This is a genomic window from Nostoc sp. UHCC 0870 (genome assembly GCF_022063185.1).
In the GTDB taxonomy this organism is placed as follows: Bacteria; Cyanobacteriota; Cyanobacteriia; order Cyanobacteriales; family Nostocaceae; genus Trichormus.
In genome coordinates, this window is record NZ_CP091913.1 from 4765757 (window position 1) to 4881099 (window position 115343).

Here is a 115343-nt window from a genome sequence, read left to right on the forward strand (position 1 = left end):
CAAACCCTAGTAAAATCAAAAATCTCAGCACGGGTTGAAAGGCGACACTCAGAGCGATCGCCTGTTTGTTACTGCGACGATAGGATTCACTTTCTTGGTAAACGCGATCGCTCTCATAAGCTTCAGCCGTAAAGCTTTTGATGGTGGCGATACCAGAAATGTTGTTAGCTAGGCGATCGCTGATAATTCCGGCGCGATCTCGTACTGTGTCATAGCGGGGAGCTAACCTCGATTGAAAGATGAACGTTCCCCAGAGGATAAATGGGATGGGTAACATCGCCAGCCACCCAATACCGGGAGCCAGCAGCATAAAGCTAATTCCCACCGCAGATACTCGCGTGAAAAAGCTGATGAGATCCTGTGCGCCAGAGTTGAAGAAGCCCTCAAGCTGGTTGATGTCATCATTGAGAATAGATAGCAAGATACCCGTGCTGCGGTCTTCAAAGTAAGCAAGTTCTAATTCTTGCAAGTAGTTGTAAGTATCAACTCGTAATTCGTGCTGTAGGGTTTGTGCTAAATTACGCCAAAATTTGTCGGCTGCATATTGGCTGAGGGATTCTAAACCCCAAGTGGCGATCGTCAGCAGAGACAATACTAATAACTGATTCAGAGGATTTTGAATACCAAACCGCGCAATTAAGGAAGTTTCTCGTTCGACTACCACATCTACTGCAACACCGATGAGATAAGGTGGTGCTAGGTCTAATAGGGTACGTAGAATCGAACAAATAATTGCACCCCAAATTTGAGGTTGATAGGGTTTGGCATAGCGCAATAAACGCAGGAGGGGGAGAGCAGAGCGTATTTTCATTGATATATCTGGGTTTCAAGCATTTTTGAGCAAGGGGAGTATTTTTCTTATCCTGCATCGATTTGAGACTTGTTTCTGCCTCAAAAATGTTTATGTCCCGTTAGGGAGTATTAACTAAGTATTTATATAGGTCATCAATCACAGCATCAGCCGCTAAAATGTTTGCTCCAGTCCATGTATAACCATTGACAGGATAAACCTGACCTTTCTGAACGGCTTTGAGCGTTTTCCACAGTGGTCTTTGTCTCAACCGTTCAAAACTTGCTTTTCCTTCTTTCCCAAAAGCCAAGAAGAATAAAACATCACCATCGAACAGTTCTAATCTTTCTTCAGAAATATTATAAATTACACCATAGGGCGTAACAATATTTTGGGTTTCTGGCTGTTGCAGTCCCAAATCACTAAGAATTGAACCTGAAAATGTGTTTTTGCTTGTAAAGGCATACAACGTATTGATACCTGCACCTCCAGAAATGGAGACGGTTTGGTTTTGATAGCGATCTCCTAGAGATATTTTTAGCTCTTCAATTCGCTGGTAGTAATGATTTAAGGCTTGTTGCGCTTTCTCTTCTTTTCCTAATACTTGAGTGATAAAATGAAAAACTTCTTTCCAATTGAATACTGCGTCTTCAGAGGGGACTGTTACTACAGGCGCAATTTTAGAAAGTAGGGGATAAACTTGATTATTAGCATCTGTAGCAAAAATTAAATCAGGCTTCAGTTGCAAAATTCTTTCTAAGTTTGGAGATTCTTCTATACCTGTTACCGCGATCCCTTCTGTCTTATTCCCTAGATAGCTTTGAACATTTAGATAGTTTCCAATCGACTGCTCCATTGAACGAATATTGCTGCCAACAGGTTTAACATCTAGGGTAAGGGTATAACCTAAAATAGGGTGAAGGAGGGTGACAATCCGTTGAGGGTTATTAGGGACACAGGTTTCTCCCACTGCGTGTTGCACAACTCGGCAAGCGGTTGAGGGTAGGGTGTTGACTTTGGGTATCTTATGATGATATTTCTTCATACAGGATAGACACCTAAAAATATCAAATTGAGGTTGGGTGGTTAATGAATAAATTAAAAAGTTCCTCCAGCCGATTAATTCGTCTGTTTAAACAAAGTAGAGAGAATTGGAAAGAGATAGCCCTTGAGAGACAAAAAAAGCTCAGAGCATTAGAAGTAAAAGTTAGGGATTTATTGCTCTCAAGAGAGAATTGGAAAACACGGGCGATGAAAGCAGAAAAAGAACTACGTATCCTTCATACCAATTTGGTTGATGGACAAAAAAAGGGGAAGAAAATTCCGAAAAAATAGAGATGGTGGCAGCGTTCGGGCATCAATATAGCGTTCAAACAGTACAAAAAGCCATACAACAAAGCATTGATTCTGGAAGTAGCTTACGAGGAGTTGAGAATAACTTGAAGTGGGAAGCATCGGCGGAGGAAGTAAAAACTCCCTGCTTCAGTAGTGTGAGAAGTTGGTTAGGAAGAATTGGTTTATATGAACTACAACGAGCCAAAGAATACCGAAGTGATTGGGTTTTTATTATAGACCTAACAGTAGAATTAGGAAAGCAAAAGTGTTTGGTGGTTTTGGGAGTATCTCAACAATACTTAGAATCGGAAGTTTTCCCATCAAAAAGAGGATTAAAACACCATGATGTTCAAGTATTAGCACTGGAAATCATGGATTCGACCAGAGGAGAATTGATTGAACAAAAGCTTTGTGAACTAACTACTAAAGTGGGCTGCCCAGTACAAATAATAGCAGATCATGGTAGTGACATTGAAAAAGGAATTAAGCTTTACATACAAAAATATCCAGATGTAGTTTATACGTATGATGTAACTCATGCAATGGCTTTATTACTCAAACATGAGCTAGCTAATTCCGAAAAATATCAATCTTTTATTCAAAAATGTAATCAGTGTCGGCATCAACTTCAACAAACCGAATTAGCCTTTATATCTCCACCATCGCAACGCTCTCAATGTCGTTATTTCAATGTAGAGAAGTTGATTAATTGGGCAGAGAAACTGTTGAAATGTCCAATTGAGACTTTATTAAAATTAGCAGAAACTTCTGACCCGGACATTTTCAATCAAAAATTAATTATGAAGTTTGGATGGTTAAAAGATTATCAAGAAGACATCCGGATTTGGAGTCAAATGGTGATGATGACCAGAGCCTTAGAAATTCAACTTAAACAAAACGGTATTAATCAAGAATCTCTAGCTGAATTCCAGTTAAAAAACAATTCAACATTTCTGGATATAACTTTCCCACAAAATATTTGGTTATATATAAAAACTGAAATCGAACAGATTCCCAAGGATAAAACTTTTTTGGCAGCTTCTGATATCATTGAATCTATTTTTGGTAAATACAAACATTTTTCCTCTAGATGCCCTCTCAAACAGATAGGTCAGATGATTTTAAGCATTTGTTTATGTACGATGAATTTGACCACATCTGTGGTTAAACAGGCATTAGAAAATGTTCGCTATATAGACCTTAAGGATTGGTCATCTCAAGTTTTTGGTCAGTCCATGCTCTCGAAAAGAAAAATCGTATTTTCGACCTTAGATAACGACGCAGAATTTGTATGAACTTTTTTTAATGCTTTTCCTACAAAGTCAACACCCTAGGTTTAAGCTGGTGCGATCGCCTAAATTAAAAGCTAACGAGGGCGCAATTGTCGTCTGACTTGAGTTGACAAATTCCTGAAAATCTCCTGCACCTCGATAATTGGCAATGAATCGATAAAGGACTGTTTTATCCTTAGTCAAAGGTCCTGACAAATCGATCCCAGGCTGATAAACACCGTAGTTCCCTACCTCAAAGTCTAGCCGATAATAAGGTTCACTTAAAGGTTGGCGAGTGACCAAATTGATAACTCCGCCAGGCTCTACCGCTCCAAACAAAACTGAGGCGGGACCTTTTAGGACTTCCACTTGTTCGACCGTACCGATGGGTGACAGACTGTAGTAGTCAGCATCACGAACACCATTTCGCAAAGTAGCAGCACTGCCTACAAATCCCTGCTCAAATCCTCTAATAATTCTATTGCCAGTTTGCCCATTTGAATTTCCAGCATCCAGAACCCCACTGACCGTTTCCACTGCCTGGGTAACATTTGTGGGTCTGCGATCTTCAATTACCTGTCGCGGCACTACCTGAATTGATTGGGGAATATCCCGAATCGGCGTATCCGTCCGCGTCGCTGTACTGGCACTCGGTACGTTATATCCATCCTGCTCCCCCGTCACCACCAACTCAATTGGGTCATCTGGCTTTTCTTGGGGGTTCTCGGTTACTGGCTCTTCTTCTACTGGGGGTGTGTCTGGTGGTTTCGTTGCTGTTTCTGTGGATGCTACTGTAAAAATCAACCCGGTATTATCATCAAATAACTCAACTACTGGTAAAGTCTTTTCCCCAGCCACCGTTACCCGCACGGTATTCGCATCAATATTTATTACTGTGATTTCCGTAACTCCCGCAAGCGGTTTTTCTGACTTAAAGGTGAAAGCCTCGCCATTCGCTAAACGTAACTGCCCACCAGTGATATCAGCGATAAAACTATTACCTGTGCTGCGATTGGCGACTTGCAGTTTATCCCCTTGGGCTGTTTCTAAAATCACCTCCACCCCTTTCTCGGTGGGATTGGCTTTCACACCCGTAATTTTGACGATACTGTTCTGTTGAGCTACGGTGTATGCACAAGAATTACCCCCCTTAATCCCCCTTGCAAAGGGGGGAGACTGGAGATATTGTTCCCTCCCCTTGGAAAGGGGAGGGTTAGGGTGGGGTGAGATTTAGGACAAATTTCGCTCAATTGGGGAATTTGAGAACTTGTTTGATTTTGTGTGTCATCTTGCCGTTTCTCACTAGCCCATACCGATGACACTGCAACAATACTCAAACATCCCGAAAGACTAATTAAAAATGATAGACGAACAGATAAACACCAACTTCTCATACTTCCTCACACAGCAATTAAAGCTTTTGTTGCTAATTATTTTTGTTAGCCATGAGATGTAGTGTAGAGAAGTTGACTGTGGTGTGTCTATCCAAAAAATGCCATTTATCTAGCCAAAAAACGCTTTTTCTCCTGCCAAGTATTGGCTGGGTGTGATGCCATACTGTCGTTTGAAGGCTGCTGCAAAATGACTTAGGTGGCTATACCCCACCAGATTTGCCACCTCTGACACTTTATGATCGCCTTGACGCAACAATCTTTGGGCATTATCCAGCCGTTGCTGTGTCAAATAACCCATGACAGTTGTGTTAAAAAGTGCTGAAAAACCTCTCTGGAGGGTGCGAACACTAACTCCCACTTGCTGCGCTAGTTCACACAGCAATGGCGGATGCTCAAGTTGTGTGGTCAAAATTTCTTTGGCGTGGTGAATACGGGCAATGGTATCAGGTTTGAACCCTGGTAATTCATAAATTGGTTGTTGATCTGACGCAATCAAATCCAGGTGCATCGCCACTAACTCAAATACCTTCGCTTGGAGATACATCCGCTTTGCTGCACCGCGATAGGGCGGATTCCACATTTGTTGAGCAAGCGATCGCATTGCTGGTGTCACCGTCGGATAAAATGAGTTTTTCCAGTCTTCTCCTTTAAACAGCAATTTCTGGACATCAGAACTATACTGCCCATCCTCCAGCAAAAACGAGTCTAACAATTCTGGCTCAATCTCTACACTCACAAAAGTTAAACGCTCTCCAGCTTGACGCTTTTCAATGTAGCTAGGCGAAATTCCGCTACCCGAAAAGTAGCTATGCGTTTCACCCAGAATAGGATGAAGATCATCAAAGTAAAGAAAGCCGGAGAGAAAAATCGTGAACTGAATGGGATGATCATGGGCAGGTGTTTTCAGCATCCAGTCCTGATGACATTCGCAATCTGAGAAATACAAGCACACCCCAGGTGATAGATTCATGTTGCGAGAGTAGCCCCGTCCCACGATTTCCGGCACGCCCTCCAGCCTCTCAAAGCTATCAAGTACGAGATTCTGCACCTGGGGTTGAGGAGTCTGTTGGTGAAGTTCGTCAAGGTCTGATTGGCTGAGGATGAGTGTCATGCTGGAATGAACTAAGTGCAAGTTATTATCAATAAATTTACCACTGAATAGATGATGCCGAGCAACTTAGGCGAGGGCTTTCTGGATCAAATGAACATTGTTTTATTGAATCCCAGACTGTACGCGCCACAAACTGGTATAAATTCCATCAATTGCTAGTAATTCCTCATGCTTACCCTGCTCGACAATTTGACCATGATCCATCACATATATACAATGACTGTGGCGAATTGTGGAAAGACGATGTGCGATCGCGATCGTAGTCCGATTCACGGTAATCTTTTCTAAAGAACGTTGGATTGCGGCTTCAGTTTCATTATCCACCGCAGATGTCGCCTCATCCAAAATCAAAATCGGCGGATTTTTTACCACTGCTCTAGCGATCGCTATCCGTTGGCGTTGTCCTCCAGATAACTTTTGTCCTCGCTCCCCAACTATTGTTTCATAACCTTGGGGTAACTCCCTAATAAAATCATGTGCTTCAGCTACTTTCGCAGCATTAATGATTGCTTCATCAGTCGCTTCAAAAGTACCGTAGGCAATATTTTCTGCCACCGTACCATGAAATAAAAATACATCTTGACTAACTAAGCCAATACTGCGACGCAAATCAGATAAATTCAACTCGTGAATATCAATCCCATCAATAGTAATTGAGCCATGAGAAACATCATAAAATCGCAACAATAGTTTTACTAAGGTGCTTTTACCCGAACCAGTAGAGCCAACAACCGCAATAGTTTTTCCCGCAGGAATATGTAAAGATAAATCCTTAATTATTGTTGCACTATTTCGATAAGCAAAAGTAACATTTTTAAACTCAACTTCCCCCTTTACTTGCTCCACAACTAAGGGCATATCTCCCGTAATAACTTGGATGGGAGTATCTAACAAATCCATAACTCGCTTTGTAGAAGCCATTGCTCTTTGATAGTGGTCAAAAGTTTCTCCTAAAAATACCAACGGCCACAATAATCTTTGGACTAAAACTAATAAAACACTATAATTACCGATGGATATTCTACCAGAATAAGCTGCCATACCTCCCAAAAATAATAAAGCCGTAAACCCAACTAAAACTAACATTCTAATTACAGGCACAAAAGCAGCAGAAAGTTTAATTGCTTTGGCATTACTTTTTTTATACGCATCACTTTCTGTTGCTAATCTGGCACTTTCATATTTTTCAGCAGTGAAACTTTTAATGGTGGTAATCCCACTAATATTATTGGCTAAACGAGAATTCAAAAAGCTCACCTTTTCTCTAACATCAGCATAACGAGGTTCAAGGCGTTTTTGATATACTAAAGAACCCCAGAGAATAAAAGGCATTGGCAGCATTGCTGCTAAGGTGATGTTGAAAGGTAAAATTAAGAATGCACCACCGATTAAGATTATAAATGAGGTAGTAACTTGAATAATTTCATTAGCTCCCCCATTTAAGAAGTCTTCGAGTTGATTGATATCATCACCGAGAATAGACATCAAACCGCCTGTACTACTATCTTCAAAATAAGCTGATTCTAATTCTTGTAAATGATTGTAGGCATCTAAACGTAAATTATGTTGAATATTTTGGGCTAAGTTCCGCCAAATCCTATCATAAGCATACTGAGAAAGTGATTCAAATATCCAAACAATGACGGTTATTAATGAAAGTAGAGCAAATTGCCATACTACTTCTTGAATGCCTAATTTACCAATAAAAGAATCTTGCTTTTGGACTAATATATCTACAGCTATACCTATTAACCAAGGTGGGGCTAAATCTAAAATTGTATTAATTATAGAGTAGGTAGATGCTTGATAAATTTGTCCACGATATTTTTGTCCGTAGTTGAGTAACCTTTGGAGGGGAGAGAGTTTATTTGATAAAGGATGGAATTTGGATGTCATTGTCAGAGTGCAAGTTCAGTGATTTAGGTTTTCTAGTTAGTCATTGCAATGGCAGTTGACCAAAATATATAAATTATACTATTTTTACTCTGTGAATTCTATCCAAAAACAGCAAATTTTTATCCAAAAACGGCAATTTATAGATGATTGTGGCAATATATTATATGCAGAAGGTGATGATTTGGCCGTTTTGGGAATGCTTCATGCGACAAGATGCTATTTTTGACAAACTATATTTAACAAATACCCAACGGATTTGCAGATGAATAAGGTGGGTTTAGACATAGGTTTAAGGTGTATTTACAAGGTATTTGTAGAGGTCATCAATAACGACATCGGCAGCAATCAAGTTTGCTCCGATCCAAGCCTCACGATCCACAAGATATATCTGACCTTTCTGAACGGCTCTAAGTGTTTGCCAAAGAGGCTTCTGTTGCAGCTTTTCAAAAGCTTTTCTGCTTTCTTCTCCTTTATCTTGGAAAATCATCACAAATATAATATCACTATCTACTTCTTCTAGTTTTTCTTCAGAAATAGGTAGAGGAGAATTTGCGTTTCTAATACGTTGTAATCCAATATCGTTAAGAATGGAACTAGCAAATGAGTCTTGACCATCGCTATATATTCTCATGCCGCCATAAACGCCAATAATGGATATTTCTTTATCCACATATCGATCATTTAAGGCTATTTTTAGTTCTTTAATTCTCTGGTAGTAGCGATTCCAAGCTTGTTGTGCAGCTTCTTGTTTTCCTAATGCCTCAGCTACGAAGTTAAAATGTTCTCGCCATGATCTAGTGAGACCTTCCCACTTACCTAGTGCCGTAGGAATTCTAAGCAAGGTGCGGTTAACACCCGTAATTGTGACAATTTCCTCTTGATTCATAGGAGGATTAGTTGGTGTCGGTGACTGAGAAAGCAAACCATCAATATTAGTAACTGGGGATTCAAACTCGCCCAGTTCGATAAGTTTCCTATTTTTCTCTTTTGCTTCCATCTCAGCCAAAGCCGATTGAGCGATCGCGCAGCCGCTCTCAAAGAGTATCGCAGAACTAAAAAAATATACTAGTAAACTAATAGCGAACGATAACCGTGTACCCGGTAAAAATATCAATCTATTCACGCCACTCTCCACACAAGTAAATTGACTTATTGGGCCAAATTGTCAACTATATCTAGAGGTAGTTTAGAGAAGTAGGTGCGATCGCGTCTATCCAAAAATGGCGTTAATATCCCAAAACGGCATTAGGAAGCAGAGATAGATTTTTTACCTAACAAACATTCGCTGGGTGTAATCCCAAACTGGCGTTTAAAAGCGGCAGCAAAATATCCTAAATGGGAATAGCCTAATAAATTAGCCACCTCTGCAACAGTTCCTCCACCATTTCGCAAAAGTTGCTCGGCTCGTTCTAGGCGTTTTTCCGTGAGATAATTAAATACGGTTGTACCAAATAATGTCTTAAATCCATAGCGCAGAGTCCTGTCACTAACTCCCACAATTTGCGCTAATTCCACTAATGATGGTGGATTCTCCAGACAAAAGTGCAAAATTTCTCTTGCGTGATGAATGCGGGTGACAGTTGTGGATTTAAGCCGTGGTGATGCGGTTAATTCACTTTGCTCATTTACAATTGGAGCTAACTGCAAGGCCATAAGTTCTATGACTTTTCCTTGCAAATACATTTGCTTTGTGATTCCCTGATAGGGACAGTTGATCATTTGCTTGACTACAAGTGCGATCGCACTTGTCATTTCTGGGTAAATCAAAGTTTGCCAGTCATCACCCTTCGCAAGCAAACGTAACTGAGGAAGCATTTCGCCATCATGACCGGGAAAAAAAGTTCGCAGCACATCAGGGGACATATGGATATCAATACCCAAATGCCTAGATTTAGAACTTCTTATAGACATCTGATGCTGCACACCACTACCAGAAATGCAACTGTACCCCCCTCCCAACTTCCCGCCATATTCATTAATAACTGTTCCTGATAGCAACACACCGAATTGTAAAGGGTGTTCCCACTCTGGTAATTGCATCAATACATCTTCACGCAATTTATAGTCAACAATTGATAACCAAATTTCTGGATGCACCTCGATATCTTTTATACTACCGTGACCAAACTGCTGGGGTAATTGGAATACATACTCAAATGGCTCCAAAGCTGGATTTTGTGTAATGCTTTGGGCTGTTTCGTTCCACATCTCGCGCCATTCTTGCTCTTTTAGAGTCAGGGTCATAGTAAATGCTTGGTTAATAATTTGACACTCTCCGCCCTATAAGGGCGAAGATTCTTCATTCATAGACCCAACTTGCTCATACAAGATTTCTCCAGCATACTAAATATTTATAGAGGTCATCAATTATTCTGTTAGCTCCCATAGCTCCCCCGACAGTCCAATTTACCCTGTATATCTGTTTAGTTTTAACAGCTTTAAGATTTGACCAAATAGGCTTTTGTAAGAAAGATAAAACTTCAGGATTTGCTTCTTTAAAATCTCTAGTCAAGTGTTCTGTCATAATAAATAAAATATCCGCATCGTATTTGGGTAAAACTTCAATACTTAAAGTTAACTCGCGTTGTTTTTGATTTTGTTGGATTAGTCGTAAACCTGCGTCGCTAAGAATTTGACCATAAGCTAGAAAGTCTGGTCTGTAGCTATAAAAAATATCCGCCGAACCTGCAAGATAAATCACAGATATTGTTTTTGTTTCTAATTGCTTTCCTAATTGCTGCCGCAATGTTTGGATACGATTTTGGTACTGAGTCAGAAGTTCCTCTGCGCGATCGCTCTTTCCCAACACTTGGGCTACATATCGTAGTCTTTCTTTAAAATCATACATACTCGGAAAATCGATCAGTACGGTTGGCGCGATACTGGAAAGGATTTTATAAGAACTCTTGAGCCATGTTAACCCCAAAATTAAATCGGGTTTTAAACTAAGAATTTTCTCTAGGGAAGGTTGATTTCCAATATTGCCCACCACTGGAACATCAGCAAGTAAGTCGCTGGGGATACCTCGAAAATTTTCCTCACAGTCCTGACAATACATGACACCAACTGGCTTTACACCCAGAGCCAGTACAGAATCGAGAATTATATTTTCTTCTAATACAACAACTCGCTGCGGTTTAAGTGGAATTTTAACTTTACCTAAAGCATGGCTAATAGTTTTTGTTTCTATTGGACTTAGAGCAGTTGCACTTGTTTCCCTTTGTTCTAGCTGCGATGTGTTGTTACAGGCTGCGATCGCAACAACAGCAACTATGGTCAGAAAGAATGGTAAAAACTTGTAATTACTCGAAAAAACAGTCTTGACAACCCAAACAAACTTAGCAAAAGTCAAAACACAAACTCCTTTAACAAGAACTAACAATGGCATAATTGTACTAATGGCTCTCTTTCTCATTGCCAGGGATTTTTTCTTTAACTAATATTTGGCAGGTTGTCTAAAAGACTGGTGTTGTGTTCACGCAAATTACTTAGCTGATGATCTACAGAAGAGAGTTAAAATTCCCAGCTAATAGAGCCGATAATTGTAAAAGGCGCACCTCTTCGCAGAAATGTTCTACCATCGTCAGAGGTTCTAATATAGTCCGTATCAAATAGATTACGGATATTGATACCAGCTTTAAAACCATCTCTACGATAGTAAATTGCCGCATCAGTACGCAAGTAATCGGGTATTTCAAAGGAGTTAGCGGAATCTCCCAATCGCGTACCCACATAAAACAGACCTAGACCAAATCCCAAACCCTTCAAATCGCTATTTTGAAACTCATAGGTTGTCCAGAGACTAGCTTGGTTTTTTGGCACACTTACCAATCGATTGCCTACAGGAATATCGTTATCTTCAGTTACTTCTGCATTAGTGTAAGCATAGGAAGCGATCGCCTTCCAGCCAGGTAAAATCTCCCCCGCAACATCTAACTCAATCCCTCGACTTCTTTGTTCCCCTACCTGAATTAAATAATCAAGCGCAGCTCTTTCAGGATCAGGATCGGGGGTGAGAATATTAGACTTGGTGATTTGATAGGCTGCCAGTGTTGCCGAAAGCCTACCCTCTAGAAAGTCAGCTTTAATACCTGCTTCATATTGTGTTCCTCTTGTCGGCTCAAATATTTCACCATCAGGGTTGACTCCAGTTTCAGGGACGAAAGATTGGCTGTAGCTGGTGTAGAGAGAAACAGATTTGCTAGGCTGATACACTAACCCGATTCGGGGGCTGAAAGCACTACTATCAGGGTTTTGTGTAGTATCCCCTGTCACGTTGTCTGTATTTTCGCCGGAAATCCAATCGAAGCGTCCACCGATTAATAACTTCAGATTATCTAGAAAGGTAATCTGATCCTGAAGGTAAATCCCGTAGGTTTGAAAACGTTCGGTAGAACTAGAACGTGGGCCATAGTCGAAGCTGGGAATATTATAGTTGGGATTGAAAATATCTAGATTAGGAACATTCCTTTGAACTACCCTTGCAAAAGTATCAATATTATGATTAAAATCAAAACCCATCAATATTTGGTGTGAAATCGATCCCGTATTAAACTTTCCTAGCAAGTCGATCTGTCCAAAATAGTTATCTTGCGTAAATTCACGATCTTGAGCAAATTGCCGTAAGGACTGATCATTCACGACTCCTGTTGCTAAAGTATATTCTTCAGCGTTTTTACTAGTAACTACAGAAAAGTTATTACGAATCTGCCAGTTATCACTAAACTTGTGACTCAATGTGTAACCCAACTTTTGGGTAGTATTATCTACGTAAGCATTTTCAGGATATGCCTGATAGAAGTTTCGAGGCAGAAACGTATTATCGCTAAGAATTGAAGTATACTGCTCAAAAGTTCCTTTGAAGTTAATATACTCATAATATAGAGTCAAGTCTGTTCTATCACCCAATTTCCACCCGATTGTTGGTGCGATTGTAGTCAGATTTGTGTTGACAAAATCTTGAAAACCATCTGAACTTTGATAGCTAGCGTTGAAGCGATAAAGCAAAGTTTTATCGGCGTTTAAAGGGCCAGAGAAATCAATGCTAGGCTGATAAGATGCCCTGTTCCCCACCTCAAATCCCAGCTTATAATAGGGTTCACTCAAGGGTTGTTTAGTGACGACGTTGATGATTCCACCTGGTTCTACAGCCCCAAACAAAACCGAGGCTGGACCTTTGAGAACTTCCACTCGCTCAATCGTCCCCACCCCTGTCAAGCCATAAGAATTTACATCTCGATAGCCATTTCGGAAACTTCCACCCTGTTCAAATCCTCTGATAATGAAGTCTTGTGCAGGCGAACCGTTGTAGTCAGCACCATCAACTACGCCACTAACCGTTTCCACTGCCTCAGCTAGACTTCTCACATTGCGATCTTCCAGCACCTCTCGCGGCACTACCTGAATAGATTGGGGAATATCGCGCAAAGGTGTATCTGTCTTTGTTGCAGTCGTCGCATCCTGTACGCGATACCCATTCTGTTGTCCCGTTACCACTAACTCAATCGGTTCATCCTGCTGTGCTGCTGGTTCTTCTTGGGGTGTTTCAATTGCTGGCTTTTCTTCCACTGGTGGAGTTTGTGGTTGTTGCGCCGTAGTTGCAGCAGGTGTTACGCCAAAAATCAGTCCTTCATCCCCATCAAATAACTCAACTATCGGCAGTCCTCTTTCCCCCGTCACTGTCACCTGGATAGTATTATTATCTTGATTAACTACCAAAACTTCTGCAATTCCGGCTAATGGGTTTTCTTGACGAAATGTATCACCACCCTCGTAACGCAATTGCGAATTGGGAATATCGATAATTAATTTATTGCCTTCATTCTTCTGAACAGGTTTGAGAGCATCACCTTTAGCAGTTTCTAAAATGACCTCAACACCTTTTTCAGTTTGGTTGATACTTACCCCTGTAACTTCTACTATTGCCTCTGCATCAGGGTTCTGAGTTAACAACAGTGCGGCATTAGTCTGGGGAAGTTTTACCTCACTCAACTGGGGCATAGTTGATACAGATTTGCTTTTATCTCCAATATCAACCGAATTTCCCCCATCGGTTTCAGCCAGAACTGACTGTGTTATGAGTATGAAAACTGAGGCTGTAAACATCAGCCCGGAAAGCGATTTTATTAATCTCATCACCAAATCTCCCTCACACCAACATATTCATCAGACTTTTGACCCCTCTCCTGTGACAGATTAGGGTATTAGGTCACTCCATTTATCCCCACAAGCTGTTAGGAATATTTCTTAACTAAACTAGTAGTGTATCTACAATACGGGATTCGGATTTCTAATTTGAACGCTAGAGGGATTTTTTTTGAACGCTAGAGGGATTTTTTTGATGTTGAAAGTATTGTTTGGGATTCAAACCAAATTTTTTGCGGAAAGCTAAAGCAAAGTAACTGCGACTGTCAAAACCTACTCTAAATGCCACTTCTTCAACGTTCATTTCTCCTAATGCTAAAAGTTGTTTCGCTTTTTCCAGACGATAGTTGTGCAAATATTTGAACGCAGATGTCCCGAAAACTTGACGAAACCCACACTTCAATTTAAATTCATTTATCCCTACTTGTTGTGCTAACTCTATCAGGCTAGGTGGATTTTCTAGATTACCTAACAAAATTTCCTTGGCTTGGTATATTCTTTCAACATCTCTCAAATTCTTGCCGGTAAAGTTATGATTAGATATTTCCTGTTCCTGAAATTGTTGGAAATAAAGCGTCATCAATTCCATTGCTTGACTTTCTAAATACATTCGCTTCATCAAGCCTTGATAGGGACACTTGAGGATATTACATAACACCTGCCACATTTGCTGTGTAATTTCCCCTTGCTGGTAGTAAGGCTGTACTTTACCATTCATTACTGCTTGGCGCAGAAAAATGGGTATCTGTTCTAATTCTTCTTCGCCAAAACTTTGAAAGAATTGCTGTGGTTCGATTTTCAGATAAATTCGTGAAAACTTTTCTCCGGCTTTCCACCATTCAGTTTCTTTGATATCGCAGTTACATTCTGAATAATATCTGCCTACGATTTCGTCTGTCTTGTCAGTTAAACCGTGGCGTTCAATTCTCACTTTTCCTGAAATAAAAAAACTCAAGCCAAATTCAGTATCATCTAAATTATCTCTAATCCATACCAGATCATTAATAAACTCTTTTTCATGTATCTTAATAAATAATCCATTACGTAATTCTGTCCAGCATTCATAGGTATGAAAGATATCTAGAATTTTCCCTTGATGGATAGTTTCAAAACCCTTTAATTGACTAGAAGCTTGACCATTTTGCTCACTTTCTGCCCATAGTTCTTCCCAGTCTGTACTTGTAATAATTTTTGTCATAGTTTAACGATAATTGCTATTATTATCAAGCTGATATATGGTTGAAATTAACGCATTTTTTCCAGTTCCTTAAAAGGGAACACCTAATACTGGATGCAATGTTAATTGCAAACTTGACAAGTCAGCGATCGCTCCAGTATTCAGTACCCCAACCTGCTATATATCTTAAATAAGAAATATTATTAATTGTTGCACAAAATTTGCTGTAAAAAAAGCGACTTGTCGCAGTCGCTGGTGGTGGTAGCTCCCATACCAGATTGCACAAGCCACAGACTGGCATCAATCCCATCAATTGCTAGTCATTCCTCTTGCTTGCACTGCCTTGAGTTGTCGCCATAAAGGGTTTTCTTGGAGTTTTTCTCAAGTCTCTGTGGTATCTTTACTGCCCCAATTTGCTAACTATTGAATTTGAACAGTATCAACGCTAATTTCTGTGACACTTGCCAGTTGTAAATCATTACTTAACAAAACTGCATCATAAATTAGGGCAGTGGCACAAATGATCGCATCTGGTAATTTCAGTCGATACTGCTTACGCAGTTTGATTGCAGCATTCTTCAAATCTTGATCTAGACCAACTACTATTACTTGTGATAGAAACTGTTGAATTTTCAACTCTTCTTCTGCGCCGAGTGCTGGATAAGAAAGCATTTCAATTTCGCTGATCACGGACAAGTAGAATTCACCAACAGGTAAGGTGTTTAGAAGCCGTCCACCTAAAAGATATAAGGTAACATTCGTATCGAGAATGTATCTTTTGTTTGTCACGCCCATTCATTCCGTATCTGATGTTGAAATTCAAGCGGATCTTGCTTGAGCTGGATAGTGCCACTGAAGGAATTGAGATCGACAACCTGAGCAGGGGAGTGAGAGCTTTTCTGAACTAGCTGCGCCTTTAACCAGTTCTGCTCTTCTGGTGGCAATGCTAAAATCATTTGCTTGATTGATTCTACGAGTTGAACATTCATATATACTGCAAACGGGTGAAATCTGGACTTATGTCATACTGAGCGTAACGTAGTGCAGCGAAGTATCTCGGAGATTCTTCACTTCGTTCAGAATGACACTTTTAACCCGTTTTTAGTATAGCTGCTTTTCAAGATGAATTTTCTAAATCATACTTCTTTTCCCTATTGCAATCCAGTGTGGTATGAGTTGTGTGGTTCTGCATCGCAGAGACTATAGCTGCCTCAACCTAACCTTCAGCGAGGGCGATCGCACTGCTTATTCTTCAGAAGAAATTGCGTAAAAACATTGACAACGGGTAATAAAGGGGAAAGCGTAAATCGAATAATTGCACAAGCTATTTAGCTAATTGCCAAAAGGGGAACTAGTTAAAACTCCCAACTGAGCGAACCAACAACTGTCAAGGGATCGCCAACTTGGTTAAACAATCTTCCGAAAGAATAATTTTGATAGGTTACGTCAAACAAATTACGGACATTGATAGCTGCTTTCAGGCGATCTCTACGATAATAAATTGCTGCATCGGTACGCAAGTAGCTTGGCAGTACAAAGGAATTGTCCAAATCACTTTGGCGATCGCCAATGTAGAATAGACCATAAATGGTGACAATCTGCTGATTCTTGTAAAACAAGGGTCATGGAACTTGGGGTTTTGGATTTGGGATTGATTACATAGTGTAGATGAAAAATAATATCATTAATTTGAGCGGAAATGAGTGTCAACACTCTACCCCCTGTTTCCTCTGCTGTCCTCAATTCATCCCACTATTATGCAAAGCCTGTATTTTTATACACTAGTTGAGTCACTATCAGGTAAAATATCCTCTACATTTCTCAGTTTTGGGAAAGCATAGCCACTGATTCCTACTAATACAATGATTAAAGAAGTAGCTACATAAAAAAGAGCTATACCACTTCCTGTCCTACTACCGAAAATAGGGCTAAAAATCAATGCTAACCATCCTCCTGGCTGCATGGCTGGCTCAAAAATTGTGTCTGCGATGGGGCCTGAAATTAAACTAGCAATTGTGCCGATAATCATCCCAATAGTATGGTCAGCCGCAAATACCCTTCCTTGAACACTTGGCTCTACTTTTGCATACCAGATAGCATTACTGGAACTAAATAATAAAGGCACATTAATAGAAGAAAATAAACTAGCACCAGTCCAAATTAATGGTATTTGACCGATACCCAAAACAATTTTGCTCAAACCAGTACCGATAAAACCTAACAGCATTCCATTGACTTGACGCTTAAATCCCCCCCAAATACTTAAAAATGAGCCGCCAATTACACCCCCTACTCCAGCAGCAGTCATAACAACACTTAAGACCTCCGTGTTGCCATCGGTACGTGCGAGAATCATGGGTTGGAATAAGGTATCGCAGATTTGATGGGCAAACCAAAAACATGAAAATGTGATCGCCATCGCTAACAAACTCGGTCGTGATAAGATGTAGCGAAAACCAAAGGCTAATTGTTGCCAAATTGTTTCATCATGGTTGTTGTTTGTTTCTATCTGAGGCGGTTGGGGAACTGACAAAATTAAAATTATGGTTGCGGCAATAGCAAAGGTAATAATATCAATTAGAATAATTCCGAATAAACCAATCGCTGGATAAAGTATACCTGCTAAAGCCGGAGAAACAATTGCTGAGGCAGGGCTAACTAAAGAAATCATACTGCTGGCGCGAGTGTAATGCTGTTTCGGCACAAGTAGGGATACAGAAGCTGAATAAGCCAGATGTTGTACATGACCAAAACAAGCTGAAACAGCAATCAAAGCATAAAGATACCAAATTTGTAAATTATTGGTGGCATAGAGTAAAGCAATGATGATGGTACACAAAATAGCACTGGTATCGCCCAAAATTATGAGTAATATCTACCTCAAAATCATTTTGAAAGTTGCCGAAGCGTTTACCAACATAATTAACACCAAGTCCAAAACCTAAACCTTGTAAACTACCCGCTTGAATCTCGTATGTTGTCCAAAGATTCGCACTATGTTTCGGAGTACCTGGTAAGCGATTACCCACAGCTATAGTGTTATCTTGGGTAATTTCCGCATCAGTGTAGGCGTAGCCAGCAATAATATTCCATCCTGGTGAGATTCTGCCAGTAGCACTAAGTTCAAGTCCACGACTGCGCTGTTCGCCTGTGGCTACAGATGCTCCCAAAATGTCAGGATCGGCAGTTGCTACATTTTGTTTAGTAATATCAAAGTAGGCTAATGTCGCAAAAAGATTACCTTGGAGTAATTCCGCTTTGATGCCGATTTCATATCCTGTACCACGTTCCGGTTGCAGAAAATCGCCGTTAGCATCTCTGGAAAAAGTCGGTACAAATGATCGGGAATAGCTGGTGTAAATAGAAAGATTTTCCACTGGTTTATAGACCAAACCAATTACTGGACTCCAGGCACTATCGTATTTACTTTCATCTGTGAAAGTATCTTTAAAATCAACAGTATCGTAGCGTAAACCTGCCAGTACAGTAAATTGGTTATTCAATGCAATTTGGTCTTGCAGATAAAATCCTAGCCTAGTTGTTTCGTTCTTAAATGGAGTAGCTGGCGGTAATGTGGAAAAATCTGTTCTAGGAGGGACTCCATAAACTGGATTGAATATATTTAAGGTCGTTCGTGTACCTCTGAAGACTAAATCATCGAGAATACCCCGGTTGAAATCAACGCCAGCTAGTAGTGTGTGTTTGATAGAACCTGTAGCAAACTTACCGACAACATTTGTTTGCAGCGAGTAATCATCTGATTGATAATTCCGTTGGGCATAGGTGCGAGTGAGAATCCCTGTAGTTTCATCGAGGGGACCAGCCAGGGTGGCTTGGGTAAATAAATCTTGTTGCAGATATCGGAAACTATTGCGTAGAGTCCAGTTATCGCTGAAGCGATGCTCTAAGTTGTAGGCGATACTGAAAGATTTTGTATCAATAAAGTCATCAGGGTCATTAAAAACGCGACTATAAGGAACATCAGCCACACTCCTACCAAAAGCTACTAAACTTGTATCAAATGGTCGTGTACTATCGAGATATTCTAGAGAAAAGTCTACGTTAGTGCGTGAAGCGGAGCTATCCCGAAGGGAATCGCTAATCTTCCATGTCAGACTAGGGGCAATAAAAAACCTTTCTGTTTCTGTATTAAAGTCCCGAAACCCTTCCTCCCGTTGATAAGTTGCGTTCAGTCGATAAAGCAATTTACCATCGTCAGTCAACGGACCGGAAACATCAAAACTGGGTCTTATCAGTCCATAACTACCAAATTGAGCCTGAATTTCGTAAAACGGTTCTGATAGTGGTTTTTTAGTAACTAGGTTAATTACCCCACCTGGGTCTAGTTGACCATACTGCACTGAAGCTGGGCCTTTTAAAACTTCAATACGCTCTAAATTTGATGTTTCTTGAAACGAGAAGTTTTCATATATCCTAAAGCCATCTCGTAAAATCGGCAGGTTAGAAGTGCTAAAACCACGAATTGTGATTTGATTACCGATAAAAGCGTTGGTACTACCAAGTACACCAGGAACATTGCGGAGTGCATCATCAACGCGGGTAATTTGTTGGTCTTCGAGTACCTCTCGCGGAACAACTTGAATAGACTGGGGTATATCGATAATGGGTGTATTCGTTCTTGTAACGGTTGCAGTATTAGGAACTTGATAGCCGTTTTTTTCCCCTGTCACCACCAATTCAATCGGTGCTTGCGTTTCTGGTGATGGCTGTTCTGACTGAGTTTCTGGCTGTTGGGGTGGTGATGAAGCTACAACAGGTGTCAAACCAAAAATTAATCCCTCATCACTATCAAACAACTCGGCAGTTGGTAAACTGGTTTCCCCAACTATGCTGACTCGGATAGTATTAGCATCTTGATTTGTGACGGTAATCTCAGTAATACCTGTAATTGGTTTCTCTGAGCGAAAGGTGAAAGCTTCGCCACTAGGTAAACGTAGTTGTGCATTAGAAATATCAGTAATATAGCTATTACCTGCACTACGATTTGTAATTTGTAGCTTTTCTCCTTGGGAAGTTTCTAGAAGTATCTCTACACCTTTATCAGTAGGATTGGCTTTCACGCCAGTTATCTGGATAACTGCCGTATTTGCCTGCGCCAGCCATTCTTTATCTTCAACAGTTCTCAGCCTTTGCTTGACAGAGGAGGTGAGTGATTTTTGTTCCTCCACTTCCATCTGGTTGATACTTTCTGCCCAGACAGGTTGAATAGCGACCAGAGCTAACGCCCCAGACAGGAAAATAGCGATCTTCATACTCATTTACCAATACATCCTTGCTACGCAACCATGATCAGGTTAGTTAGCTGATAGTTAATAATTTTTTGCAAAAGTGAGTAAAAAAAATTATACGGATTTAATCTCTAAGATTTCTTTGTGAAACGGACTTTTTTCTTTGTGAAACGGACTTTATCGATTTTTACCCAATTGATAGGCTTTGGGACTGACTGCAAATTTACGCCGAAATGCCACACTGAAGGCTTCTGGATTGGTATAACCTATAGCTGTGGCAACGCTAGCAATTGACATTCCCCGTTTTTTGAGCAATTTTTGGGCTTGTTGCAACCGATAGTCCTGTAGGTAGCCGAAAACTGTTGTACCAAAAACTTGGCGAAATCCCTGTTTTAGTTTACGCTCGTTGATTCCTACCTGTCGGGCTAAACCCAGCAGGGATGGGGGATTGTTCATTGTCCGAATCAAAATCTCTTGCGCTGCATATAGCCGCTCGATATCATCTTTGCGTAACTTTAGCGAAACGGAGTGATGAGAAGTTTCTTTCCAATTGGTAAATTGTAAGGTCAGTATTTCCAGAGCTTTGCCTTCAAGATACATTTGTCGAGTGATTCCCTGATAGGGACAATGCAGTATTTGCTGAAGAATCTGTTGGATGGCTGGAGTGTTTTTGCCCAAAGATTGATGAAATTGCGCGGATGAATCTAATTCAATCAATCGCCGCAGGGGTTCTGGCAGAAATTCATTATCAGAGGTGAACGATTGAAAATAATTGATGTCTGCACAGATCATCACCAGTTGAATTTTTTCTTTTGCCCGCCATTCCTCGTATTCTAAGATATTGGGCAGGTGGTAAATGTAGTTGCAACCAGTTGTTTCTTCATAGTCATCGGGAATATGTACAGCACCAGGGGTAATTACCCTAGAACCACTAGATAGATAAAACTTTGCCGTAAGCGGAAATGAAGACTGATGTTGTTGTTTTAATCTTAAGGGTTGCCACAGTTGAGCTTCCCGAATGCAAACAACCAATCCATTGCGTAGCTGAGTAACGCGATCGCCTCCTGTTCCCATATACTCTGGTAATCTAGATACTGTTTCAGAACCAGATTGTTGATAAGTCATTTCAAAGCCACGATAAGCTTTCTGATCTACGTCCCAGTAAACTGGCTCTGAAAATGTCATAGCGATCGCGTTCAACAATTAAGAGATTTTCTCAATAGTTTAATCATGAATCTGAGTTTACGCAATTGTGTATTTCCAAATTCGTAATATTTGAGTAATAATAATTACATAGATTCTCTGTGAGAATAGCAACACCAAAATTGATGTTGCAAATAACACCTAATCTTCAGCTTTGGTCAATACAGAAGGAATACTTGCAAAAATAGCAGATTCCAATTCTTTAGGAAGTTTTTCCCACATAAACGCCCCTTTGCGATTATTGATGTACATTTGTGCAAATTCGAGTAATGCTGAAGCATTTTCTGCATCTGGAGGTAGATCCACCAGCAAATAGCTTGGCTTTTCCGGGCTGGAAATCGCTACAACACAACCACGGCTGCAAGCCCATAAACATCCTACTGGTTGAATTTCCAGTTCTTCTGTCACGAATTTTTCTGAATACAAGGTGGTAATTTTGTCAAGTAAAATACTGCCATCTCGAAGCTGATTTTCTGCCAATTCTTCGGATGAACGGTGACAAGATTTGCAAACGAATAGGGTGTGTTTGGTCATGGGATAAAGGGTACTGGGGATTCTTGCAGAACAACGGCTATCTGAAGTTATGACAACAAAAATAATAGATGAGAAATTATATCATTAATTTGGTATTTCTTTCAGTTAAGGATAGGATGTCAGTAATTGACGGACTTGATTAACAAAAAACTCCGCAGCGATCGGCCCGCGAATGCGGCTTGCTAGTTGGTAGTCAATGAAGTAAATTCGATTTGTATTGGTAGCAGATATAGACTGTAAAATCGGATTTTGACTCCATTGACGCTTGGCGTTTTCTATGTTGTTATTTCCTGAAGGCATGACCACAATTAAGTCAGACTTAAATTTGGGTAATACTTCCAATGCCACTTCATATTCTGTGGATTCAGGACTAATAAGCTTAAATCCTAAATCTTGTAATAGTTTACCAGCAAAGGTTTCTGCTCCAAAGGTAAATGAGGTGAGAGTAATTCCCCTAAATGCTAACAGCAATAGTTCCTGGTGTTGAGCGATAGGAGCGATCGCAGTTTTGGCTTGAGATAATTTCTGTTCATACTCTGCTATAACTGCTGGTACTTTGTCTTCTCGTCCTAAAGCCTGAGCAATAATTGAGATTGTTTGTTGCCAAGCTGGAGTGATACCATCTCGATGATTAATTAAAATTGTCGGTGCAATTTTGTTTAAAATTTGGTATTCACTTTCGTTATAAGCGGCTTCACCTAAAATCAAATCTGGCTTCAGTTGCAATAAACTTTCTAAAGAAGGATTACCGCGATCGCCTACATTGATCGGTTGGCTGGTAATGCGATCGCCAAGGTAGGGAATTTGCTCTTTAGGTCGATCAAATACTTTACTATTGAGCAAGTCTACTTCCGCATAACCCGCAGGTTGCACACCCAAAGCAAGCATCATATCTAACACAGGCGGACTCAGAGCCACAACTTTTTTAGGCTGTCCGCAAATCTGCGTTTTACCTGCTTCATGATTAATTACACGGCAATTTGTAGTTATATTGCTGGTAGACTGATTACTAAGTAATTCTGATATGTTACTGTTACAGCCTGTCACTAGCAAAAAAGTACAAACTGATAGCAGCAATAATTTTATATACTTAAACCAAGTATTCATTTGCACTGTCGTCTGCAACCACTAGCAATCGGATCTTCGTTAACTTGTCGAGATTCATCAGCACCCAGTCCCCAGTCCCCAATTAAAATTTTACAGACAACGAACCAATAACCGTAAAAGGAATACCAGCATCAATTGATGTGCGGGATGTGGTGGACTCAATATAGTTAACATCAAAAATGTTTTTAAAATTGAGACCTAGATTCCAGTTATCTCGACGATAGAACAAAGCAGCATCAGTGCGGGTGTAGCCGGGAACGGTAAAGGAATTACTTAAGTCTCCTTGACGTTCACCTACGAAAAATAGTCCCACACCCATACCCAAACCTTGCAAAGCCCCACTTTGCAATTCGTAGGTTGTCCAAATACTAGCACTATTTTCTGGCACTCGATTGAGACGATTTCCTTCCACATCGGTATTATCTTCTGTAATCTTGGCATCTGTATAGGCATAGGAAGCAATAATGTTCCAGCCTTTAGCCAGTTCTCCAGCAATATCAAATTCAATCCCTCGACTTCGCACTTCGCCAACGGGAATAGAAAAGTTTAAATCTGCGGGGTCTGGTGTGGCAACATTGGTTTTGGTAATCTGATAACCCGCTAAACTCGTAATCAATTTACCATCTAAAAATTCTCCTCTCACACCAACTTCGTATTGTGTTCCTCGTTCTGGTTCTATGCGTGAGTTGTCCTGTTGAATGCCAAAGTTTTGCGCGAAGGAACGGCTATAACTGGCGTAAAGAGAGAGGGGTGTAATTGGTTGATATACTATTCCTATCCGGGGGCTAAATGCTTGATCGGATATATCAAAGAATTTCACACCATCTACAATACTCAGGAAACTTTGATTGGTAAAATCATAACGTCCGCCAATGAGGAGTTTGAGATTTTCTGCCAGTTTAATTTGGTCTTGGATATAGATACCAATGTTATCTGCTGCAAATAAACCCCGAAACGGATCTGATTCTATATTAGGTCTAGCAGTCAAATAGACTGGGTTGAAAATATCAATAGCGGGTGCGGGTGCGCTGCGGCGATCGTCAACGAAGTTAGTTTGACGGTTGAAGTCAAAGCCAACTACAAGTTCGTGTTCAATTGCACCAGTTTTAAATTTACCGATCAAATCAGTTTGAAAAGCGTAGGTTTCATCAGGTGTTGGTCGATCTACACCAAAACCACGAGATAATAAACCTGTAGTTTCATCCAAACTATCGGGTTCAGTTACAAAACTAGATGTTTGTGTGGAGACAATTCGCAAGGCAGAGCGGAGTTTCCAGTTATCATTGAAGCCATGCTCAAAACGTGTACCAATCCGTAAATCTTCTACTTCTTTAGAGTCAAAGGGTTCGCCTAAGATGCGATTGAAGGGAATGTCAGCAACGCGATCGCCTAATGCTACTAAACCCCGATCAAATGGTCGAGAGTCTTTTAAATATTCTAGGTCAAACACTAAACTTGTGCGATTCCCAATGTCCCACGCTAATACAGGCGCAATAAAAAAGCGGCTAGTCTCTTTGTCAAAGTCGCGGAAGGATTCAGAAACTTCCACTGCTGCATTAACTCGCAACCGCAAGGTTTTAGAGTCATTGAGAGGACTGTTAAAATCAACTGTCGGACGGAAAAAACCATAACTTCCCGCCTCTAAACCCATAGTTAAAAATGGTTCTCTCTGGGGTTGCTTGGTAATGATGTTAACCACTCCCCCTGGTTCTAGTTGTCCAAATAATACAGAAGCCGGGCCTTTTAATACTTCTATGCGTTCAATATTGGCAGTTTCTCTATATGCAGAGGTATTTTCTTTAAAACCATCCCGAATTACCGAGTTAAAATCATCAAATCCACGAATCACAAAGCGATCGCGGGTTCTCCCCGCACTGTTGGATGGCTGTACACCACTCACATTCCGTAATGCTTCATTCAACTGGGTAGCGCGTTGATCCTCAATCACCTGACGAGGAATCACTTGAATTGATTGGGGAATGTCCCGCAAGGCTGTATCAGTTTTAGTAGCAGTTGCAGCATTCGTTACACGATAGCTATCCTGTTCTCCTGTTACTACCAATTCAATTGGCTGATCAGTTGCGGCTGAAGGTTGTTCTGGTTCTGGTGTTGGTGTAGCTTGTGTCTGTGGCGGTGCTGCACTTACCACCCCCAAAATCAAACCCTCATCACTATCAAATAACTCTACTACAGGTAATCCCGCCTCACCTGTGACTGTCACCCGGATAGTGTTAGCATCCAGATTGGTGACTGTGATCTCATTAATTCCCTCCCGTGGTTTTGGGGAACTGAAAGTAAAAGCATCACCATTAGGTAAGCGTAACTGTGCATTAGGAATATCAGCAATATATGCGTTACCTTGACTACTATTTACCAGTTGTAACTTATCGCCAACGGTAGTCTGTAAAATCACCTCCACACCTTTTTCTGTGGGATTCGCCTTCACTCCCGTCACTTGCACAACTTCATTTGTTGGTGCTTGAACCAGCATTGGAACACTTTTACTCAGTCGCGGAGTTTTATTTTGTGTTGTATTTACCTCTGCCCGTACAAAGTGATTACTAGTTAATATTGATACTATCGCCGCCAAACACAAATGATGCAATAATACTGGTTTAATCAACATCTCTCCTCACATACAGAAAGATAAAGCACTAATGAGGTGTAGTTTTAAGTACATCTCATTGAGACTTGCTTCTGTTATTAATAATTCTTAGCAAGAATCTTACTGTAATTAAACGGAGAGTTAAAGCTCTAAGTGTGACGTAACGGGAATTTTTTTGTTACCTAAGCGGAATTTTTTTGAACATAAGCAGTAGGACTCACACCAAACTTTTTGCGAAAAGCCCTAATAAAAGAAGTACGTGCTTCGTAACCGACAACTTGAGCTACTTGAGTCACATTCATTTTCTTTTCTAAGAGTAATTATTTCGCCTGTTCCATACGATACTCATGTAAATATCCAAATACTGTAGTACCAAATACCTCTTGAAAACCTTTTTTTAGGGTACAATCATTTAATTCTACCTGACGTGCCAAATTGATTAATGAAGGTGGGTTATTTATATTATTCATTAAAATATCTCTAGCATGATAAATGCTATCAACTTGATGAGATTTAAGGGTAATATTTCTATGAATATTAGGATTTTCTTGTAGATATTCCAAACGTAAAGCTAATAATTCTAATATTTTGCCTTCCAAATAGAGTTGTTTAGTCAAACCTTGATAGGGACAATTTAAAATTTGCCGTAACACAGTTTGCATTGCATGGTTTGTAATACCAAAATTACGATAATTAGGCTCATCATCGTTTTTCTCAAACATTTGCCTAAAGCTTACAGGCAATAAATCCATTTGGTGAGCAAGTAATTTTTGAATTTGTGAATACTCAATATGAATATCAAATTTTAAAATTCTTTCCTGAGCTTGCCATTTAGTATAACCAGCTTTGCCTACCTCTCTATAGACATATAGAAAGTTTTGTCCTGAGTAGACATCTTCATTATTATTGTTACCAAATATACTAAAACTTAACTCTAACCACAGACAGTTAGGAGCAGATATTTTCTCCACAATTAAATCATCATTTAACTGATAGTGATCAGTTAGTAGAGATATTCCTGGGCGCAAATGAAACCATTGTCTATAACCATGACTCATCCCTTGAGGATCATTTATATGCACTTCCCAGATATTTGATTGCGGAGTGTTGTTATTTTCTGTCAATGATTGATAACAATCTGCCGATTCCTGAAGGATGAGTACCATTTACTTAGAATTATCTACACAGTTTACTTGAGAAAATAGAAAAAAATAAGAGACTGTATCATTAATTTTGGTCGTTTCTACAGTTAGAGCGTTGCAGACATTATATGCAGTGCCATCTTTGGCATAGCAAACATACTAAGCTGTCAGGGATCTAACTTGTATATTTTCCGTGTTGACTTTCAGCATTCAACTACACAGCAAGTAACTAACTGTCTCAACCATTTGGCAATTATTTCTGTTTTTTCATCAAACAACACTACAAAAAGTTGAAAAAATATACTAATAAGTATAAAGTATAATCTTGAACCTTTCCGCTTACATCAGGCGGAAAATCTTAAGAATAGGAGAATATACCTTGCTTAAACACTTGATATTCTTATATTAATTCTCAATTAAGATGTTGAACTTGCAAATGTCAAAGAAAGCACAACTAACTTACCCAAATGACTATATTTTTCAATTAACTAGAAGATAATGACAAGAGCAACCACAGCATCACCAAAGAACTGGAATCCACCCAAAATATCGCCATTAGTGGGTCTGATTCTAGGCATACTGATTCTGCTAACTTGTTTGGTGTATAGTGTTACATTGGGTGCAGCAGAAATACCGTTAAACAAGATTCTGGAATCCTTTATCACCTTTGATGGTTCTTATGAACATTTAGTCATTCAGACGGTGAGATTACCGCGATCGCTTGTTGCTCTTTTGGTAGGATCAGCCTTAGCAGTCGCCGGGGCATTAATGCAGGGTTTGACACGCAACCCCCTAGCCGATCCAGGGATTTTGGGGATTGAATCGGGGGCTGCATTGGCTGTAGTTGCTACAACTTTTGTGTTTGGCAGCTCGTCTTTGAGTCTGTTGACTATTGTGGCCTTTGTGGGTGCAGGAGTCACCGCCATATTAGTCTACTTCCTTGGTTCTCTGGGGCCAGGAGGAGCTACACCATTAAATATCACCATAGCAGGCGCGGCGATCACGGCTCTGATTTCTTCCCTCACCACAGCTATTCTCATCGTCAGTCAACGCACCTTAGAAGAAATTAGATTTTGGTTGGCTGGTTCTTTAGCTGGAAGGGATTTCAACATATTATTGTCAGCATTGCCTTTCGTTGTTGTTGGCTTAGTAGTAGCCTTTGCCTTGGGTAGACAAATTACAACTATGAGTCTGGGTGAAGACGTAGCTAAAGGCTTGGGTCAAGAGACAGCTTGGGTGAAAATTACGACAGCCATCAGCGTTGTTTTACTGGCGGGAAGTTCCGTATCCCTGGCCGGGCCAATTGGCTTTATTGGCTTAGTTGTTCCCCACATGGTGAGGTTTTTCATCAAAGCTGATTACCGTTGGATTTTGCCTTACTCCGCAGTAGTAGGAGCAACTTTACTCTTAGTTGCTGATGTCGCTGCGCGTATCTTACTCAAACCTCAAGAATTACCCGTGGGAGTAATGACAGCACTAGTTGGTGCGCCCTTTTTTGTCTACTTGGCTAAGTCAAAGGTGAAGAAATGAAGGTAGATTGGCTCGTCATCCGTTCCGAGGCGATATCTTTTCGCATAGACCGACGCGTACCACTGATGCTGCTTTGTTTGGCAGTAGTAATTGCGATCGCGATGGTGATTAATGTGGGTAGGGGTGAGTATCCTATCTCACCTTTAGATATCATCAAAACTGTATTTGGTATAGATACAGGCAATCCAGACCATGCTTTTGTGATTCACAATCTGCGTCTACCTCGTACCCTTGTCGCTTTTATGGTGGGGGTAGCACTGGCAATTTCTGGTACTATCTTTCAAGGGCTAACACGTAACCCCTTAGCTGACCCTGGGATTATTGGCATTAATGCCGGCGCGAGTCTTGCAGCAGTGACAGTTATTATTTTATTTCCTGCCGCACCCATTTACACCTTGCCTCTATCAGCCTTTGCTGGGGCTTTATTGATGGCTGTGCTGATTTACTCCCTAGCTTGGAATAATGGTAGTTCACCCATTTTGTTAATTTTAATGGGTGTGGGGTTGTCTGCGATCGCCAGCGCATTTACCAGCTTGATGATTACCTTTGGCGAAATCTACAGTGTCAGTGATGCCCTTGTATGGTTGGCTGGTAGTGTCTACGGACGCACCTGGGAACAAGTCTTTTCCTTCTTACCTTGGTTAATTGTATTCGTACCGATGGCGTTGACATTGGCAAGACATTTGAACGCCTTAAATTTAGGAGATGATGTTGCCAAAGGTTTAGGTAGCCGGGTGGAATGGCAACGTGGTTTACTCGTGCTAGTGGGTGTAGCCTTAGCCGGTGCAGGAGTCGCCACGGCGGGAATGATTGGTTTTGTTGGTTTAATTGCACCCCATTTAGGCAGACAGTTAGTAGGTACAAATCATGAAGGCTTGATTCCTACCTCTGCATTGTTAGGGGGAGTGATTGTTGTCGCCGCAGATTTGCTAGGCAGAACCTTGTTTGCACCTATAGAAATTCCTTGTGGGGTCGTGACGGCTGCTATTGGTGCGCCTTATTTTCTCTATTTGTTAATTCGTAATCGGAAGAAGTAGATCAATTCAAAATTCAAAATCTTGCCCTCGAACGAAGTGAAGGGTCAAAATTCAGAATTCACTACGGGTTCGCGTTAGCGTCTCGTAAGAGAAGCAAGCTACAAAATTCAAAAATTTCTCGCTCCTTGCCTCCTACCTCCTACCTCCTTCAAAATTAAAAACGGTAACAGCTATGAAAGGATTATCAACCAAAGGTCTGTCTTTAGCTTACGATGGTGCGCCAATTATTCGTGACCTGAATTTGTCGATTCCCACAGGACAAATTAGTGCTTTAGTAGGTGCAAATGGTTGTGGTAAATCAACTTTATTACGAGGTCTAGCTAGACTTCTTAAACCCTATGGCGGTACAGTTTATCTTGATGGGCAATCTATTTTTAATCTTTCTACTAAGGATGTAGCGAAGCAATTAGGGATATTACCGCAAGGGCCAGTTGCACCGGAAGGATTAACAGTCAGAGACTTGGTAGCACAAGGACGCTATCCTTATCAAAATTGGTTGCAGCAGTGGTCAGAAAAAGATGAAAAAATTGTCCAACAGGCACTAGAAATTACAAGTTTATTAGAGTTGGATGATAGAGGATTAGATACTTTATCTGGTGGACAAAGACAACGTGCTTGGATTGCAATGGCATTAGCACAAGATACAGATATTTTACTGTTAGATGAACCGACTACTTTTTTGGATTTGGCACATCAGATAGAAGTTTTAGATTTGTTATATGAATTGAACCAACATCAGGGACGGACTATTGTCATGGTGTTGCATGATTTAAATCAGGCTTGTCGTTATGCAGATTATCTGGTTGTTGTGAAACAAGGCCGGATTTTTACGGCTGGAGAACCCCAGCAGGTAATGACTGAAGAGATGGTACACGAGGTTTTTGGCTTAGAGTGTCGTGTTGTGGCTGACCCAGTTGTGGGGACACCAATGTGTATTCCCATAGGTCGCAAGGGAGAAAGGAAACTGCAAGCTAAATCTTCTCTTTTGTAATTGGATGGAAAAAATTATCCAAAATCTTTGTTAGAGAAGTAGAAATCCTACCTCTCTACTTGATTTTGGTCGATGTCTAATGTACAAATTCTTTGGTCACGGCTGATTTATCTTTATTTTGAGGACGATATCGCCACATGATAAATCCCGTGATAAATAAAATCAGTGGCGTAAGTCCTACGAAAACGTAGAAAATCCGAGATGGTAATCCCCAAAAAGTTCCGTAATGTATGGGTGTAAAAGAGTCTAGAATGCGGTCGGCTCGTGATGGTTGCAAACCATTTTTCAGTTGTACTACTGCACCTGTATACTGGTCTAGGTAAATCCGAGAGCTACCATAGGGCGTTGTTTCTTGCGGTAATTTTTTCCCTATTCTGAATACTTCTTCTGGTGTTTGCGGTAGGCTAATGTAGGTAGTAACAGCACCAGGAAAAGCAGTATCGGCTTGTTGGAGAATTTCACCCAGACTCAAAGATAATTTTCCTTTGATGGGTTGAGACACAGGTGTGGGAGGAATGGGAGTCATTGTCACAGTATGGATGAGAGGTCTGGAGAAGTCCCAAAAATTCCAGCACACACCTGTGAAGGCTATCATACTCAAGAAGATACCTGCAATAATACCTGCAACTTTATGAATATCAAAGTTGACTCGCTGGGGATGAGCATTCCACTTAATTTTGAACCCTGAAATAAATCTGCGCCAACCAGGCCAGAGAATAATTCCAGAGATACTAACAATCAACAGTACAAAGGCGACAACCCCGACGATGATTGTACCAGTGTCACCTGCAAGCAGTTGGTAGTGAAGTTTAAAAGTATAGCCAATTAGGGTTTGATCCCAATCACGAGAACCCATAATTGTGCCAGTGTAGGGATTAACAAAAACTTCCAACCATTTATCTTTAGGTGCTTGCAAGAAGACACGATAAGGGACTAGAGGGTTAGGAAGTGTGTTGATACTGGAGATTTTAAGATTGGGTTGGGAAGCATAGGCGGTTTTGACGTTCTCCAATATAGATATTAGAGATAAGCGATAGCCTTGGGCAATGATTTGTCCAAATTGCTGACTGACTAGGAATTGGTCAATTTCTCTTTGAAAAACTAGTACACTACCAGTTAAGCCGACAATAACTAACCTGAGTTCGGGTTAAAGATAAGGAGGTAAAAGCCACTCCAGTTGAAGGCTAGGTTTCTTAGGTTGATGACAATAAGCGATTAATCCGCAAAGAACGTTAACGCAAAAATTAACAGGGCTGACGCCGGGGTACCGGCTACCGCTTCGCTATCGATGTCTGGAATGCTCAATTTGAGAAATATTTTTGAGTTGGTCATTAATCGTCTCAATAATTGAGCGTTTACGGGACAAAAGCTTGTCATGAAGACGCATTAGCTTATTCTTCATATTGCGACGGGGTTTGGCAAAAAATTCAATTCCGAAGTCTTGTAAAAGTTGAGAAGCAAGTTTTTGTGAAACATAACCTCTATCGGCAAATATTTTGCCAAACAGACCACTCAGTAAATCGGGTACTGGTTGACGGTCATCGACATTACCAGGAGTCAGAGATACATTTAAGAGTTGACCAAACTCATTGACGACCAGATGCAGCTTAAAACCAAAAAACCAATCCACAGAAGTCTTGCCACGAGCGGCTAAACCTTCAAACACCTTATGCCTAGAAATCCGACGATTATGACATACCTTCAAGCAAGTTGAATCGATAAAACCGATACCTGTACATTGTCCAAAACAATGCTTCAGATAGACACACAAAGGTATCAAGGTTGATGGCATCCATTCAATAAATCGTTGATAAGAAGGAAGACCTGGAAATGCAGAACTCCACTGTTGTTTCACTTGATTTAAATAAAAATGCTTGAAATTCCGGTAGTGATTTTGATGAAAAGCGATGATAATTGTCATGATTTCACTTAAACATAAGCTTTTAGCACGAAAACGTTTTATTCCTCCATGATTTAACAATTTTTTGTGCCATTGCGCTTCAAACGCTTTACAGAAATCATCTACATGACAGAACAAAGCATCTAAACTAAACATAGGACAGGCTGCTGGATTTGTTGTTATTTTCAGCTTACTACCTGTCCTTTTCCTTATCCCGAACTCAGGTTAACTAGCAATAATCCCACAACCAAGCCGAGGTAGCGGTGTAGGAAAAATACAATGTGGCGTATTTGTTTGGATTTCATGAAAATTATCTCATGCCTCTTGCAAGAGCAACTTGTAGATAGCCGCAGCTTTATGATATTTATTAGCAATAATCATACCGCGATCGCTGATTTTTGTGTCTTAAACCCTTGAATTTACAATCCATTTGGCGGCAAATTTCTTAAATTTCAGCTATCTTGGGCGTTTGTACCATTGCCATCGACTTTTATCCCCTTGCTTTTTAAGAAATATTCTTGTTAAGATGAAAACACCACACCGATAATTTCTTCATGCAGAGATATTTGAGTGTGCGGTTCTTTAGGACTGTGGCGATTGACTCTGCTTCTAGTACAGCACGGCATGAATAGTGCTTTGATTAGCCAACTAAAACAAATACTGATGAACATGAACACCGTATCATTAAAAATTGTTTTCATGATTTGTTTGGTAACAATTTACAGTATTCGCTTTTCATATCAGCGAAGAAATAAGAATAATTCTATTATCATCGACAAAAAAACTTCGCTAGAAAAGTTTGTTTTGTTCCTGACATCTATCGGGATGTTATTTCTACCCGTTATTTATGTCCTCACACCATTCCTCGAATTTGCTAATTACAGATTACCAATTTGGGCAAATATTACAGGCATTTTTGTATTCCTGATGGGGATATGGATGTTTTGGCGATCGCATGATGATTTAGGTATTAATTGGTCGCCTACACTAGAAGTAAGGGAAGGACATACTCTCATCACCAACGGAATTTATCAAAAAATTCGGCATCCCATGTATACATCTATTTGGTTGTGGGTAATTGCCCAAGCGTTATTACTAGATAACTGGCTAGCTGGATTTTCGGGAATCATATCCTATGGATTTTTATACTTTGCTCGTATCAATAATGAAGAATAAATGATGATTGAGCAATTTGGTGAACAATATCAAATTTACATGGAAAACACAGGAAGACTTTTACCTAAATTAAGGCGTATAGAGTTGTAGACGATATGTCTTTTCAAGTGATGTTTCTTATTGAACAGATATCCCACATACTGCGCCAAGACTTTTGTTTTCACCGTAGCATTTACGGAGAAGAGACTAATAAGCAGTGGGTGGAGTTCTGCGTGTAATCAAGCAGATATGATATTAAACCCTTGCAATGCAAAGATTTTGGTTGCTTAGGTCTTGTGATTATGGCGATCGCTAGCAATAAGATAGTTGCAAGTCATCTACTAAATGATATAGTTTTTGTATTGTAATTATCCCACAAATGAGGTAAATTATCATATAATACCTTAGTCAATTGATAACAATTAGCAATTTATTATCTGAAATTGCTGCCCAAAGATGTTGGAAATTCTGACGAAAGAACAATACGATGAAGTTGTAGAAGCAAGTTTGAAGATATTACAGGCTGTAGATTCTAGTAAATCCTTCGACTTTGTAGAGAAATGGGAAAGTAACTTTACTCGTAGTTCTTATCAGGAAATGCAGCTACGCCCAGGATTATCTCTAGAAATTTTTGATAAAACTCAATATCGTCAAGTAAATATTCAGAATAATCATGATGATGAATATCCACTGATCGCAAAATTTTATCTAGAGGGAAATCATAGTGTAATTTGTCCTGGTATTGCAGGAGTGCAAGAAAAATATCAAGAAACAGCAGGAAATAATTATTTATTTTATTTACCAGATATAGAAGAAATAGAGCAATATTTTGCAGGCGATCGCTATTATATAATCAGAATTATTTTTGACATCAATTTCCTCAGAAATTTTGTTACTGGGTTTACATCTGTACCCAAACAATTGCAACCTTTACTAGAAAGTGATCATCCACCGCGTTTTCATCTACCAGTGGGGAAAATTACACCCACAATGCAAACTGTATTATCACATCTGTTGAATGCACCCTATCAAGGCATGGTGCAACGAATTTATCTAGAAAGCAAGGTGCTGGAACTTCTAGCTTTACAGTTAGCGCAAATACTAGAAGCTGAAGAAAATAGAAAAACTATAGTTAATCTTAAAGCACCTGATATTCAAAGAATTCACCACGCCAAAGAAATTTTAATTAGTCAATATGATAACCCTCCTACACTGCTGGATTTAGCAAAAATAGTAGGTGTCAATGACAATAAATTAAAATTAGGATTTCGGGAAGTGTTTGGTACAACCGTCTTTGGCTACCTACACAACTACCGCATGGAAATGGCGCAAATGCTATTACAAGAAGGTCAGCAAAATGTAGCAGAGGTAGCCTCTCATGTTGGATATTCTAACCCTGGTCATTTTGCAGCCGCATTTAAGCGCAAATTTGGTATTAGTCCAAAAGTTTGTAAATTAGGAAGGAAAACGGCTTAATTAATCTACAAAATATCAAAGTCAATGATGTTTTAACATGATGATGAGAAACACCAATATAGTAATTAACCCATGAGCGAGGAAAGAGAGAGAGCCGATAATGATTCACCGTGGAAAGAAATTTTAGAAGCCTACTTTCCCCAAGCAATGCAGTTTTTCTTCCCCCAAACAGCCGCACTAATTAACTGGGAACGTCCCCATGAATTTCTCGACAAGGAATTTCAACAAATAGCAAGGGAAGCCGAACAGGGTAGAAGATACGCCGATAAATTAGTCAAAGTGTGGCAACTTCAAGGAGAGGAAATTTGGTTATTGATTCATGTAGAAATCCAAGCCAAACCAGAAGATGACTTTGCCGAAAGGATGTTTTCTTATAACCTGCGAATCTTTGACAAATTTGGTCAACCCGCCATCAGTCTAGCAATTTTGTGTGATGCTGACTTAACTTGGCGACCAAATCAATACAGTTACAATTATCCTGATTGTGCTTTGCTCTTTAGATTTGGTAGTATCAAGCTACTCGATTATCAAAATCGATGGGCAGAATTAGAAGCCAGCGATAATCCTTTTGCTACGGTGGTAATGGCACATTTAAAGACACAGCAAACCACTAAGCAACCAGGAGAACGCAAAGCATGGAAATTTAGCTTAATTCGGCGACTGTACGCACAAGGGCTACAAGAAAGGGATATTCGTAACCTTTATCGTTTTATTGATTGGGTTATGATTTTACCAAAAGCGTTAGAAGCAGAATTTTGGCAAGAGTTTAAACAATTTGAGCAGGAGCGTACTATGAGTTACATTACCACAGGTGAGCGCATTGGCTACGAGCGTGGCAAGGAAGAAGGGAAACAAGAAGGTGAGCAAGCTATTGTACTACGGTTACTGCAAAAACGGGTGGGAGATTTACCCGCAGAAGTTCGGGAACAGATTCAAAGTCTTTCTCTAGAACAGTTGGAAACACTGGGTGAAGCTTTATTAGATTTTAGTGCGATCGCTGACCTGCTCAACTGGCTACAAGCAAATTAATGCGATCGCTTCTGATGAACTGTAATGAAATGAGCGATCGCTTAAATGAATTCAGTGACAAAAATTTATCTATACAAATACACAGACACAATTCAAGGCGTGTTGACAAGATATTTAAATAAGTCATCAATTACTGCATCAGCAGCCAGTAAATTTCCGGCTCGCCAAGTTAGATAATCTATAGAGTAAACGTGATTTTGTTGAACGGCTCGCAGATTTTTCCACAGTGGTTTTTGCTTGAGTTCTTCTAGAAATTTTTGGTCATCATCAGTTAATTTATGGGAACGCAAGTTTTACCCATTGTGTGTTTAACCATGCGGCAATCTTTACTTGCCACTTCAGTAGGAAAAACTGTGTTTTGAACTGTGTAACCGCTACAAGCTGTAATCAGTCCAAAAATCACAACCATTAATAATAAACAACGTATCCCGGAGCGTATTGCCATTGTTTTTTACTAGATAAAATTCAGTCAAGAATCAATACAATTAAAACTGTAGTGAAACTGATCCAGTAATTGCAAAAGGTGAACCTTGAGTAATGTTAGCCCGATTATTTGAACCGGAAGCATAACGAATATCAAAAAGGTTTTCAACAGCTAATCTAAAGGTCAAGTTATTCACTTTGTAAGCAGCACCTAAATCAACTCGCATATAACCAGGAAGCTCAAAGCTATTTTCGTTATCTCCTTTTCTTTCACCCACATAAACTAAACCTGTACCTAAACTTAATCCTCTGAGCGAACCTTCCGTAAACTCGTACTTGCCATAAAGACCTACGCTGTGTTGTGGACTATTAATTGGGCGATTTCCTTCTTGCCCAGGGACGGCACTGTTGGTAATTACTGAGTCTTGGTAGGTGTAAGCTGCAATCAAACTAAAATTATCAGTTACTTTTCCGTTAATATCTAATTCCAAGCCACGGCTACGAACATCGCCTACAAGGATACTAAAATCTGGGTTACTGGGATCAGCCTCTGCAATATTTATTTGCTCTAAGTTAAACAGTGCAGTTGTAATAGTCAGCCTATCATTTAACAGATTTACTTTAGCACCCACTTCATATTGAGTAGCCTTTCTAGGGTTAGGAAAATTCCCATCTGAAAGTAAACCATATTGTGGCTCTGTGGATTTACTAAAGCTAGCATAAAGTGAAGCGAAATCTGACAAGCTATAAACTAAACCGATGCTAGGAGAAACAAAATTTTCTGCGCTACCAGTCACAGAATCAAATCCGCCATAGCGCAAACCAGCTAGTAACCGAAATTGCCCAAACTTTACGAAATCTTGAATGTAAATGCCCCACTCACTATCATCAAAATCAATTGTACGATTAGTAAGTCCAGTAGGAATAGGAACATCAAAACTAGGGTTAGCAACGTCTATACTGCCAAAAAAACCAGCATTCACACCATTGAATCTGGAACGGTAATAATTGTACTCAATGCCTGTGAGTAACTTATGTTCTGAAGCTCCAATATTGAAGTTTCCCCTGATTTCACCTCGCAGATTGTATTGATAATAATCATCAAAAATTGTGCGGTAAAAACGTGTTAATGTGTCACCCTGAAAACCAAGTGCGACAAAAATTGGATTAGCTTCCCTTTGTGTATTAAAATACTGACCGCTCAGATTAACTGACCACTCTTTACTAATGGGCTGATCTAAATAGGCGGCTATGCGATAATGATTGTAAATCTGGCTATTGCGAGGGTCTGTATAACTGCGGTCATAAAAAATCTGACCATTAAAGAATTTAGCTCCAGTATTAAAGTCTTTATCTTGTCGGTAATACTCCCCTTCAACTGTTAAAGAACCGCCACCACCCGTTAAAAAGGTTAGTGACGGAGCAACAAAAATGCGATTGTCTTCAACGTTGTCTACGAAATAATCTGAATCTTGAAAAGCTAAATTGAGGCGATAAAGTAGATTTTTGTCTTGAGTTAACGGCCCTGTTAAATCAACCTCACCGCGATAAAAATTAAAGCTACCTACATCGGCTGAAAATTTATAACTAGGGGTGGCTTGGGGCTTTTTTGTAATATAGTTAACTACTCCACCAGGCGCACCTGTTCCATAAAGTAAGGAAGACAAACCTTTCAAAATTTCCAGACGTTCAATATTAGCAAAGTCTCTGATTAAAGAACGGTAATTATCTCGTAACCCATTGATATAAACTTGGCTACCTACATTGAAGCCACGAATTTGAAAGTCAGTGAAGAGTCCACCCTGTCCAATATCTCCTGCTGTTACTCCACTAATATAAGGAGCTAAATCTTCTACTCGTCGGGGTGCTTTATCCTCAATGAATTCCTCTGTAATTACGCCAATAGATGCAGGTGTTTCTATTAGTGGAATATCAAGCCTACTTCCAGTAGTAGCATTTGGCACACGATATCCACCTTGTTCGCCTGTGACTAGCAACTCAATAATTTCATCTGGTTGTGCAACGGGTTCTGCTGGTGGTGTCTCAGTTGTCGGTATTTCGTCAGTTGGTGGTGTTTCCAGTTCTTGTGATGGTGGTTGCATTGCTGTTGCAGCAGATGTTATACCAAAAACCAGCCCAGCATTGTCATCAAATAATTCAACTGTTGGTAGACTAGTTTCACCTACCACCGTCACCCTCACAGTATTTGCATCAGCATTGATGACTGTTATTTCAGTAATTCCCGCACTTGGTTTTTCCGAACGAAAGTTGAAAGCATTGCCATTAGGTGAACGCAACTGAGCATTAGGAATATCTGCAATAAAATTATTATCAGTGCTGCGATTTGTAACTTGTAATTTTTCTCCAACAGGTGTCTCTAAAATTATCTCCACACCTTTTTCAGTGGGAGTCGCCTTAACTCCTGTGACTGGGATAATTTCTGATGTTGGTATTGGTGACTGTACCAAAATTTGAGCGTTACTATTAGAATTAGTATCCTTTGCCCATGTTGCTTGCACTCCCAGAATAAAAAATACACCTGTCAGCAATAGCGATCGCAGTTGTAGCCAATTCACCATAACTCCCACACCTTGAAGCTTAATCAAAATATTTCCTAACTAGCTTAGGGAAAAACATCAAGGTGAAGATAGATATAATTATGCTCAAACGGAATTTTTATTCGGCTTAAACGGAATATTTTTTTATACAATCCCGTGGACGGATGCCAAATTTTTTGCGAAATGCCCTGCCAAAAGCAGTTAAATCTTTATAACCGACTATATTGGCAACTTCTCCCACTTTCCATGTTCCTGTTTGTAGCATTTGCCATGCTTGTTCCATGCAATAACCCTTCAAGGTGGGTTTCCCGACAGTGAGTTTCACCAGACAGATGAAAATGATACTCTATTCCAGGTGTATCTAGATCAGAGAATTCTATCATTAGGCGATCGCTCACTTTGTAGTCAGCAATAGTTAACTGCAAACCTTCCCGTAGTTGAATCTCCCGCCAGTAACCCCGTCCGAATGCCTGCGGAACATGGTACATCACATCAAACTGGTCTTTGGGATCTGGATAACGACTAGTTCCATTAGTCCGTATCTCTTGCCATAGTTCGTCAAAGGCTTGTTGAGAAATGGTGATTGTCATAAAGTGGAATCAAGTTGTAGCCCCTAATTAGTAAATTATCTCATTAATTTAGTCAGTGATTGGGTTATGATTTTACCAAAAGCGTTAGAAGCAGAATTTTGGCAAAAGTTTAAACAATTTGAGCAGGAGCGTACTATAAGTTACATTACCACAGGTGAGCGCATTGGCTACGAGCGTGGCAAGGAAGAAGGGAAACAAGAAGGTGAGCAAGCAACTTTACTACGGTTACTGCAAAAACGGGTGGGAGATTTACCCGCAGAAGTTCGGGAACAGATTCAAAGTCTTTCTCTAGAACAGTTAGAAACACTGAGTGTTGACGCGCTGGGTGCGGATTCTAGTAGAGTAGCTTTATTAGATTTTAGTGCGATTTCCCAAGGGGAAACGGCAGAGCCGATCGCCAAAGGCGGGTCTCCGACCATCGCTGACTTACTCAATTGGCTAGACGCAAATTCCACAGTTTAGCCAATTTCTGAAAACCTCCCCTGTCTAAGTCCCTCCCGCTTGGGATCAAAAATCTCCGTCTGTGAGTAGACTTCACCTTCGGTAATTGCGTAAACTCTTTCTCAAGAAATTTGCAAATTAATTGCAATATCAAGTTCGGATAGTGAGAAGAGTGAGCGGTATGAAGTCTTGGCAACAGAAGGAAATCATTTCAGCAAGTCTTGTTTTTTCGTGCATATCATTGCTAGTGCAACCAGCCGTTGCTGAAACTAAATCCTATCATGCTATCAGCAGCACCCAACTGATGGCGCAACAATCAGTAGTAAAAGTTACGGGCGTGAAAGTCAACTCTACAGATAAAGGGATTGAAGTTCTTTTAGAAACTCCCCAAGCAGAAGCATTGCAACCTGTAACTAAAACTGAAGCCAATAGTTATATTGCAGATATTCCCAATGCGGTGCTAGCACTACCAGAGGATAAAGATTTTAGTGTGAGTAATCCTGTAGCTGGGATTGTGTCTGTGAGTGTGACTCAAGCTGATGCTAATACTATTCGAGTGGTGGTAACGGGAGAGTCACAAGTCCCAACTGTTGAATTATTTGATAGTGAACAGAGTTTGATTTTTAGCTTGACACCCGTTGTCTCAACTACACAAGCACCAACGCAACCATCACAGCCAACTAGTGAAGAAACACCAGATGCAACAACATCTGAAAGCGACTCATCAATTGAACTGGTGGTGACAGCAACGCGTACAGAAGAAGATATCCAAAATGTACCGCGTTCTGTAACTGTGATTACTCGTGAGCAGATTGAGGATCAAGCAAGGTTAAGCACTAACTTAGCTGACATTCTGGCAAAAACTGTTCCTGGCTTTGGTTCACCAATTAGTCGGACTGATACATTCGGGCAAAATTTACGGGGTCGCAACATCTCAGTTTTAATTGACGGAGTTCCCCAAAATGGTAATTTACAATCATTTTCTGCACAATTGACCACTATTGATCCCAGTGCAATTGAACGGATTGAAGTTGTGCGTGGCCCGAATGCGATCTATGGTGGTCAAGCAACTGGTGGTGTAGTCAATATTATTACTAAGAGGCCAAGCGGTCAAAAACTAACTTCCACAACAAATATTGGTTTGGATACCTCCTTAACTCGTTCCGAAGATAGTTTTGGTTACAATCTTTCCCATCAAATTGCAGGGACAGAAGGCAAATTTGACTATACTGTGGGTTTTTCTCTGGTGACAACTGCGGGTTTTTATGATGCAGAAGGCGATCGCATTGCTAATTTTGCAGGTGATAATGATAGCACCAAAATCAACGCTTTGGCTAAGATAGGAGTTGAATTATCGCCAGAACAACGTCTGCAATTCACTTTCAATCACTTTAATCAGCAACAAAATAGTGATTTTATTTCCGACCCAGCCGTTGATGATATTCCTGGTATTCAAAAATCTCGCGCCTTGAAGCTACCGGAAGGAACAACTGTGATTGGTGCTGATCAAGGGATTTCTATCACAAATACTTTACTGAGCTTAAATTACAATAACGACAATATTTTCGGTAGCAAACTTCAGGCTCAAGCTTACTATCGTAACTATAATTTTGCTGGGGGAATTCCTGATGATAACCGAGGTGGTAGCTTAAGAGCGATTACCGATTCAGAAGGGGGTACAGAACAGTTAGGCGGAAGATTGCAAGTTGAGACACCCTTCAACTCTCAAAAAACAGTGAGTTTACTTTGGGGTGTGGACTATCAAAATGAGCGTAGTTCTCAAAAATTTAATATTTTCGATCCTGGGGAATTTGACGCATCAGGGGGTCGAATCTTTCGCAAGATTGAGGAGCGTGTTTTTGTCCCAGATTATGACTTTAGAGAACTGGGTGTATTTGGTCAATTACAATGGGATGTATCTGATAGCTTACGCTTGAGTGGTGGCTTGCGTTATGTGAATATAGGTGTGAGTTTAGACGACTACATCACCGCCGATTTTCCCCGTCGGAATATTCAAGGGGGCGATCGCAGTTTTGGCTCTACAGTATTTAATGGCGGTATCGTCTACAAATTTACGCCTGAAGTAAGTGTATTTGCTAGTTTTGCTCAAGGCTTCTCTGTTCCCGATTTAGGTCGTGTCTTCCGACGACCCCCAGCAGGTGTAGTCAATATTTTAAACTCTCTGCAACTGACTGAACCACAAAAAGTAGACAACTATGAAATCGGTATTCGCGGTCAATGGGATAATGTCCAAGCATCCTTATCTGGCTTCTACAACTATTCTGATTTAGGTTCGGCTTTTAACTTTAACCGTAGCACTGATTTTCTAGAGACTGTTCGCGCTCCTCAAAAAGTTTACGGTATAGAGGCTGCGGTTGATGTCCAACCTACTGAGGGTTGGAGAGTGGGGGGTACGGCGACTTGGATAGAAGGTGAAAATGATGCAAATAATGATGGTGAATATCTAGCACTCAACAGTATTACAGTCCCACCATTGAAGTTGACCGCTTATGTAGAAAACCAAACCCTCAAAGGTTGGCGGAACAGATTACAATTACTTTACTCAGGCGATCGCGATCGGGCTTTTGAGGATGGTGTTGAGGATGGTAAAATCAGCAGCTTCGTCACCGTAGACTACATCAGCAGCATCAAAATAGGTCAAGGGGAACTACAAATAGGCATTCAAAACCTCTTCAATAACCAATATTTCCCAGTTTACTCACAATACTTTGCACCTTTCTTTGATAGTGCTAACTACGCAGGTCAAGGTAGAACCTTAAGCGTTGGGTATCGGATTATTTGGTAAATTTTAGGAAGAAAAACAGAGATAAAGAGGTCGCTGTATCAGTTTCTTAGCAGCAATAAAAAGATAAATAATTTAGTTACGTGGGTGTTCGAGTCAGAACACCCATGTAATTTTCTCAAATATGTCACCTGTAACGCCATTGTTGAATATCCAGAGTCAGCTAAGACACCTTAAACTTGTACCCAAACAAACATAAATCATATTTAATTATTGATAATAATTGTAATTAGCTGAAATTACTAACTCTGATTTTGTGGTTTATTATGAACAAAATTTTCTGTGCTGAGGAATCTTGTCAAGCAAAAGAAGACCCCATTGGTACTGCAATAAATCGCCAATATTATATCTTAATTGAAGTTCCACCACCTTGGACATCTCAACCCCTAGATTCCAAAAATATTCCCAGTAAATTACAAGATTTACAATCAGATATTGATGAAGCGGCTTGTTATATAAGGTTGGTATTTATTTACAATCCCAATTATTATCAAACTGGGCGAACTCGGTTAATTATCTATTACCAGACAGAAGAAATATATTCAGGGTACAACAAGAAAGAATATATCCTATCAGATATTAATGATGCAGTACCAATCATCCAAAAGTGCATCAAAAATGAAAATCTAGAATCTGAAGACACCAATATTCAAACTAGAGATTTTTTAGTATGTACTCATGGTAGTCATGATAAATGCTGTGCTAAATATGGCAATCCTTTTTATCGTCAAGCCTTAGCAACAGTAGAAGATTTATCATTATCTCATGTGCGAGTTTGGCAAAGCAGTCATTTTGGTGGACATCGTTTTGCACCAACTATGATTGAGCTTCCAGAAGGCAGATATTACGCTAGGTTAGACCAAAAATCCTTTACTTCTATCTTGACACGAACGGGCGATATCCAATGTTTAAAAAAAGTCTATCATGGTTGGGGTATTTTACCTTGGCAAGTGCAAATATTAGAAAGAGAGTTGATGCTCAAATATAATTGGGATTGGTTTAATTACAAAGTGCAAGGTCATGTAATTGAGCAAAACGAGGATGAAACTTTTAGTCAAGTAGAAATAAAGTTTACCACACCTGATGGCATAGTTGGCTGTTATAGATGTAATGTGATTGAAGATGAAAATAAAAGTGTAGTCTTTAGGGCAGAATGCGGCACTACTGAGTTAGTAAAGATTTCTCAATTTAGCATTACAGAACTTGTTGATATAGCCACATCATTAATCGCAGTTTAATTAATCATCGGAAAAATGTCAATTAAAAATCATTTATTTATCAGGGTATTTACCTTCCTGCACCATATACTTAATTATCATCAAATTAAGTTAATTTTATTCAGCATCATCACAGCTTTAATAGTTATCGGCTGTGGAATGAGTACACCAAAGAATGTCACTATAAATTCTGTGAATGCAACTTCAGAAATGCGCGTAATTAAACATACTATGGGCGAAACAAAAATACCTTTGCATCCACAGAAAGTAGTTGTACTAGGTGGCTTAGATAATATTTTAGCTTTAGGGGTAAAACCAATAGCAGCCACAACATTCAGTGATGATAATTTTGCTGCTTACTTACAAGATTTAACATCAGGAATTGAAAAAATTGGTATTAATGGTCAACCAAATCTAGAAAAGATTTTATATCTCAAACCAGACTTAATTTTAGGGTTTTCTTGGGATGCTGAATTATATGGACAACTATCGCAAATTGCCCCAACAGTATTAGCAGATCAAGATAGCGATTGGAAAGATTGGTTAAAGAAATATGCGGAAGCACTGGGAGAAACAGCAAAAGCTGAAAAATTGTTGCAAAAATATGATCAAAGAATAGAAAGCCTGCGTCAACAAATGGGAGATACCCTTTCCCAAACAAAAGTATCTTTAGTCAACTTTTGGGCTAATTTCACTCGTCTTTATATGAATGATTCCTTCGGTGGATCAATCCTCAAAGAAATCGGTTTACCTCGTCCTAAATATCAAGATAAAGATAAAAATCACGAAAACATTTCCTTGGAATTAATTCCTCAAATCAATGGTGATGTTATTTTCTTAATTCTTGGAGGACACAATGAATCAAGGTTGAAACAATTCACCAATCATCCTCTGTGGTCGCAGTTACAAGCTGTACAACAAAATCACGTTTATCCAGTGAAAAATGATGTTTGGATTTCTGCATGGGGAATAATTGGAGCTAATCAAGTTTTGGATGACTTATTCAAATATTTGGTTAAGTGAGCTAATCGTAATATCATTAGGATTAGAAACTAATAAGCAGCGTAAATTAAATTTATTACTTCAACTGGCTATACTCTTCATCATGGTCAGGTACAATATCTTCCACATCCCGCAGCAGACGTACAGAAAAGCCTAGCCAACCGACCAACAACATACACAGCGCACAAATTACATATAACAGCGCAATTCCTGCACCAGTACCAGTCCCAAATAATCCGCCGAGAATACCAACTAGAACACCGCCTGATTGCAAGGCGGGTGCAAAAACTTGATCTGCCAAAGGCCCTGCTATTAAATAGCCTACAGCAGAAGCGATCTGTAAAAGTAGCGATCGCGCTGCAAAAACCCTTCCTTGCACATTGGGTGGTACTTTCGCTAACCAAATAGCACTATCCGAACTGCCATTTAAAGGAAAATTCAAAGAAGAACAAAATTGTCCCGGAATCCAAACCCAAGGTGTTCTACCCAAACCAAAGACAATTTTACTGATACCTGCACCCATCATCCCCCATAAAACGCCTTTAATTTTCCGTTTAAAACCGCCCCAAGTGCTAACAACTATCGCCCCTATCACACCACCAACACCAGCCGCAGCAGCCAAGCTACCTAGCACTAAAGTATTATTATTAGTGCGCGACAAAATCATAGGTGAGTATAAGGAATTTCCAACATCATGGGGTAGCCAAAATAATAAATTAACTATTAACAACGCCAGCAAACTTTTGTGAGTAGTAATATAACGCCAACCCAATCCCAAATCTTGCCAAATGTTGGCTATATTTTCGTTTTTTGTGGTTGGTATTGGTTGAGGAATACTCACAAATAATAAGCTCCCAATTGCTACAATAAACGTCGAAATATCAATTAACCAAATTCCTAGAAAACCAATGACAGTGTAAAGATACCCCGCCAAAGCAGGTGCAATAATTTGACTACCGTAACCGGATAAAAATTCTAGACTACTAGCACGAGTATAGTGTTGTTTAGGAATCATCAGTGATACTGATGCTGAGTACGCCAAAGATTGAAATTGATTAAAAGTTCCAACAATCGCGCCTGTCAGATAAAAGTGCCAAATTTGTAGATTATTGGTGAGATGCAACAACAAAATTACAATTGTGCTGAGAACTGCAACAGTATCACCCACCATCATTAAAAATTTGCGGTTAAATCGGTCTACAATTACACCACTAATGGGAGTAATAATAATACTTGGTAGCAAACTAAAAAAACCTACCAGAGTCAAAGTTGTGGCTTTACCTGTAATTTCCCATGCCCAAATTTCAATTGCAAAGCCAGTCATATTGCTACCAATGGTAGACACTAATTGACCAAGCCAAACGATGAGAAAATTACGCATACTAGCTAGATTTGGTTGTTGTGGTATAAAAATTCTCTGACTCTCTGACTCTCTGACTCTCTGCGCCTCTGCGTGAAAAAAATCCTCCCCTAAAATATGCAACGCCAATGAATATAATTTCAGTCAGATTCTTTCATGTATTCCTTGATTTGGGCAATTCGTTCTTGTGGTTTTAATAGAGGACAGTTTGTACATTTCTCATCACAAGGAGGAATAAAAGCATATAAACAACAGGTAAGCCGAACTGTAGCTGTAGCTGGTAAACCAGGTTCGTTAAGTTGTTCAGTGCGGACTAAATTATAAAGTGGGTTACGTCCTGGCATAACTGAACTGTAAGCTTGTTCATACAAGACGGAGTAATCTGTTTTTATTGATTCTGAATTTGTAACTTTATTAAGTTTGGCAAACTGCCATTCTGAAGCATTTACCGCATTACCCCACATATTTTTTTAGAAAGTTTAGTTAAACGAGGAATGGGTATAGGTAATCTTTGGGGATAAATTACATTATCACTTAAATCATGAAACCATAACGCCTTGGGTTCACCTTCTGCTAATACAAAACTCACATTATCCAGTTCAGCATTTAACCCAATTCCTGCCCAAGTCATCAAAGCTAGAACACCTGGTAATGTTGTCCAACTATAAACTTTATTCCAGATAGATGCAGCAATACGAATATCTGGAATTTTTTGGTATATCTCGCTGGTTTGCCATTGAGATAAAAGTCTATCTGGTTGTAGATAATCATTAAGTGAAATCACCTCAACATCATCTGAAGGCTGAGTTAAAATTATGATGTCTGTATAGGAATTATCTATATTTCTTTGAGCAAGAGTAAATATTTTTTTTAAGAAATTGATCACAATTGTGTTATCTAATTCTTGAGATATTGGCAATATTTTTTGATGAGAATTAACTAGCATTAATTTTTATCCAGGTATTTAAATAAATCATCTAAGATGGCGTTTGCTGACAGGATATTTCCGAAAATCCAGTAACTTGAATTAACAGTATAGATTCGTTGATTTTGAACAGCTTTCAGGTTTTGCCAAAGTGGACTATTCTGATATTTTTGAAAAGTTGGTTCTGCACCCGGATCTAAAACTATAAATAAAATATCAGCATTGATTAAATCTAAACGTTCTAAACTAACTGAAACCAAAGGCTGATTTTCATTAGTAGTAAGTTGATTTTGAATTTCTGGTAGAGGGATTCCGACTTCTGTAATTAGACTACCAGGAAATGAATATTTAGTGCGAAATTCTGTAAATTGATTACCAGCATAAAAACGACTAATAGAAACTGTTTTTCCTTTGAGGTTATGATTGACAAATATGCGTATTTTTTCAACTCGTTGTTGATATTCGTCAAGTAATTTTTTTGCCTGTTCACTTTTACCTGTTGTCTCAGCAATACGTGAGAACGCATCTTTCCAACCAAATTGTATATAATCAAATGTTACTGTCGGTGCTATTTGGGAAAATAATTTATATTGTTCTGCACTAATAGAAAAACCTAAAATTAAATCTGGATTTAACTGCACCATTTTTTCTATATTTGGTTGACTATCTTTTCCTAAAGAAACAACACCTTCAGCTTTTTTACCCAACTTTGGTATTATGCTTCCTGCAATATTAGGCTGTATTGCTGCTACTGGTTTTAAGTCCAGTGCTAACAACGCTTCCATAGAAGTTTCATCTAAAGCGATTATGCGTTGAGGTTGTAAAGGAATACAGCTTTCTCCTAATTCATGCTTAATAATTCGACATTCTGATGTAAGAGACTTGACTTTTGATGAGTAGGTTTCTTGAGAGGAAAAAGTATAACAGCCTTTGAGAAATATTACAGCTAGGGTGATGATCAAAAATAATTTGATATGATAAAACCATTTTCTAATCATTGCATCATTTGGCGATGAATTGAGTAATAAAACAGCCCTCAGAACATTCAAGTGCTGTATGTAATTTGCCATAAATCGCAATTTTAAAAACTACCCATTTGAGTAATTTGTAAATTACAATTGCCAGCCCAATGTAAATTTCACAGTACGGGGTGCGCCAGGAGAAACGCGCAAAATGCCACTAGCTGCTTCAAAATACTCATTATCAAACAAGTTCTGTAAATTTAAAGCAGCACGGAAATTATTTCGGCGATAAAACAAGGCAGCATCAGTCCGTAAATAACCCGGCAGACTAAAGCTATTATTTAAATTTCCCTCTCTTTCTCCTACATAAAAGAGTCCTAAACCAAATCCTAAACCTTGGAGATTCCCTTTTTGAAGTTCGTAGGTACTCCACAAACTAATCGCGTGTTCTGGCACGTTACTAAGGCGGTTTCCGACTGGAAGATCATTGTCTTCAGTAATTTGTGCATCGGTGTAAGCGTAGCCACCAATTATTTTCCATCCTGGTGCAATTTCACCTGTGATATCTACTTCAAAACCACGACTTCTTTGTTCCCCTGTCTGGATAGAAGTATTTCCGCTTGGATCCCTGAGATCAGTAGTGAGAACGTTTGAGCGGGTGAGTTGGTATAAAGCTAGACTTGAAGAAAGATTTTTTGTCCAATCTACTTTTACCCCCACTTCATATTGAGTTCCCTTTTCTGGTTCAAAAAGTCTGTTATCGAAATTTGTCCCAGTGACTTGTTCAAAGGAACGGCTATAATTAGCGTATAAAGAAACGGCTTGACTCGGTTGATAGACAATACCAATTCGTGGGCTAAATGCTTCATCCTGCTGAAAAGATGTGGTTTCGCCTTGAGCATCTTCTATTTTTTGGCTGACAATATCAAATCTTCCACCTAGAACTAACTTCAAGTTTTCTGAAAAGGAAATTTGGTTTTGTAAATAAATGCCTAAACCATTAGAAATGAAAGGTTCATCTTCAAATTCGCTCAGAACTTCACCAACACTATCACGGCGATAAATGGGATTAAAAATATCTATAGAACCAAGCTCTTGTCTGAAGTTTCTGCCTTCATTGTAATAAACATCTCTCGACAGGTCAATACCGACTAGCAATTTGTGTTCGATATTGCCTGTTTTGAAATTTCCGAGAATATTGGTATCTAAATTGTATGCTTGTTGGGCAAATGCAGCGACAATTAAACCCCTTCTAAGAGTGCGATTATCATCTAAAAGTGCTGAGGGAAATAGAGAGTTTTGTCTCGCACTTAAGTAGGAAAAATTAAAGTTATTGCGGAACTGCCAATTTTCGTTAAACCGGTGTTCAAAATTATAGCCAATTCGCAGAGATTGACGATTATTTTTATCAATCTCATCAAAAGGTTCGCCAAGAAAACGATTACGAGGGATTTTACCGTTAGGATTAGGTAATACTGTACCCACAGCAGGTAAACCCCGGTCATTGGGTTGTTTTTGGTTTGAATACTCGGTTTCTAAAGTTAATTGGGTGTTCTTACCCATCAGCCAAGTTAAACTGGGGGCAATAAAGAAACTCTCTCTCTCAAAAAAATCAACAAATGTATCTGTTGTTGATGCAGATGCGTTTAACCGATATAGTAAAGTTTTTTCATTATTTAATGGACCTGTAAAATCTATAGAACCGCCATAGGTGTCAAAACTGCCAATAGTTCCTTCAAAGGAATAAGAAGGAATACTTTGAGGTTTTTTCGTGACAATATTAATTGTTCCTCCAGCACCACCTTGACCAAATAGAACCGAGGCTGGTCCCCGCAAAACTTCTATCTGCTCTATATTCTCGGTATTCACATTAGTTGTGATGTTAGTATCGTCTTTTAGTCCGTTGCGGATGATATTACGGTTACTAAAACCACGTATGGTAAAGCCTTCAAAAACAGAACGTTCCGAGCTATTAGATATTACACCTGGTGCATTTCGTAAAGCGTCGTTTAAACGCCTGACTTGTTGATCTTGCAGGACTTGTCGAGGAATTACCTGAATTGCTTGAGGTATATCACGCAGGGAAGTATCTGTTTTAGTTCCAGTAGAGGCGTTAGGTACTCGATAACTATTCCGTTCACCTGTGACAACCAATTCAATAGGTTCATCACTTTGGGCTGTTACTTGTTCTGGTGGTGTTTCGCTTCTCGTTTGTTCTGGTTGTTCTGGTGGCTGTGTCGTTACAGCTACAGGTGCAAGTGCAAAGATTAAACCTTCATCACTATCAAATAACTCTGCTGTTGGTAAACCCGCTTCACCTGTGACTGTTACCCGTACAGTATTAGCATCAGCTTGAGTAACAATCACAGATACAATCCCGCTTACTGGATTAGCAATGCTAAATTCTTTACCTTCCGGTAGTGCTAAGACTGCATTAGGGACATCTGCAATATAATTATTCTCTGCACTTTTAATCACAGGTCGCAGTGCATCTGGTTTAGCACTTTCTAAAGTCACTTCGATACCTTTATCTGTGGAAGTGACTTTTACACCTGTCACTTCCACAGATGCAACATCATTTTGTTGTGCCAGTAGTAACTTCGCCGTACTGATAGAATGATGTGATTTGGTTTCCGCAACAGCTGGTTGTAAAAGCAATGATACAAGTGCCAAGACAATCCCGGCTGAGATAATTTCTTTCGATGGTCGAGACTCCATACCCCTCACTCCACAAAGTCAAACTCAATATTGCAAGTAATTTGCAACTGTCTGTGGAAAGAGTTTATGTAATTTATCTGATGTAAGTCTACATAGTAGACGGAGAGTTTTAGACCATAGACGGAGAGTGTGATTAATTTTTGACATTAACCTGTAAGTAAGCAGCAAATATCTTGCAATAGGTTGTAATTCAAAGATATTAGGGGCGGGTTAAACAGTAATGGACTAGGCCCCGCCTTTGGCGCGTTAACTTTTCGCATCTACTAAATAATCAAATAAATCATCAATTACTTTGTGAGCAGCAAGAATATTTGAACCTCGCCAAAAGTGACGATTAACAACATATACTTGGTTCTGTTTTACGGCTTTGAGTTTATGCCAAAGAGGGTGATTTTGATTTCTTTTCAAAGCTTTTGCACCATCTTCATCCATCCAATGGCTAGTAAAAATTACATCTCCATCGGCATCTTCTTGCATGGTTTCTAAACCAAATGTAATGTATCCGCCTTTAGTGACAACTTCTTGGGCGGAAGGACGCTGTAAACCTGCATCTGCTAGAATCGTCCCTGCAAAGGAATTTTTCACATCACACCAGATATAACCTACCAATATATCGATGTAGGAAATCTGAAGATTTTTCAGGCGATCGCCCATTTTCAGTTTAAATTCTTCCAGCCGTTGGTGGTAATTCTGCATTAATAATTTGGCTTGATCTGTTTTATTTAAAACCTGGGCAACATCTTCTAAATGCTGTTTCCAAGAAGGTGTACCTTTCCATTCCAAGAGTACGGTTGGAGCAATCTGTGATAATGTATTATATTCTGTACGATGGTACTCTTTGCCAAGAATCAGATCGGGTTTAAGCAGCAAAATTTTTTCAACATCAGGTTCCCATCCCTCACCAACTACTTGAATATCCCTGGCTTGTTGGAGATAGGGAGGTAAATCAGCACTTGTTATACCAATCGGTTTCACACCTAAAGCTAGAACATTTGCCAAGGTAGTGTGAGCTAAAACAACGATACGTTGAGGATTTTGGGGAACACAGGTTTCTCCCATTTTGTGCTTCACTACATAACAGGGTGTAGGATTCAATTTGATAGTTTGTACTTTGCTATGTTCATGATTAATTACTATATGGCTACAAGCCACAATGACAATAGGTGTAAAAATAGGGAGAAATAGACATCTAAACACAGATTGTTTCCCAATTAAAGCCCAAATTTTATTTTTTATCATTAACCTCCAAGTCAATAAATATACAAAATGTAGGGTGCGTCAGTCCGAGAAAACCTAACTATAACAAGACATTATTCATACTGACGCACCCTAACACCATACATTACAGCAGATTTCAGGTAAATGAGATACAAAATTTAAGAATAAACCAGATACTAAGAGACTTTCAAGCCTGTTCCCTGTTCCCCCAACCCTGTTCCATGCTGTAAATGTGTGATTTTAATGTAAGTATTAGCGTCAAAAATTGATTTTGCGCTTTTGCCTAATTTCCATTTATCGCTCGGTTGCCAATCTGCTGCTAATTCAATACCATAATTGCGTTGGGGAGCGCGTAAAATTCTAAAATCACTGCCAAAGTCTTCAAATTGAACCGTAGTTCCTAAACTGGAATAACTATAAAATCCAGCGAGGGAAGCTTGGAAATTATTCCACTGTCCACGAATTCCTAATTCGTAGCTATCAACTTTTTGTGGTGCTGATAATTCCACATCTTCAGCAAAATTGAAACCCGCTTGGGGACGCTGTACTATGCGAGAAATATTAGGTAATGAAAATCCTTGAGCAAAATTAGCAAAGAAACTAATTGTTGGGGTGGCTTTGTAAACTACACCCGCATTAAATACCACATCATCTAAAGTTTTCTCCCCACCTCGATAAGATAGTGCAGTTTGTCCATCTACCCAATTATCAACAACTGACACATTAATATTTTCATAACGTACCCCACCACTCAGGAATACTTTTTCACTTGCTTCCCATTTTACTTGAGAAAATAAACCCAAGTTTTTGGTAGTAAAAGGAGCGATGCGAATTGATGAACCGATTTTTCTTGCTATTCTGCCATTGCTGTTGTCAAACTCTGCAACATCAAATAAATCGTAATCGCCTTTACTATCTTCACTGGAATAATCTGCGCCCCACAGTAAATTCAAGTTATTTGATAAAGCTGTATCTAACTGTAAACGTCCTCCAAATCGTTCTGCTTTCACTACCGAACGACCAATATCTAAAATGCTATCTGGATCAAATAAGCGGTTATCAAATAGGGTTGCGGCTGTTTTAGTTTGACGATAATATGCCTGTGCTTGTAGTTGACTATTCAAGATATTATTATGGGTGTAGTCGAATTGAATTACAGTTCCTCGGTTAAAAGGATCTGAGGAATTAACAAAATCAACTGGTCTATCTAGGAGGCGTGCTTTTTGAATTCCTGGGATTGCTCCTACAGTTAAATCATAATCTCCATATTGATTTTGATCATCATTAAAGTAATTAGCTGTAATTTGCAATCGCTGTTGTGAACCTAATTGAAATCCCAGCTTACCTAAAAAGTTAATCGAAGCACTTTCGGCTTCTGCATCACCAAATAATGGTATGCGATCGCCTTCTGCATCAAATGGTTTTCCAAAGCTATCACGGGTGAAAGAAGCGACAAAATCTACCCCTCCTTGCTTACCGGAAATACCGTAGTTTAAAAAGTTACCAAAACTACCAGATTTGAAATTACCAACGGATCGTACTCCAATTTCTGCACTGGAAACTACTCGGTCTTGAGTTGGTCGTCGGGTAATAATATTAATCACCCCACCCGCAGCACCATCACCATAAACAGCACTTAGACCGCGTACTACTTCTATCCGTTCAATAGCCTCAACATCAATGCGACGTAAATTAGCGACGGATGTATCATTATCAATATTAGAGCTAATCGGTACTCCATCTACTAATACTAGAGGTGGTCTTCCCCGCAAAGTCTGAGCAAAACTTTGTTGTGAGTCTGAACTAGCTCCTAAACCTGGAACTGAATTACTCAAAATACTTTGCAAATCTCGATTCACTTTAGTTTGCTGATCAAGTTGCTCACGGGTAATCACAGTTACAGAACGTGGTATATTTTGTAGTTCTTCTCCTGTGCGTGTAGCTGTCACTACCAATTCAATAGTTTCATCACTTTCGGCTGTTGGCTGTTCTGGTGGTGTTTCACTTGTCGGCTGTGATGGTGGCGGTGTTTGTGATACAGTGGGCGCAAACTCAAAAATTAACCCTTCATCACTGTCAAATAACTCTACTGTGGGTAAACCTGCTTCACCCGTTACCGTTAACCGCACAGTATTAGCATCAACTTGAGTAACAATCACAGATACAATCCCGCTTACTGGATTAGCAATGCTAAATTCTTTACCTTCCGGTAGTGCTAAGACTGCATTAGGGACATCTGCAATATAATTATTCTCTGCACTCTTAATGACAGGATGCAGTGCTTCTGGTTTAGCACTTTCTAAAGTCACTTCGATACCTTTATCTGTATTAGTGACTTTTACACCTGTTACTTCCACAGGTGCAACATCATTTTGTTGTGCCAGTAGTAACTTTACTGTACTGATAGAATGATGTGATTTAGTTTCCGCAACTGCTGGTTGTAAAAGTAATGATACCAGTGCCAACACAATCCCTGCTGAAATAACCTCTTTCGCTGGTCGAGACTCCATACCCCTCACTCCACAAAGTCAAGCTCAATACTGCAATTTATTTGCAACTGTCTGTGGAAAGAGTTTATGTAATTTACGAAGGGTAAGTCTACATAGTAGACGGAGAGTTTTAGACCATAGCGGGAGAGTGTGATTAATTTTTGACATGAACTTGCAAGTAAGCAGCAAATAGTCAAATAGGGGAGTAGGTTTAGGGGTTTGTTGGTTCTGTGATTATTAAACGGCTTTTCTGCCTAAGCGACAATCTTGGGGGCTAATACCAAACTTACGCTTAAATGCGGCGGCGAAGTGACTTTGATTGGCATAACCAACTGTATTGACTACAGTTCTCACGTTCTGCTTTTGTTCCTGTAGCAACTTTCGCGCTATTTCTAGGCGATAGTCACGCAAATATCCAAATACTGTAGTACCGAATACTTCACGGAAACCGTACTTTAGTTTGTTGTCATTAATACCAACTTTTTTCGCTAAGTCGATTAATGACGGTGGATGATCATAGTTTTTGGTTAAAATATCCTTGGCATGATAAATTTTCTCAACATCACCGACTTTGAGATTAATGAGGGGTTGTTTATCTCCCTCAGTCTCTATCAGTTGAGCAAACTGCAAAGCTAGCAATTCTAATACCTTGCCTTCCAGATACATTTTTTGTATCATCCCTTGATAGGGTACATTGAGCATTTGCTGTAATGCTGTCTGCATGGGTAGGGTAATCTTACCGACTGGGCGGTGAAATAGCGATGGAGAGTTACTTTCTAAAAAAGGCTGTAACTGTTTTGGTAGATGCTCTAGCCCATCAATGAAGGATTTAAAAAAGTCTAGGTCTATACAAATTCTAATTAAATAGATGCGATCGCCTGCAAAATATTGTTCTATTTCTTCAATATCAGGTAAGTAGAATAAGTAATTATTCCCTACAGTTTCTTGATAATTTTCTGTAACTCCTGGAATCCCTGGACAAATTACATTGTGATTACCTGATAAATAAAATTTGGCTGTTAGTACGTAACCACCATAGTGATTAACTATACTATTAACTTGCTGGTAGTAATAATCATCAAAAATTTCTAGAATTAATCCTGGACGCAATTCAACTACTTGGGAATAAGTATCATATAAGCTGTTGCGGACTCTTTGAATTTGGTCAAATCCTTTAGTATTATACGATACCTCTAAATTTTCTAAAGTTTCCTGTTCAATTTGATTGATTTGCTCTTCCGTCAGGATATTTGTCATGCTTTAACGGCAATTTTAATGAGAAGTTGCAAGTAATTCTTAACTATGAAAGTATTAATAGTTAATTTACAACAATCATGAGGATATTAGCAATAAGGAATATATATTATTTAGGACTTACACACTGTACAAAAGACTCACTTTGTGTAATAACCTAAATAGGTCGTTTCAGCCTTTTACAAACCATGCTTTGTTAGTTGCGTAGGTGTAACCCGCCGCAGGTATAACAAAAAGGTAACTGAGAAATTTAGCTAAAAGCCCTGAAAAGCATACCTGCTATTTCGGCTTTACTGTCAATGCGTAAGTCCTATCATTAATGGGTGTATGGATGATGCGATCGCTCCATCATCCTTTGAGATAACTTGTTAATCACCTTTATTATTGGACTTTGGACAAAATATTACTGTAACCAATAATTAATTATTGAAAATATCATTTGTAATATTTAAACTTTTTTAAATTGTAAATATAAATATTATTTAATTAGAATCTATTGCAATTAATACTCATTAAGTAGCAATACTTTATAGGGTGTTGACTAACTAGCAGGGATAACAATAATGCCTATAAATTTTCACCTCAAACACTAATTATAGGCAAAATCTAACCTGTAAAATTTGGGGAATCTCTAGGTATAAACATCCTCAGTAATAGCAAGCTCAAAAATTCGCTCGTTTAAACCCAGAGGAGATTTGATTATGGCAAAAATGGCTATTTTCTATGGTAGCACTTCCGGTATCACTGCATCCATCGCCATGAAACTGCACGAGCATTTTGGTGAGGAACTGTGTGATATTTACAGCATGGAAGAAGATTTTGATGGCGTTGAGCAGATGTTGGAGTATGATTATTTGCTCTTTGGTTGTTCTACTTGGGGTTCAGGAGAAGTCCAAAATGATTGGCGCGATCCTATATTCGATATGTCCATCGAAAAACCCGATTTTACAGGTAAAACCATCGCCTTATTTGGTGCGGGAGATTGTATAACTCACGGGGAACAGTTTGTCAGCGCATTGGGTACTTTGTACGATCACTTCAAAAAATTAGGCGCGACTTTAGTTGGTGAATTTCCCCTTGATGGTTATACTTACGAATATTCCCTTGCTGTCCGCAACGATACATTTATCGGACTACCTATTGACGAAGTAAATGAGAGCGACAAAACCGACGAACGTATCCTACGTTGGCTGGAAGTATTGAAACCACATTTTCCTAGCCCATCTTTGGAAACCGCTTAAATCAGTTAACAGTTAACAGTTGTCAGGTGTATTGATAACTGCTAACTGTCATTATGGGGCTTTCTTTTTTAATGGGGAAGTTATATCGTTATTTAACAGACGAACCACCCGAATCTAGCTACCGTGTCATTAATCACGGATATTTTTTAACCCTCTCTAGTTATCTAAGCATTATTACTATAGATTGTTAAATACTACTGATGATTTAGTAACAATTGCTCTAAAGAGTTTCGTGAAAACATATATCCCAAATCACCTATATTTCCTAGCATATGTGGTAAAATAGTTGCAAAAACTTAGTATTTAATTAATTTTTCTCCAGCCTCCTAGCATGACATTTATCCTCAATGAATCGGACTGGGATGAGATGCGTTTACAGGCTAGCAATCCCGACTGGCAAGATTCGGTATCTGGTACATTTGAGGATGTTGCCGAGATCACAAAATATATTGATCGGGATTTTTATTTTTCCGAGGTGGAACTATCGCCGGGAATATGGTTGATGTTGATGGATTGCACCCATCACCAGGATTTGATACTGAAAGCACCTGTCCACGACCATACAATTCAAATTGGTATTTGTTTATCGGGTTTTATGGATTGTGAGGAAGTGCATCCCGTTTTAGGTGGGACACGCGGTTATTTTTCTGGGAGTGGAATTTCACCAGCTTACAACTGCAAGTATCAAGGAAGGGTGCGGTTTACCTATGTAGATGTAGAAATTGAACCAGAGGTACTGAAATCATTTTTGGATGAGGAACAGCGCAACACAGATCATATCAAGCAACTATTCAAAGGTGATGATTGGAAAGTAGCATTTTACCCCCAGGTGACTGCAAAGATGCGCTTTTTTGCTCAGGAACTATGGAATCCACCACTACGGGGTGCTGCTAAACGGTTATATCTGCAAGGTAAGGTATTTGAGTTATTGGCTTTATTTGTCGATACGATTTGTGACGATCAGGAATTGGTGAGCAACGCATCCAAATTCAAACCAGAAACCATTGCGCGGATTCACCATGCTCAGGAAATCTTGACAATCAAATTCGAGAATCCACCATCCCTATCAGAACTAGCTCAAATGGTAGGAGTAAGCGATCGCACTTTACAACGAGGTTTTCAAACCCTTTTCCAGACAACAGTTGTGGGTTATGTAACACAGTTACGGTTAGAGAAAGCCCAAATGCTATTGCGACATGGTAAGCATAAAGTTGCAGATGTGGCGAATTTAGTTGGTTACGGACATTTAGGGCATTTTTCAACAGCATTTAAACGACGATTTGGCATTACACCCAGTCAATGTTTAGCAGGTAACAAGGCGGTTTTTGGGTAGACACCACTATTCAGTAGCAACAATTATCATTTTGACGTTACCACTCACCAATTAAATTTAGATTGATTTTAACCAAGCATCTAAATCAGCCATACTGGTAAAATCAAGCAACGCTTCTCCCAGATTTTCCAATTGTTCCAACGAAAGAGATTCAACTTTTTGACGAACTTCTTGGGGTAATTCTCCCACCTTACGGGTTAATAGACGCAAAATTAGCGATCGCGCTTCTACCTCTCGCCCTTCTTCCTTGATTTCCCGATAAACCCGTGTTTGTTGGAGTGTAATTCCTAGCATCTTTTCTACCTCCCGTTGACTCTTGCCTTCAAACTTGTACACCATAATCGTCGTTAATAAATCTATGATGGCACGATTTTCTGCTTGAGGTACTTCCTGTTGACTCCTCTTTAGTAAATACCTAGCTTCCTCAGTAGAACTTTCTTCTTCCAGGGTAGTCAACACCATTAACGCCACCCATAGGGGTAGAGAGCGAATATCACCCAACTCATCCAAATATATCCGATGTACCTGGGGGCTATTAAGTTGACTGAGGTAAGGACTAATATCAGTTTGTTCTAAACTGCGGGATGGGTAAATGATCACGATTTGTAAATTACTAAACCTGGCACGATTGCGGTAAAAATACAAATACGATTCCGCAAATACCCGTTCATAAAGCTGTTCATCTTTTTGAAACTGCACCTCACAGAAATACACCACACCAGGATTTTGATTTAGTGGTGGTAGAAATACTCCGTCGATTTCAAATTTTGGTTCTTTAACTGCTACTGAATCAAATCTATATTCATCTGCATTACTTGGCGGATTTGTCAATAGCTCAAATAGTAAAGTAGGCGATTGTTGAAATAGTTTATAAAATATCGAATCTCGACGCATGAAGGCATTATTCGTAGATTGCACCTTCCTGATTGTAAGGCTGTAGTGCTTCTAAATCAGCCATGCTAAGAAAATAAAACAATTTTTCAGCAGCATTAAACGGCGGTTTGGTATTACACCGAGTCAATGTTTAGCAGTTAACAAGGCGGTTTTTGGATTATAAATGGCGGTTTTTGGATAGACACCGAGCGATGTCTAACGACAATTACGGCTACGCGTTTTTTATACTACCCCTACTTGTTATTAAGAATTTTTAGCAGTAGATTTATTTGTGTGGTGAGGAAGTATGAAACGTTGGTCTTTGTCCGCTAGTGTTCGTTTGTGGTTTCTAGTCAGTTTGTCTGGATGCTTGAGTGCGATGCCTGCGGCGTTCGCGGAGCGTCTCGAAGAGAGCGAAGCTATCGCAGTACAACCAGGATGGGCAAAGGATGAACCATTATCCCTACAGCAAAAAAATAACACTTCAATTCCCCAACTGGGCGATATCGAACTTCCTGCAACTAGCGCGAAATTATTAGTACAGCAACCCGCACCCACTAATCCCAAGCCAGAGGAAGTTATTGCAATTACGGGAGTCAAAGCCAATCCCACTGATAAAGGTGTGGAGGTGATTTTAGAGACAACCACAGGGGATAAACTGCAAGTTGCCAACCGCAGCACAGGGAATAATTTTATTGCAGATATCACTGGTGGGCAGTTACGTTTACATGATGGCAATGCTTTCACGTTTAAGTCGGAAAAACCCATCGAGGGAATTACAGAAATTACAGTTACAAATATTGATGCGAATACCATGCGGGTAACGGTAGTGGGTGAGAAAGCGTTACCTGCGGTTGAGTTATTTGATGATGATATGGGGTTGATTTTTGCTGTTGCATCGACAGCTACGACAGCCCAGGAGCCGGAAAAACCACCAGAAGAAAAACCGGAGGAACAACCCGCAGCGCAGCAGGATGACCCGATTGAGTTGGTGGTGACGGGGGAACGGGATAGTTATCGCGTACCGAATGCAAGTACAGCGACGCGGACGGATACACCATTGCGGGATATTCCCCAATCGATTCAAGTTGTACCGCAAGAAGTATTGCGCGATCAAAACGTTACTAACACTAACGAAGCCCTGCAAAACGTCCCTGGAGTAGCTTCATTCCTTAATTCAAGAACCGAGCGCGCTAACTTTACTATTCGAGGATTTAATACCAATCCTAGCGACGTTGGTAATTATCTTAGAAATGGGCTGAGAGAGAATGGAGGTACATTGTCGGATCTTACCCCCGACATCGAAAGAATCGAAGTACTAAAAGGTCCTGCTTCCGTACTTTATGGTCAAGCAACTCCAGGGGGAACCATTAACTTCGTGATCCCTTCTATGCCATTGATGCAACTGTTGGCAGCTATGATTTCTATCGAGGTGCTGTTGATTTATCGGGACCGTTGAACGATTCTAGGACAGTATTGTATCGTCTCAATGCAGCCTATTTAGACAGAGGAAGTTTTGTTGATTTTTTTAACGCCCGTCAATTTACGATTGCACCCGTTGTGAGTTTTGCGCTTGGAGAGCGTACACGTTTTACCCTGGAAGGGGAGTACACAGATAGAACTGAAGATTCTTACTACTCTGGATTGCCAGCGATCGGCACAGTGTTGCCAAACCCCAATGGTGAGATCCCACGCAATCGTTTTGTGGGAGAACCAGGCGGCATTCTTAATAGCACGGTTAGAAGAGCGGGCTATCGGCTAGAGCATGAGTTCAGCGAAAACTGGTCAATTCAACAGGCATTTCAGTGGAGAGCAGTTAATTTTAGTTCTGACAGGCTGGTTTTTCCGATTAGTCTTGCTGCCGATAATCGAACCTTAACTCGTGGGGTTGAGCGTCTTGATGATACTGATAGAGACATCTATGATCTAAATGTCAACCTAATTGGCAGGTTTTCAACAGGTTCAATTGGTCATCAGCTAGTTTTTGGAGTTGATTTGGGTAGATTTGACCAAACCGTAGACGTGTTTACAGGCACTGCTGCACCCATAGACTTGTTCAACCCTGTCTATGGACAGCCTGCTTTTGGACCTCTTTCCCGCGCTTTTAATGGCGGTTTTTACCGGGACACTCTGGGGATTTATTTACAAGATCAGGTGACACTGGCAGAAAATCTTAAGTTCTTGCTGGGTGGACGGTTTGATCTGGTTACAGAAACCAATCAAAATTTTCAGACCAACGTTGAAACCAGTCAATCGAGTGATGCCTTCACTCCCCGTGTGGGCATTGTCTATCAACCCATTGAACCCATTTCCCTTTATGCCAGCTACAGCCGATCTTTTACCCCAGCCACTGGCACGACCTTTGAAGGTGACTTGTTTCAACCTGAACGTGGCACTCAGTATGAAATAGGGGTCAAGGCAGATGTGAATGACCGACTTTCGGCAACCCTGGCTTTGTTTGACCTGACCCGTAGCAATGTCTTAACGACTGACACTAGACCGGGTGTACCCTCTGGTTTTTCAATTCAGACTGGAGAACAGCGCAGCCGAGGTGTTGAACTCAGCGTTCAGGGCGAAATTTTGCCGGGGTGGAATATTCTTGCAGGTTATGCCTATACCGATGCCAAAGTTACCCAAGATAATAGTATCCCTGAAGGCAATCGGCTGGCTAACGCTCCTGAGAATACCTTTAACTTGTGGACAAGCTATGAGCTTCTAGAGGGAGATTTGCAAGGTTTGGGAGTTGGCTTAGGATTATTCTTTGTAGGAGAACGGCAAGCGAATTTAGACAATAGCTTTCAAATTCCCAGCTATCTGCGGACAGATGCCTCAATTTTTTACAGGCGCGATCGGTTCCGTGCTGCCCTTAATTTTAGAAATCTGTTCAATGTTGATTATTTTGAGACTGCCTCCTTTAGCCCATTGCGCGTTTCTCCAGGTGAACCGTTAACGGTGCAGGGAACTATTTCGTGGCAGTTTTGATCCCCCTAAATCCCCCTTAAAAAGGGGAACTTTGAAGCCGATCCGGTTCCCCCCTTCTCAAGGCTACGGTGTACACACATCTTTGTGCTGGGTGCAGAATGTGGGTTCGATCCCCCTAAATCCCCCTTAAAAAGGGGGACTTTGATTCTTCCCCCTTTTTCAAGGGGAGTTAGGGGGGATCAAAACGATGTGGGACAAGGTTATAAGACTTGTGTGTACACGGTAGCCTTCTCAAGGGGGGCTAGGGGGGATCAGTTGAGCTTATGTGTATACCTTAGCCTTAAGAAGGTGGAATTAAAATGGGGCTAAAAATATACCCACAATGGCAAGCTTGGTGGCGATGGTTTTGGGTGGTGAGCCTGACTGCTATGCTTATCTCAGCTTGTAACAGCACAAAAATTAACCATAGCAAGCTACCACCCTCCGAAACGCCTTTAACCCCTTGCCGAGTTGTGCAGCACGCAATGGGTGAAACCTGCGTTCCGAATCATCCCAAACGAATTATCACTATTTCCTACCAAATACTAGGTAACGCACTGACTCTGGGCGTTAAACCCATTGCTAGTAGTGGTTCAGATATAGAGTTAAATGCTCCCTTAATAAGGGATCTATCTTATTTGGGCAATAAGGTAGAAGGGATCAAAAACATAGGCCTTACAAATAGTCCCAATCTAGAGAAAATTTTGCAGTTTAAACCTGATTTAATTTTGGCTTGGGAACCTGTTAAACAGGTTTATCCTATGCTTTCTCAAATTGCACCCACAGTAATCATTCCGATCGCAGATTTAATCACGAACTGGAAACAAGGTTTTAATATTGTTGCTGAAATATTAGGAGAAAAAACGACAGCACAGCAGGTCTTGAATAACTATAATCAACGAATCCAAGAACTAAAAATAGCCTTGGGCGATCGCTATCAAGATAAAACTATTTCTGTTGCTTTTGCTTATGGTCAGAGCGCATACATTTATGTTAAAAATTCATTTGCAGGTTCAATTCTTGAGGAGTTGGGACTGCAACGCCCCCCAACACAAGATGTTTCTGTACATGGTGGTAGGATAGACGGTATCTCTGAAGAAAGGCTGGAGCTATTAGATGGCGATATCTTATTCTTTGGAGTTTCCGATCTAGGACATACAGAAGCCTATGAAAGCTTAAAACAAAAGCCGCTTTGGAAAAAACTTAATGCTGTTCAAAAAGGACAGGTTTATCTTTTCGATGTTACGTCGTGGGCTGGAAATAACCCACTTGCAGCTGATGCTGTGATTGATGATTTGTATAAGTATTTAGTTAATACTCCCTAACGGGAAATAAATATTTTTGAGGAAAAAGTATAAGCTTTCCGAGAGTCGTTAAAAGCTATGCAAACCTATTAATTTTGAGTCTATTGTGAATCTGCCAATAGCTACTAGGTTGGGTGAAACGCAGCGAAACCCAACAAGCAAACGAATAAAGTACCAACTACTGTAAATAGGTTAAGAATAAAGGCTCTCCCAGACTAGATATGTTAAATTAACAACAGAAATACCAATTTAGTAAAACCCTTCTTCTAAAACTATTAAAGTTAGTTAAGCCATAAGCTCTGCGTTTAATGAGCTTAATCTTCTGATTAATTCCTTCTACGATACCTTGAGTAGTTCGGTGATCAAAATAAGCAAGAATTTCATCTATCCATCTACAGATGGTTCGACAACTTTTGGGGAATAATTTATAAGCTGCTTGAGTCCATTCCAGGAATTTATCTAAGGCTTCATCACTGGTTATCGGACTTTCAAATATATCTCTAATTGCTTCTTTATTCCGATACATTTCTCCTAACTCTGGAGCAACTTTTTGGAGTGAAGCTATCTTCGCCTTTTCTTCATCACTCAGGCTTTCTTTTTTCTTTAGCAAAGGGTATTTACTGTGAGTTAAGCCAGCTAATTTCTTTTCTCTTTCTTGGCGATTTTTAATTTTCTCTGCTGCTCTTTTTTCCTGTTTTCTTCTTGCGTCTAACTCCTGGTTTATTTGTTTCATGACATGGAATCTATCTGCCACCACTTGAGCATTCGGTAGCATTTCTTGGATTAAACTTTTATAGGGTATCCATAAGTCTATGCTGACTTCTTCTATTTGATTCAGTACCTCTGAACCTAGACTGGATAAGTATTCTGCTATAACTGCTTTATTTCTTTTTTCTAACAAAGCTATGGGTCTTCTTGTCTCTAAATCTACTAATACTGCTGCATAATTCTTTCCCCCTTTTAATTGTGTGATTTCATCTATTCCTAGCTTTTTTATCTGACGAGGTTTTTCTTTTAGCAAATCTGCTTCTAACTCTTTTAATATTGTTTCTATCTCAGATGGTGTCATTCTATTTCTTCTAGCTGCACTCTCCACATCCGTCTCTAATACTTCCTTGATTACTTTCATCCCTAGTCTTGTTGTGTAAGTTCTTCTACTTTTTACAAAAGACAGTTTTTCGCTGAATACTTTCTGACATTCTGTACATTTCAATTGACGACGATTTACTTTTAAAATTACTTGATAGCCACTCATGGGTATATCTCTGACCATATACCAATGATTTTGATGAGTTTTATCAGTTGTCTTTCCACAGCGAGGACACTGAGCAACTTTTGACTGACTTTGGATTTCAATTACGATTTCATCATCGGTGATAAAATTGTAATTCACAACCTTAATATCTTCAATATTAATAACTTTAGTAATAAAATGAAGTAGGGGATTAGAAGGCATATTTATTAAAATGCTAATTTTATTCTCAACCTTTCTTGCTTATTTATAGTCTTAATTGCTTGTATAACTCCTTCCCAGCTTGGATTATCGCCACTAATCACTGCTAATTCTATTGAATTATACTGGATTTATTCATGCTATTCTAGCATAACTACTCTGGGAGAGCCATAAATATTGTTATTGAATTACCACTAAACCAATGCCTAAATACACCATATTCGTCTGCAAAAGTATTCCAAAAACGACTCGCTCCCCTGTATGCAAATGTACGGGATAAAGCCGGATTTATTAATAGTCGTTTAGCTAATAATATCTCTAGGATTGCCACAATTAAAAGCTTTACTGCGGAAACTTATGAACGAGGTCGCGTCCTTGATGAAAGTGAAGCCTATCGCCGGAGTAACCGAAAGTGCGATCGCACTTTCGGCTGAATTAGTAGCAATTGATGGAATTTATACCAGTTTGTGGCGCGTACAGTCTGGGATTCATTAAAACAATGTTCATTTGATCCAGAAAGCCCTCGCCTCAGTTGATCTGCATCATCTATGTAGTGGTAAATTTATTGATAATAACTTGCACTTAGCTTACTCCAGCATGACACTCATCCTCAACGAATCAGACTTTGATGAACTGCTCCAACAGGCTCCTCAACCCCAGGTGGAAAATCTCGTGCTGGATAGCTTTGAGAGGCTTGTGGGCGTGCCGGAAATCTTGGGAGGGGGCTACAATCGCAGTATGAGTCTATCGCCTGGGGTGTGGTTAAACTTCTCAGATTGTGAGTACCACCAGGATTTTACGGTGAAAACATCTGCCCACGATCATTTGATTCAGTTCACAATTTTTCTCTCTGGCTTTCTTTATTTTGACGATGTTCATCCTAATCTGGGTGGAACACGCAGCTACTTTTCAGGTGGCGGGATTTCGCCCTCTTATGTTTGCAAATATCGTGCGGGCGAACATTTAACTGCGGTGAATGTGGAGATTGAACCAGAATTACTAGAATCGTTTTTTTTGCAGGATGGGCAGTATAGCTCTGATGTCCAGAAATTGCTGTGTAAAGAGGAAGATTGGAAGTTCTCATTTTACCCTACAGTGACACCAGCAATGCGATCGCTTGCTGAACAAATGTGGAATGCACCTTATCATGGTGCAGCAAAGCGGATGTATCTGCAAGCGAAGGTGTTTGAAATAGTTGCGATGTACCTGGATTTAATTTCGGCAGAGCAACAGCCAATCCATGATACACCAGGGCTGAAACCTGAAACAGTCGCCCGTATTTACCACGCTAAAGAAATTTTGACCACACAACTTGAGCATCCGCCATCCCTGTCAGAACTAGCACAGCAGGTAGGAGTCAGCGTTCGCACTCTCCAGAGAGGTTTTTCTGCACTTTTCAACACAACTGTGGTGGGTTATTTGACACAGCAAAGGTTACAGAAGGCAGAAATTTTATTCCGCCAAGGCGATGTCTGCGGCGGGAAACGCAAAGTGGCAGAAGTGGCAGATATGGTGGGATACGTCCACCACAGTCGTTTTGCAGCAGCATTCAAGCGGCAGTTTGGCATCACGCCTAGCCAATGTTTGGCAGGGAAAAAGGCGTTTTTCGGCTAACAAATTGGCGTTTTTTGTATAGACACGCCACAGTCAACTTCTCTACACTACACCTTATTATTATCAAAAATTATTAGCAACAAAAGCTTTGATTGCTGTGTGAGGAACTATGAGGAGTTGGTGTTTATCTGTTCATCTATCATTTTTAATCAGTCTTTCGGGATGTTTGAGTATTGTTGCAGTGTCATCGGTATGGGCTGGTGAGAAACAGCAAGATGTAGACATACAAAATCAAACAAGTTCTCAAATTCGCCAATTGAGCGAAATAGAACTACCCACGACTAACGCCCAACTGCTAGTGCAGTCACCAACTCCCAGCAATCCCCCTGTTGTTCCGGGAAGTATTGTCACAATTACGGGTGTGAAAGCAAATCCCACGGATAAAGGGGTGGAGGTGATTTTAGAGACAACCCTTGGTGAACAACTGCAAGTGACAAATCGCAGTGCTGAAAATAACTTTATTGCAGATATTCCCAATGCTCAATTGCGTTTACCCAGTGGTGAGGCGTTTACATTCCGCTCGGAAAAACCAGTTGAGGGAATTACGGAAATTACAGTCACAAATATTGATGCAAATACTGTGCGAGTGGCGGTGGTAGGTGAGAATGCTTTACCCACAGTTGAGTTATTTGATGATGATGCAGGGCTGGTTTTGGCGGTAGCATCTACGGCAACGGCGACACAGCCACCAGAAACACCGCAAGCTGAAGAAAAGCCAGCGAGTGAGACACCAGCAGCACAGCAGGATGAACCGATTGAGTTGGTAGTGACAGGTGAACAAGATAGTTATCGCGTGCCGAATGCCTCTACTGCAACGCGGACTGATACATCTTTACGTGATATCCCCCAGTCAATACAAGTAGTGCCGCGACAGGTACTGGAAGAGCGTCAACCAAGAACTTTGACTGAGGCAGTAGAGACAGTCAGTGGAGTGGTTCCTGGTGGATCACTCCCTGGTTCTGTAGGACGTACAATCATCAGAGGATTTAGCCAGCAAGGGAATTTTCGTAATGGCTTTCGAGATGTTGATCGCTTTGGCATAACAGGTATTGGCACCATTGAGCAAGTAGAAGTGCTGAAAGGACCAGCCTCAGTTCTGTTTGGTGCTTTGGAGCCTGGTGGAATTGTCAACGTGATAACACGCCAGCCTTTGAGTGAGCCTTATTATAATTTTGCATTTGAGGCAGGAAACTATGGATTTTATCAGCCTAGCATCGACTTATCAGGACCACTGACAGCAGATAATACGCTGCTTTACCGTTTTATCGCCAGCTATCAGGGTGCAGATAGTTTTCAAGATTTTGTCAACTCGCAGCAGACGACGATCGCACCTTCAATCACGTTAAATTTAGGTGATCGAACAAGTTTAAACCTTTATTATGAGTACATTAGCACCTTGCAAGCTCCCAGTCCATCAGGTGCAATTGTACTCAGTGATGGCAGCTTAACGCCTCGAAACCTTTACATCGGCTATCCCGATATCTCTCGTTACGACGTAATCACTCAAAGATATGGATCGGCAAATCTGGCAGCTTATCAAATCACCAAGACCAATGTAACCACCTCTGATCCCGATAGGCCTAGATTTTCTATTCAAACTGGGGAACAACAGAGCCAAGGGATTGAATTAGATGTTACAGGTGAGATTTCACCCGGTTGGAACGTAATTGCGTCTTATGCTTACACCGATGCAAAAGTTACCGCAGATAATCGGTTTCCAATCGGTAGTAGATTGTATGGCGTACCAAACCATCAAGCCAGTCTGTGGACAAGCTATACAATTCAAGGGGGTGATTTGAAAGGATTAGGATTTGGTTTAGGGTTGTTTTATGTCGGTGAGAGACAAGGCAGTGGCAATTTGGCTGACCCATTCATATTAGATCCTTATTTACGTACTGATGCGGCCATTTATTACCGGAGAGATCGTTTGAAGGCAGCGATTAATATCCGTAATCTGTTTGATATAGACTATTCGAGCTTTGCTTTAGGTAACACTTATGTTGTAAGAGATGCACCTTTTACCATTACTGGCTCCATCAGTTGGGAATTTTAATTAACTTTTCTGTTAACTATCGCTTGAATCATGTGCCACAACATAGTGTAAATTTTTAAACAACCTCAAACTCAGTGATAAAAAACCCAATGCATCGATTGAAAAAACCATTTCTATTCATGGTTTTTCCTAACCTCAAAAAGTTTTTGCAGAACAACCGGGAATAAAACGAAAGAAATTTATCTAGTGAGGTTTATGAATGAGCAAGTGGATCAACAACTGGATCAGGTGGTGGCGATGGTCTACGACCGACCGTAGGTCATCGCTTAGACAATTCGTCAGTTGCGGCAATCAACTTTACCCTAACCCTGCCCTTGGTAAGGGTAGGAAACTGAAGCTAGATTCCCCCCTTTGCCAGAGGAGATTGAGGGGGATAAAACAAAGGCTATTACTAACAGTACTTGTAATCACTATCATCTCAGCCTGTAGCAGTACAAAGATCAAGCATAATGAAACGCTAACGATCGAATCATCTTTAACCCCTTGCCGAGTTGTGCAACACGCAATGGGTGAAGCTTGCATTCCTGATCACCCCAAACGGGTTATCACCATTTCATCTTACGCTGCTCTTTTAGGTGATACGCTTGCTTTAGGCATTAACCCCATTGGTAATACTGTTTATATAGATGAGGAATTGAGGAAAAGCTATTTAGTTGATAAGATAAATGGTATCAAGCTAATTGGCGACCCATTCAATCCCAACCTGGAAAAAATATTATTACTGAAACCTGACTTGATATTGGCTTGGGATAACGTTGAAAGAATTTACCCTATACTTTCTAAAATTGCCCCTACAGTTATTTTTTCATGGAAAGATCGAATAGCAGGGAATTGGAAGGAAAGTTTTAACTTCACTGCTGAGATATTTAGGAAAAAAGCAGTAGCACAGCAGGTTTTGAGTAACTATCATCATCGGGTTGAAGAACTAAAATGGCTCTCCCAGAGTAGTTATGCTAGAATAGCATGAATAAATCCAGTATAATTCAATAGAATTAGCAGTGATTAGTGGCGATAATCCAAGCTGGGAAGGAGTTATACAAGCAATTAAGACTATAAATAAGCAAGAAAGGTTGAGAATAAAATTAGCATTTTAATAAATATGCCTTCTAATCCCCTACTTCATTTTATTACTAAAGTTATTAATATTGAAGATATTAAGGTTGTGAATTACAATTTTATCACCGATGATGAAATCGTAATTGAAATCCAAAGTCAGTCAAAAGTTGCTCAGTGTCCTCGCTGTGGAAAGACAACTGATAAAACTCATCAAAATCATTGGTATATGGTCAGAGATATACCCATGAGTGGCTATCAAGTAATTTTAAAAGTAAATCGTCGTCAATTGAAATGTACAGAATGTCAGAAAGTATTCAGCGAAAAACTGTCTTTTGTAAAAAGTAGAAGAACTTACACAACAAGACTAGGGATGAAAGTAATCAAGGAAGTATTAGAGACGGATGTGGAGAGTGCAGCTAGAAGAAATAGAATGACACCATCTGAGATAGAAACAATATTAAAAGAGTTAGAAGCAGATTTGCTAAAAGAAAAACCTCGTCAGATAAAAAAGCTAGGAATAGATGAAATCACACAATTAAAAGGGGGAAAGAATTATGCAGCAGTATTAGTAGATTTAGAGACAAGAAGACCCATAGCTTTGTTAGAAAAAAGAAATAAAGCAGTTATAGCAGAATACTTATCCAGTCTAGGTTCAGAGGTACTGAATCAAATAGAAGAAGTCAGCATAGACTTATGGATACCCTATAAAAGTTTAATCCAAGAAATGCTACCGAATGCTCAAGTGGTGGCAGATAGATTCCATGTCATGAAACAAATAAACCAGGAGTTAGACGCAAGAAGAAAACAGGAAAAAAGAGCAGCAGAGAAAATTAAAAATCGCCAAGAAAGAGAAAAGAAATTAGCTGGCTTAACTCACAGTAAATACCCTTTGCTAAAGAAAAAAGAAAGCCTGAGTGATGAAGAAAAGGCGAAGATAGCTTCACTCCAAAAAGTTGCTCCAGAGTTAGGAGAAATGTATCGGAATAAAGAAGCAATTAGAGATATATTTGAAAGTCCGATAACCAGTGATGAAGCCTTAGATAAATTCCTGGAATGGACTCAAGCAGCTTATAAATTATTCCCCAAAAGTTGTCGAACCATCTGTAGATGGATAGATGAAATTCTTGCTTATTTTGATCACCGAACTACTCAAGGTATCGTAGAAGGAATTAATCAGAAGATTAAGCTCATTAAACGCAGAGCTTATGGCTTAACTAACTTTAATAGTTTTAGAAGAAGGGTTTTACTAAATTGGTATTTCTGTTGTTAATTTAACATATCTAGTCTGGGAGAGCCACTAAAATTAGCGTTGGACAATCGTTACAAAGATAAAACGTTTTCTGTCGTCAGTATTTTTGGAAACAATGTTTACTTTTTCTTAAAAAACTCATTTTCCAGCTCTATTCTCGAAGAGCTTGGATTAAAGCGTCCACCCAAACAAGATGTTGTTAGGTATAACGAAGTAGTCCAGCTAATATCCGAGGAACGTCCAGAACTTTTGGATGGTGACGTTTTATTTCTTTTAGGATCTGAAAAAGCTCACGTAGATGCTCTTAAAAGACTTCAACAAAAACCTCTCTTGAAAAATCTTAAAAGTGTTCAGCACGGTTCGGTTTATCCTGTCGATCACTTTAAGTGGGTTGGGGGAAATCCACTTGCTGCTAATGCTGTGATTGATGACCTCTACAAATATCTCGTCAACACACCTTGAACTTATTTCCCAACACCCGATCGCCCGTCCCTATGTCTATTCTTACTTCAAACAGTACACAGTCATTCTGGGAGCAAATCTCGACTGCGATCGCTTCTATTTAATGAAGTTAGATAAAGTGACACTTTCCACTTTCCTGGCTACAGTCACGGAGTAGCTAGGGATGCGGAAATTATGCAAACTTGAAGTTACAAGGTATAAGTAAAATCATCTACTAACATACCTGGAACTAAGCTACCGCCGAGTTGACGACTTTCGTATGTGCCAACTTCTGGAATAAACTCTTGAAAATTGGTGAAGTCTACTAAATTTTCTCCCCAAAAACGATAGAGACTTTCATCGAAGCGGAGGTTTTCTATGGGTGCGACAATTTCACCGTTTTCTACCCAAAAACAGGCGTAACGGGTCATACCTGTAATTCTACCTTTAGGGCGATCGCTCCAGTTCAAGTAATGCAAATTCGATACATATAACCCCGTATCTAAACTTGGCAAAATTTGCTCATAAACTAAATTACCTGGACTGATTTCTGGCGCACGTAAAGTTTCGGAACTATTAGCACCATTGGCAATTTTTTTATATTCCTTCGCAGTGCGGGAATTAATTAAGGTATTGACTAATTTACCGTTGTCTATGATTGGTAATTCTGGTGCTGCGGTTTCTCCCAATTCATTAAAGCGAGGTACTAGTCCCCGTTGAAAATTTTCTTTCAAACTAAATGCAGGCGACAACTGTTTTTCTTGGCGTGATAAAACTGCTAAAGCACTGTTACCTTGTTGGATATCTGCTTCACTCACAGCACCCCAAGAAAGCATACCCAATAAATCAGCAACGGCGGCAGGTGCAAAATAAGTTTTGTATTGTCCTCTTGGCAATTCCTTTGGTGCGCTAGATAATAGTTTCAGTAGTTTTTTCCCTTCGCTGATTTTGGCTGTATATGCTGCTGTATCCCAATTACTACCAGCAAATATACCTTTAACAGCTTGTCCAGATGCGATAAATAAAGAATAATCTAAAGTAAAAGAATCAGTTGCAAACCAATGTTTCTGACCACAGGAATCACCATAAGCTCTAATTGCTATTCCCCCAGCATATATACCAGTAAAATCTAATTCATTAACCTGTTCTAAGATATTTGGCACTAATACATCTGCTGTCAGCAAGCTACCTGTATTTACTTCTCGACTAGTATTATTTCCTGATGGTAAAACAAGGTATGTATCAGATGGTAATACAGGCAATTCATCCCGTAATTCTTGCAAAGCTTTATATGCTGCTTGCCAGTCTGTTTCCGAATTACCTGTAAAAGGAAATTGGCGGAAGCTGCTGCGCTGATTTGCCATCAGAGTTAATTCTACCCAACCATCAGCCACATAACCAGTTTGACGTATTTTGGCATGATTCAACCGAGTAAATTGACTGCGTTCACAGTTTAATTTGATAGTAAATTCTTCATTTTCTGCCTTTTTGGCGATTAGAGTTTCTAATATTTGATTAAAACTAACTTCTAAGGTAGATATTTCTGCTTTCATAATAGGTAAGTAAAATGCACTTAAAAATGGCAGTGGATCGCAATAAAAATATAATTAGTAATGTTGGGTTTCCTTGTGTCAACCCAACCTACATGATTACTAACTACTAGTGCGTCAAGTTTAAATTGATGGATAACCAAGTTTGTAGTAAGGACTTTAGTCCTTAGAAAAATGAGGACTTTAGTCCTTACTCCGAACCGTCAAAACTAACTTGATAGACTACTATAGCGGTTATCTCTGTAGTGAGGTACAAGAACCCCACCCCCAACCCCCTCCCCGCAAGCAAGGAGGGGGCTATGATATATCTCATGTGATTAGGAAACGCTATACTTTTGACTTTTTGACTTTTTATTTTCCTCCGCCGAAAACTTCGACATTAGCAAATACACAAACTGGTGAACCATGTCCTACCCAGATGGCTTGGTTGGGTTCGCCTTTACCACAAAAGGGTGTACCATACATTTCCCAGTTGGAGTCATCCCCCACTTGGATTAAGCTGTGCCAAAATTCTGGGGTGGTGGCGCGGTAGTTGGGATTACGTAGGGTTTTAGTGAGTTTACCATTTTCAATTAATTTGGCATACTCACAGCCAAACTGAAATTTATAACGGCGATCGTCAATTGACCAAGAACGGTTAGATTCCATGTAAACGCCGTGTTCAATCCCACTAATCATTTCGTCAAAGCTGGCGTTTCCTGGTTCTAAATTTAAGTTAGCCATGCGGTCAATTGGGGCGCGATTCCAAGAGGATGCACGAGCGCAGGCGACCCCAGGAACTCCGGTTCTGGCTTGACTTTCTAAACTACCTAAACCCCGTTGCAATACGCCTTCTTTGATGACATATTCTCTTGTGGCAACTGCTCCTGTATCATCAAAGCCATAGCTAGCATATTCACCATCAACGGTGGGGTCGAAGGTAATATTCATCAAGGGTGAACCGTAAACTAGCTGACCAAAATCGCTGGTGTTGACAAAGCTACCGCCGGCGTAGTTGCGTTCATCTCCTAAGATGCGGTCAATTTCTAAGGGATGTCCGACACTTTCATGAATTTGCAGCATCATTTGGTCGGGGGCTAAAACTAAATTGGTGCGGGTGGTTGGGCATTCCTCGGCGGTTAACAGTTCTATCGCCTGTTCGCCAATTTGCTGCACCTCTCGCCATAAATTTTCTCTGTGTAACAGTTCCATCCCACCTTGATAACAATGTGCTTGCCAGCCGTTATTAGTGCGTTGTTGAACTATTGCCCCATCTTGCGCGATCGCTCCATAATGGTTTCCTAAAGATAAAAACTTTTGATATACCTCAGAACCATTGCTGCTGACAAACCAACTCTCTTTCTGGTTCGTGCTGACGCTAGCTGTGGTTTGCACAATTTTCTCGTCAACTTTGAGGGTGTGACAAATCCGCACCAATAAATCATTAATTTCTCCTGGACATAGGGCATCCAATGGTTCTAAAAAAGGTGAGTTATATTCACCCACCACTTTAGGACGTTCAGTTTCGCGGAAGGGATAAATCCACCACTCACTAGCTGCAAGTGCTTGTTTATATGCCATTTCCGCCGCTACTTGCAGCGATGAAAGTTCTAAGGAATTAGTCGCTGCGTAACCCAAACAGCCGTTCACCAAGACTTCGAGCATTGCTCCCTGGGTTGTGGATTTGCCATTGGATTGGGGCAAACCATCACGAACATAATGGTTAGCAGCCGTTTCCTTCACAACTCGAATACCGATCCAATCAGCCGGTATTTTAAAACTAGCGATCGCTTTTGTTAATTCTGACCACATAAAAATTTTAGGAAATAGGGATTGGGTATTGGGGATTGGGTGCTGGGTATTAGGGATTGGGTAAATTTTCTCTTTCCCAGTCCCCAGTCACCTTTAGCCTCTATGCCAACGTGTACCTTGAGGACTATCAATTAAAGTTATACCTTGAGCTTGTAGTTCGTTGCGGATGCGATCGCTTTCGGCAAAATTTTTGGATTTTCTCGCGTCCTGTCTTTGCTGAATTAGAGCCTCAATTTCTGCATCACTTAAACCGTCTTTTGTCAGGGTTTCATCATCTAGTGTTGCTTCTAAACCCAAGATTTTAGCCAAGGTAACTAAGGTATACCACTGGCGGTGGAGTTCATCGGCTGGGGTTTTAGTTGTTCCTTCATGCACCAAAATATTTCCTTCGCGGCGCAAGTCTTTAGCTAATTCAAATACAACCGCCAAACCACCAGAGAAGTTAAAATCATCATCGCCTAATTCTTGAAAGCGGGCGACTAGTTCGGGAATCATTGATGATTCTTCACTCCATCCCAGTTTTTCACCGTATTGATAGCCAAAAAGTAACCCTTCTTTCAGGGTTTTCCAGCTATTTTCCGCAGTGGCGATCGCATCTTCGGTAAAATCTAAAGGCTTGCGATAATGTGCCTGTAAGACAAACAATCTCACCGCCATCGGGTTGACTGGCTGATCTTTCCAATTTCCTACCCCATCTAGTAATTCCCGAATGGTGATGAAATTACCCAATGATTTAGACATTTTTTGACCATCAACCATTACCATACCGTTATGTGTCCAATAACGCGCCAATGGTTGATTCATGGCTGCTTCTGACTGAGCAATTTCATTTTCATGGTGCGGAAAAATCAAATCTCCACCACCACCATGAATATCAATGGTCTTTCCTAATTTAGAGCGAATCATCGCCGAGCATTCAATATGCCATCCCGGACGACCTTCACCCCAAGGAGAACTCCATGCTGGTTCGCCTGGTTTTGCGCCCTTCCACAAAGCAAAATCAAAGGGGTGTTGCTTTTTAACTTCTGATTCATCTGCATCTAACCGACCGCTAGCACCAGCTTGCATTTGCTCCAGTTCTCTGCCTGAGAGTTTGCCATAATTAGGAAAGCGTTCTACACGGTAATAAACATCTCCACCCACAGCGTAGGCTAGACCTTTTTGTTCTAAAATCTGAATCAGTTCATGAATTTCGGGAATATGCTCAGTAACGCGGGGATACTCATCCGCATCCATGACATTTAAGCGGCGGATATCTTCAAAATAAGCATCAATAAAGCGGTTAGAGACCGCTTCCATCGTTGAACCTTGTTCTTTAGCGCGGTTGAGAATCTTATCGTCGATATCAGTAAAATTTTGGATGTAGGTAACTTCAAAACCACGCCAGATCAAATAACGGCGAATCGTATCCCAAACGATGTAAGAACGTGCATGACCCAAATGGCAATAGTCATAAACTGTCACACCGCAGCAATACATCTTAACCTTTCCTGGTTCTACAGTTTCAAAAGGTTCTTGCCGACGAGTGAGGGTATTGTAAATGGTTAGGGTCATAACACAGTAAATTTGAAATAGAAATATACGCAATAATAAAGTAAAGCAGCAGGAATAATTATCCAGCATCCCTATGCTAGTACATCACGGCTGAAATACGACTACCATTTAAAACAGTACAAAAGACCAAAATTCAACTCTTTTGACTTACCCTGTGGGTAGTCGCTTTCGAGTCTATAAATTTTGAGTTGCTCTTAGCGGTGCGGAAATTTTAACTTCTCTCAAATTTTCTAATTTTTTGATTACAGTCTTATGCAATCAGCAGTTACTTCCAATTCTCAACCAATGGATGCTCCCAAACAAGGAATGCCAGTCACAATTATTACTGGATTCCTCGGTAGTGGCAAAACAACCTTACTCAACCATATCCTCAGCAACCAACAGGGTTTGAAAACTGCTGTTTTGGTGAATGAATTTGGAGAAATCGGCATCGACAACGAGTTAATCGTTTCCACTGATGAGAATATGGTGGAATTAAGTAATGGTTGTATCTGCTGCACTATTAATAACGATTTAGTTGATGCTGTATATAAAGTTTTAGAACGGGACGAAAAGCTAGATTACCTAGTTGTAGAAACAACAGGACTAGCAGACCCCCTACCAGTAGCCCTGACATTTTTGGGTACAGAACTGAGAGATTTAACGCGGTTGGACTCGATTATTACTGTAGTAGATGCAGCAAATTACAGCTTAGATTTATTCAACTCCCAAGCAGCTTACAGTCAAATTGCCTACGGTGATGTGATTGTCTTGAATAAGGCAGATTTGGTTGATGAAGCTAAATTAAATGAGTTGGAAACAAAAATTAATGAAGTTAAGGAAGGAGCAAGAATTTTAAGGACGACGCGATCGCAAGTTGCGTTACCTTTAATTCTGAGTGTCGGACTGTTTGAATCTGATAAATATTTTGACAGTGTTGATGAGCATGATCACGAACATCACGATCATGATCATGATGATTCAACCTGTGGTCACGACCATCACGACCATGACCATGATCATGCAAACTGCGGTCACGACCATCACGACCATGAACACCACCATCATCACTCTGACCACTTAGAAAATGATGGCTTTTCATCTATATCTTTCCAAAGTGACCAGCCTTTCTCAATTCGGAAGTTTCAATATTTTCTAGATAATCAACTACCCACGTCTATCTTCCGCGCTAAGGGAATAATGTGGTTTGATGAAAGTCCCAATCGGCATATTTTCCACCTGTGCGGTAAACGGTTCACCCTAGATGATGACGAATGGAAAGGTGAACCCAAAAATCAAATAGTGCTGATTGGGCAAAATTTAGATCGGGAAACCTTACTGACCCAATTAGAAAATTGTCTGTCTATTCCTTCCACCAGCCGAGGTCAAGGCTTTGGGAAATAGTCATTAGTCATTAGACCTCTTGCAAAATTCCAAAAATTAGATGTGTCATTCTGAATGAAATGTAGAATCTTTGAGATGTTTCGCTTCGCTCAACATGACAGCTTAAGAATTTATGCAAGAGGTTTATTAGTCATTAATCAATGGGCGATTAAAATGGCTATTGACTAATTTGTAGGGAAAAATGGCTATTATGCGCGTAATCGTCCAGCGAGTAAAATCATCTCAAGTTACCGTTAACGGTGAAGTGATTGGCAAAATTGACCGAGGATTAAATTTACTCGTAGGGATTGCTGATACAGACACAGATGCAGAAATAGACTGGATGGCGCGGAAATGTTTAGAATTACGCCTGTTTCCTGATGAAGAAGGCGGCGACAGGTGGCAAAAATCTGTGCAAGAAATTGGCGGTGAGTTGTTGGTAGTGAGCCAATTTACACTCTACGGTGACTGTCGCAAAGGTCGCCGTCCCTCCTTCGACCGTTCGGCGAATCCTTCCCAAGCTGAAGAATTATATAAAAGCTTTGTTGCTAAGTTACAAACTAGCGGTTTACGAGTAGAAACAGGTAAATTCGGCGCAATGATGCAAGTCAGCATCGAAAACGATGGGCCAGTCACGTTGATCCTAGAAAAAGAGTGCTGAGGTCAGAGTCAATAGTCATTAGTTCTTCTCTTCCTTGTCCCCAGTCCCCAATCCCCAGTCACAAGTCACAAGTCCCCAGTCCCCAATCCCCAATCCCCAATCCTCAATCCCCAGTCCCTAATACCCACCAAATGATGAGAGAATATTAAACTAATGATTACAAAAATTTAAATTTATCATGGCGAAAATTCAATTTTCCAGGGGAGTTGAAGAAGACGGAATTCCAGAGGTACGTTTGACGCGATCGCGCACTGGTGACAGTGGTACAGCAACCTTTATTTTTACGAATCCTAAGATTCTAGCCCAAGGTAGCACCGATGAGATTACTGGGATGTACATGATTGATGAAGAAGGAGAACTAATCACCCGCGAGGTTAAGGGTAAATTCATCAACGGTAAGCCGGAAGCGTTAGAAGCTATTTACTTGATGAAATCTAGCGAAGAATGGGATCGCTTTATGCGTTTTATGGAGCGATACGCTGAAGACACGGGTTTAGGATTCAGTAAATCATAAGACCTCACGGTATGCGGGAAACGAGCGCGTCTTTAGACCTGAGAGTGTCAAAGGTAGTCATTAGTCATTAGTCATTAGTCAATGGCTAATAACTTCACACAGTCCAAAATAGAAGTCTTTTGACTTTTGACTTTTGACTTTTGCCTAGTGGTACTAGTAACTTTTATTGTAGTGATCATGACATCACAACCTCATCCAGATGTACCGGGAATAACAGTAACTTGTGCGGTTGTTACCGTCAGTGATACGCGTACACTAGAGACAGATAAAAGCGGTCAAATTATCCAGCAGTTGCTAACTGGTGCTAACTATGCAGTGGGAGCATATGCAATCATCAAAGATGAACCAGAACAAATCCAACACCAGATTGAATCACTAAGTAAAAAAGCCAATTTGGATGCAGTGATTTTTCATGGTGGTACAGGGATTGCACCTAGAGATACTACCTATGATGCTATTGAAAAATTACTGGAAAAAACCCTACCGGGATTTGGGGAGTTGTTTAGATTTCTAAGTTATCAAGAAATTGGTTCGCGTGCGATCGCCTCTCGTGCGGTTGCTGGTGTTTATCAAAACAAACTCATCTTCTCTTTACCTGGTTCTAGCAATGCTGTGCGATTGGCTATGGAAAAGCTAATATTACCAGAACTCACTCATTTAGTTAGCCAAATACGGAAATAGGGGAATGGGGAATGGGGTATATGAACGCTATTTATTTGGTTTGGCACAACCTTCTAAGACCGTATTACCCCTAATAAATATAGCTGAATAGGGATATTTGATATCAGACATACCATCACTACAGGATGTTACTTTTTTAATCACCAAGGTATTAGTTGTATTATTTTTATCTCTTAATCGATAAACTCTTACTAAGTCTGCTGGGCGACCAGATGCTTGTAATGGCGAAACATAAGGGAAACTTTGGCGGGATTCCGGTGTGGAGTAAATAATTCCTTTTTTGCTAATTGTCACACTCCAAAAAGGTTCTGTTCCACTCACAATAAACTCTTCTGTAGTTCTATTTCTATTGTTAGATTGAGCTATGATCGAATAATTGTTGTTGGCATTGCTGGGGGTACTTGCGAGTAAGTTGATGCTAATTCCCATTAATAATATTGGCGTAATTACTCTTTTCATATTTTCATTCCATAACACTATAAATAGATACCATCTATGCACAGTTAATTTCTGAATAATTTAGTCATTAGTTATTTTCGTCTGCCTTCTGCCTCTTTTCCTCAATAGAATAACCCCACCTTCATCCAGAAAGCGGGGCTAAAGTTTTATAGTTCTTTAAAAAGATTTAAAAAGGAGCGATCGCTAAACAAATTGTCGCTAAGATAGCAGCGATGATATAAAATACACCAACTACTTGCAATTCCGACCAACCAGATAATTCTAAATGGTGATGTAGAGGGGCCATTTTAAACAGACGCTTACCTTTGCCATCGGGGCCTTTGGTGGCTTTGTAATAAGTTACCTGTGCCATCACAGACAAGGTTTCGACAAAGAAGATACCACTGAGAATAAACAAAGCTACCAAGCTGTTAGTTAACAACGCTACGGCTGCTAAAGCACCACCCAAAGCTAGAGAACCAGTATCTCCCATGAACACACGGGCTGGGTTGCGGTTGTGGGCTAAGAAACCTAAACAGCCACCGCTTAAGGCTGCACAGAAAACCATTAATCCCAGAGAAGTAGGAGCAACTATAGCACCTAATGCTAGCAAGGCGATCGCTACTGTTCCAGCCGCCAAGCCATCAATACCGTCAGTTAAATTAGTTGCATTACTTTCTGCCACGAGGACAAAACCAGCCAACGGCCAGAATAAGAATCCTAAAGGTAAGGCAAAGCCCACCCAAGGTAATGCAATACTCGTAATATTAGCGGGTTGATTGAACATCAGCCACACACAAAAAGCTAGGGCAAAACCGATTTGCAAGAGTAATTTCATCCGGGGAGAGATGCCTTTATTAGACTTCCGGCGGAGAATTTGCCAATCGTCAATCCAGCCAACTAAACCATAACTGAGAGTTAATGCGGAGACAGCAAGCACTTCTGGAGCAAAACTAGACCAAACACAAGCTACAATCACCGCCACAGGGATAAAAAAGATACCACCCATAGTTGGTGTACCCGCCTTCTTTAAATGGGCTTGCGGGCCATCTTCGCGGATAATTTGCCCAGTTTTGAGGGCTTGCAGTAGAGGCACTACAAAGTAACCTACAACAGCTGAAAAAATGGTAGCCATTACCAGTGGCAGAGTCAATGACATACCCTGCCAAGGGGTTCTGTTTGCCAACCAATCTAAAATCACAGCTGCTATACCCAGTCCAGTCGCTAAACCAGAAGCTAGACCGATGCCAGAAAAATTCAATCCTTGGTTTGGAGATAATTTAGCGTCCACAAAACCTTCCCTTCACTCCACACTTAAATAAAACTGCTTAACTGTATACGTTTTCGGAAATCCGAGCCTAAAAGGCTAATCTTCGTCTAGACTGATATCGTCGTCGTCATCATCATCAAGGTAGTCAATGCCATCATCTCCACCGAGAAATTCTGATATTTCCTCTTCTTCATCTCGAAGACTAGATTCTTGAACTTCACGCGGTATGATCCGTCCGTTAGCTTGTAGCCAATCTAATAAAGAAGACTCTTGCTTTAGGGGGATGACAGCAGCACGCTGATTTCGAGGTTCTTCACGTAGGGGAGAATTCAACATATCGACTTAATAGGCAAAAAAGCTTATGTAACTAGACATTAAGAAGTCTATCACTTGATACGCGATAATTTAGTTATTTCTTCAACTCTGGGATGAATAAATCCGCAAGCTAACCAAAATATTTTATTTAATAGAGATAAAGCAATTAAGCTCTGATTCTGAGTATTTTTTTCGGCTTCATACATAGGACATTAATATCAATTTAATGTGGCTTTAATCCTGATAAATTTTGAGGCAATGGGTGATGATCAAAAAAGCGGCTCTATTAGATGCGATCGCGGGTACAAATCGCGGTTTACTAGCTAGTCAACCACAAAAGCAGTTTATCTTAGCAGCGATCGCTACTTTAGAAGACCTGAATCCGACACCGCGTCCATTAGAGGCTACCAATTTACTAGAGGGCAATTGGCGTTTACTTTACACCACTAGCAAAGCTCTCTTGAACATAGATCGCGTACCTGTCTATAAACTTGGTCAAATTTATCAGTGTATTCGGGTAGAAAATACCAGCGTTTACAACATCGCTGAAATTTATGGCTTACCTTACTTAGAAGGATTAGTCACTGTAGCAGCAAAATTTGAGCCAATTTCAGAGCAGCGCATCCAAGTAAAATTTGAGCGTTCTATCATTGGTTTACAACGATTAATAGGATACACTTCTCCAGAGAATTTTATCCAACAAATTGTGGCTGGTAAAAAATTTACGGCGTTGGATGTACCTGTCAAGAGCGATACACAATCAGGCTGGTTGGATATCACTTACTTAGACGAAAACTTGCGGATTGGCAGGGGTAATGAGGGTAGCGTGTTTGTTTTAAGTAAAACATAAGATTTTCCTTAAATATGGGTTTGCGAACGAAGGTACGTCATTGTTGGTACTTTGTCAAGCAGGGTTTCACACCATACTAGGTTTGTAATTTGGGACATAAAAGCAACTAAAGGTAGAGATTGGTGACAGGTGAGAGGTGAGAGGTGACAGGTGACAGGGGACAGGGGACAGGTGACAGGTGACAGGGGAAGCAGGGGAAGCAGGGGAAGCAGGGGAAGGAGAGGGGCAGAAGTTATTCAATATCAGATAAATAACTTAACAAATCCTCTAGTAACGACCTTCAAGTTGTAGAGTGAAATCAATTAGCCCTAAATAATGGCGATTGATAACTAAAAGGGAAAATAATCATGGTACAACGTGGTTCTAAAGTACGTGTTCTTCGCCCAGAATCCTACTGGTTTCAAGATGTCGGCACTGTAGCTTCCGTAGACCAAAGTGGCATCAAATACCCTGTAATTGTCCGCTTTGAGAAGGTAAATTACTCTGGCATCAACACCAACAACTTCGCTCCAGATGAACTTCTAGAGGTCGAAGCACCTAAGGCTAAAGTTAAAAAATAACTAGCCCAGCCGGAAGGGATTGATTTAATGGGATGATGAAGCGAAGGGTAAAATATAGATACTGAGGAATAAAAATTATAATTTTTTCATTCTTCAACCTCAGACTACTCTACTAAATCAGCACCGACCTGCGGGTATTTGCGGATTATTTTTCGTAGTTGGGTTAGCAAATGTATCTATATTAGTAATTCAATTTTTGATCCCTATAAATAAATCCCATCGCTTGCTAAATCAGTTTAAATGCCTGAACTGCCTGAAGTCGAAACAGTCCGTCGGGGTCTAAATCAATTGACTCTGAATTGGCAAATTACGGGTGGAGATGTGTTGCTAAATCGCACCATCGCCCACCCTTTTTCTGTAGATGAGTTTGTAAATGCGATCGCAGGTAAAACTATAATTAATTGGCAGCGTCGCGGTAAGTATCTCCTCTGTGAACTCTCTCAACCCCTCCCTGCTTCCTCATCCTCCCCTTCTGGTGGTTGGCTAGGGGTTCATTTGCGAATGACTGGTCAGCTACTATGGGTAAAGCCCGATGAACCATTGCACAAGCACACACGGGTAAGAATATTCTTTGGAGATGAACAGGAATTGCGATTTGTTGATCAGCGCACTTTTGGTCAAATGTGGTGGGTGCAGCCGGGAGTAGCTGTAGAAAGTGTCATCACTGGGTTAGGTAAACTTGCAGCTGATCCCTTTTCGCCGGAGTTTACTGTTGAGTATTTAGCCGATAAGTTGCACAATCGCCGTCGTCCGATTAAGACTGCACTATTAGATCAGTCGGTGGTGGCTGGGTTGGGTAATATTTATGCTGATGAAGCATTATTTAAGAGTGGGATATTGCCTGAAACGCTGTGTGCAGATTTAAAGTTAAGGCAAATTGAGCCTTTGCGAACCGCAATTATTCAAGTGCTGGAAACCAGTATTGCGGCTGGCGGAACGACTTTTAGTAATTTCCTCAACGTTAAGGGTATTAATGGTAACTATGGCGGTGTCGCCTGGGTTTACAATCGTGCGGGAGAACCCTGTAGAGTTTGTGGTGAAGTCATTCAGCGAATTAAGTTAGGGGGAAGATCCAGTCATTTTTGCCCCCAGTGTCAGTATTAAGGGTGTAGGGGTGTAGGGGTAGGGTGTTGACTTTGGGTATCTTATGATGATATTTCTTCATACAGGATAGACACCTAAAAATATCAAATTGAGGTTGGGTGGTTAATGAATAAATTAAAAAGTTCCTCCAGCCGATTAATTCGTCTGTTTAAACAAAGTAGAGAGAATTGGAAAGAGATAGCCCTTGAGAGACAAAAAAAGCTCAGAGCATTAGAAGTAAAAGTTAGGGATTTATTGCTCTCAAGAGAGAATTGGAAAACACGGGCGATGAAAGCAGAAAAAGAACTACGTATCCTTCATACCAATTTGGTTGATGGACAAAAAAAGGGGAAGAAAATTCCGAAAAAATAGAGATGGTGGCAGCGTTCGGGCATCAATATAGCGTTCAAACAGTACAAAAAGCCATACAACAAAGCATTGATTCTGGAAGTAGCTTACGAGGAGTTGAGAATAACTTGAAGTGGGAAGCATCGGCGGAGGAAGTAAAAACTCCCTGCTTCAGTAGTGTGAGAAGTTGGTTAGGAAGAATTGGTTTATATGAACTACAACGAGCCAAAGAATACCGAAGTGATTGGGTTTTTATTATAGACCTAACAGTAGAATTAGGAAAGCAAAAGTGTTTGGTGGTTTTGGGAGTATCTCAACAATACTTAGAATCGGAAGTTTTCCCATCAAAAAGAGGATTAAAACACCATGATGTTCAAGTATTAGCACTGGAAATCATGGATTCGACCAGAGGAGAATTGATTGAACAAAAGCTTTGTGAACTAACTACTAAAGTGGGCTGCCCAGTACAAATAATAGCAGATCATGGTAGTGACATTGAAAAAGGAATTAAGCTTTACATACAAAAATATCCAGATGTAGTTTATACGTATGATGTAACTCATGCAATGGCTTTATTACTCAAACATGAGCTAGCTAATTCCGAAAAATATCAATCTTTTATTCAAAAATGTAATCAGTGTCGGCATCAACTTCAACAAACCGAATTAGCCTTTATATCTCCACCATCGCAACGCTCTCAATGTCGTTATTTCAATGTAGAGAAGTTGATTAATTGGGCAGAGAAACTGTTGAAATGTCCAATTGAGACTTTATTAAAATTAGCAGAAACTTCTGACCCGGACATTTTCAATCAAAAATTAATTATGAAGTTTGGATGGTTAAAAGATTATCAAGAAGACATCCGGATTTGGAGTCAAATGGTGATGATGACCAGAGCCTTAGAAATTCAACTTAAACAAAACGGTATTAATCAAGAATCTCTAGCTGAATTCCAGTTAAAAAACAATTCAACATTTCTGGATATAACTTTCCCACAAAATATTTGGTTATATATAAAAACTGAAATCGAACAGATTCCCAAGGATAAAACTTTTTTGGCAGCTTCTGATATCATTGAATCTATTTTTGGTAAATACAAACATTTTTCCTCTAGATGCCCTCTCAAACAGATAGGTCAGATGATTTTAAGCATTTGTTTATGTACGATGAATTTGACCACATCTGTGGTTAAACAGGCATTAGAAAATGTTCGCTATATAGACCTTAAGGATTGGTCATCTCAAGTTTTTGGTCAGTCCATGCTCTCGAAAAGAAAAATCGTATTTTCGACCTTAGATAACGACGCAGAATTTGTATGAACTTTTTTTAATGCTTTTCCTACAAAGTCAACACCCTAGTGTAGGGGTGTAGGGGTGTAGGGGTTTAGGGGAAGCAAAAGAAGGGAGACAAGGGAACAATTCTTACCCAGTCCCCAATCCCCTATAATCCTCTTTAAAAGGGTGTCAAAACTTTAAAGGGGAAATTATGCCGGTAAAAAAAGGAAATATGGTGCGGGCTATCCGCGAGAAGCTGGAAAATAGTGTGGAGGCTAAAGCTAGTGATACTCGCTTTCCGGCTTATTTGTTTGAAACTAAAGGTGAAATTGTAGATATTAAGGGTGATTATGCTCTGGTGATGTTTGGACAAGTACCGACACCCAATATTTGGTTACGTTTGGATCAACTCGAAGCATTGGAATAGCGGCTAGTAGTCTATCAAGTTAGTTTTGACGGTTCGTAGTAAGGACTTTAGTCTTTACTACAAACTTGTTTATCGGACTTGATTTCGCCCATCCTACATAGGAGACTATCTTACTTAAGCTACTGGCGATCGCAACACTAGCTGTTAACCTGGTTTATGTACAGGTTGCAGTTTTTACTTGAGTTTATGTTGTCTCCTTTAGACTCCCCAATTTTATATCGTCTACCTCGTGTCTCTATCATCGGTGCTGGTAAGGTTGGTAGTACCTTAGCTCAACGCATTGCTGAGAAAAATCTCGCAGATGTGGTTTTATTAGATATTGTTGAGGGAATGCCCCAAGGTTTAGCACTGGATTTATTAGAAGCTAGGGGTCTGGAATTACATAATCGTGAGATTATCGGTACAAATAATTATGCTGATACGGCTGGTTCGCAAATTGTGGTGATTACCGCCGGACTTCCCCGCAAATCAGGGATGAGTCGGGATGATTTGCTGAAGACCAATGCCAAAATTGTTGTTGAAGCAGCCAAAAGTGCGATCGCCTATTCTCCTAATGCTATTTTTATCGTAGTCACCAATCCCTTGGATGTGATGACTTATTTAGCCTGGGAAGCGACGGGTTTACCTCGGAATAGAATTATGGGGATGGCTGGGGTGTTGGACTCGGCACGATTTGAAACTTTTATCGCCTTGGAGTTGGGGGTTTTACCTGCTGATGTCAAGGCGATGGTTTTAGGTAGTCACGGCGATTTGATGCTTCCTTTATCTCGTCACGCCACTGTTAACGGTATCCCTATCACGGAATTATTGGATACAGAAACAATTGAACGTTTGGTGGAGAGAACCCGCAATGGCGGCGCGGAAATTGTGGAATTGATGCAGACGGGTAGCGCATTTTTTACCCCAGCTTCGGCTACTAGTGTGATGGTGGAATCAATTTTATTGAATCAGTCGCGGTTGTTACCTGCCGCGACATATCTGCAAGGTGAATATGGTTTAAAAGATGTGGTGATTGGTGTTCCCTGTCGCTTGGGTTTTGGTGGAATTGAGAGTGTTTTGGAATTGAATTTGAGTGAGAGTGAAAAAGCAGCTTTGCAGATTGCGGCTCAATCTGTACGGAAAAATATTCAGCGATCGCAAGAAATTTTAGCTGCTATAAGTTCGATTTAAAAATAGAAAAATATTGGGTGAATATAATTCGCTACTACACAAACAAAGTCCGCCTGCGCGGACTAATGAAAAATTAGGGGTTTTGTCTGTGTAGCCGTGAGTTATGTTCGCCAAGGAAAGTAATAAATCGCGTCTTTACAATATGAATCAATATGGTTATTCGTCGTCCTCATCGTAGCGGTCTCTGCGGGAACGGCGGACGTTGCCATCATCTTCCTCTTCATCCTCATCATCATCACGGTCTTCACGGGAGCGGCGGACATTGCCATATTCGTCTTCATCTTCATAGCGGTCTTCGCTGTCTCGTCTTCCCCTGCGTCCCCGTTCCCGATACTCTCCTTCTTCCTGACGTTCTTCGCGCCTTGAGCCACTGATAAAATCCTGAGCTTTCCGTAAAAAATCGCCTACCATAATCTCTTCCTCGCTGAAATATAGCAAGTAGGTTTTTCAAAAGTTTGTATTTACCCTTTGTTATGATGAGCCGATTTTTCTAGTCTTCCGTCCCGCTTTTGAAAGACATTGCGATCGCTCCCCAGGAATAGACTTTTGGTTGGGTTATATGTGCAGAGAAATTATTAGCGATCGCAAGAAATTTTGGTGATGAAATAATAATTTCACATAAAATTTTCTGTTGCTTTAGTACGATAAGTCAGAAAAAATACTTAAATAAGATATCTCAATAATGTATTTTAAATATCTATATGTGATTCTTGAATATTGCTTTATTTATTGAAAATAATAGCCTTTTTGCTAAAATGCTAAGAAATTTTTCAATGCCACTTAAGTAGAGTGTGTAGGAAAAGTGCATTATATTATTGTAATAATCAGTTAAATAGGCTACACACATGGGTTCAGTCAAAGATAGTTTACAGACTGCTAAAACTAAAACTCGTCTTCTGCTAGCTTTGTGGGATTTGGGGGGAACGCAGCAAGAAGTGAAGAAAGGCCAACTCAACAAGCGTATTTTATCGAAGGGCAAGAAAATAGCAGACTATCAGAGCCTATTTGAAGAACTACAGAAACAAGGGACGATATCAATTTCAAAAACTGGATACTCTCTGACATCTCCCCAGGGTTTAGAGTTTCTGGGTGAGGGTTTGAGAAGTGGTGAGTTTAAGTTTGATGGGACTATTGTTGGTACTTGGGCGGCGAATGCGTTAGTGAAGTGGATTAGCCAAATTGATGCTGTGGTAGTCAGCACATCTGCACCAGTTAATGGAAAGAGTGCGATCGCTTCTTATGACGAGTTTAAGTCAGTGGTGTTGGAAGTCTACGACAAGTTAAACCAGAACCATAGCTTTGATGATTTAGTGCCAATTTATCGTATTAGGAGACAACTAGGCGATCAGGTGAGTCGAGATAAGTTCAATGAATGGCTACTAAAAATGCAAGAGAACGATATTTTACAGCTTCAAGGTGGTAGCTTGTCAGACAGTGACGCAGACAAAATTGAAGACTCCATAACTACTCCAATAAGTGGGTTACGTTGCTATGCGAAACGATTAAATTCATAAACTTATTCTCGGATTACTTCTCACAAATACTTAAAACTACTTCAATTTCGCATAGTGAGAAATAGTGAGAAGTACAAAATTTAGCATCCAAAATCTAACACCTAAAAACCTCGCCCTAGATCCATGCCTAATGAGAACGAACTGATTAATGTGATTCAAAACTATAACCCATTTGACAGACCTTTAGTAGTGAGAAGCCAAGATATCTGGGTTACAGGTTTTCCTGATGTTCCCTCCTTAAATGCTCATGCTTCAGATGCTATTTTTGATGCTATTGAAAGAGTTCGCACCAAACAGCAACCAGTTATAGGTATTACTATCAAAGCTGAGAGAGGTTTAGGAAAAAGCCATCTTATTAGTCGAATTCGCCACCAGCTTCAGGTTGATGGTAGTGCTTTATTTGTATACACGAGTGAGATTAATGACTTAAATCGAATTAAAGGTGAATTCTTACGAAACTTAGCAAATAGTCTGAAGCAGATCGGTAGCCAAGGGGTGAGTCAGTGGCGGGAATTAGCAACTGCTATTTTTAATGAAACTTACAACAAAACCTACACACCAGAGGAGTTAGTTAGGCACTTTTCGGAAGTCCTTAAAGTAAATCCTAAAGTAGTTGAACATTGGACAGATAGAATTTTAGGAATCAAGTATGACATCGAGAATCCTGACATTATCGCAGCAATTTTATGGACACTTTCCTCTAATCCATCTGAGGAACGTTTCGCTATAAACTGGCTTGCAGGTCAAGAATTACCGCAGTCAAGGGCTGAAGCACTGGGTCTAGCTAACTCTAGCGCACAGGATAGAGAAGCCCAAGCTTTTAGCACAGTTCGTCAAATCCTAGATTTAATTAGTGATTACAAACCTATCATCATGTGTTTTGATGAATTGGAAAGTATCCTAATGTGTAATGATGCAGGATTCACAGCATCACAAGTTGCTGCTATTTTAGCGAAAGACTTATATGACAAAATTAAACGGGGTGTTTTTCTAACAACTATGTTTCCTCAAACGTGGAATGATCAAATAAGAGCTTTACGAGAAGCAGAATCAGTCACCGATCGAATTGCTCAAAAGAGTATTGAATTAACTTATCTCAAATCTGATGATGTCATTGTCTTGGTTTCTCAATGGTTGAAAGACTTTTATGAACAACGTGGCGTAACACCACCTAATTCACTTTATCCCTTTGAAGAGGAGAAACTAAGAGAACTTGGTAAAGAAAGACCGATGGTTAGAAAGGTTTTACAGTGGTGTGCAGAAAATTGGAGTCTAACACCACTACCGCCGAAAGATCCAGTAGAATCTGCTTACAGTAAGGAATTAGTCTACCTTGAAAGCAACATACAAGATGATTTTCAGAATAAAAATAAACTTTCTAAAGCTCTACAATTCAGCTTTTCTACTTTAGTTGGACAAAATATTGAAAAAGTTTATATTAAGGATATTACAGAAGTTAAAGCTCGTAGTGTAGATCAGGGATATATTGATTTCAAAATCATTGGTGATGAAAATGGCAGTGTTGTAAAAATTGGAGTAGCTGTGCTTGAAGGAGTTAGTGGGAGATTTCTTCAAGCTGGATTAAAACGCCTAATTGAATACCAAGACTTCGATTTAACTCGCGGCTGTTTAGTCCGGGCTAAAAAAGTTGGCAGTGGTACTAAAGCAAAACAGTATTTAGACGAACTCCTATCAAGTAAATTAGGTGGTGAATGGGTGTTATTGAAGCGTGAAGAAATAAAACCGCTTTTAGCAATTTATTCTGTTTTCGATGCTCGTAATGATTATCAAGTAACTGAAGAACAAATAAATCATTTTCTATCCAGAACTCGAATAGTTATTGATAATAACTTGATCCATGAAATTCTTAGTGATCCATCAGGAGAAGTTCCTAAAGATGCTATTGATGAAGATAGCTAAAATAATATCTACATATAACATATGCTATTGAAAACAAACCAACTAAAATCTGTAATTATAGATTTTAGTTGTTATAAATACAACATTTTGATTTCTAGCAATAATGAGTAATTCTGCTGTAATTAATACTGCACTTTGTTTACCTGCTCCAGACATAGAAGCTCTATGTCAAGGACGAATAATTGTAGCAATATGTAAAAATTATATTCTCCCTGCTCGTCAATTTGCTCTTTATCCAACGGATACTTCAACTAATCAGCTTCCAGTTGAGCAATACTACCACTCAAATTTCTTATCAATTGCCAAAAATGCTTTTGATAAACTATGCAATGACAATATTCCTATAAAAGCATGGGCGAGGTGTAAACTTTGCAAAGAAATAGAACCTGATACTGAATCATTAGCGGCTTTATCACGGCTAACAATTTGGACAACAGAAGCTTTACGTGAAAGACTGACACAAAATCATATTTTTTTGGCTTACCTGCAAGTTTATTACTTGCCTACATTAATACAACTCTCTATCAAAGTAAACAGCCAGTTTATCCATCTAGGAAGGTCTATAACTATTGTTGAAGAAACACCAGTATTAAATGAACATAGCTTTTACAAACGCCAATACCAATTAGAAAATCGACATCAACCACAGCATCCTCAATTAGAATATTTACAGAGTTTAATTACACAGGTTGCTAGTGTTAACCCAATAGCTGAACAATTAAATCAAGATATAACATCATTTTTAGGTTGGTCTATAAAAAAAGTTAGCCTACACACTGATCCTGATTTACAGTGGATTCAAACAATAGCAGATGTGGGGAATTCTTCTGATGGTGATACGTTTGAGAAAAGAGTCCGTCAGAGTTTAATTAAACTTGGTTTTTATAACAACAACAGTAACCCAAAAACTAGTCTTGATCCAAATTCTACTGGTGGTGCAGGCGGGTTAGATTTTTATTGTGAATCTCCTTATCCCATAGTTGGTGAATGTAAAGCTACCAAAAGTGAAAAGATACCTGATGGTACAGCAGCACAGCTTGTTAAGTTAGGGTATAAACATTTACAACGAAAATATAACCGTTGCATTAAGATAATTATGGCTGCTGGTGAATTAACAGAAGATGCTGAGTTAACAGCTAATGGAAATGAAATGAATGTGATTCGTCCAGAAACTTTGCAACGATTGGTTGAATTGAAAGTAAAACACCCAGGTTCTATAAATTTAATGGATTTGAAACCATGTCTAGAGCAAGAACCATTTGGTGGAGCTGCTGACACTAAAATAAACGGCTACATTGACAATATTTGGCTAAGTATTCAGTTGAGAGAGCATATAGTAAAGTTAATTAAGAATGCTGATAGACAAGTTGGTATTGAATATATTAATGGTGCTTATGATGCTTCTAATCCGCCTAAGATAATGTTAAATATTCAAGAAATGCACGAAATTTTGATAGAACTGTCATCACCATTAACAGGCTACCTAGGAAGAATTAAAGGTAGTGATTGGAGAAGCGATCGCTTTTACTACCTCCGCGACTTACCAATTCAATCATGATAGCGTAGCGTGTGTATATCTGTCGTTAATTCCTAAGTAAATAACGCGATGTGCGACTTATTCTTGAAACCCCTCTCCAAACCTCTCCCCTACAAGACTACCGTGTACACACAAGTCTGATCACCTTGTCCTAGTCTTGATCTAAATTTTAGATTAAGAAAAATAACAAGATAAAGCGATCGCGCTTACTAAAACAGCATAATTTCACTGGTTTTTATATTAAGAAAAGTAACGATATAAAATGAGCGATCGCTACATTGCAGTGGAGGTCATCGCCTAACTTTAGTATGTAAGTAATTTTAACTACTAGTTTTTTCAATTACGTTTATACGGTACTTATACCCTGTGTTCTTGAATTTACAAAAACTTTTTAATTCGTACTGTCGAAGAACCAAGCATATACTTATTACACTGGTATTTCAGCATACTTTTGATGAAGTAAAGTAAAGGGCAAATGAATTATGTATTACCAAATTTGGAATTTCTTTTTAAAAGATGATGAATATATTTCCTGGAAAGAAAAATTAAAACTTAACAATATTTACAGTAACTTTACATGGCAAAAAATCAATGATTTCTTTAGATTTGTCGAGAATAATTTCGTCTTAAAGCATCAATTAGGAGAAACACAAAACCTAGAGCAATTTATTAACGTAGTAACCGAGAATGGCTACAATTTAAGCGCAGAACAACTGGCTTGGTTTCTCGTTACCAGAAAGCAGATTTGGGAGTTTTTTGATTTAGCACAAAAAACACTAGGTATAAAAGATGAATTGCTATCAGCTAAAAATCCCCAGCAGTTTGTTCATATTGCTGCTAATTATGGTTATTACTTTACTGTAAATGAGTTAGCTTGGCTGTTAACTGAAATCAAGTCATCACCTGAATTAGTACCCATTAATAACAGCGTTGGGGAAATTGATACTGTCTCAAACTACGGCAAAGTTGAAGTAGGATACTGGATTTGGTTGGCGGAAGAATGGGGACTGGTTGCGCCATTTTGTCATAGAGATCCGCCCCTAGATTTCCTATCTCAATATAGTGATAATCCTTTTTTACCAGATCGCTGTTTTTTACCCAAGAGCTACTTTAAGCAACATTTTATTAGTCAAAGTAAATAGTAACTGTCAGCAAAAGCCCCTACTCTATTCTGTAATTCATTCCTTATAGCCAATAACTATCAGGACTAAAGTCCTTACTACAAACTTGAATTTATGTACTCCTAGCTACTTAAGTTTTGTGTTGTATAGCAATTCTCAAACCTTTGTAAACAGTCAAGAACCCCGCCTTCTTTAAGAAAGCGGGGTTCTTGTTAAAAAGTGTAAAATACTTAGTCTTTTGACTTTCACATGGCGGTAGATTTATTAGCCAAGAGAAATTTTTAAAGTGCTGGGTTGTGCAGGATTTCCCTGGAATACTACACCGCGTTGATTGGCTTCCAAGTGACGCAGAATCTTGTAAATAGCTTCCACATCATCAGCAACGCCCGCCTTCTCAGCAATTTGTTCTAAAGAGAGGGGTGTTTTTTCTGTTTGCAGTAATCCTACTACTTTGGCTTGCAGATCCAAAATGGCAGCCGCCGCTTTTTTACCGGCTTCTACCCCTGGTTGGTGGTAAGCGTTAACGTTCACCAAACTAGCATATAAGCCAACAGCCCGTTCATACAAGGCAACTAATGCGCCTACAGTCCGGCCATTAACTTGGGGAATAGAAACTGTAATAGAATCGCGCTGATTTTCGTAAAGGGCTTGGCGAGTTCCTTGCAGAAAACCAGAGAGATAATCGCCAGACGTAACACCCGGATCGATTTCTGGAGATGCGCCGTTGCGGTCTTCTAAAACTTCGATGAGGGTAGCAAAGAAATTGGGTACACCTTCACGCAACTGCTGCACGTAAGCGTGTTGGTCAGTTGAACCCTTGTTACCATAAACGGCAATACCTTGATAAACAGTATTCCCGTCTAAGTCTTTTTCTTTACCCAAGGATTCCATCACTAGCTGTTGTAAATAACGACTGAACAACAGCAGACTGTCCTTGTAGGGTAAGACAACCATGTCTTTTTCACCCTTACCGTTACCAGCAAAATACCAAGACAACGCTAGCAACGCCGCCGGGTTGTTTTTCACATCAGGGACGCGGGTAGCGTCATCCATTTCTTTTGCACCCTCTAGCATGGTGCGGACATCAATACCTTGTAATGCGGCGGGAACTAACCCGACAGTAGACATTTCCGAGGTACGTCCGCCCACCCAATCATACATAGGGAATCTAGCCAGCCAGCCTTCAGCCTTAGCTAATTTGTCTAGATTGCTATCAGCACTAGTAATAGCTACTGCATATTGAGCAAAGTCTAAATTTTGTCCAGCGTAGGCTCTTTTGACTTCAATCATGCCATTACGGGGTTCTGGTGTCCCTCCAGACTTGGAGATAACTAGTACCAACGTGCTAGCAAGATGATTTCTGAGTTGAGTGAGAACCCGATCAATGCCGGCAGGATCGGTATTGTCAATAAAATGAATTTTTAGGGGTGGAAATTCCGGGGCGAGGGCTTCAGCCACAAATTGAGGGCCGAGAGCAGAACCACCAATCCCAATGGAAATAATATCTGTGAAGCGGCTGGCTTTGGGTGGATGAACAGCACCTGTATGAACTTTTTCCGCAAAGGCTTCCAGTTGTTCTAAACTTTGAACAATTTCTTGTGTAAGTTCTGGAGTAGGAGCTAAATCTGGATTTCGCAACCAGTAGTGTCCCACCATGCGGTTCTCGTCGGGATTAGCGATCGCTCCCTTCTCTAATTCAGCCATATCCGCAAACGCTTTGTCAAACTTCGGCAGCAACGACTTCACGAAGGCATCATCAAAACGCATCCGACTAACATCTAGATACAGTCCTAATCCCTCGTGGAAATATAACCAATCTTGGTATCGTTGCCAAAGTGCCTTCGCATCCATAGGGAGTTCTCTAGTAAAGTGTCCTTCAACTCAAGTTTAATGTAACGGTAGACGCATCCCTGCTTTGCCTTATACAGTTTTAAGTCTTGAGAAACTCCCGACACTAAACATCTGGCATAGGTATGACCCGAAGAAATTTGACAATATCTCCCCTAATCTCTATGCCAACCAAATAATCATCTATAGTAAACCGATGAAAAATCCCTTCATCATCAAGCTGTCGGAGTTCTGGCAGAGAATGCAAAGTCCGCTTTTCGGCAAACTCAAAAAATACGAAATCATATACTCGCTGATAGGCAGCAGGTTCTAAATTTTTCAGGTCTACTAAAAAAGACCTGGCATAGCGCATTTCCAGATTCACTGAGTTCACCTTAGTAGGGGTGTAGGGGTGTAAGGGTGTAGGGGTGTAGGGGTAAGATTTTTATACCAATACCCTACTCCCCAGTCCCCAATCCCCAATCTTTAGACAAACATCAACATCCTGACGGCTTCATCATGGGTTAAGATATCCCACGGTTGCTGCGATCGCTTGACTTGTTGTATTGCTTTTAGCATATAAAAGTCACAATGCAATGCGTGTGTACAATTCCAAACGCTGTCGAGTTCTTCGTCCCCTAACTGCTCAATTAAGTGATGGATTCTAATTCTTAGCAAGTTCATCTATCGTTTATATAAACCAAAACACAAAGGTATTGTTCCCACAAATCTCTAACGGTTAACGGCAATATTAGGTGACAGGTGACAGGTGACAGGTGACAGGTGACAGGTGACAGGTGATAGTTTATCCGTAGGTAGATTAATTTTGAATTTTGAATTTTGAATTTTGAATTCGGAGCGCAGCGACGTGACCAATGATTGAATATATTATTTTTCTCGCAATTTCTACAGCAACCTTTGCCCTGTTTAGTTTAGGACTCAATTTACAGTGGGGTTTTACAGGGTTAATTAACTTTGGTCATATCGCTTTTATGACTTTGGGTGCTTACACCACAGTATTGTTAAGTTTTCAAGGTGTGCCTTTATTAATATCAGCCTTGATTGGGGGAGTTGTGGCAGCTTTATTAGGTTTACTTATAGGTTTGGCAACTCTGCGCCTGCGTGAAGATTATTTGGCGATTGTCACAATTGGCACGGGGGAATTGATTCGCTTAGTAGTCAATAACCAAGAGTTACCTGTAGGTGATGCCTGGGTATCTGGGGCTTTTGGTGTCCAGAGTTATCCCATACCTCTATCGACATCACCAAATTTGTTCTTTCGTTTGGGGATGATTGGTGTACTGACGCTACTGTTTGCAATTACTGTGTTTTCGTTGTGGCGGTGGATTCGGACTGCTAAAAAACCACAAATTACTGATTCAGGTTACAGAGTCGGTAATAAACAAGAATTTACTTCGCGGTTGGTGGTGGGAAGCATCTTAGGCTTATTGGCAGGCGCGATTTATATTTCTGGGGTAATCACACTGTATAACTACATCCCCAAAGCGGGTTTAATGTTGTTATCGCTGGTAGTTTTGGCGTTTGTATTCTGGCGGTTGGAATATTTAGTGCGATCGCCTTGGGGTAGAATTCTCAAAGCCATTCGTGAAGATGAAGAAATACCCAAAGCAATGGGTAAAAATGTCTTTTGGTACAAGTTACAATCCTTAATGCTAGGTGGTGCGATCGCAGGTGTCGCTGGTGCTTTCTTCGCTTGGCAAATCAGCGCGATTTATCCTGATAATTTCCAGCCACAACTGACTTTTGACTCGTGGATTATGGTCATTCTCGGCGGTTCTGGTAACAATATTGGCACAATCTTAGGCGCAGTCATTTACTTTGCCTACGATGCCATTACGCGGGAAGTCTTACCCCAAATTATTCCCCTTGATGCCGCACGTCTGGGTGCATTCCGCATCATGGTAATCGGTTTTATTTTGATGGTGCTAATGATTTGGCGGCCTCAAGGTATCTTAGGGAAAAAGGAGGAACTCACTCTTGGTAAATAACCAATCATCCCCACTTCCCTTATTAGCAGCTACTGGACTTTGCAAAAGCTTTGGCGGTATCCAAGCTGTCAGCGAAGCCCAAATAGAAGTCGCGAAAGGCAGCATCACCGGCTTGATTGGCCCCAATGGTGCTGGCAAAACTACTTTATTTAACTTACTCTCAAACTTCATCCATCCAGATAAAGGACGTGTGATTTTTGACGGCGAACCCATCCAAAACCTGCAATCCCACCAAATCGCCCAGCAGGGACTAGTACGGACTTTTCAGGTAGCCCGCACACTCTCGCGGTTGTCAGTGTTAGAAAATATGCTGCTAGCAGCCCAAAAACAAACAGGCGAGAATTTTTGGCAGGTGCAGTTACAACCCCAGGTAGTCGCCAACGAAGAGAAGCAATTAAAAGAAAGAGCAATGATGGTGCTGGAATCTGTGGGTTTAGCGCAAAAAGCCTACGAATATGCTGGTGGTTTGTCTGGTGGACAACGCAAACTGCTAGAAATGGGTAGGGCGTTGATGACTGATCCCAAGTTGATTTTGTTAGATGAACCAGCAGCAGGAGTTAACCCTAGATTAATTGATGATATATGCGATCGCATTCTCAATTGGAATCGTCGAGATGGCATGACCTTTCTAATTATTGAACACAATATGGATGTAATTATGTCCTTGTGCGATCGCGTTTGGGTGCTAGCTGAAGGACAGAATTTAGCTGATGGCACACCCGCAGAAATTCAAAACAATTCTCAAGTGTTGGAAGCCTATTTAGGGCAATAATTTTTTAAACTCATAGTTTTGTGGTTAGTGGTACAAGGGTACATCCCATTTTTTATTATTTTCTCAGAATAAAATATGCCCAAAAGATATCTATAAATAAGACTCCGCCATCAAAATTATTTTGCTTTTTGGGAATTTTAAAAAATGGGATGCTCCTGTGATAGTATTAATAGCAGAATATTACCGAATAAACCTCAATTTACTACTATATGTAAGTTTTCATAAGCTTTTAATATACGCTTAGGTAAGTTATTATTGCACGAGTTTCTCCCATTTGGGGAGTAATTATCTTGGAAATTTTCCACCTCAAACTTAAATTTCAAGTGTGAAGTTTTTTGACAAATCAAGCTGAGTTTTTATTAGTAAGCGTTATCTAAACATTGATATAGAATTATGGGAAAAAGATGGAACTTTGAATTAAATGATCAGAACCATACGTTAATAGTTGAAAGCGATTTTTGGGAGAGACGTTTATTCTATTTTGATGGATGTTTACTTTACAAAGAATCTTTCATGAAATCCTACAAAAAGCGTTGGAAACAGCAATGGGAAGGTGAAATAGAGATATATAGTTTTAAAGATAAAGATGGTAATGAGTTTTCTATTAGAGAAGAAGGTCGCTGGACTCCTAAAATAAAGCTGTATATTAATGGAGAAAATGCTGATCTGAAAACTAGCTTTTATCATCCTCGATATATACAAAATAAGTCTAGATATATTCCCGAAAAACATAATAATGAGCCTAAAATTTCAAATAAAAATGATATTTTCAAGGATATAGGTGTACCGTTTTTCAAGGATATACTTATACCATTTTTTACCCTTTTGATAGGTGGTGGTGGTATTATTGGTTTAATCAAAGGTTTTCAAGAGTTAACTCGCCCAACAACTACAACTAATTCACAACAAGCTACAGAAAGGCCTAAAGGGAATACTTCAGGATGTAGTCTTCAATCTGGAGCATATAAAGCTATTGTTACAAGGGATAAAGGTCTGGGATTACGTGCAAAACCACTAGATAACGAAACTATTATAAAACGTATCAAAATTAATCAAGAAATAATTGTTTTAAGAAAAAATCAGGATGGGAATTGGCTATATGTTTGTCTAAACGGAACTACAACAAGAGGCTGGATAATAGGAGAACATACAAAAAAAATACAGCAATAAAGTGATTTTAAGATGATGCTTTTCGTTAACTTAAACACGAGATAATACTAGTATTCTATAGTGATGCTTCTCATGAAAATAATTAATCGGACTTAGATAAAAACTTCCTAGAAAATCCCCTCAAATGTATATGCAGAGAGACTTTGATATCAGTTTTCCTAGTTTTTTTATATATCTGGGTTTCAAGCATTTTTTTAGCTTTTGATGTATTTTTCTTACCCTGTAAGGGTTTGAGGCTTTTTAATGCCTCAAAAATGTTTAAGTCACGCTAATGGATAATTTTTTATCCAATTCTCCATTTCAAATACGCCAATAAACCCCATTGTCTCGCTGCATTAACTGGTAGCCAATCAACTCCCGTCGCAAGGTTGCATAGTCAGGATGGTAGGGTTTGAGAATGTCATTTACCTCACGTTCTGAGTAGTTAATACCCAAGTCAAATTTGTTGGCTAACCACTTGAGAATCACTAACCGCTTTTTACGACTAGCCGGAATCTCTTTGAGGCATTGTACTATATTTGTACTATTAATATCTACCTCTAAGTAGTTTTTCAAAACTTTGTTCTCCCAGGCTTCAGTATCAACACCCTCTATCCAAGAAGCCATTTGCTCAGGTGTGAAAATTTCCTTACTGATACTTTGCAATACTTCCCTATCTAACTGGTATATACGACTGTTACCTTCCGGGCGCATTGTCACCAGATTTAACTCTTTGAGTTTTGCCAAATGATGGGAAACTGTAGGCTCTTTTAGTTGCATGAGTGCTGCCAATTCTTCGACGCTGCACTCTTGATTGGCTAAGATTCCTATAATCTTCAATCGACTCTCGTCAGCCAAAGCTTTGAAAAATTGCAATAGGGTCTTAAATTGCTCTTGTTTCATAATTTGTTAGAATTAATTCGATCGTAATCTAATTAGACCTAAATCGAATTACTGATGCGGTTCTCATCTGATGCAGTGCTTGTACTGCTTTGGTAAATTTTGAATTAATGTTAATTTTGCGATTTGTTCCGCGAAAAGTTGATATTTCTTAAGTTGTTCTTTACATTTAGCTATGTTGAGATTTTCCCCACGCAGGAAGAGAGTGCTTATTATTAATAGCAAGCGATCACCTGAGCTTTGATATGCTCTGGTTAATCTGGCGATCGCTTAATTTTTATAGTACATAATTACCATTAATTGCTAATAAAGGTTATAAGGGGTAGGTTGAAAACCCCTGAGAAACAGCAACGCAGTTGCGTATTTCGTGCTTTAGACAGGGGATGAAAACCACGAGTAAGGCTTTAGCCTTCAGCGAGATTTAGTTTTTTAGGCTCTGGTAAAGAATCAATCCAATCATCAACAAGACTACTGATAGTCTTGTCTGACTGAGCAGCTAATAGAGTCAACTTGTGATACCTGCGGTCAGTTAGTCTTACATTTAATCTTTTTGTTTTCATTTGTCTCCCATTGGCTACCTATTCATGGTATCATCTTTAAAAATAAAGCAACGTAAGGAGGTGATTAATTAGTGCTGGTATTAGAGTATAAAATCAAGGGTACAAAATTACAGTATCAAGCAATAAATGAAGCTATTAGAACTACACAGTTCATTAGAAATAAAGCCATTAAATACTGGATGGATGCGCCAAGAGAAGACAATATTAATAAGGTTGCTCTCAATAATTACTCAACAGCACTACGGAAGGAATTTAAGTTTGTAGAAGAACTAAATTCAATGGCTTGCCAATCTGCAACAGAGAGAGCATGGTCATCTATTGATAGGTTCTACAGTAATTGCAAATCAAAGACCCCAGGCAAAAAAGGATATCCACGTTTTCAGAAAGACAATCGTTCCGTTGAATATAAGACTTCTGGATGGTCACTACATCCCACTAAACGACGTATTACTTTTACCGATAAAAAAGGTATTGGTGAAGTAAAGTTACTTGGTAAATGGGATATTCACACTTACCCAGTCAAGTTAATTAAACGGGTAAGGTTAGTCAAAAAAGCTGATGGGTACTATTGCCAATTTTCAATTAAAACCGAACCATTAAGTGAGTCAAGAATTGCTAATGGTGAAGTGGGTTTAGATGTTGGTTTAGAATTTTTCTACTCTGATTCCAATGGACATCATGAACCTAATCCCAGGTTCTTGAGAAAAGCAGAAAAATCAATTAAACACGCCGGGCGTCAGATTTATAAAAAAGAAAAAGGTAAAAACGAACGACGGAAAGCTAGACAAAGATATGCTCGAAAACACTTAAAAGTAAGTAGACAACGGAGTGAACACGCTAAGAGAATAGCGCGTAACGTATGCAAGGCTAACGCCTTAGTAGTCTACGAAGATTTAAGGGTTAAGAACATGGTGAAAAATCATTGTCTTGCTAAATCAATTAATGATGTTAGCTGGGGATTGTTTCGTCATTGGTTAGAATATTTTTCGGCTAAATTCAACACAAAAACTATTGCTGTCAACCCAAAAATGACATCACAAAAATGTAGTGATTGTGGCGCAATTGTTAAAAAATCTCTTTCAACTCGTACTCATAAATGTAATTGTGGATGTGAGCTACAAAGAGATGTCAACGCTGCAAAAAATATTCTGAATCTTGCCTACGGCACGCTACGCGATGCAAAAGCTAGGGATTGGCAATCCCAAAGTAACGCTACTGGACTAGCAACCTCTACTCTACTTGGGGAAACCCTGGTTGAGCAAGTGGCTAGGGTGAAAGTAGAATCCCCTCTCTAGCGAGACGCTTGCGCGAACGGCTTTAGCCAGGGGAGTGTCAACTCAACAACTAAACTAGGAAAAAGACCAAGAGTAGAGGCGTAGCGTTATGGTAATCACTCCCAATACCGCAGCTGAGGTCATCTACCCCGAAAGCGACGGACAACCAATGGCCGATAATACCAAGCAATTTCGCTGGATAGTAACTATTAAAGAAAATTTAGAAATTTTATTTGCAGCGCATCCAGATGTTTTCATCGCTGGAGATTTATTTTGGTATCCAGTGGAAGGCAACCCCAACATTAAACAAGCACCTGATACTCTAGTAGTATTTGACAGGCCAAAGGGAGATAGAGGTTCTTACAAACAGTGGGAAGAAGATAACATTCCCCCACAAGTGGTATTTGAAATCTTATCTCCTGGGAATAAAACCAAAGAAATGGCCAAAAAACTCCTATTTTATCAACGCTATGGAGTTGAAGAATATTATATTTACGACCCAGATGACAATGAACTCACTGGGTTTGTGCGTTCAGAAGATTGGTTTCAGGAAATTAACGAGCTTCAAGGTTGGATAAGTCCCCGTTTGGGAATACGCTTGGAAATAACTCCCGAAACTCTAGAGATATATCGTCCTGACGGGGAGAAATTTCTTACACCCGTTGAACTTGACCAATTACGGATGCAAGAACGTCAAGCCAAAGAAGCCGCGTTGCAGCAACTTGAGCAAGAACGCCAAAAATACCAAGATTTATTGACTCGATTACAAGAGAGAGGTATAAATCTAGACCAAATTTAACAAAGTGTAGGGGATTAAGTCCCCGGCTTCTATCAAGCCGCAAGTGTTGTGGCGGGGTTTAAATCCCCGTTACAACACGTAATTGCGTAAAGCCTGCGGCATAGCTGCGCTTAGAGCGGAGCGGGGCGTTAGCCCATTGCGAATTGGTTTAATTCTCCTATCCCCCTACACTCCTAATTTAACTAAATTGCTCACCTACATCTAGGTTGAATAACATCTGTAGGGTTTGCATACAGCGTCTTCTAGCTTCGACATCTTGCTGCGCCCGTAATTGCACCATCGGATCATGTAAAATTTTATTCACAATCCCTCGTGTTAAAGCTTCTATTACTTCTTGATGCTTGTCGCCAAATTCCGAACCTAATCTTGATAAAGCTTTTTCTAATTCTTGTTCGCGGATAGTTTCAATTTTACTCCGCAGAGAGCTAATTGTGGAGACAGTTTCTAAACTGCGCCACCAAATATCAAAAGCATCAACTTCTTCTTCTAATAGCCGTTCTGCTTCTTGAGCCATTTTTCTCCGGCTTTCATAGTTTTGGGCGACAACTGCCTTTAAATCATCGACATTAAAGGCTTGTACATGAGACAGTTCATTTACGTCTGTATGGACATTACGTGGCACGGAAATATCAAATAACATCAGAGGTTGGTTAGGAGCTAAAACCATCTCTAATTTAGCTCTATCAAGTATTGGCTCTGTTGCAGAAGTGCTAGTAAATACTATATGACTCTCGGAAATTACTTGCATCATATCCGGGAGCAAGTGTGTGCGAATAGGCTGATCAGAAAACTGCTGTGCCAATTCTTGAGCGCGATCGCGGGAGCGATTGACAATACTAATTTGCGTAGCACCTTTAGAAATCAGGTGTTGTACCAACAGCCGTGACATCTTACCAGCACCGAGAATTGCCACTCGACAGCCAGCTAAATTATCAGCTTTGATTTGTGCTAATTCCACAGCAGCCGAACTAATAGAAACTGCACCAGTACCAATACTCGTTTCCGTGCGGACACGCTTACCAGCTGTCAGTGCTTGTTTAAATAATCGATTCAAAATTGTTTTTATACCATTATATTGCTGCCCCAGTTTGTGAGTATTTTTCACCTGAGCCAGAATTTGTCCTTCTCCGAGGACTAAGCTATCTAAGCCAGCAGCTACACGCATGACGTGCATCACAGCATCTTCATGCAGCAGAACAAATAAGTGTTGTCGTAAAGAATTTACAGGTAATTTGCTGTGTTCTGAAAGAAACTGAGTAACTTCCCGGATACCATGCTCAGTTTCCGCCGCCACAATGTAGATTTCTAGGCGGTTACAAGTGCTAAGGATAGCAACTTCATCAATATGGGGATAGCTGGTTAAGTGTGCGATCGCACTTTCTGTTTGTGGTTCTGGAATACTCAGCTTTTCCCGAATTTCAACTGGGGCTGTTTTATGGCTTAACCCCACCACTGCAATATTCATTTCTTATCGGTAATTAGTAATGGGTTATTTAATGATTGGGGACTGGGGATTGGGGATTGGGGATTGGGGATTGGGGATTAGGGATTGGGGACTGGGGATTGGGGATTAGGGATTGGATACTAGGGATTGGGGATGAAATTTCCCCCCTGCTTCCCCTGCTTCCCCTGCTTCCCCTGCTTCCCCTACTTCCCCTGTCCCCCTGTCCCCTGTCCCCTAACTCCTAGTGCAGTTGCACAATCTTGGGCTGTTCCCACATATGAATAGTATCCACAAACCGAGCAGTTTTGGACTGACTGGAGATAACCAGACTTTGAGTTCTAGCACCGCCGTGGAAGAAGCGGACACCTTGCATAAGGTTTCCAGAGGTGATACCGCACGCTGCGAACAGCACGGTGTTCCCAGATGCCAGTTCATGGGCGTTGTAGACCTTATCAGCGTCATCAATACCCATAGAACTCAAACGATCAAGGTTGGCTTCTCTGCTTTCGCCAATCAAACCTGTTTTCACTACTGCTGGATCGTAGATCAATTGACCTTGGAAGTGTCCACCTAAAGCACGCATTGCGGCTGCGGAAATTACACCTTCAGGAGCAGCACCAATACCCATTAGGGCATGAATATTAGTACCAGCAAAGCCACAAGATACAGCCGCACCCACGTCACCATCGGAAATCAACTGTACTCTTGCGCCAGCTTCACGGATTTCTTTGATCAAATCTGTGTGGCGATCGCGCTTCATGACTACTATCACAAGTTCTTCAATAGAGCGATCTAGACACTCGGAAAGAATCTTGAGGTTTTCCGTGGCTGACTTGTTAATGTCTACGTGACCTTTAGCGGCTGGAGGTGCTGCTAGTTTCTTCATGTAGAAGTCAGGAGCAGCAAATAGTCCACCTTTTTCAGAAATTGCCAACACAGCCATTGAACCAGGTTGCCCATAGGCTACCAAGTTTGTACCTTCGCAGGGGTCAACAGCAATATCAATTTCGACCAATTCATCAGGGTTACAGAAGTTTTTAGCATCTGCTTGGGTACAGATACCGACTTCTTCCCCAATGTAAAGCATGGGTGCGTCATCGCGTTCCCCTTCCCCAATTACAATGCGACCGCGCATATGAATTTTATTCATCCGCTCCCGCATTGCTTCCACTGCTACCTGGTCAGCAGTATTTTTTTCGCCCTTACCCATCCACTTTGCGGATGCGATCGCGGCCTGTTCTACTACCTCAATAATCTCTAATCCAAGTGTATTTTCCACAGAGTCACCCTCTCAACTGCTTGATTTTTCCGACTTTTCATCTTGCCATTTCAGTTCTCAAGTCTACCAAAGGGCGGATACCTGTGGAAAATACTATCCACTTACATATGTGTTAAGTTTTGCTGCTAATAATGGATTTTTGGTTGTATTATAACGAGAGTGATCGTTTAACCAAAGGGATTACAGATGATTTGTCCTTGTAAATTGCGTGGCAGATTTAATCTTCTTTCCTATCAAAAATATTATTTTTTTTAGGAGATAGGATGGCGTTCCCACCGTCGTAGGCAATGATCGCTATTTAATTGAAAATATTCACCTTGAGTAGTAAAACAAACATCAGTGCCTAATTTATAATTTTCAAAAAACCATAGGATAAACACCATGTTTGACTTTCTTAATCCCCTACTTGGTCGCCATCCCGAACGCATCAACGCCAATGTAGAAATATATACCTGGCAAACTTGCCCTTACTGCATCAGAGCCAAGCTATTACTGTGGTGGAAAGGTGTAAATTTCACCGAGTACAAAATCGATGGTGATGAAGCCGCAAGAGCAAAAATGGCAGAACGTGCCAATGGTCGCCGCACAGTACCGCAAATTTTCATCAATAACCAACATTTTGGCGGCTGTGATGACCTTTATGAGTTAGACACCAAAGGTCAACTCGACCCCCTTTTAGTACAGCCAGCTTGAGTGAGTGCTGAGTGCTGAGTTATGAGTGCTGAGTTATGAGTGCTGTTAGCGGAAGCGGGGCGTTTAGCCCGTGCTGTTAGCGGTAGCGCGGCGTTTAGCCGGTGCTGAGTGCTGAGTAGTGAGTGGTGGGTGCTAAAAGATTTTGAATTTTGAATTAATTTACCCCGAATATCTTATCTATCGTCACTGGATGAACCGAGCCTTAGAGTTGGCAAAAGTTGCTGGTGACGCTGGTGAAGTGCCGGTTGGGGCTGTAATTACTGATGCTGATGGTAATTTAATTGCTGAAGGTGAGAATAGAAAAGAGCGTGATCAAGATCCTACAGCCCATGCAGAAATTATTGCTTTGCGTTCAGCTACCCAAAATTTACAAACTTGGCGGCTTCATGATTGTACCTTGTATGTCACCCTAGAACCTTGCCCTATGTGTGCAGGTGCGATCGTACAAGCACGTCTAGGGAAGTTAATCTATGGAGTGGACGATACCAAAACTGGCGCAATTCGGACGGTACTGAACATCCCCGATAGTGCGGCTTCTAATCATCGTCTGCAAGTTATTGGAGGTGTTCTAGAGTCAGCCTGTCGCCAGCAATTACAGAATTGGTTTGCTACTAAGCGACATCCGAAAAAATAACGGACAGAGATTAAACTGTCCAGCTGTGATGACACAACTTACGGAAGAAAATCTACGGTGTAATTAAAGTAATCTCTCGCCGAATTCTACCGGTTAATTTGCAGCTACCCACATGATGGAATTTTACTCTGCGTCTGATACCTACCCCATAAAGCCAACGGACAAGCCTATAAATCCCAAAGTGGCTGTTAGTTCTGCAAGGATTTCTCCTTGGTTAACTCCTCTGGCGTATTTTTTGGGACATCACTTTCTTTTACCCTTCTTTTTTGGACACATTAAAATCACTGGCCAAGAAAATATCCCCAAAACTGGCCCTGTTATTTTAGCTCCCACCCATCGCGCTCGTTGGGATTCATTACTTTTACCCTATGCGGCAGGTCGTTACGTCACCGGCAGAGACTTACAATTTATGGTGACAATTGATGAATGCCAAGGTTTACAAGGTTGGTTTGTCCGTCGCATGGGTGGATTTCCTGTAAATCCTCAACACCCTGCTGTTGCTACTCTCCGTCATGCTGTAGAAGTGCTGCATCAAGGACAAATGTTAGTCATTTATCCTGAAGGTGATATATTTCGAGATGGCAAAGTTCACCAATTAAAGCCAGGAATTGCTCGTTTAGCTTTAAGTGCAGAATTTCATCACCCAGGACTGGGGGTAAAAATTATTCCAGTTGGCATTAACTACAGTGAGCCTTACCCAAGCTGGGGTGCAGATGTGAGCATTGAAATTGGCTCGGCAATTAATGTCAAAGATTACACCAATGGTAAGGTTAAACAAAATGCCAAGCGATTGACAGAGGATTTAACAAGGACTCTACAACATTTAAGCAATCAAGAACTCGCTGTTAGTCATCATGCTTTTGCAGAAATTCCCAATTCTTAATCGTGTAGCGACTTAGCTAAATTCCCAAACTCAATTCCCAACTATTGAGCTTACCTGTATCTTGGGGTGCGTAGTCTATTAGCCATAAATACCAACTACCTTTGGCGGACTGTGAGAGTAGCTGTTTAAGTAGGGGATGCGATCGCAGTGTATAAGTTGTTTTTAACTCAGTCCGACACCCTAAAGTCCGATTTTGCAGTAATACCTGCTGATTATTGGGAGCAATTAAATAAATTTCTAAATCACCTAAAAAATCATGGGTGAGATTGACTGTAACTTGAATATCTTTAACTGTACTCGCTTCAGAAATAGCGATCGCACTTTTAATCCCCTGTTGATTATGATCAGGAATCTCTACGGGGCTAGAATTACTCACCTTCACTTGCTGACTAGCAGTTGATGTCTGATCAGCCCGCATTTGTACAGCCGCTTGCACCGCCTTAGCTGCATTGACTTTACCATAACCAAACCACTGGGAATGGCCATTTTGATCATAAGTACCGCCATACAAACCCAATTGTGCGTCAGGATCAGAGTCTACAATTTTATCAGCCGTTGTTTCTAAGATGCGTTTAACTTGTTGAGCCGTCAAATCAGGATTCGCTGATAAAACCAAAGCCGCCACCCCTGCAACTACAGGTGTAGCACTAGAAGTTCCCCCAAAGTTGCTAGTAAAATCACTTAAATCGTAACCTGCTGCACCTATTTGGTCAGTTGTTAACATTCCCCTTCCAGTTAGGGAAGTTGTAATTGTAGGTTGTGTGTACAAAAAACCTTTCCCTGGAAAAGACATTCCTGGTGGGGCATTATTACTAGGGGCGCACACCGAAATATTAGTTCCCCAATTGCTATAAGCAGCTTTTTTACCCATACTGGTTGATGCCGAAATGGTCATCACATCAGAATGTACACCAAAACCACCCAGCCAGGTTGTCAGACCTTGTAAAACATTGTTTGGCCAATTCTGCTCATATACAGTACCACTCACGGGGCGGTTGGCATTGCCCGCCGCAAATAAAACTACGCAACCTTTACCATTGCGTCCTTGTGTAGCAGCCCTGGTAATAGCTGCCTGTTGGCGTAAGGATAAGGGAAAGTAAACAGCTGAAGCTCCCCAGCTACAAGAAATTACACTAGCACCCTTCTCAATTGCCCAGTTAAATATCTTTTCAATAGATTCATCATCTAAAAACCCAGTAGTACGGATAGGCATAAAGGCACACCCAGGGGCAACCCCGACAATTCCAGTGCCATTTTCTTCTGCCACAGCTAACCCTGCACAGGCTGTACCATGACTGCTACCTCTACCATCTGGTAACGGTAAAAAGTCATCATCCCTTAAATCCCTGGGTGCAACCACCTTACCACTACCTTGAAAGTCTGGGTGATTCAAATCAAAAGAATCATCCACCACAGCCACAACTACAGACCGCACCCCACGGGTCACATCCCAAGCTTGTTCTACGGCAATGTGAGAGCCTACAAACAATTCATTCCCGCCGTTATGGTGGAGATACCATTGCTGGCTATAGAGAGTGTCACGGGGTCGATAATGCGGCTCAGTTTCGATTAACACATTTGGTTCAGCCGCTAACACCTCTGGTAGAGTTTGTAACTGGTTAGTGATTTTGATGGGATTTTCTGTAGCTTGTTTACTGACCAGAAATACAAAAGCATTGGGCAAACCAAGTATAGGTTTGTCTTGGATGAGGTGCAATTGCGAGGCGATGAGATTAATTTTGAGGCTGTCTACACCATCAGCAAACTGAATGGTAATTTGGTCAGCAAAATAAACGCAAGTCCCAGGATTATCCTTGACTGTGTAGGCATGACTAGCAAAAGCTACATTGTCATCACTCCGTGCTAGAGCGATCGCTTCCTCTATTTGTTCGGGTGTAGTTTGAAAGAGTTCTAATTTGGCTTGAGTAATACTGCGTTGCCAAATGCCCCAACTAACCTGAGATAATTGTTGCACAGGAAAATCGGTGACAAAACGGACGGTGAAGCGGTCTAAAGCTTTCGCCAAGATTAATTCTTCACCTCCCCGTTGGAGTACCAATCCCATACTGCTTGCTGGTACACCTGTGGTTGGTAAATCAGAGGATTGATTGCGATTGTTCATAGGGGCGATTGTGGTTGGTGCAGGGGCAACGGGAACTCTATTAAACCGATTTTCAGTCTAAATCAAAGAAACTCAGTACGTAGCTTCGCTTTGTTAAAAACGAAAACAGAGTTAAGATACCCGAAGTTTCCCTACCTTGTTCGATTTCTTAATAGTTGTTGCACAAATTGACCCCATGAACGTTGCTGCTCCTGCTTCTTTAATTCGTTTGACTGCCCTAACGGTGCTAGCAACCCTAGGTCTGCTTGCACCTGTCAATGCTCAGAATCAAGTACAACCTATTGACCCTAACAGCCCCAATAATCTACGTCCTACCGCTCAAAATAATAGCCTAATGAGCATTGGGGGTGGCGATCGCTTGATGACAGAGGCCGCCCAAGCCGTTGCTGCCCAAAACTACCCCCTAGCAGCGAAAAAGCTCCAAGAAGCCCGTCAGATTTATAATCAGCTATCAAATTTTTATCAAGATTTAAACTCTAGCTTTTCTGGCATAGACAATCGAGTTTCCGATTCCCAGCGACAAAAAGCTTTTTCAACAGCGCAAAAGCGGGATGAAGCCACCTATCAACTAGCTTTGGTACATCGCGCTCAAAATCAGCCAGAATTGGCTGTGCCTTTATTAGTGCAAATCATTAAAAGCCAAAATCCCACACGCGAATTAGGCAAAAAAGCCTATCAGCAGTTATTTGAATTGGGCTTTGTTGATGCCCCTTATCCCCGACAAGGCGGCAGTTCCTCTTCCTCATCCCAAAAGTAAAAAGGCAAGGAAGCAAGGAAAGCAGGGGAAGTAAAGAAAGCAGGGGAAGCAAGGGAAGCAGGGGAAGCAGGGGGGGAACTTCATTCCCAATCCCCAATCCCCAATCCCCAATCCCCCCATCATCCATAGACTTCCACCAATGCTGGGAGAACAAAAAACTAATAGTTAAATTGAATTGCTACACCCGCAATTTGGCAGAGGGATGCACTCCATATCTGTTATTAATAGAAAAGTAGGTTTTTCAGGAATTGCGATGATTACTCCGCAGCAGGTTGAAGCAATGATCAAAGCGGAAATGCCCGATGCACAAGTTCAAGTGCAAGACTTAACCGGTGGAGGCGACCACTATCAGGTGACAGTAGTCTCATCGCAGTTTGCAGGTAAGGGACTGGTGCAACAGCATCAGTTAGTTTATGGTGCTTTGCGACAAGCTATGTCAACTGAGGCTATTCACGCCTTGGCATTAAAAACATCTACCCCCGAAGCTTGATAGGCATCAGCCAAAAGTCGCTTCCTAAAGTAATGAGCCAAAAATCCGTAGTCCATAGTCTTAAATTCCGCAGCTAGTTAATTAGCTATTACCCGTAGACTGATAACTAAATGACTAACGACTATTAACTATTCAACAAAACTAGGGAAAAAAAGACCATGACACCAGAAGTCCAAGAAAAAATTGATAACTTGCTAAACCAGAATAAAATTCTAGTTTTTATGAAGGGAACTAAGTTAATGCCCCAGTGCGGTTTCTCTAACAATGTTGTGCAGATTCTGAATACTCTGGGCGTTCCCTTTGAAACTATTAATGTTTTAGACGATCAAGACATTCGCCAGAGTATTAAAGAATACTCTAATTGGCCAACCATTCCTCAAGTATATATTAATGGTCAGTTCATCGGTGGTTCTGATATCCTGATCGAACTTTACCAAAAAGGTGAGTTGCAGCAACTAGTGGAAGTAGCACTAGCTTCTTAATTTATCTAGGTATAGCTTTTCCTAATCAAATGAAGTTATTATAGCCCCCTCCTTGCTTGCGGGGAGGGGGTTGGGGGTGGGGTTCTTGTACCTCACTAAAGCAAGAACCGCTATCGTACTTATGCTGAGAACCTCCGGCTTCTAGCCGGGGGATGAAAGCTAATTGTCTAATTTATTAGACAACATGATAAAATCAAATAGCGTGAATATAGGATGAAAAACTCCGTAACAAAAACGTATTCACGCATTTCACCTAACATTCAAGTAGCCATACAACTAGATTTAATCTAGTCGAGGTGGGTAGGGCATTTTGACAGTGCCAAAGCTAATTGAGTTATTTAACAATCAATTAGTAAACGTTGCGGAGAGGGTCTTTCAGACCCCGTAGCAACATCAGTTTAGAATCCTCCTGACTTCCAGTCGGAGGAGATGTCAAAAGTTAGAAACTGAATCAATCTCTTTCTAATTTAGATTATCAAAAATTAGCTTGATACCCCTCAAAGGTTGAGGGGTTAATTTTTGTAATTACAGTGATTCCCAAAGTTAATATGAATAGAGTTGTTGACCTTTACAGATAATATGTTATAATTATCTGCGTTGCTTTATCGCCACTATAGTCACCTCTGAGTAGGTGTTAGTAATAATCATGTTGTGGCTGAGGTTGTGTCATAACAAAATTTGACCCATCGTACAAGTAACGACTGGCTTCTTCCTCCAAACGATGAATCAGAAACGGTTCAATAACGTTTCCATTTCGCAGTGCCGCTAGATAGCCATCCAAATACATCCGCATATCATCCGTGCGATACCCGCGATTCCACAACTCGACGAAGGCGTCAGTAATTCTTTGGTAATGGCGGATCGATTGTGTGTCTTGGAGCATAACTGCTTTATTGATCTCTTTGGAATGAGAATTGTAAATGATTCAGACTAAAAAGTGAAGGGGGCATTTCTGCTTGAACTACCCTAAAAAGCTCTGATACCTAATGGTGGCAATCTCTCCAGCAACTACAATATAGTTACATCCTATTCCAGAAAAAATCAAATTAGGTTATCCAATCAGTTATTCCTATACTTGTACTTGTTTTGGATAGTATCTTGACGGGATAGGTAATTGCAAGCATCAATATTTTCTAGAAAAACGTTAGCGTTGTCCTGGTAATTGTGAGATTGCTTTGTAATATAGTTTTTTGGCAGATTACCCAGACTCAAATAGCAGATAGGATATTTAGCGGGAAAATTTTTAATAATCATAACAAAAATTTAAGAATATTACTAACTCCGGTCTGGATAAGGCAAAACATAAGCATCTGGCCAATTTTTGTATTGAGAAAATGTAAAGCTAATTGTTAGTCGAGTAACAAAGGCTACAAAACCTTGAGCATGGGCTTGTTACTTTGAAATTCATCAGACGCTAAGGGGTCTTGCCGCCGTGGGTTCGGTTTGTATTGAAATCGTTGAGGGGAATCCCCATCTGAGGTCGTTGCTTGGTTGGCACTTGCAACAATTGGAATATAGAGTTCATCAAGCCGCTAGCATTTATCAAGCTAGGGAAGCTTTTTTAAGCCATCAACCAACTTTGGTCATCCTAGATGCCGATTTGTCAGATGGAGATGGTATTGAGTTTTGTCGTTGGTTGCATCGTCAGCAACAGCCGCTCATCTTGATGCTATCTGCTCGTACTAATGAAGCTGATGTGGTTGCAGGCTTGAAAGCAGGAGCTGATGATTACTTGAGCAAGCCTTTTGGAATGCAAGAGTTTTTGGCTAGGGTAGAGGCTTTAATTCGTCGCAATCGCACGCCTACAGCACCTGCTTATTTGGATTATGGTACTTTGCAAATTGACTTAGTGCAGCGTCGTGTCCGATTCCAAGGAGAGTTTATTGACCTCACTCCCCAGGAATTTAGTTTGCTCTACGTTTTGGCACAAGCTGGAGGAGTACCATTGAGTCGGTCTGAGTTGTTGCGTCGTGCGTGGCCTGATGCTATTGACAACCCGCGTACCATTGACACTCATGTTTTATCTCTACGCAAAAAAGTTGAACTTGATCCTCGTCAGCCTAGTTTGATTCAAACTATTCGGAACGTGGGATACAGATTTAATATGGAAAGTTTGAATGCTAATCCTCCCCAAACACAAACCAAGTTACCAAAGGAGAGATTTAGTAATCAACGTTCAACACTAACTGGACAAAGGTCATAGGTGAAAATCACCAAATTTCAAAATATCAGAATCCAAAGCTTGCTTCCTGTATGGTATTTTGAATAAAAATCTGTTGATCCTACAATTTACAAAATCGAAATCGTGAAGAGACTTGTCACAGCAATTTTTATTCATTTTGAATTTTGAATTTTGAATTGCTGACTAGCTCCATTCTTCAGTGATTTGAGTTTCGGCGTGCAATAACCTTTCTCGGAGATTAACCCAGTCGATATTACAGGCTGTTTGATTAAATAACAAACTTCCTTGCTGTAGATTTAACAAACGGGTGCAAAATACCTGGGTTAAGTCTATTTGATTATTGATCATCAAAATTGTAGTTTGATGAGTTTGATTGAGTTTAATTAAAACTTGCATTAAATGGGTAGCTCTGCCAATATCCAAATTAGATGTTGGTTCGTCTAAGAGCAGAATTTGTGGTTGAATGACTAAAGCTCGCGCGATCGCTACTAGCTGTCTTTGTCCAGCCGAAAGTTGTAGTTCAGTGCGTTCTAACCAATCATTGGGAATTTGCAGTTGTTCTACCCAATAATTAACTCGTTCTTGAATTGTCTGTTTAGGCAATTCGCGCAAAACTAAAGGATAAGCCAAGGCTTGCTGGACTGTCATCCCTAACAATTTTGGCTCTTGTAATACCAGTGTCACCATCTGGCGCAGTTTGATAATTGGGATTTGGTAATAATCCTGATTATCTAGATAAATCTTGCCGCTAGCAGGTTCACTCAAACGGTTAAGTAAACGTAATAGTGAAGTTTTACCAGCACCAGAGGGGCCGACAATTGCTAAACGTTCTCCAGGGGAAACATCAAAGGAAATATCCCGCAGTATCGGGTATCCCTGAAGCTGAGTTTTCAACTTTGCAAACAGATTAACTTGTTCTAGCCGTAATTGCAGTTTCATTAGGGGTGTGGGGGTGTAGGGGTGTAAGGGTGTAGGGGTAGGCTGTTGACTCTGTGGCTTTTTTGGGGTGTGGTTCATGCAGTTTTTTGCACATCTCCACTATGGCTGAAACCTTGTAATGACTGGGCTTTTAACGAAATACAAAGTACATGGTACATATTTACTAAAAACCAACAAAGTCAACACCCTAGTGTAGGGGATAAAGTGGACAAGAAATTTTGTCCCACTCCCCAGTCCCCAGTCCCATCTTTAACTATTACGCCGTAAGTCCCCCACGCTCATTTGGTACTCCGAATCAGTGGCGGGATATAAGGTGGTTGATAAGGATTGCATCTAAGATTAATTTTTTGCACAGCAAAGACAAATATTAGATGTATGACGAATCAACAATTATTTATTTTCAATAAGCTTACCAGAATATATATATCATGATAAGATAGATTCATCAAGGAGGTGATGTTAAGTGTTGCACAAGGTTGTACAAGTTCGTTTATATCCAACAACGGGGCAAAAAACATTATTGGAGCAGACTTTTGGATGTTCTCGATGGTGGTGGAATTATGCCCTAAATAAGTCAATTGAGACTTACAAAGA

98 protein-coding genes and 5 pseudogenes (2 of these 103 running past the window's edge) are annotated in these 115343 nt (G+C 40.2%); 50 read left to right on the top strand and 53 right to left on the bottom strand.

Annotated features, from left to right (window positions below; genetic code table 11):
• Nucleotides 1-811: the beginning of an ABC transporter ATP-binding protein gene (locus L6494_RS20090; protein WP_237989526.1), read on the bottom strand. Its footprint begins 962 nt before the window's first position; 811 of the gene's 1773 nt are visible here — the first part of the coding sequence; the start codon lies at nucleotides 809-811; the stop codon falls past the left edge of the window.
• Between the two features lie 100 nt (nucleotides 812-911).
• A complete protein-coding gene (locus tag L6494_RS20095) occupies nucleotides 912-1835 on the bottom strand; it encodes an iron-siderophore ABC transporter substrate-binding protein (RefSeq protein WP_237989527.1) in 924 nt (307 codons plus the stop codon).
• A gap of 44 nt (nucleotides 1836-1879) precedes the next feature.
• Here L6494_RS20095 and L6494_RS20100 point away from each other — a divergent pair, with 44 nt between their 5' ends.
• Nucleotides 1880-2125 (top strand): hypothetical protein, encoded by a 246-nt coding sequence (locus L6494_RS20100; protein WP_237988609.1) that lies wholly within the window; start codon nucleotides 1880-1882, stop codon nucleotides 2123-2125.
• A gap of 2 nt (nucleotides 2126-2127) precedes the next feature.
• Nucleotides 2128-3420 (top strand): hypothetical protein, encoded by a 1293-nt coding sequence (locus tag L6494_RS20105; RefSeq protein ID WP_237989459.1) that lies wholly within the window; start codon nucleotides 2128-2130, stop codon nucleotides 3418-3420.
• Nucleotides 3421-3447: 27 nt separating this feature from the next.
• On the opposite strand, the gene L6494_RS20110 is transcribed toward L6494_RS20105, so the two are convergent.
• The 18 genes and pseudogenes from L6494_RS20110 to L6494_RS20195 form a co-directional block, all read right to left on the bottom strand.
• Nucleotides 3448-4485 carry a TonB-dependent receptor plug domain-containing protein gene (locus L6494_RS20110; RefSeq protein ID WP_237989528.1) on the bottom strand — a complete coding sequence of 346 codons (1038 nt, stop codon included), beginning with the start codon at nucleotides 4483-4485 and terminating at the stop codon, nucleotides 3448-3450.
• Nucleotides 4486-4899: 414 nt separating this feature from the next.
• The gene (locus L6494_RS20115) at nucleotides 4900-5901 is read right to left on the bottom strand and encodes a helix-turn-helix transcriptional regulator (protein ID WP_237989529.1); all 1002 of its coding nucleotides are present in this window, start codon (nucleotides 5899-5901) and stop codon (nucleotides 4900-4902) included.
• Nucleotides 5902-6003: 102 nt separating this feature from the next.
• Nucleotides 6004-7797, bottom strand: coding sequence for an ABC transporter ATP-binding protein (locus tag L6494_RS20120; protein WP_237989530.1), 1794 nt, complete (start codon nucleotides 7795-7797; stop codon nucleotides 6004-6006).
• Nucleotides 7798-8086: 289 nt separating this feature from the next.
• Complete coding sequence (locus L6494_RS20125; protein ID WP_237989532.1) at nucleotides 8087-8794, bottom strand: ABC transporter substrate-binding protein; 708 nt, start codon at nucleotides 8792-8794, stop codon at nucleotides 8087-8089.
• Between the two features lie 248 nt (nucleotides 8795-9042).
• On the bottom strand, nucleotides 9043-10041 hold the full coding sequence (locus L6494_RS20130) for a helix-turn-helix transcriptional regulator (protein WP_237989535.1): 999 nt from the start codon (nucleotides 10039-10041) through the stop codon (nucleotides 9043-9045).
• Nucleotides 10042-10117: 76 nt separating this feature from the next.
• Entirely contained in the window at nucleotides 10118-11149 is a 1032-nt protein-coding gene (locus L6494_RS20135) for an iron-siderophore ABC transporter substrate-binding protein (RefSeq protein ID WP_237989536.1), read from the bottom strand.
• Between the two features lie 161 nt (nucleotides 11150-11310).
• Nucleotides 11311-13932 (bottom strand): TonB-dependent siderophore receptor, encoded by a 2622-nt coding sequence (locus tag L6494_RS20140; RefSeq protein ID WP_237989537.1) that lies wholly within the window; start codon nucleotides 13930-13932, stop codon nucleotides 11311-11313.
• Between the two features lie 166 nt (nucleotides 13933-14098).
• Nucleotides 14099-15139: a helix-turn-helix transcriptional regulator gene (locus L6494_RS20145; RefSeq protein WP_237989538.1), complete on the bottom strand. Its 1041-nt coding sequence runs from the start codon at nucleotides 15137-15139 to the stop codon at nucleotides 14099-14101.
• A 399-nt stretch (nucleotides 15140-15538) separates the two neighbouring features.
• On the bottom strand, nucleotides 15539-15913 hold the full coding sequence (locus L6494_RS20150) for a type II toxin-antitoxin system VapC family toxin (RefSeq protein ID WP_237989539.1): 375 nt from the start codon (nucleotides 15911-15913) through the stop codon (nucleotides 15539-15541).
• Complete coding sequence (locus L6494_RS20155; protein ID WP_237989540.1) at nucleotides 15904-16107, bottom strand: hypothetical protein; 204 nt, start codon at nucleotides 16105-16107, stop codon at nucleotides 15904-15906. The genes L6494_RS20150 and L6494_RS20155 overlap by 10 nt, the downstream gene beginning before the upstream one ends.
• A gap of 366 nt (nucleotides 16108-16473) precedes the next feature.
• On the bottom strand, nucleotides 16474-16737 hold the full coding sequence (locus L6494_RS20160; protein ID WP_237989541.1) for a TonB-dependent receptor: 264 nt from the start codon (nucleotides 16735-16737) through the stop codon (nucleotides 16474-16476).
• Nucleotides 16738-16892: 155 nt separating this feature from the next.
• Nucleotides 16893-17957, bottom strand: coding sequence for an MFS transporter (locus L6494_RS20165; RefSeq protein WP_237989543.1), 1065 nt, complete (start codon nucleotides 17955-17957; stop codon nucleotides 16893-16895).
• On the bottom strand, nucleotides 17917-20391 hold the full coding sequence (locus tag L6494_RS20170; protein WP_237989546.1) for a TonB-dependent siderophore receptor: 2475 nt from the start codon (nucleotides 20389-20391) through the stop codon (nucleotides 17917-17919). The genes L6494_RS20165 and L6494_RS20170 overlap by 41 nt, the downstream gene beginning before the upstream one ends.
• A 153-nt stretch (nucleotides 20392-20544) precedes the next feature.
• The gene (locus L6494_RS20175; protein ID WP_237989549.1) at nucleotides 20545-21552 is read right to left on the bottom strand and encodes a helix-turn-helix transcriptional regulator; all 1008 of its coding nucleotides are present in this window, start codon (nucleotides 21550-21552) and stop codon (nucleotides 20545-20547) included.
• 159 nt (nucleotides 21553-21711) lie between these two features.
• Nucleotides 21712-22104 (bottom strand): DUF1636 family protein, encoded by a 393-nt coding sequence (locus L6494_RS20180; RefSeq protein ID WP_237989551.1) that lies wholly within the window; start codon nucleotides 22102-22104, stop codon nucleotides 21712-21714.
• 105 nt (nucleotides 22105-22209) lie between these two features.
• Nucleotides 22210-23211, bottom strand: a complete 1002-nt coding sequence (locus tag L6494_RS20185) for an ABC transporter substrate-binding protein (protein WP_237989553.1) — start codon at nucleotides 23209-23211, stop codon at nucleotides 22210-22212.
• A gap of 82 nt (nucleotides 23212-23293) precedes the next feature.
• The gene (locus L6494_RS20190; protein ID WP_237989554.1) at nucleotides 23294-25837 is read right to left on the bottom strand and encodes a TonB-dependent siderophore receptor; all 2544 of its coding nucleotides are present in this window, start codon (nucleotides 25835-25837) and stop codon (nucleotides 23294-23296) included.
• Between the two features lie 161 nt (nucleotides 25838-25998).
• Nucleotides 25999-26982, bottom strand: a pseudogene (locus L6494_RS20195) (helix-turn-helix transcriptional regulator).
• A 474-nt stretch (nucleotides 26983-27456) separates the two neighbouring features.
• Here L6494_RS20195 and L6494_RS20200 point away from each other — a divergent pair.
• From L6494_RS20200 to L6494_RS20210, 3 genes are all read left to right on the top strand, one after another.
• Nucleotides 27457-28488 carry a FecCD family ABC transporter permease gene (locus tag L6494_RS20200; protein WP_237989556.1) on the top strand — a complete coding sequence of 344 codons (1032 nt, stop codon included), beginning with the start codon at nucleotides 27457-27459 and terminating at the stop codon, nucleotides 28486-28488.
• Nucleotides 28485-29525 (top strand): FecCD family ABC transporter permease, encoded by a 1041-nt coding sequence (locus tag L6494_RS20205; RefSeq protein WP_237989557.1) that lies wholly within the window; start codon nucleotides 28485-28487, stop codon nucleotides 29523-29525. The genes L6494_RS20200 and L6494_RS20205 overlap by 4 nt, the downstream gene beginning before the upstream one ends.
• A gap of 172 nt (nucleotides 29526-29697) precedes the next feature.
• Nucleotides 29698-30516, top strand: coding sequence for an ABC transporter ATP-binding protein (locus tag L6494_RS20210; protein ID WP_237989558.1), 819 nt, complete (start codon nucleotides 29698-29700; stop codon nucleotides 30514-30516).
• A gap of 76 nt (nucleotides 30517-30592) precedes the next feature.
• Here the strand turns inward: L6494_RS20210 and L6494_RS20215 are convergent, their stop codons facing one another.
• Together L6494_RS20215 and L6494_RS20220 are read right to left on the bottom strand one after the other, a co-directional pair.
• Nucleotides 30593-31645 (bottom strand): PepSY-associated TM helix domain-containing protein, encoded by a 1053-nt coding sequence (locus L6494_RS20215; protein ID WP_330911088.1) that lies wholly within the window; start codon nucleotides 31643-31645, stop codon nucleotides 30593-30595.
• An 18-nt stretch (nucleotides 31646-31663) separates the two neighbouring features.
• A pseudogene (locus tag L6494_RS20220) lies at nucleotides 31664-32572 on the bottom strand (IS982 family transposase).
• 414 nt (nucleotides 32573-32986) lie between these two features.
• On the opposite strand from L6494_RS20220, the gene L6494_RS20225 reads away from it, so the two are divergent.
• From L6494_RS20225 to L6494_RS20235, 3 genes are all read left to right on the top strand, one after another.
• A complete protein-coding gene (locus L6494_RS20225; protein ID WP_237989559.1) occupies nucleotides 32987-33592 on the top strand; it encodes a protein-S-isoprenylcysteine O-methyltransferase in 606 nt (201 codons plus the stop codon).
• A 435-nt stretch (nucleotides 33593-34027) separates the two neighbouring features.
• Nucleotides 34028-35047, top strand: a complete 1020-nt coding sequence (locus L6494_RS20230; RefSeq protein WP_237989560.1) for a helix-turn-helix transcriptional regulator — start codon at nucleotides 34028-34030, stop codon at nucleotides 35045-35047.
• A 72-nt stretch (nucleotides 35048-35119) separates the two neighbouring features.
• Nucleotides 35120-36076: a DUF4351 domain-containing protein gene (locus L6494_RS20235; protein ID WP_237989561.1), complete on the top strand. Its 957-nt coding sequence runs from the start codon at nucleotides 35120-35122 to the stop codon at nucleotides 36074-36076.
• Nucleotides 36077-36168: 92 nt separating this feature from the next.
• On the opposite strand, the gene L6494_RS20240 is transcribed toward L6494_RS20235, so the two are convergent.
• The 4 genes from L6494_RS20240 to L6494_RS20255 all read right to left on the bottom strand — a co-directional run bounded on the left by L6494_RS20240 (nucleotide 36169) and on the right by L6494_RS20255 (nucleotide 39647).
• Nucleotides 36169-36366, bottom strand: a complete 198-nt coding sequence (locus tag L6494_RS20240; RefSeq protein ID WP_237989562.1) for a hypothetical protein — start codon at nucleotides 36364-36366, stop codon at nucleotides 36169-36171.
• 195 nt (nucleotides 36367-36561) lie between these two features.
• Nucleotides 36562-39105 carry a TonB-dependent siderophore receptor gene (locus tag L6494_RS20245; protein WP_237989564.1) on the bottom strand — a complete coding sequence of 848 codons (2544 nt, stop codon included), beginning with the start codon at nucleotides 39103-39105 and terminating at the stop codon, nucleotides 36562-36564.
• Nucleotides 39106-39184: 79 nt separating this feature from the next.
• A complete protein-coding gene (locus tag L6494_RS20250; RefSeq protein WP_330911032.1) occupies nucleotides 39185-39340 on the bottom strand; it encodes a helix-turn-helix domain-containing protein in 156 nt (51 codons plus the stop codon).
• Nucleotides 39267-39647, bottom strand: a complete 381-nt coding sequence (locus L6494_RS20255) for a hypothetical protein (RefSeq protein WP_237989567.1) — start codon at nucleotides 39645-39647, stop codon at nucleotides 39267-39269. The genes L6494_RS20250 and L6494_RS20255 overlap by 74 nt, the downstream gene beginning before the upstream one ends.
• Nucleotides 39648-39704: 57 nt before the next feature.
• Here L6494_RS20255 and L6494_RS20260 point away from each other — a divergent pair.
• The 4 genes and pseudogenes from L6494_RS20260 to L6494_RS20275 form a co-directional block, all read left to right on the top strand.
• Nucleotides 39705-40109 (top strand): annotated as a pseudogene (locus L6494_RS20260) (DUF4351 domain-containing protein); the annotation flags it as partial.
• A 160-nt stretch (nucleotides 40110-40269) separates the two neighbouring features.
• Nucleotides 40270-42894: a TonB-dependent siderophore receptor gene (locus L6494_RS20265; protein ID WP_237989568.1), complete on the top strand. Its 2625-nt coding sequence runs from the start codon at nucleotides 40270-40272 to the stop codon at nucleotides 42892-42894.
• Nucleotides 42895-43157: 263 nt separating this feature from the next.
• Complete coding sequence (locus L6494_RS20270; RefSeq protein WP_237989569.1) at nucleotides 43158-44129, top strand: sucrase ferredoxin; 972 nt, start codon at nucleotides 43158-43160, stop codon at nucleotides 44127-44129.
• 15 nt (nucleotides 44130-44144) lie between these two features.
• On the top strand, nucleotides 44145-45131 hold the full coding sequence (locus L6494_RS20275; RefSeq protein WP_237989570.1) for an ABC transporter substrate-binding protein: 987 nt from the start codon (nucleotides 44145-44147) through the stop codon (nucleotides 45129-45131).
• 55 nt (nucleotides 45132-45186) lie between these two features.
• On the opposite strand, the gene L6494_RS20280 is transcribed toward L6494_RS20275, so the two are convergent.
• The 8 genes from L6494_RS20280 to L6494_RS20315 form a co-directional block, all read right to left on the bottom strand.
• Complete coding sequence (locus L6494_RS20280) at nucleotides 45187-46491, bottom strand: MFS transporter (RefSeq protein WP_237996169.1); 1305 nt, start codon at nucleotides 46489-46491, stop codon at nucleotides 45187-45189.
• Between the two features lie 119 nt (nucleotides 46492-46610).
• On the bottom strand, nucleotides 46611-46934 hold the full coding sequence (locus tag L6494_RS20285; RefSeq protein ID WP_237989571.1) for a (2Fe-2S)-binding protein: 324 nt from the start codon (nucleotides 46932-46934) through the stop codon (nucleotides 46611-46613).
• Entirely contained in the window at nucleotides 46916-47416 is a 501-nt protein-coding gene (locus tag L6494_RS20290; RefSeq protein ID WP_237989572.1) for a ferric iron reductase, read from the bottom strand. Before L6494_RS20290 ends, L6494_RS20285 begins: the two co-directional genes overlap by 19 nt.
• Nucleotides 47416-48393, bottom strand: a complete 978-nt coding sequence (locus tag L6494_RS20295; RefSeq protein ID WP_237996171.1) for an iron-siderophore ABC transporter substrate-binding protein — start codon at nucleotides 48391-48393, stop codon at nucleotides 47416-47418. The genes L6494_RS20290 and L6494_RS20295 overlap by 1 nt, the downstream gene beginning before the upstream one ends.
• Nucleotides 48394-48507: 114 nt before the next feature.
• Nucleotides 48508-51075: a TonB-dependent siderophore receptor gene (locus L6494_RS20300; RefSeq protein WP_237989574.1), complete on the bottom strand. Its 2568-nt coding sequence runs from the start codon at nucleotides 51073-51075 to the stop codon at nucleotides 48508-48510.
• A 246-nt stretch (nucleotides 51076-51321) separates the two neighbouring features.
• Nucleotides 51322-52314, bottom strand: coding sequence for an iron-siderophore ABC transporter substrate-binding protein (locus tag L6494_RS20305; protein ID WP_237989576.1), 993 nt, complete (start codon nucleotides 52312-52314; stop codon nucleotides 51322-51324).
• Between the two features lie 155 nt (nucleotides 52315-52469).
• The gene (locus L6494_RS20310) at nucleotides 52470-54803 is read right to left on the bottom strand and encodes a TonB-dependent receptor domain-containing protein (RefSeq protein WP_237989577.1); all 2334 of its coding nucleotides are present in this window, start codon (nucleotides 54801-54803) and stop codon (nucleotides 52470-52472) included.
• Nucleotides 54804-55019: 216 nt separating this feature from the next.
• Nucleotides 55020-56039, bottom strand: a complete 1020-nt coding sequence (locus tag L6494_RS20315; protein ID WP_237989578.1) for a helix-turn-helix transcriptional regulator — start codon at nucleotides 56037-56039, stop codon at nucleotides 55020-55022.
• 698 nt (nucleotides 56040-56737) lie between these two features.
• On the opposite strand from L6494_RS20315, the gene L6494_RS20320 reads away from it, so the two are divergent.
• Both L6494_RS20320 and L6494_RS20325 read left to right on the top strand, forming a co-directional pair.
• Nucleotides 56738-57277, top strand: coding sequence for a flavodoxin (locus L6494_RS20320; RefSeq protein WP_237989579.1), 540 nt, complete (start codon nucleotides 56738-56740; stop codon nucleotides 57275-57277).
• Between the two features lie 331 nt (nucleotides 57278-57608).
• A complete protein-coding gene (locus L6494_RS20325) occupies nucleotides 57609-58610 on the top strand; it encodes a helix-turn-helix transcriptional regulator (protein ID WP_237989582.1) in 1002 nt (333 codons plus the stop codon).
• 57 nt (nucleotides 58611-58667) lie between these two features.
• Here the strand turns inward: L6494_RS20325 and L6494_RS20330 are convergent, their stop codons facing one another.
• Nucleotides 58668-59504, bottom strand: a complete 837-nt coding sequence (locus L6494_RS20330; protein ID WP_237989583.1) for a DUF2887 domain-containing protein — start codon at nucleotides 59502-59504, stop codon at nucleotides 58668-58670.
• Nucleotides 59505-59790: 286 nt separating this feature from the next.
• Between L6494_RS20330 and L6494_RS20335 the strand changes: the two are divergent.
• A pseudogene (locus L6494_RS20335) lies at nucleotides 59791-62465 on the top strand (TonB-dependent siderophore receptor).
• A 299-nt stretch (nucleotides 62466-62764) separates the two neighbouring features.
• On the top strand, nucleotides 62765-63769 hold the full coding sequence (locus L6494_RS20340; protein ID WP_237989584.1) for an iron-siderophore ABC transporter substrate-binding protein: 1005 nt from the start codon (nucleotides 62765-62767) through the stop codon (nucleotides 63767-63769).
• 208 nt (nucleotides 63770-63977) lie between these two features.
• Here the strand turns inward: L6494_RS20340 and L6494_RS20345 are convergent, their stop codons facing one another.
• Nucleotides 63978-65204, bottom strand: a complete 1227-nt coding sequence (locus L6494_RS20345) for an ISL3 family transposase (RefSeq protein WP_237988450.1) — start codon at nucleotides 65202-65204, stop codon at nucleotides 63978-63980.
• A gap of 230 nt (nucleotides 65205-65434) precedes the next feature.
• On the opposite strand from L6494_RS20345, the pseudogene L6494_RS20350 reads away from it, so the two are divergent.
• The 6 genes and pseudogenes from L6494_RS20350 to L6494_RS20380 all read left to right on the top strand — a co-directional run.
• A pseudogene (locus L6494_RS20350) lies at nucleotides 65435-65614 on the top strand (ABC transporter); the annotation flags it as partial.
• Nucleotides 65615-65708: 94 nt separating this feature from the next.
• The gene (locus tag L6494_RS20360) at nucleotides 65709-66815 is read left to right on the top strand and encodes an AraC family transcriptional regulator (RefSeq protein WP_237989587.1); all 1107 of its coding nucleotides are present in this window, start codon (nucleotides 65709-65711) and stop codon (nucleotides 66813-66815) included.
• Between the two features lie 109 nt (nucleotides 66816-66924).
• On the top strand, nucleotides 66925-68868 hold the full coding sequence (locus L6494_RS20365) for a TonB-dependent receptor domain-containing protein (protein ID WP_237989588.1): 1944 nt from the start codon (nucleotides 66925-66927) through the stop codon (nucleotides 68866-68868).
• Nucleotides 68869-69232: 364 nt separating this feature from the next.
• Nucleotides 69233-69835, top strand: a complete 603-nt coding sequence (locus tag L6494_RS20370) for an ABC transporter substrate-binding protein (RefSeq protein WP_237989590.1) — start codon at nucleotides 69233-69235, stop codon at nucleotides 69833-69835.
• Nucleotides 69836-69967: 132 nt separating this feature from the next.
• Entirely contained in the window at nucleotides 69968-71194 is a 1227-nt protein-coding gene (locus L6494_RS20375; RefSeq protein ID WP_237988450.1) for an ISL3 family transposase, read from the top strand.
• Nucleotides 71195-71233: 39 nt separating this feature from the next.
• Nucleotides 71234-71635: a hypothetical protein gene (locus tag L6494_RS20380; protein WP_237989591.1), complete on the top strand. Its 402-nt coding sequence runs from the start codon at nucleotides 71234-71236 to the stop codon at nucleotides 71633-71635.
• A 188-nt stretch (nucleotides 71636-71823) separates the two neighbouring features.
• Here L6494_RS20380 and L6494_RS20385 read toward each other — a convergent pair whose 3' ends face one another.
• From L6494_RS20385 to cysS, 3 genes are all read right to left on the bottom strand, one after another.
• Nucleotides 71824-73167, bottom strand: a complete 1344-nt coding sequence (locus L6494_RS20385) for a TldD/PmbA family protein (protein WP_237989592.1) — start codon at nucleotides 73165-73167, stop codon at nucleotides 71824-71826.
• 348 nt (nucleotides 73168-73515) lie between these two features.
• Nucleotides 73516-74955 (bottom strand): TldD/PmbA family protein, encoded by a 1440-nt coding sequence (locus tag L6494_RS20390; protein WP_237989593.1) that lies wholly within the window; start codon nucleotides 74953-74955, stop codon nucleotides 73516-73518.
• A gap of 93 nt (nucleotides 74956-75048) precedes the next feature.
• Nucleotides 75049-76509 (bottom strand): cysteine--tRNA ligase, encoded by a 1461-nt coding sequence (gene cysS, locus L6494_RS20395; protein ID WP_237989594.1) that lies wholly within the window; start codon nucleotides 76507-76509, stop codon nucleotides 75049-75051.
• Between the two features lie 252 nt (nucleotides 76510-76761).
• On the opposite strand from cysS, the gene L6494_RS20400 reads away from it, so the two are divergent.
• The 4 genes from L6494_RS20400 to L6494_RS20415 all read left to right on the top strand — a co-directional run bounded on the left by L6494_RS20400 (nucleotide 76762) and on the right by L6494_RS20415 (nucleotide 79727).
• The gene (locus tag L6494_RS20400; protein WP_237989596.1) at nucleotides 76762-77892 is read left to right on the top strand and encodes a CobW family GTP-binding protein; all 1131 of its coding nucleotides are present in this window, start codon (nucleotides 76762-76764) and stop codon (nucleotides 77890-77892) included.
• 190 nt (nucleotides 77893-78082) lie between these two features.
• Nucleotides 78083-78532 (top strand): D-aminoacyl-tRNA deacylase, encoded by a 450-nt coding sequence (dtd, locus tag L6494_RS20405; RefSeq protein WP_237996173.1) that lies wholly within the window; start codon nucleotides 78083-78085, stop codon nucleotides 78530-78532.
• A 178-nt stretch (nucleotides 78533-78710) separates the two neighbouring features.
• Nucleotides 78711-79046: a photosystem II reaction center protein Psb28 gene (psb28, locus tag L6494_RS20410; RefSeq protein WP_237989598.1), complete on the top strand. Its 336-nt coding sequence runs from the start codon at nucleotides 78711-78713 to the stop codon at nucleotides 79044-79046.
• A 177-nt stretch (nucleotides 79047-79223) separates the two neighbouring features.
• Entirely contained in the window at nucleotides 79224-79727 is a 504-nt protein-coding gene (locus tag L6494_RS20415; RefSeq protein ID WP_237989599.1) for a MogA/MoaB family molybdenum cofactor biosynthesis protein, read from the top strand.
• 27 nt (nucleotides 79728-79754) lie between these two features.
• On the opposite strand, the gene L6494_RS20420 is transcribed toward L6494_RS20415, so the two are convergent.
• From L6494_RS20420 to L6494_RS20430, 3 genes are all read right to left on the bottom strand, one after another.
• Nucleotides 79755-80186, bottom strand: coding sequence for a COG3650 family protein (locus L6494_RS20420; RefSeq protein ID WP_237989600.1), 432 nt, complete (start codon nucleotides 80184-80186; stop codon nucleotides 79755-79757).
• A 166-nt stretch (nucleotides 80187-80352) separates the two neighbouring features.
• Complete coding sequence (gene mraY, locus L6494_RS20425; RefSeq protein ID WP_237989605.1) at nucleotides 80353-81456, bottom strand: phospho-N-acetylmuramoyl-pentapeptide-transferase; 1104 nt, start codon at nucleotides 81454-81456, stop codon at nucleotides 80353-80355.
• Nucleotides 81457-81531: 75 nt separating this feature from the next.
• On the bottom strand, nucleotides 81532-81771 hold the full coding sequence (locus L6494_RS20430) for a DUF3134 domain-containing protein (RefSeq protein ID WP_237989606.1): 240 nt from the start codon (nucleotides 81769-81771) through the stop codon (nucleotides 81532-81534).
• 244 nt (nucleotides 81772-82015) lie between these two features.
• On the opposite strand from L6494_RS20430, the gene L6494_RS20435 reads away from it, so the two are divergent.
• The 7 genes from L6494_RS20435 (at nucleotide 82016) to mdh (ending at nucleotide 87462) form a co-directional block, all read left to right on the top strand.
• Entirely contained in the window at nucleotides 82016-82600 is a 585-nt protein-coding gene (locus tag L6494_RS20435) for a PAP/fibrillin family protein (RefSeq protein ID WP_237989607.1), read from the top strand.
• 347 nt (nucleotides 82601-82947) lie between these two features.
• Complete coding sequence (locus L6494_RS20440) at nucleotides 82948-83160, top strand: photosystem I reaction center subunit IV (protein WP_237989608.1); 213 nt, start codon at nucleotides 82948-82950, stop codon at nucleotides 83158-83160.
• 240 nt (nucleotides 83161-83400) lie between these two features.
• The gene (locus tag L6494_RS20445; protein ID WP_237989609.1) at nucleotides 83401-84264 is read left to right on the top strand and encodes a DNA-formamidopyrimidine glycosylase; all 864 of its coding nucleotides are present in this window, start codon (nucleotides 83401-83403) and stop codon (nucleotides 84262-84264) included.
• A gap of 105 nt (nucleotides 84265-84369) precedes the next feature.
• Nucleotides 84370-84615: a hypothetical protein gene (locus L6494_RS20450; protein ID WP_237988609.1), complete on the top strand. Its 246-nt coding sequence runs from the start codon at nucleotides 84370-84372 to the stop codon at nucleotides 84613-84615.
• Between the two features lie 2 nt (nucleotides 84616-84617).
• Nucleotides 84618-85910 carry a hypothetical protein gene (locus L6494_RS20455; protein ID WP_237989459.1) on the top strand — a complete coding sequence of 431 codons (1293 nt, stop codon included), beginning with the start codon at nucleotides 84618-84620 and terminating at the stop codon, nucleotides 85908-85910.
• Between the two features lie 166 nt (nucleotides 85911-86076).
• Nucleotides 86077-86292 (top strand): NAD(P)H-quinone oxidoreductase subunit O, encoded by a 216-nt coding sequence (locus tag L6494_RS20460; RefSeq protein WP_237989610.1) that lies wholly within the window; start codon nucleotides 86077-86079, stop codon nucleotides 86290-86292.
• A 186-nt stretch (nucleotides 86293-86478) separates the two neighbouring features.
• Nucleotides 86479-87462, top strand: coding sequence for a malate dehydrogenase (gene mdh / locus L6494_RS20465; RefSeq protein ID WP_237989611.1), 984 nt, complete (start codon nucleotides 86479-86481; stop codon nucleotides 87460-87462).
• Between the two features lie 156 nt (nucleotides 87463-87618).
• Here the strand turns inward: mdh and L6494_RS20470 are convergent, their stop codons facing one another.
• Nucleotides 87619-87873, bottom strand: a complete 255-nt coding sequence (locus tag L6494_RS20470; RefSeq protein ID WP_237989612.1) for a hypothetical protein — start codon at nucleotides 87871-87873, stop codon at nucleotides 87619-87621.
• A gap of 434 nt (nucleotides 87874-88307) precedes the next feature.
• Between L6494_RS20470 and L6494_RS20475 the strand changes: the two genes are divergently transcribed.
• The 4 genes from L6494_RS20475 (at nucleotide 88308) to L6494_RS20490 (ending at nucleotide 93575) form a co-directional block, all read left to right on the top strand.
• Nucleotides 88308-88976 carry a hypothetical protein gene (locus L6494_RS20475; protein ID WP_237989613.1) on the top strand — a complete coding sequence of 223 codons (669 nt, stop codon included), beginning with the start codon at nucleotides 88308-88310 and terminating at the stop codon, nucleotides 88974-88976.
• A gap of 123 nt (nucleotides 88977-89099) precedes the next feature.
• The gene (locus tag L6494_RS20480; RefSeq protein WP_237989614.1) at nucleotides 89100-90896 is read left to right on the top strand and encodes a hypothetical protein; all 1797 of its coding nucleotides are present in this window, start codon (nucleotides 89100-89102) and stop codon (nucleotides 90894-90896) included.
• Between the two features lie 103 nt (nucleotides 90897-90999).
• A complete protein-coding gene (locus L6494_RS20485; protein WP_237989615.1) occupies nucleotides 91000-92454 on the top strand; it encodes a DUF1802 family protein in 1455 nt (484 codons plus the stop codon).
• A 461-nt stretch (nucleotides 92455-92915) separates the two neighbouring features.
• Nucleotides 92916-93575: a Nif11-like leader peptide family natural product precursor gene (locus tag L6494_RS20490; RefSeq protein WP_237989616.1), complete on the top strand. Its 660-nt coding sequence runs from the start codon at nucleotides 92916-92918 to the stop codon at nucleotides 93573-93575.
• A gap of 243 nt (nucleotides 93576-93818) precedes the next feature.
• Here the strand turns inward: L6494_RS20490 and L6494_RS20495 are convergent, their stop codons facing one another.
• From L6494_RS20495 to L6494_RS20505, 3 genes are all read right to left on the bottom strand, one after another.
• Nucleotides 93819-95405: a glucose-6-phosphate isomerase gene (locus L6494_RS20495; protein WP_237989617.1), complete on the bottom strand. Its 1587-nt coding sequence runs from the start codon at nucleotides 95403-95405 to the stop codon at nucleotides 93819-93821.
• A 103-nt stretch (nucleotides 95406-95508) separates the two neighbouring features.
• The gene (locus tag L6494_RS20500) at nucleotides 95509-95766 is read right to left on the bottom strand and encodes a cytotoxic translational repressor of toxin-antitoxin stability system (protein WP_237989618.1); all 258 of its coding nucleotides are present in this window, start codon (nucleotides 95764-95766) and stop codon (nucleotides 95509-95511) included.
• 101 nt (nucleotides 95767-95867) lie between these two features.
• Nucleotides 95868-96065, bottom strand: a complete 198-nt coding sequence (locus L6494_RS20505) for a hypothetical protein (RefSeq protein WP_237989619.1) — start codon at nucleotides 96063-96065, stop codon at nucleotides 95868-95870.
• A 191-nt stretch (nucleotides 96066-96256) separates the two neighbouring features.
• On the opposite strand from L6494_RS20505, the gene L6494_RS20510 reads away from it, so the two are divergent.
• The 3 genes from L6494_RS20510 (at nucleotide 96257) to L6494_RS20520 (ending at nucleotide 99332) form a co-directional block, all read left to right on the top strand.
• Entirely contained in the window at nucleotides 96257-97390 is a 1134-nt protein-coding gene (locus tag L6494_RS20510; RefSeq protein WP_237989620.1) for a branched-chain amino acid ABC transporter permease, read from the top strand.
• Nucleotides 97380-98162: an ABC transporter ATP-binding protein gene (locus L6494_RS20515; protein ID WP_237989621.1), complete on the top strand. Its 783-nt coding sequence runs from the start codon at nucleotides 97380-97382 to the stop codon at nucleotides 98160-98162. Before L6494_RS20510 ends, L6494_RS20515 begins: the two co-directional genes overlap by 11 nt.
• Nucleotides 98163-98555: 393 nt before the next feature.
• Nucleotides 98556-99332 (top strand): hypothetical protein, encoded by a 777-nt coding sequence (locus L6494_RS20520; RefSeq protein ID WP_237989622.1) that lies wholly within the window; start codon nucleotides 98556-98558, stop codon nucleotides 99330-99332.
• A gap of 300 nt (nucleotides 99333-99632) precedes the next feature.
• Here the strand turns inward: L6494_RS20520 and L6494_RS20525 are convergent, their stop codons facing one another.
• Both L6494_RS20525 and L6494_RS20530 read right to left on the bottom strand, forming a co-directional pair.
• Nucleotides 99633-100214, bottom strand: a complete 582-nt coding sequence (locus L6494_RS20525) for a DUF2087 domain-containing protein (protein WP_237989623.1) — start codon at nucleotides 100212-100214, stop codon at nucleotides 99633-99635.
• A 401-nt stretch (nucleotides 100215-100615) separates the two neighbouring features.
• Nucleotides 100616-100771, bottom strand: a complete 156-nt coding sequence (locus L6494_RS20530; protein ID WP_237989624.1) for a hypothetical protein — start codon at nucleotides 100769-100771, stop codon at nucleotides 100616-100618.
• 71 nt (nucleotides 100772-100842) lie between these two features.
• Here L6494_RS20530 and L6494_RS20535 point away from each other — a divergent pair, with 71 nt between their 5' ends.
• Both L6494_RS20535 and L6494_RS20540 read left to right on the top strand, forming a co-directional pair.
• Nucleotides 100843-102066: an RNA-guided endonuclease InsQ/TnpB family protein gene (locus tag L6494_RS20535; protein WP_237989625.1), complete on the top strand. Its 1224-nt coding sequence runs from the start codon at nucleotides 100843-100845 to the stop codon at nucleotides 102064-102066.
• An 88-nt stretch (nucleotides 102067-102154) separates the two neighbouring features.
• Entirely contained in the window at nucleotides 102155-102844 is a 690-nt protein-coding gene (locus L6494_RS20540; RefSeq protein WP_237989626.1) for a Uma2 family endonuclease, read from the top strand.
• Nucleotides 102845-103022: 178 nt separating this feature from the next.
• Here L6494_RS20540 and L6494_RS20545 read toward each other — a convergent pair whose 3' ends face one another.
• The gene (locus L6494_RS20545; protein ID WP_237989627.1) at nucleotides 103023-104309 is read right to left on the bottom strand and encodes a glutamyl-tRNA reductase; all 1287 of its coding nucleotides are present in this window, start codon (nucleotides 104307-104309) and stop codon (nucleotides 103023-103025) included.
• Nucleotides 104310-104529: 220 nt separating this feature from the next.
• Entirely contained in the window at nucleotides 104530-105567 is a 1038-nt protein-coding gene (gene glpX, locus L6494_RS20550) for a class II fructose-bisphosphatase (RefSeq protein WP_237989628.1), read from the bottom strand.
• Between the two features lie 381 nt (nucleotides 105568-105948).
• On the opposite strand from glpX, the gene grxC reads away from it, so the two are divergent.
• The 3 genes from grxC to L6494_RS20565 all read left to right on the top strand — a co-directional run bounded on the left by grxC (nucleotide 105949) and on the right by L6494_RS20565 (nucleotide 107777).
• Entirely contained in the window at nucleotides 105949-106260 is a 312-nt protein-coding gene (gene grxC, locus L6494_RS20555; RefSeq protein WP_237989629.1) for a glutaredoxin 3, read from the top strand.
• Nucleotides 106261-106450: 190 nt separating this feature from the next.
• Nucleotides 106451-106894: a tRNA adenosine(34) deaminase TadA gene (tadA, locus tag L6494_RS20560; RefSeq protein ID WP_237996176.1), complete on the top strand. Its 444-nt coding sequence runs from the start codon at nucleotides 106451-106453 to the stop codon at nucleotides 106892-106894.
• Nucleotides 106895-107006: 112 nt separating this feature from the next.
• The gene (locus tag L6494_RS20565; protein ID WP_237989630.1) at nucleotides 107007-107777 is read left to right on the top strand and encodes a lysophospholipid acyltransferase family protein; all 771 of its coding nucleotides are present in this window, start codon (nucleotides 107007-107009) and stop codon (nucleotides 107775-107777) included.
• A gap of 16 nt (nucleotides 107778-107793) precedes the next feature.
• On the opposite strand, the gene L6494_RS20570 is transcribed toward L6494_RS20565, so the two are convergent.
• The gene (locus L6494_RS20570; protein ID WP_237989631.1) at nucleotides 107794-109899 is read right to left on the bottom strand and encodes a S8 family serine peptidase; all 2106 of its coding nucleotides are present in this window, start codon (nucleotides 109897-109899) and stop codon (nucleotides 107794-107796) included.
• Between the two features lie 175 nt (nucleotides 109900-110074).
• Between L6494_RS20570 and L6494_RS20575 the strand changes: the two genes are divergently transcribed.
• From L6494_RS20575 to grxD, 3 genes are all read left to right on the top strand, one after another.
• Nucleotides 110075-110656: a hypothetical protein gene (locus L6494_RS20575; protein ID WP_237996178.1), complete on the top strand. Its 582-nt coding sequence runs from the start codon at nucleotides 110075-110077 to the stop codon at nucleotides 110654-110656.
• Between the two features lie 253 nt (nucleotides 110657-110909).
• Nucleotides 110910-111146 carry a BolA family protein gene (locus tag L6494_RS20580; RefSeq protein WP_237996180.1) on the top strand — a complete coding sequence of 79 codons (237 nt, stop codon included), beginning with the start codon at nucleotides 110910-110912 and terminating at the stop codon, nucleotides 111144-111146.
• Nucleotides 111147-111304: 158 nt separating this feature from the next.
• On the top strand, nucleotides 111305-111628 hold the full coding sequence (gene grxD / locus L6494_RS20585) for a Grx4 family monothiol glutaredoxin (protein ID WP_237989632.1): 324 nt from the start codon (nucleotides 111305-111307) through the stop codon (nucleotides 111626-111628).
• Nucleotides 111629-112262: 634 nt separating this feature from the next.
• Here the strand turns inward: grxD and L6494_RS20590 are convergent.
• Complete coding sequence (locus L6494_RS20590) at nucleotides 112263-112511, bottom strand: DUF6761 family protein (protein WP_237989633.1); 249 nt, start codon at nucleotides 112509-112511, stop codon at nucleotides 112263-112265.
• A gap of 549 nt (nucleotides 112512-113060) precedes the next feature.
• Here L6494_RS20590 and L6494_RS20595 point away from each other — a divergent pair.
• On the top strand, nucleotides 113061-113831 hold the full coding sequence (locus tag L6494_RS20595) for a response regulator transcription factor (RefSeq protein WP_237989634.1): 771 nt from the start codon (nucleotides 113061-113063) through the stop codon (nucleotides 113829-113831).
• A 162-nt stretch (nucleotides 113832-113993) separates the two neighbouring features.
• Here L6494_RS20595 and L6494_RS20600 read toward each other — a convergent pair whose 3' ends face one another.
• Nucleotides 113994-114749: an ABC transporter ATP-binding protein gene (locus L6494_RS20600; RefSeq protein WP_237996182.1), complete on the bottom strand. Its 756-nt coding sequence runs from the start codon at nucleotides 114747-114749 to the stop codon at nucleotides 113994-113996.
• A gap of 463 nt (nucleotides 114750-115212) precedes the next feature.
• Here L6494_RS20600 and L6494_RS20605 point away from each other — a divergent pair, with 463 nt between their 5' ends.
• Nucleotides 115213-115343, top strand: the 5' end (the start) of a protein-coding gene (locus L6494_RS20605) for an RNA-guided endonuclease InsQ/TnpB family protein (protein ID WP_237989635.1). Its footprint extends 1102 nt past the window's final position; the window shows 131 of its 1233 coding nt (coding positions 1-131); the start codon lies at nucleotides 115213-115215; the stop codon falls past the right edge of the window.

Excerpts from the sequence above, each read along its gene's own strand:
- L6494_RS20415 (WP_237989599.1), top strand. The coding sequence starts at position 79,224 with ATGACATCACAACCTCATCCAGATGTACCGGGAATAACAGTAACTTGT.
- L6494_RS20175 (WP_237989549.1), bottom strand. The coding sequence starts at position 21,552 with ATGACATTTTCAGAGCCAGTTTACTGGGACGTAGATCAGAAAGCTTAT.
- L6494_RS20505 (WP_237989619.1), bottom strand. The coding sequence starts at position 96,065 with ATGAACTTGCTAAGAATTAGAATCCATCACTTAATTGAGCAGTTAGGG.
- L6494_RS20375 (WP_237988450.1), top strand. The coding sequence starts at position 69,968 with ATGCCTTCTAATCCCCTACTTCATTTTATTACTAAAGTTATTAATATT.
- L6494_RS20200 (WP_237989556.1), top strand. The coding sequence starts at position 27,457 with ATGACAAGAGCAACCACAGCATCACCAAAGAACTGGAATCCACCCAAA.
- L6494_RS20325 (WP_237989582.1), top strand. The coding sequence starts at position 57,609 with ATGACATTTATCCTCAATGAATCGGACTGGGATGAGATGCGTTTACAG.
- grxD (WP_237989632.1), top strand. The coding sequence starts at position 111,305 with ATGACACCAGAAGTCCAAGAAAAAATTGATAACTTGCTAAACCAGAAT.
- L6494_RS20565 (WP_237989630.1), top strand. The coding sequence starts at position 107,007 with ATGATGGAATTTTACTCTGCGTCTGATACCTACCCCATAAAGCCAACG.
- L6494_RS20490 (WP_237989616.1), top strand. The coding sequence starts at position 92,916 with ATGTATTACCAAATTTGGAATTTCTTTTTAAAAGATGATGAATATATT.
- L6494_RS20590 (WP_237989633.1), bottom strand. The coding sequence starts at position 112,511 with ATGCTCCAAGACACACAATCGATCCGCCATTACCAAAGAATTACTGAC.
- L6494_RS20315 (WP_237989578.1), bottom strand. The coding sequence starts at position 56,039 with ATGACAAATATCCTGACGGAAGAGCAAATCAATCAAATTGAACAGGAA.
- L6494_RS20275 (WP_237989570.1), top strand. The coding sequence starts at position 44,145 with ATGTCAATTAAAAATCATTTATTTATCAGGGTATTTACCTTCCTGCAC.
- dtd (WP_237996173.1), top strand. The coding sequence starts at position 78,083 with ATGCGCGTAATCGTCCAGCGAGTAAAATCATCTCAAGTTACCGTTAAC.
- L6494_RS20105 (WP_237989459.1), top strand. The coding sequence starts at position 2,128 with ATGGTGGCAGCGTTCGGGCATCAATATAGCGTTCAAACAGTACAAAAA.
- L6494_RS20575 (WP_237996178.1), top strand. The coding sequence starts at position 110,075 with ATGAACGTTGCTGCTCCTGCTTCTTTAATTCGTTTGACTGCCCTAACG.
- L6494_RS20475 (WP_237989613.1), top strand. The coding sequence starts at position 88,308 with ATGGGTTCAGTCAAAGATAGTTTACAGACTGCTAAAACTAAAACTCGT.
- L6494_RS20340 (WP_237989584.1), top strand. The coding sequence starts at position 62,765 with ATGGGGCTAAAAATATACCCACAATGGCAAGCTTGGTGGCGATGGTTT.
- L6494_RS20305 (WP_237989576.1), bottom strand. The coding sequence starts at position 52,314 with ATGATAAAAAATAAAATTTGGGCTTTAATTGGGAAACAATCTGTGTTT.
- L6494_RS20545 (WP_237989627.1), bottom strand. The coding sequence starts at position 104,309 with ATGAATATTGCAGTGGTGGGGTTAAGCCATAAAACAGCCCCAGTTGAA.
- L6494_RS20365 (WP_237989588.1), top strand. The coding sequence starts at position 66,925 with ATGAGGAGTTGGTGTTTATCTGTTCATCTATCATTTTTAATCAGTCTT.
- L6494_RS20540 (WP_237989626.1), top strand. The coding sequence starts at position 102,155 with ATGGTAATCACTCCCAATACCGCAGCTGAGGTCATCTACCCCGAAAGC.
- L6494_RS20120 (WP_237989530.1), bottom strand. The coding sequence starts at position 7,797 with ATGACATCCAAATTCCATCCTTTATCAAATAAACTCTCTCCCCTCCAA.
- L6494_RS20295 (WP_237996171.1), bottom strand. The coding sequence starts at position 48,393 with ATGATTAGAAAATGGTTTTATCATATCAAATTATTTTTGATCATCACC.
- L6494_RS20495 (WP_237989617.1), bottom strand. The coding sequence starts at position 95,405 with ATGGATGCGAAGGCACTTTGGCAACGATACCAAGATTGGTTATATTTC.
- L6494_RS20445 (WP_237989609.1), top strand. The coding sequence starts at position 83,401 with ATGCCTGAACTGCCTGAAGTCGAAACAGTCCGTCGGGGTCTAAATCAA.
- L6494_RS20300 (WP_237989574.1), bottom strand. The coding sequence starts at position 51,075 with ATGGAGTCTCGACCATCGAAAGAAATTATCTCAGCCGGGATTGTCTTG.
- L6494_RS20230 (WP_237989560.1), top strand. The coding sequence starts at position 34,028 with ATGTTGGAAATTCTGACGAAAGAACAATACGATGAAGTTGTAGAAGCA.
- L6494_RS20145 (WP_237989538.1), bottom strand. The coding sequence starts at position 15,139 with ATGACAAAAATTATTACAAGTACAGACTGGGAAGAACTATGGGCAGAA.
- L6494_RS20100 (WP_237988609.1), top strand. The coding sequence starts at position 1,880 with ATGAATAAATTAAAAAGTTCCTCCAGCCGATTAATTCGTCTGTTTAAA.
- L6494_RS20480 (WP_237989614.1), top strand. The coding sequence starts at position 89,100 with ATGCCTAATGAGAACGAACTGATTAATGTGATTCAAAACTATAACCCA.
- tadA (WP_237996176.1), top strand. The coding sequence starts at position 106,451 with ATGAACCGAGCCTTAGAGTTGGCAAAAGTTGCTGGTGACGCTGGTGAA.
- L6494_RS20570 (WP_237989631.1), bottom strand. The coding sequence starts at position 109,899 with ATGAACAATCGCAATCAATCCTCTGATTTACCAACCACAGGTGTACCA.
- L6494_RS20330 (WP_237989583.1), bottom strand. The coding sequence starts at position 59,504 with ATGCGTCGAGATTCGATATTTTATAAACTATTTCAACAATCGCCTACT.
- L6494_RS20130 (WP_237989535.1), bottom strand. The coding sequence starts at position 10,041 with ATGACCCTGACTCTAAAAGAGCAAGAATGGCGCGAGATGTGGAACGAA.
- L6494_RS20485 (WP_237989615.1), top strand. The coding sequence starts at position 91,000 with ATGAGTAATTCTGCTGTAATTAATACTGCACTTTGTTTACCTGCTCCA.
- L6494_RS20525 (WP_237989623.1), bottom strand. The coding sequence starts at position 100,214 with ATGAAACAAGAGCAATTTAAGACCCTATTGCAATTTTTCAAAGCTTTG.
- L6494_RS20320 (WP_237989579.1), top strand. The coding sequence starts at position 56,738 with ATGGCAAAAATGGCTATTTTCTATGGTAGCACTTCCGGTATCACTGCA.
- L6494_RS20205 (WP_237989557.1), top strand. The coding sequence starts at position 28,485 with ATGAAGGTAGATTGGCTCGTCATCCGTTCCGAGGCGATATCTTTTCGC.
- cysS (WP_237989594.1), bottom strand. The coding sequence starts at position 76,509 with ATGACCCTAACCATTTACAATACCCTCACTCGTCGGCAAGAACCTTTT.
- L6494_RS20455 (WP_237989459.1), top strand. The coding sequence starts at position 84,618 with ATGGTGGCAGCGTTCGGGCATCAATATAGCGTTCAAACAGTACAAAAA.
- L6494_RS20150 (WP_237989539.1), bottom strand. The coding sequence starts at position 15,913 with ATGGGCGTGACAAACAAAAGATACATTCTCGATACGAATGTTACCTTA.
- L6494_RS20155 (WP_237989540.1), bottom strand. The coding sequence starts at position 16,107 with ATGAATGTTCAACTCGTAGAATCAATCAAGCAAATGATTTTAGCATTG.
- L6494_RS20290 (WP_237989572.1), bottom strand. The coding sequence starts at position 47,416 with ATGCTAGTTAATTCTCATCAAAAAATATTGCCAATATCTCAAGAATTA.
- L6494_RS20095 (WP_237989527.1), bottom strand. The coding sequence starts at position 1,835 with ATGAAGAAATATCATCATAAGATACCCAAAGTCAACACCCTACCCTCA.
- L6494_RS20125 (WP_237989532.1), bottom strand. The coding sequence starts at position 8,794 with ATGGAAGCAAAAGAGAAAAATAGGAAACTTATCGAACTGGGCGAGTTT.
- L6494_RS20185 (WP_237989553.1), bottom strand. The coding sequence starts at position 23,211 with ATGAATACTTGGTTTAAGTATATAAAATTATTGCTGCTATCAGTTTGT.
- L6494_RS20280 (WP_237996169.1), bottom strand. The coding sequence starts at position 46,491 with ATGCGTAATTTTCTCATCGTTTGGCTTGGTCAATTAGTGTCTACCATT.
- L6494_RS20510 (WP_237989620.1), top strand. The coding sequence starts at position 96,257 with ATGATTGAATATATTATTTTTCTCGCAATTTCTACAGCAACCTTTGCC.
- L6494_RS20460 (WP_237989610.1), top strand. The coding sequence starts at position 86,077 with ATGCCGGTAAAAAAAGGAAATATGGTGCGGGCTATCCGCGAGAAGCTG.
- L6494_RS20235 (WP_237989561.1), top strand. The coding sequence starts at position 35,120 with ATGAGCGAGGAAAGAGAGAGAGCCGATAATGATTCACCGTGGAAAGAA.
- grxC (WP_237989629.1), top strand. The coding sequence starts at position 105,949 with ATGTTTGACTTTCTTAATCCCCTACTTGGTCGCCATCCCGAACGCATC.
- L6494_RS20250 (WP_330911032.1), bottom strand. The coding sequence starts at position 39,340 with ATGGAACAAGCATGGCAAATGCTACAAACAGGAACATGGAAAGTGGGA.
- L6494_RS20520 (WP_237989622.1), top strand. The coding sequence starts at position 98,556 with ATGGGAAAAAGATGGAACTTTGAATTAAATGATCAGAACCATACGTTA.
- L6494_RS20190 (WP_237989554.1), bottom strand. The coding sequence starts at position 25,837 with ATGTTGATTAAACCAGTATTATTGCATCATTTGTGTTTGGCGGCGATA.
- L6494_RS20530 (WP_237989624.1), bottom strand. The coding sequence starts at position 100,771 with ATGAAAACAAAAAGATTAAATGTAAGACTAACTGACCGCAGGTATCAC.
- L6494_RS20170 (WP_237989546.1), bottom strand. The coding sequence starts at position 20,391 with ATGAAGATCGCTATTTTCCTGTCTGGGGCGTTAGCTCTGGTCGCTATT.
- L6494_RS20580 (WP_237996180.1), top strand. The coding sequence starts at position 110,910 with ATGATTACTCCGCAGCAGGTTGAAGCAATGATCAAAGCGGAAATGCCC.
- L6494_RS20345 (WP_237988450.1), bottom strand. The coding sequence starts at position 65,204 with ATGCCTTCTAATCCCCTACTTCATTTTATTACTAAAGTTATTAATATT.
- L6494_RS20115 (WP_237989529.1), bottom strand. The coding sequence starts at position 5,901 with ATGACACTCATCCTCAGCCAATCAGACCTTGACGAACTTCACCAACAG.
- L6494_RS20600 (WP_237996182.1), bottom strand. The coding sequence starts at position 114,749 with ATGAAACTGCAATTACGGCTAGAACAAGTTAATCTGTTTGCAAAGTTG.
- L6494_RS20270 (WP_237989569.1), top strand. The coding sequence starts at position 43,158 with ATGAACAAAATTTTCTGTGCTGAGGAATCTTGTCAAGCAAAAGAAGAC.
- L6494_RS20470 (WP_237989612.1), bottom strand. The coding sequence starts at position 87,873 with ATGGTAGGCGATTTTTTACGGAAAGCTCAGGATTTTATCAGTGGCTCA.
- L6494_RS20265 (WP_237989568.1), top strand. The coding sequence starts at position 40,270 with ATGAAGTCTTGGCAACAGAAGGAAATCATTTCAGCAAGTCTTGTTTTT.
- L6494_RS20440 (WP_237989608.1), top strand. The coding sequence starts at position 82,948 with ATGGTACAACGTGGTTCTAAAGTACGTGTTCTTCGCCCAGAATCCTAC.
- psb28 (WP_237989598.1), top strand. The coding sequence starts at position 78,711 with ATGGCGAAAATTCAATTTTCCAGGGGAGTTGAAGAAGACGGAATTCCA.
- L6494_RS20390 (WP_237989593.1), bottom strand. The coding sequence starts at position 74,955 with ATGTGGTCAGAATTAACAAAAGCGATCGCTAGTTTTAAAATACCGGCT.
- L6494_RS20140 (WP_237989537.1), bottom strand. The coding sequence starts at position 13,932 with ATGAGATTAATAAAATCGCTTTCCGGGCTGATGTTTACAGCCTCAGTT.
- L6494_RS20420 (WP_237989600.1), bottom strand. The coding sequence starts at position 80,186 with ATGAAAAGAGTAATTACGCCAATATTATTAATGGGAATTAGCATCAAC.
- L6494_RS20180 (WP_237989551.1), bottom strand. The coding sequence starts at position 22,104 with ATGACCAAACACACCCTATTCGTTTGCAAATCTTGTCACCGTTCATCC.
- L6494_RS20255 (WP_237989567.1), bottom strand. The coding sequence starts at position 39,647 with ATGACAATCACCATTTCTCAACAAGCCTTTGACGAACTATGGCAAGAG.
- mdh (WP_237989611.1), top strand. The coding sequence starts at position 86,479 with ATGTTGTCTCCTTTAGACTCCCCAATTTTATATCGTCTACCTCGTGTC.
- L6494_RS20285 (WP_237989571.1), bottom strand. The coding sequence starts at position 46,934 with ATGTGGGGTAATGCGGTAAATGCTTCAGAATGGCAGTTTGCCAAACTT.
- L6494_RS20400 (WP_237989596.1), top strand. The coding sequence starts at position 76,762 with ATGCAATCAGCAGTTACTTCCAATTCTCAACCAATGGATGCTCCCAAA.
- L6494_RS20450 (WP_237988609.1), top strand. The coding sequence starts at position 84,370 with ATGAATAAATTAAAAAGTTCCTCCAGCCGATTAATTCGTCTGTTTAAA.
- L6494_RS20435 (WP_237989607.1), top strand. The coding sequence starts at position 82,016 with ATGATCAAAAAAGCGGCTCTATTAGATGCGATCGCGGGTACAAATCGC.
- L6494_RS20430 (WP_237989606.1), bottom strand. The coding sequence starts at position 81,771 with ATGTTGAATTCTCCCCTACGTGAAGAACCTCGAAATCAGCGTGCTGCT.
- L6494_RS20210 (WP_237989558.1), top strand. The coding sequence starts at position 29,698 with ATGAAAGGATTATCAACCAAAGGTCTGTCTTTAGCTTACGATGGTGCG.
- L6494_RS20310 (WP_237989577.1), bottom strand. The coding sequence starts at position 54,803 with ATGGAGTCTCGACCAGCGAAAGAGGTTATTTCAGCAGGGATTGTGTTG.
- L6494_RS20385 (WP_237989592.1), bottom strand. The coding sequence starts at position 73,167 with ATGAAAGCAGAAATATCTACCTTAGAAGTTAGTTTTAATCAAATATTA.